At 66.8% G+C, this 112,350-nt stretch carries 104 protein-coding genes (2 of these 104 running past the window's edge); 50 read left to right on the forward strand and 54 right to left on the reverse strand.

Annotation, left to right across the window (positions count from 1 at the left end; all coding sequences use genetic code 11):
• From ACW9UL_RS20920 to rloA2, 8 genes are all read right to left on the reverse strand, one after another.
• Positions 1-323, reverse strand: partial view of a phage infection protein gene (locus ACW9UL_RS20920; protein ID WP_457788160.1) — the 5' portion only. It extends 58 nt beyond the left edge of the window; only the first 323 of its 381 coding nucleotides appear in the window; it begins with the start codon at positions 321-323; the stop codon falls past the left edge of the window.
• 195 nt (positions 324-518) lie between these two features.
• Positions 519-1,022: a hypothetical protein gene (locus tag ACW9UL_RS20925; protein ID WP_457788161.1), complete on the reverse strand. Its 504-nt coding sequence runs from the start codon at positions 1,020-1,022 to the stop codon at positions 519-521.
• A 263-nt stretch (positions 1,023-1,285) separates the two neighbouring features.
• Positions 1,286-2,059, reverse strand: a complete 774-nt coding sequence (locus tag ACW9UL_RS20930; protein ID WP_457788162.1) for a hypothetical protein — start codon at positions 2,057-2,059, stop codon at positions 1,286-1,288.
• Positions 2,060-2,356: 297 nt separating this feature from the next.
• Positions 2,357-3,715 carry an SNIPE associated domain-containing protein gene (locus tag ACW9UL_RS20935; RefSeq protein ID WP_457788163.1) on the reverse strand — a complete coding sequence of 453 codons (1,359 nt, stop codon included), beginning with the start codon at positions 3,713-3,715 and terminating at the stop codon, positions 2,357-2,359.
• Between the two features lie 356 nt (positions 3,716-4,071).
• On the reverse strand, positions 4,072-5,496 hold the full coding sequence (gene creC / locus ACW9UL_RS20940) for a two-component system sensor histidine kinase CreC (RefSeq protein ID WP_457788164.1): 1,425 nt from the start codon (positions 5,494-5,496) through the stop codon (positions 4,072-4,074).
• 3 nt (positions 5,497-5,499) lie between these two features.
• On the reverse strand, positions 5,500-6,186 hold the full coding sequence (gene creB, locus ACW9UL_RS20945; RefSeq protein ID WP_457788165.1) for a two-component system response regulator CreB: 687 nt from the start codon (positions 6,184-6,186) through the stop codon (positions 5,500-5,502).
• 499 nt (positions 6,187-6,685) lie between these two features.
• The gene (locus ACW9UL_RS20950; RefSeq protein ID WP_457788166.1) at positions 6,686-8,716 is read right to left on the reverse strand and encodes a methyl-accepting chemotaxis protein; all 2,031 of its coding nucleotides are present in this window, start codon (positions 8,714-8,716) and stop codon (positions 6,686-6,688) included.
• A gap of 276 nt (positions 8,717-8,992) precedes the next feature.
• Positions 8,993-9,505: a retropepsin-like aspartic peptidase RloA2 gene (gene rloA2 / locus ACW9UL_RS20955; RefSeq protein ID WP_457788167.1), complete on the reverse strand. Its 513-nt coding sequence runs from the start codon at positions 9,503-9,505 to the stop codon at positions 8,993-8,995.
• 165 nt (positions 9,506-9,670) lie between these two features.
• Here rloA2 and yihG point away from each other — a divergent pair, with 165 nt between their 5' ends.
• Positions 9,671-10,561, forward strand: coding sequence for a 1-acylglycerol-3-phosphate O-acyltransferase, YihG family (gene yihG, locus ACW9UL_RS20960; protein WP_457788168.1), 891 nt, complete (start codon positions 9,671-9,673; stop codon positions 10,559-10,561).
• A 128-nt stretch (positions 10,562-10,689) separates the two neighbouring features.
• Here yihG and fdhA read toward each other — a convergent pair whose 3' ends face one another.
• The 8 genes from fdhA to ACW9UL_RS21000 all read right to left on the reverse strand — a co-directional run bounded on the left by fdhA (position 10,690) and on the right by ACW9UL_RS21000 (position 20,829).
• Positions 10,690-11,889, reverse strand: coding sequence for a formaldehyde dehydrogenase, glutathione-independent (gene fdhA, locus ACW9UL_RS20965; RefSeq protein ID WP_457788169.1), 1,200 nt, complete (start codon positions 11,887-11,889; stop codon positions 10,690-10,692).
• A gap of 198 nt (positions 11,890-12,087) precedes the next feature.
• Complete coding sequence (gene purU, locus ACW9UL_RS20970) at positions 12,088-12,951, reverse strand: formyltetrahydrofolate deformylase (RefSeq protein ID WP_122110102.1); 864 nt, start codon at positions 12,949-12,951, stop codon at positions 12,088-12,090.
• Positions 12,952-13,096: 145 nt separating this feature from the next.
• On the reverse strand, positions 13,097-13,726 hold the full coding sequence (locus ACW9UL_RS20975) for a sarcosine oxidase subunit gamma (protein WP_031303135.1): 630 nt from the start codon (positions 13,724-13,726) through the stop codon (positions 13,097-13,099).
• The gene (locus ACW9UL_RS20980; RefSeq protein WP_122110104.1) at positions 13,719-16,736 is read right to left on the reverse strand and encodes a sarcosine oxidase subunit alpha; all 3,018 of its coding nucleotides are present in this window, start codon (positions 16,734-16,736) and stop codon (positions 13,719-13,721) included. Before ACW9UL_RS20980 ends, ACW9UL_RS20975 begins: the two co-directional genes overlap by 8 nt.
• Positions 16,733-17,059, reverse strand: coding sequence for a sarcosine oxidase subunit delta (locus tag ACW9UL_RS20985; protein ID WP_021445212.1), 327 nt, complete (start codon positions 17,057-17,059; stop codon positions 16,733-16,735). The genes ACW9UL_RS20980 and ACW9UL_RS20985 overlap by 4 nt, the downstream gene beginning before the upstream one ends.
• A gap of 55 nt (positions 17,060-17,114) precedes the next feature.
• Positions 17,115-18,365: a sarcosine oxidase subunit beta family protein gene (locus ACW9UL_RS20990; RefSeq protein WP_122110105.1), complete on the reverse strand. Its 1,251-nt coding sequence runs from the start codon at positions 18,363-18,365 to the stop codon at positions 17,115-17,117.
• A 66-nt stretch (positions 18,366-18,431) separates the two neighbouring features.
• Complete coding sequence (gene glyA, locus ACW9UL_RS20995) at positions 18,432-19,682, reverse strand: serine hydroxymethyltransferase (RefSeq protein WP_457788170.1); 1,251 nt, start codon at positions 19,680-19,682, stop codon at positions 18,432-18,434.
• An 847-nt stretch (positions 19,683-20,529) separates the two neighbouring features.
• Positions 20,530-20,829 carry a hypothetical protein gene (locus ACW9UL_RS21000; protein WP_021443791.1) on the reverse strand — a complete coding sequence of 100 codons (300 nt, stop codon included), beginning with the start codon at positions 20,827-20,829 and terminating at the stop codon, positions 20,530-20,532.
• A 230-nt stretch (positions 20,830-21,059) separates the two neighbouring features.
• Here ACW9UL_RS21000 and ACW9UL_RS21005 point away from each other — a divergent pair, with 230 nt between their 5' ends.
• Positions 21,060-22,100, forward strand: a complete 1,041-nt coding sequence (locus tag ACW9UL_RS21005; RefSeq protein ID WP_457788171.1) for a threonine aldolase family protein — start codon at positions 21,060-21,062, stop codon at positions 22,098-22,100.
• A 103-nt stretch (positions 22,101-22,203) separates the two neighbouring features.
• Here ACW9UL_RS21005 and ACW9UL_RS21010 read toward each other — a convergent pair whose 3' ends face one another.
• Both ACW9UL_RS21010 and gbcB read right to left on the reverse strand, forming a co-directional pair.
• A complete protein-coding gene (locus ACW9UL_RS21010; RefSeq protein WP_457788172.1) occupies positions 22,204-26,259 on the reverse strand; it encodes an autotransporter-associated beta strand repeat-containing protein in 4,056 nt (1,351 codons plus the stop codon).
• A gap of 283 nt (positions 26,260-26,542) precedes the next feature.
• Positions 26,543-27,646 (reverse strand): glycine betaine monooxygenase reductase subunit, encoded by a 1,104-nt coding sequence (gene gbcB / locus ACW9UL_RS21015; RefSeq protein WP_457788173.1) that lies wholly within the window; start codon positions 27,644-27,646, stop codon positions 26,543-26,545.
• A 325-nt stretch (positions 27,647-27,971) separates the two neighbouring features.
• Between gbcB and gbca the strand changes: the two genes are divergently transcribed.
• Positions 27,972-29,261 (forward strand): glycine betaine monooxygenase oxygenase subunit, encoded by a 1,290-nt coding sequence (gbca, locus tag ACW9UL_RS21020; RefSeq protein WP_021443787.1) that lies wholly within the window; start codon positions 27,972-27,974, stop codon positions 29,259-29,261.
• 351 nt (positions 29,262-29,612) lie between these two features.
• Here gbca and typA read toward each other — a convergent pair whose 3' ends face one another.
• Both typA and thiI read right to left on the reverse strand, forming a co-directional pair.
• The gene (gene typA, locus ACW9UL_RS21025) at positions 29,613-31,436 is read right to left on the reverse strand and encodes a translational GTPase TypA (RefSeq protein WP_100547281.1); all 1,824 of its coding nucleotides are present in this window, start codon (positions 31,434-31,436) and stop codon (positions 29,613-29,615) included.
• A 129-nt stretch (positions 31,437-31,565) separates the two neighbouring features.
• Positions 31,566-33,020, reverse strand: a complete 1,455-nt coding sequence (gene thiI, locus ACW9UL_RS21030) for a tRNA uracil 4-sulfurtransferase ThiI (RefSeq protein WP_457788174.1) — start codon at positions 33,018-33,020, stop codon at positions 31,566-31,568.
• Between the two features lie 329 nt (positions 33,021-33,349).
• Between thiI and glnA the strand changes: the two genes are divergently transcribed.
• The 5 genes from glnA to ntrC all read left to right on the forward strand — a co-directional run bounded on the left by glnA (position 33,350) and on the right by ntrC (position 38,890).
• The gene (glnA, locus tag ACW9UL_RS21035; RefSeq protein ID WP_457788175.1) at positions 33,350-34,756 is read left to right on the forward strand and encodes a glutamate--ammonia ligase; all 1,407 of its coding nucleotides are present in this window, start codon (positions 33,350-33,352) and stop codon (positions 34,754-34,756) included.
• Between the two features lie 239 nt (positions 34,757-34,995).
• Positions 34,996-35,562 (forward strand): DUF4124 domain-containing protein, encoded by a 567-nt coding sequence (locus ACW9UL_RS21040; RefSeq protein ID WP_457788176.1) that lies wholly within the window; start codon positions 34,996-34,998, stop codon positions 35,560-35,562.
• A 3-nt stretch (positions 35,563-35,565) separates the two neighbouring features.
• Positions 35,566-36,183: a DUF4124 domain-containing protein gene (locus ACW9UL_RS21045; RefSeq protein ID WP_021443782.1), complete on the forward strand. Its 618-nt coding sequence runs from the start codon at positions 35,566-35,568 to the stop codon at positions 36,181-36,183.
• Between the two features lie 188 nt (positions 36,184-36,371).
• On the forward strand, positions 36,372-37,460 hold the full coding sequence (glnL, locus tag ACW9UL_RS21050; protein WP_021443781.1) for a nitrogen regulation protein NR(II): 1,089 nt from the start codon (positions 36,372-36,374) through the stop codon (positions 37,458-37,460).
• Positions 37,457-38,890 carry a nitrogen regulation protein NR(I) gene (ntrC, locus tag ACW9UL_RS21055; protein WP_457788177.1) on the forward strand — a complete coding sequence of 478 codons (1,434 nt, stop codon included), beginning with the start codon at positions 37,457-37,459 and terminating at the stop codon, positions 38,888-38,890. Before glnL ends, ntrC begins: the two co-directional genes overlap by 4 nt.
• A gap of 74 nt (positions 38,891-38,964) precedes the next feature.
• On the opposite strand, the gene ACW9UL_RS21060 is transcribed toward ntrC, so the two are convergent.
• Positions 38,965-39,363 carry a TM2 domain-containing protein gene (locus tag ACW9UL_RS21060; protein WP_122109627.1) on the reverse strand — a complete coding sequence of 133 codons (399 nt, stop codon included), beginning with the start codon at positions 39,361-39,363 and terminating at the stop codon, positions 38,965-38,967.
• A gap of 136 nt (positions 39,364-39,499) precedes the next feature.
• On the opposite strand from ACW9UL_RS21060, the gene ACW9UL_RS21065 reads away from it, so the two are divergent.
• Positions 39,500-40,711 (forward strand): putative DNA modification/repair radical SAM protein, encoded by a 1,212-nt coding sequence (locus ACW9UL_RS21065; RefSeq protein ID WP_457788178.1) that lies wholly within the window; start codon positions 39,500-39,502, stop codon positions 40,709-40,711.
• A complete protein-coding gene (locus ACW9UL_RS21070; RefSeq protein ID WP_457788179.1) occupies positions 40,711-41,598 on the forward strand; it encodes a TIGR03915 family putative DNA repair protein in 888 nt (295 codons plus the stop codon). The genes ACW9UL_RS21065 and ACW9UL_RS21070 overlap by 1 nt, the downstream gene beginning before the upstream one ends.
• On the opposite strand, the gene ACW9UL_RS21075 is transcribed toward ACW9UL_RS21070, so the two are convergent.
• Positions 41,564-42,709: a PilT/PilU family type 4a pilus ATPase gene (locus tag ACW9UL_RS21075; RefSeq protein WP_021443776.1), complete on the reverse strand. Its 1,146-nt coding sequence runs from the start codon at positions 42,707-42,709 to the stop codon at positions 41,564-41,566. The genes ACW9UL_RS21070 and ACW9UL_RS21075 overlap by 35 nt on opposite strands.
• Positions 42,710-42,836: 127 nt before the next feature.
• The gene (pilT, locus tag ACW9UL_RS21080) at positions 42,837-43,871 is read right to left on the reverse strand and encodes a type IV pilus twitching motility protein PilT (protein ID WP_021443775.1); all 1,035 of its coding nucleotides are present in this window, start codon (positions 43,869-43,871) and stop codon (positions 42,837-42,839) included.
• A 74-nt stretch (positions 43,872-43,945) separates the two neighbouring features.
• On the opposite strand from pilT, the gene ACW9UL_RS21085 reads away from it, so the two are divergent.
• The 11 genes from ACW9UL_RS21085 to ACW9UL_RS21135 all read left to right on the forward strand — a co-directional run bounded on the left by ACW9UL_RS21085 (position 43,946) and on the right by ACW9UL_RS21135 (position 53,133).
• On the forward strand, positions 43,946-44,641 hold the full coding sequence (locus tag ACW9UL_RS21085) for a YggS family pyridoxal phosphate-dependent enzyme (RefSeq protein ID WP_457788180.1): 696 nt from the start codon (positions 43,946-43,948) through the stop codon (positions 44,639-44,641).
• 18 nt (positions 44,642-44,659) lie between these two features.
• The gene (gene proC / locus ACW9UL_RS21090; protein WP_457788181.1) at positions 44,660-45,478 is read left to right on the forward strand and encodes a pyrroline-5-carboxylate reductase; all 819 of its coding nucleotides are present in this window, start codon (positions 44,660-44,662) and stop codon (positions 45,476-45,478) included.
• Positions 45,479-45,487: 9 nt separating this feature from the next.
• Positions 45,488-46,081, forward strand: a complete 594-nt coding sequence (locus ACW9UL_RS21095) for a YggT family protein (protein WP_021443772.1) — start codon at positions 45,488-45,490, stop codon at positions 46,079-46,081.
• Position 46,082: 1 nt separating this feature from the next.
• Positions 46,083-46,382 carry a DUF167 domain-containing protein gene (locus ACW9UL_RS21100; RefSeq protein ID WP_457788182.1) on the forward strand — a complete coding sequence of 100 codons (300 nt, stop codon included), beginning with the start codon at positions 46,083-46,085 and terminating at the stop codon, positions 46,380-46,382.
• A gap of 223 nt (positions 46,383-46,605) precedes the next feature.
• Positions 46,606-48,588, forward strand: coding sequence for a dynamin family protein (locus ACW9UL_RS21105; RefSeq protein ID WP_457788183.1), 1,983 nt, complete (start codon positions 46,606-46,608; stop codon positions 48,586-48,588).
• A 96-nt stretch (positions 48,589-48,684) separates the two neighbouring features.
• Positions 48,685-49,824 carry a homoserine O-succinyltransferase MetX gene (gene metX / locus ACW9UL_RS21110; protein ID WP_457788184.1) on the forward strand — a complete coding sequence of 380 codons (1,140 nt, stop codon included), beginning with the start codon at positions 48,685-48,687 and terminating at the stop codon, positions 49,822-49,824.
• Between the two features lie 2 nt (positions 49,825-49,826).
• A complete protein-coding gene (gene metW, locus ACW9UL_RS21115; RefSeq protein WP_122109633.1) occupies positions 49,827-50,423 on the forward strand; it encodes a methionine biosynthesis protein MetW in 597 nt (198 codons plus the stop codon).
• A gap of 27 nt (positions 50,424-50,450) precedes the next feature.
• On the forward strand, positions 50,451-50,867 hold the full coding sequence (locus ACW9UL_RS21120) for a DUF4426 domain-containing protein (RefSeq protein WP_021442009.1): 417 nt from the start codon (positions 50,451-50,453) through the stop codon (positions 50,865-50,867).
• On the forward strand, positions 50,864-51,460 hold the full coding sequence (gene rdgB, locus ACW9UL_RS21125) for an RdgB/HAM1 family non-canonical purine NTP pyrophosphatase (protein WP_457788185.1): 597 nt from the start codon (positions 50,864-50,866) through the stop codon (positions 51,458-51,460). The genes ACW9UL_RS21120 and rdgB overlap by 4 nt, the downstream gene beginning before the upstream one ends.
• Positions 51,457-52,641, forward strand: coding sequence for a radical SAM family heme chaperone HemW (hemW, locus tag ACW9UL_RS21130; RefSeq protein ID WP_457788186.1), 1,185 nt, complete (start codon positions 51,457-51,459; stop codon positions 52,639-52,641). The genes rdgB and hemW overlap by 4 nt, the downstream gene beginning before the upstream one ends.
• A gap of 168 nt (positions 52,642-52,809) precedes the next feature.
• Positions 52,810-53,133, forward strand: a complete 324-nt coding sequence (locus ACW9UL_RS21135) for a DUF3392 domain-containing protein (protein ID WP_457788187.1) — start codon at positions 52,810-52,812, stop codon at positions 53,131-53,133.
• A 123-nt stretch (positions 53,134-53,256) separates the two neighbouring features.
• Here the strand turns inward: ACW9UL_RS21135 and ACW9UL_RS21140 are convergent, their stop codons facing one another.
• The 5 genes from ACW9UL_RS21140 to ACW9UL_RS21160 form a co-directional block, all read right to left on the reverse strand.
• The gene (locus tag ACW9UL_RS21140) at positions 53,257-54,600 is read right to left on the reverse strand and encodes a DUF1329 domain-containing protein (RefSeq protein ID WP_457788188.1); all 1,344 of its coding nucleotides are present in this window, start codon (positions 54,598-54,600) and stop codon (positions 53,257-53,259) included.
• Positions 54,601-54,773: 173 nt separating this feature from the next.
• Positions 54,774-55,490, reverse strand: a complete 717-nt coding sequence (trmB, locus tag ACW9UL_RS21145) for a tRNA (guanosine(46)-N7)-methyltransferase TrmB (RefSeq protein WP_021442004.1) — start codon at positions 55,488-55,490, stop codon at positions 54,774-54,776.
• Positions 55,491-55,500: 10 nt separating this feature from the next.
• Entirely contained in the window at positions 55,501-56,295 is a 795-nt protein-coding gene (locus ACW9UL_RS21150; RefSeq protein WP_122109636.1) for a thiazole synthase, read from the reverse strand.
• Between the two features lie 20 nt (positions 56,296-56,315).
• The gene (thiS, locus tag ACW9UL_RS21155; RefSeq protein WP_457788189.1) at positions 56,316-56,516 is read right to left on the reverse strand and encodes a sulfur carrier protein ThiS; all 201 of its coding nucleotides are present in this window, start codon (positions 56,514-56,516) and stop codon (positions 56,316-56,318) included.
• Between the two features lie 102 nt (positions 56,517-56,618).
• Positions 56,619-56,990, reverse strand: coding sequence for a DUF423 domain-containing protein (locus tag ACW9UL_RS21160; RefSeq protein WP_457788190.1), 372 nt, complete (start codon positions 56,988-56,990; stop codon positions 56,619-56,621).
• A gap of 244 nt (positions 56,991-57,234) precedes the next feature.
• On the opposite strand from ACW9UL_RS21160, the gene mtgA reads away from it, so the two are divergent.
• A complete protein-coding gene (gene mtgA / locus ACW9UL_RS21165) occupies positions 57,235-57,963 on the forward strand; it encodes a monofunctional biosynthetic peptidoglycan transglycosylase (protein WP_457788191.1) in 729 nt (242 codons plus the stop codon).
• A gap of 40 nt (positions 57,964-58,003) precedes the next feature.
• Here mtgA and ACW9UL_RS21170 read toward each other — a convergent pair whose 3' ends face one another.
• The 5 genes from ACW9UL_RS21170 to ftsY all read right to left on the reverse strand — a co-directional run bounded on the left by ACW9UL_RS21170 (position 58,004) and on the right by ftsY (position 62,784).
• On the reverse strand, positions 58,004-58,615 hold the full coding sequence (locus ACW9UL_RS21170) for a hypothetical protein (RefSeq protein WP_457788192.1): 612 nt from the start codon (positions 58,613-58,615) through the stop codon (positions 58,004-58,006).
• A 61-nt stretch (positions 58,616-58,676) separates the two neighbouring features.
• Positions 58,677-59,531, reverse strand: a complete 855-nt coding sequence (rpoH, locus tag ACW9UL_RS21175) for an RNA polymerase sigma factor RpoH (protein WP_031303194.1) — start codon at positions 59,529-59,531, stop codon at positions 58,677-58,679.
• A gap of 111 nt (positions 59,532-59,642) precedes the next feature.
• Entirely contained in the window at positions 59,643-60,662 is a 1,020-nt protein-coding gene (gene ftsX, locus ACW9UL_RS21180; protein ID WP_457788193.1) for a permease-like cell division protein FtsX, read from the reverse strand.
• Complete coding sequence (gene ftsE / locus ACW9UL_RS21185; protein WP_397486958.1) at positions 60,662-61,330, reverse strand: cell division ATP-binding protein FtsE; 669 nt, start codon at positions 61,328-61,330, stop codon at positions 60,662-60,664. Before ftsE ends, ftsX begins: the two co-directional genes overlap by 1 nt.
• Positions 61,327-62,784, reverse strand: coding sequence for a signal recognition particle-docking protein FtsY (ftsY, locus tag ACW9UL_RS21190; protein WP_457788194.1), 1,458 nt, complete (start codon positions 62,782-62,784; stop codon positions 61,327-61,329). The genes ftsE and ftsY overlap by 4 nt, the downstream gene beginning before the upstream one ends.
• Before the next feature lie 142 nt (positions 62,785-62,926).
• Here ftsY and ACW9UL_RS21195 point away from each other — a divergent pair, with 142 nt between their 5' ends.
• From ACW9UL_RS21195 to ACW9UL_RS21215, 5 genes are all read left to right on the forward strand, one after another.
• Positions 62,927-64,300 (forward strand): M16 family metallopeptidase, encoded by a 1,374-nt coding sequence (locus ACW9UL_RS21195; protein ID WP_457788195.1) that lies wholly within the window; start codon positions 62,927-62,929, stop codon positions 64,298-64,300.
• Positions 64,290-65,765 carry a M16 family metallopeptidase gene (locus tag ACW9UL_RS21200; RefSeq protein ID WP_457788196.1) on the forward strand — a complete coding sequence of 492 codons (1,476 nt, stop codon included), beginning with the start codon at positions 64,290-64,292 and terminating at the stop codon, positions 65,763-65,765. The genes ACW9UL_RS21195 and ACW9UL_RS21200 overlap by 11 nt, the downstream gene beginning before the upstream one ends.
• The gene (gene rsmD / locus ACW9UL_RS21205) at positions 65,765-66,364 is read left to right on the forward strand and encodes a 16S rRNA (guanine(966)-N(2))-methyltransferase RsmD (RefSeq protein WP_457788197.1); all 600 of its coding nucleotides are present in this window, start codon (positions 65,765-65,767) and stop codon (positions 66,362-66,364) included. Before ACW9UL_RS21200 ends, rsmD begins: the two co-directional genes overlap by 1 nt.
• Positions 66,361-66,579 (forward strand): hypothetical protein, encoded by a 219-nt coding sequence (locus tag ACW9UL_RS21210; protein WP_457788198.1) that lies wholly within the window; start codon positions 66,361-66,363, stop codon positions 66,577-66,579. Before rsmD ends, ACW9UL_RS21210 begins: the two co-directional genes overlap by 4 nt.
• 183 nt (positions 66,580-66,762) lie before the next feature.
• Positions 66,763-67,749, forward strand: a complete 987-nt coding sequence (locus ACW9UL_RS21215; protein WP_457788199.1) for a hydrolase — start codon at positions 66,763-66,765, stop codon at positions 67,747-67,749.
• Between the two features lie 55 nt (positions 67,750-67,804).
• Here the strand turns inward: ACW9UL_RS21215 and ACW9UL_RS21220 are convergent, their stop codons facing one another.
• Entirely contained in the window at positions 67,805-68,464 is a 660-nt protein-coding gene (locus ACW9UL_RS21220; protein ID WP_122109646.1) for a TetR/AcrR family transcriptional regulator, read from the reverse strand.
• A 224-nt stretch (positions 68,465-68,688) separates the two neighbouring features.
• On the opposite strand from ACW9UL_RS21220, the gene ACW9UL_RS21225 reads away from it, so the two are divergent.
• From ACW9UL_RS21225 to ggt, 7 genes are all read left to right on the forward strand, one after another.
• A complete protein-coding gene (locus ACW9UL_RS21225; protein WP_457788200.1) occupies positions 68,689-70,119 on the forward strand; it encodes a coniferyl aldehyde dehydrogenase in 1,431 nt (476 codons plus the stop codon).
• Between the two features lie 42 nt (positions 70,120-70,161).
• The gene (locus ACW9UL_RS21230; protein ID WP_457788201.1) at positions 70,162-70,707 is read left to right on the forward strand and encodes a twin-arginine translocation pathway signal protein; all 546 of its coding nucleotides are present in this window, start codon (positions 70,162-70,164) and stop codon (positions 70,705-70,707) included.
• A gap of 129 nt (positions 70,708-70,836) precedes the next feature.
• The gene (locus ACW9UL_RS21235) at positions 70,837-72,429 is read left to right on the forward strand and encodes a GMC family oxidoreductase (RefSeq protein WP_457788202.1); all 1,593 of its coding nucleotides are present in this window, start codon (positions 70,837-70,839) and stop codon (positions 72,427-72,429) included.
• 1 nt (position 72,430) lies between these two features.
• Entirely contained in the window at positions 72,431-72,802 is a 372-nt protein-coding gene (locus ACW9UL_RS21240; RefSeq protein WP_457788203.1) for a phosphopantetheine adenylyltransferase, read from the forward strand.
• Positions 72,803-72,877: 75 nt separating this feature from the next.
• Positions 72,878-73,360 (forward strand): pantetheine-phosphate adenylyltransferase, encoded by a 483-nt coding sequence (gene coaD / locus ACW9UL_RS21245; protein WP_122109651.1) that lies wholly within the window; start codon positions 72,878-72,880, stop codon positions 73,358-73,360.
• Positions 73,361-73,549: 189 nt separating this feature from the next.
• Positions 73,550-73,801, forward strand: coding sequence for a YfhL family 4Fe-4S dicluster ferredoxin (locus ACW9UL_RS21250; RefSeq protein WP_004373873.1), 252 nt, complete (start codon positions 73,550-73,552; stop codon positions 73,799-73,801).
• A 110-nt stretch (positions 73,802-73,911) separates the two neighbouring features.
• A complete protein-coding gene (gene ggt / locus ACW9UL_RS21255; RefSeq protein ID WP_457788204.1) occupies positions 73,912-75,570 on the forward strand; it encodes a gamma-glutamyltransferase in 1,659 nt (552 codons plus the stop codon).
• A gap of 117 nt (positions 75,571-75,687) precedes the next feature.
• Here ggt and ACW9UL_RS21260 read toward each other — a convergent pair whose 3' ends face one another.
• The 5 genes from ACW9UL_RS21260 to ACW9UL_RS21280 form a co-directional block, all read right to left on the reverse strand.
• Positions 75,688-77,526, reverse strand: a complete 1,839-nt coding sequence (locus ACW9UL_RS21260) for a Na/Pi cotransporter family protein (RefSeq protein ID WP_457788205.1) — start codon at positions 77,524-77,526, stop codon at positions 75,688-75,690.
• A 75-nt stretch (positions 77,527-77,601) separates the two neighbouring features.
• Entirely contained in the window at positions 77,602-77,940 is a 339-nt protein-coding gene (locus tag ACW9UL_RS21265) for a multidrug transporter (RefSeq protein WP_397497693.1), read from the reverse strand.
• Between the two features lie 76 nt (positions 77,941-78,016).
• Entirely contained in the window at positions 78,017-78,595 is a 579-nt protein-coding gene (locus ACW9UL_RS21270; RefSeq protein WP_021445664.1) for a lysophospholipid acyltransferase family protein, read from the reverse strand.
• Between the two features lie 44 nt (positions 78,596-78,639).
• Complete coding sequence (gene mutM / locus ACW9UL_RS21275; protein ID WP_457788206.1) at positions 78,640-79,452, reverse strand: bifunctional DNA-formamidopyrimidine glycosylase/DNA-(apurinic or apyrimidinic site) lyase; 813 nt, start codon at positions 79,450-79,452, stop codon at positions 78,640-78,642.
• A gap of 97 nt (positions 79,453-79,549) precedes the next feature.
• Positions 79,550-80,362 (reverse strand): HDOD domain-containing protein, encoded by an 813-nt coding sequence (locus ACW9UL_RS21280; RefSeq protein ID WP_457791005.1) that lies wholly within the window; start codon positions 80,360-80,362, stop codon positions 79,550-79,552.
• Positions 80,363-80,548: 186 nt separating this feature from the next.
• Here ACW9UL_RS21280 and ACW9UL_RS21285 point away from each other — a divergent pair, with 186 nt between their 5' ends.
• The 7 genes from ACW9UL_RS21285 (at position 80,549) to ACW9UL_RS21315 (ending at position 89,212) form a co-directional block, all read left to right on the forward strand.
• Positions 80,549-81,745, forward strand: coding sequence for a class I SAM-dependent rRNA methyltransferase (locus tag ACW9UL_RS21285; RefSeq protein WP_457788207.1), 1,197 nt, complete (start codon positions 80,549-80,551; stop codon positions 81,743-81,745).
• A gap of 456 nt (positions 81,746-82,201) precedes the next feature.
• Positions 82,202-83,320: an ABC transporter ATP-binding protein gene (locus ACW9UL_RS21290; RefSeq protein WP_457788208.1), complete on the forward strand. Its 1,119-nt coding sequence runs from the start codon at positions 82,202-82,204 to the stop codon at positions 83,318-83,320.
• Between the two features lie 34 nt (positions 83,321-83,354).
• Positions 83,355-84,428 carry an ABC transporter substrate-binding protein gene (locus ACW9UL_RS21295; protein WP_457788209.1) on the forward strand — a complete coding sequence of 358 codons (1,074 nt, stop codon included), beginning with the start codon at positions 83,355-83,357 and terminating at the stop codon, positions 84,426-84,428.
• A gap of 54 nt (positions 84,429-84,482) precedes the next feature.
• Positions 84,483-85,718: an ABC transporter permease gene (locus ACW9UL_RS21300; protein WP_021445658.1), complete on the forward strand. Its 1,236-nt coding sequence runs from the start codon at positions 84,483-84,485 to the stop codon at positions 85,716-85,718.
• Between the two features lie 7 nt (positions 85,719-85,725).
• Positions 85,726-86,580: an ABC transporter permease gene (locus ACW9UL_RS21305; RefSeq protein ID WP_021445657.1), complete on the forward strand. Its 855-nt coding sequence runs from the start codon at positions 85,726-85,728 to the stop codon at positions 86,578-86,580.
• 236 nt (positions 86,581-86,816) lie between these two features.
• Entirely contained in the window at positions 86,817-88,655 is a 1,839-nt protein-coding gene (gene ilvD, locus ACW9UL_RS21310) for a dihydroxy-acid dehydratase (RefSeq protein WP_397497687.1), read from the forward strand.
• Positions 88,656-88,753: 98 nt separating this feature from the next.
• A complete protein-coding gene (locus ACW9UL_RS21315; RefSeq protein WP_397497686.1) occupies positions 88,754-89,212 on the forward strand; it encodes a metallophosphoesterase family protein in 459 nt (152 codons plus the stop codon).
• 21 nt (positions 89,213-89,233) lie between these two features.
• Here ACW9UL_RS21315 and ACW9UL_RS21320 read toward each other — a convergent pair whose 3' ends face one another.
• Positions 89,234-89,767, reverse strand: a complete 534-nt coding sequence (locus ACW9UL_RS21320) for a dihydrofolate reductase (RefSeq protein ID WP_397486982.1) — start codon at positions 89,765-89,767, stop codon at positions 89,234-89,236.
• A gap of 144 nt (positions 89,768-89,911) precedes the next feature.
• On the opposite strand from ACW9UL_RS21320, the gene ACW9UL_RS21325 reads away from it, so the two are divergent.
• The 3 genes from ACW9UL_RS21325 (at position 89,912) to ACW9UL_RS21335 (ending at position 94,053) form a co-directional block, all read left to right on the forward strand.
• A complete protein-coding gene (locus ACW9UL_RS21325; protein ID WP_397497685.1) occupies positions 89,912-91,063 on the forward strand; it encodes a glycerophosphodiester phosphodiesterase in 1,152 nt (383 codons plus the stop codon).
• 104 nt (positions 91,064-91,167) lie between these two features.
• Positions 91,168-92,562 (forward strand): DUF2868 domain-containing protein, encoded by a 1,395-nt coding sequence (locus ACW9UL_RS21330; protein WP_397497684.1) that lies wholly within the window; start codon positions 91,168-91,170, stop codon positions 92,560-92,562.
• A gap of 108 nt (positions 92,563-92,670) precedes the next feature.
• Entirely contained in the window at positions 92,671-94,053 is a 1,383-nt protein-coding gene (locus ACW9UL_RS21335; RefSeq protein ID WP_457788210.1) for a GTPase/DUF3482 domain-containing protein, read from the forward strand.
• A 60-nt stretch (positions 94,054-94,113) separates the two neighbouring features.
• Here the strand turns inward: ACW9UL_RS21335 and ACW9UL_RS21340 are convergent, their stop codons facing one another.
• The 4 genes from ACW9UL_RS21340 to ACW9UL_RS21355 all read right to left on the reverse strand — a co-directional run bounded on the left by ACW9UL_RS21340 (position 94,114) and on the right by ACW9UL_RS21355 (position 97,175).
• Complete coding sequence (locus tag ACW9UL_RS21340) at positions 94,114-94,641, reverse strand: REP-associated tyrosine transposase (protein WP_457788211.1); 528 nt, start codon at positions 94,639-94,641, stop codon at positions 94,114-94,116.
• Positions 94,642-94,787: 146 nt separating this feature from the next.
• Complete coding sequence (locus ACW9UL_RS21345; protein ID WP_457788212.1) at positions 94,788-95,582, reverse strand: thymidylate synthase; 795 nt, start codon at positions 95,580-95,582, stop codon at positions 94,788-94,790.
• Positions 95,579-96,382 (reverse strand): prolipoprotein diacylglyceryl transferase, encoded by an 804-nt coding sequence (gene lgt, locus ACW9UL_RS21350; RefSeq protein ID WP_457788213.1) that lies wholly within the window; start codon positions 96,380-96,382, stop codon positions 95,579-95,581. The genes ACW9UL_RS21345 and lgt overlap by 4 nt, the downstream gene beginning before the upstream one ends.
• A 10-nt stretch (positions 96,383-96,392) precedes the next feature.
• Entirely contained in the window at positions 96,393-97,175 is a 783-nt protein-coding gene (locus ACW9UL_RS21355) for a sulfite exporter TauE/SafE family protein (RefSeq protein ID WP_031303056.1), read from the reverse strand.
• A 151-nt stretch (positions 97,176-97,326) separates the two neighbouring features.
• On the opposite strand from ACW9UL_RS21355, the gene ACW9UL_RS21360 reads away from it, so the two are divergent.
• Entirely contained in the window at positions 97,327-98,073 is a 747-nt protein-coding gene (locus tag ACW9UL_RS21360) for an NRDE family protein (RefSeq protein WP_021443807.1), read from the forward strand.
• Between the two features lie 66 nt (positions 98,074-98,139).
• On the opposite strand, the gene ptsP is transcribed toward ACW9UL_RS21360, so the two are convergent.
• On the reverse strand, positions 98,140-100,419 hold the full coding sequence (gene ptsP / locus ACW9UL_RS21365; RefSeq protein ID WP_457788214.1) for a phosphoenolpyruvate--protein phosphotransferase: 2,280 nt from the start codon (positions 100,417-100,419) through the stop codon (positions 98,140-98,142).
• A 19-nt stretch (positions 100,420-100,438) separates the two neighbouring features.
• On the reverse strand, positions 100,439-100,918 hold the full coding sequence (locus ACW9UL_RS21370) for an RNA pyrophosphohydrolase (protein WP_122109670.1): 480 nt from the start codon (positions 100,916-100,918) through the stop codon (positions 100,439-100,441).
• A gap of 143 nt (positions 100,919-101,061) precedes the next feature.
• Between ACW9UL_RS21370 and ACW9UL_RS21375 the strand changes: the two genes are divergently transcribed.
• The gene (locus tag ACW9UL_RS21375) at positions 101,062-101,715 is read left to right on the forward strand and encodes a histidinol-phosphatase (protein WP_122109671.1); all 654 of its coding nucleotides are present in this window, start codon (positions 101,062-101,064) and stop codon (positions 101,713-101,715) included.
• Positions 101,716-101,784: 69 nt separating this feature from the next.
• Here ACW9UL_RS21375 and ACW9UL_RS21380 read toward each other — a convergent pair whose 3' ends face one another.
• Complete coding sequence (locus tag ACW9UL_RS21380) at positions 101,785-102,225, reverse strand: DUF2269 family protein (RefSeq protein ID WP_397497680.1); 441 nt, start codon at positions 102,223-102,225, stop codon at positions 101,785-101,787.
• Positions 102,226-102,238: 13 nt separating this feature from the next.
• Entirely contained in the window at positions 102,239-103,753 is a 1,515-nt protein-coding gene (ilvA, locus tag ACW9UL_RS21385; protein WP_021442585.1) for a threonine ammonia-lyase, biosynthetic, read from the reverse strand.
• Between the two features lie 148 nt (positions 103,754-103,901).
• Here ilvA and rpiA point away from each other — a divergent pair, with 148 nt between their 5' ends.
• Both rpiA and ACW9UL_RS21395 read left to right on the forward strand, forming a co-directional pair.
• Positions 103,902-104,573, forward strand: a complete 672-nt coding sequence (gene rpiA / locus ACW9UL_RS21390) for a ribose-5-phosphate isomerase RpiA (protein ID WP_021442584.1) — start codon at positions 103,902-103,904, stop codon at positions 104,571-104,573.
• Between the two features lie 63 nt (positions 104,574-104,636).
• On the forward strand, positions 104,637-104,972 hold the full coding sequence (locus ACW9UL_RS21395; protein WP_122109674.1) for a YegP family protein: 336 nt from the start codon (positions 104,637-104,639) through the stop codon (positions 104,970-104,972).
• On the opposite strand, the gene ACW9UL_RS21400 is transcribed toward ACW9UL_RS21395, so the two are convergent.
• From ACW9UL_RS21400 to ACW9UL_RS21420, 5 genes are all read right to left on the reverse strand, one after another.
• The gene (locus tag ACW9UL_RS21400) at positions 104,969-105,883 is read right to left on the reverse strand and encodes an SdiA-regulated domain-containing protein (RefSeq protein ID WP_397497679.1); all 915 of its coding nucleotides are present in this window, start codon (positions 105,881-105,883) and stop codon (positions 104,969-104,971) included. The genes ACW9UL_RS21395 and ACW9UL_RS21400 overlap by 4 nt on opposite strands.
• A gap of 73 nt (positions 105,884-105,956) precedes the next feature.
• Positions 105,957-106,304, reverse strand: coding sequence for a NirD/YgiW/YdeI family stress tolerance protein (locus ACW9UL_RS21405; RefSeq protein ID WP_397487002.1), 348 nt, complete (start codon positions 106,302-106,304; stop codon positions 105,957-105,959).
• Positions 106,305-106,396: 92 nt separating this feature from the next.
• Positions 106,397-107,314 (reverse strand): SdiA-regulated domain-containing protein, encoded by a 918-nt coding sequence (locus tag ACW9UL_RS21410; RefSeq protein ID WP_457788215.1) that lies wholly within the window; start codon positions 107,312-107,314, stop codon positions 106,397-106,399.
• Between the two features lie 160 nt (positions 107,315-107,474).
• Positions 107,475-108,140 carry a fumarylacetoacetate hydrolase family protein gene (locus ACW9UL_RS21415; protein ID WP_397497677.1) on the reverse strand — a complete coding sequence of 222 codons (666 nt, stop codon included), beginning with the start codon at positions 108,138-108,140 and terminating at the stop codon, positions 107,475-107,477.
• 116 nt (positions 108,141-108,256) lie between these two features.
• Positions 108,257-109,648 carry a D-2-hydroxyglutarate dehydrogenase gene (locus ACW9UL_RS21420; RefSeq protein ID WP_397497676.1) on the reverse strand — a complete coding sequence of 464 codons (1,392 nt, stop codon included), beginning with the start codon at positions 109,646-109,648 and terminating at the stop codon, positions 108,257-108,259.
• Between the two features lie 181 nt (positions 109,649-109,829).
• Between ACW9UL_RS21420 and serA the strand changes: the two genes are divergently transcribed.
• Complete coding sequence (serA, locus tag ACW9UL_RS21425; RefSeq protein ID WP_021442577.1) at positions 109,830-111,059, forward strand: phosphoglycerate dehydrogenase; 1,230 nt, start codon at positions 109,830-109,832, stop codon at positions 111,057-111,059.
• A 72-nt stretch (positions 111,060-111,131) separates the two neighbouring features.
• Here the strand turns inward: serA and ACW9UL_RS21430 are convergent, their stop codons facing one another.
• Complete coding sequence (locus tag ACW9UL_RS21430) at positions 111,132-111,626, reverse strand: 2-thiouracil desulfurase family protein (RefSeq protein ID WP_457788216.1); 495 nt, start codon at positions 111,624-111,626, stop codon at positions 111,132-111,134.
• A gap of 199 nt (positions 111,627-111,825) precedes the next feature.
• Here ACW9UL_RS21430 and ACW9UL_RS21435 point away from each other — a divergent pair, with 199 nt between their 5' ends.
• A protein-coding gene (locus ACW9UL_RS21435) for a DUF6160 family protein (protein ID WP_457788217.1) crosses the window boundary here: on the forward strand, positions 111,826-112,350 show its 5' portion. It continues 12 nt past the right edge of the window; 525 of the gene's 537 nt are visible here — the first part of the coding sequence; it begins with the start codon at positions 111,826-111,828; the stop codon falls past the right edge of the window.

Raw genomic sequence — 112,350 nt, forward strand, 5'->3', positions numbered from 1 at the left:
CCGACACGATCCGCGCCATCGGCGGCGACGCGATTGGCACCGACACGATCCGCACCATCGGCGGCGACACGATTGGCCCCGACGCGATCCGCGCCATCGGCGGCGACGCGATTGGCACCGACACGATCCGCACCATCGGCAGCGATACGATTGGCCCCGACGCGATCCGCACCATCGGCGGCGACGCGATTGACGCCTACGCGGTCGGCGCCGCCTTCGGCCACCAGCGGCGCAGCGCCGGATTGAACGGAAGACTGCGGCAAGGCGAAGGCACTAGCGGACAGGGCGGCGATAACGAGGCTGGCGAGGATGTGCTTTTTCATGGTCAGGCTCCGGGGCGGGCTGGAAGGTGGCTACGGAACCTATGCTACTCGCACGAAATTGATAAAAAAGCGCAAATAAACAATCTAAACAATCGAATCAGCAGATACAAAGCTGAAACAAAACCCCGCTCCAAGGTTTCAGTCAGGTAATTCGACGGGAGGGAAGCGCAGGGCCAGGCCGCGCTCGCCGCGTGACTAGACGCGGCTGCCCGGGGTACGGCGTGCGTGCTTCTGCTGCAGGATCAGCGAGGCTTCGTTGTAGGCCGTCTGGAAGGCGTCGCTGCCGATCCATTCCACCGCCGCGTCCTCGTCTTCATCGTGGAAGATCCCGCGATAGACGATCAGCAGACCCATCATAAAGTCGGTGGCCGCATCTTCCGCTTCCTCGGCGACCACCAGCTCCAGCACCGGGTACTGCAGGAACACCAGACACAGCGCCAGCAGACTGATGCCCTCGCCGACCCGCATCGCCTGGAACAGGTCGTCGAAGTCCGCCGGGTCGAAACCGTTCTCCTCGATGTCCTTGAAGTCGAAGGTGCTCAGGTCGATGGCGACATCGTCGAACGGCTCGTCGATCAGCGGATTGGCCAGCAGCGGATGCACCAGATTGGCCTTGGGCTTGCCCACGCGGTTCTGCTTGGCCTTGGCCTTGGCTTTGGCCCGCTGGGCGCGCTTTTTCTGTTTATCCGGGGAGGCCATGGCGGCGGGTTCCTTGTTCGAGACAGCCATATGCATGGCCCAGGTTGATCGGGGGCATATTGTAGGCGGGTCTTGGCTGGGGGCGTTGGGGGGCGGGGATTATTTCTGCCTTATCGGCCGTTACCGGCCAAGAGCAAATCCTCACGACAGGCAGCTATTGGCCAGAAGCGGTCAGTCACGACAGGTAGAGTTTGACCCAGAGCTAACGCTCGGCAGAATCAATACCGTGTCCCCGATTATTTCGTCCCCGATTATTTCGCCGATTATTTCCTGTCCCCGATTATTTCCTCTTCATCCTTTAACATGCCATGAATTCCCATAAATTGAATATTCAGGAAGTGATCATTTCGTATTAGCACGTTAATCTGGTCTTTTCTGAACATCACCTGCCTGGCGTTAACTGATCCATCCCAAGTCTGGAACAGGAAGGTTTCTGCGACTTCAAAACCAATGCCCCACCAATGCACGAATACATTTAAGAACGAGGTCATCACCTGGAGTGCTGCCTTAGCATCCTCATCGGTGTAGAGTTCTGGATCATCACCCAGTAGCTTTGGCTTCGGGTCCCGTCCTTTTCGGGGTTCTGACTGTATCGCGGAGTGCCTGATGATGCCATCTAGACCGACCTCGGTCTCAACTGAAATCGACTTGATTGTGATCTTTGGATGGACCATGGAATTTCGGTTCTTGATAAGATTCCTCACTGCCTGAACATCAGAGTCCCCAGCCTCTAGGCAGTGTTCAGTGTGCCACTGGAGGACAAAATCAAATTTATCAATTGTTGAGAGCTTATCAATCTTGTCCTTCAAGCCTTTAGTCATATTTATTGATTGAAGAAATGAATTAGCTGCTGCCTCAATCGCGTAGTTCACAGACAAAACTGAGGACTTAGCTAGCGCACTGTTCAGTTCTGCGCTCTCGCACGCTATCGCCGCCTCATAGAGCAGAACCGCGTCCGAGAAAATCAGCAAGAAATTATTTTCTCGCACTGTAACTTTACGAATCATCTCCCCTCCCATTATCTCAAGCTCCCCCATATGAATCCGTGAACGCAGGGTGGTAGCGTGAACTGCCCATTTTTCATACAACTTCAGGATTGGTCGGGTTGGGTCAACAGACGCCGATTCAACGCCTGAATCGCCCTCAATTTCTTAGGCACCTATGAGCGAAGCAAACGACATTTTTCTACCAGAGTTGGCCCCTTGATGATCGGCCGCTTCTTTCCAATTTCAGGCTGTTGCAATCGGCGACTCCCGGTCAAAAGCAGACAAGTCTGTGCCAAGTCGAATGGAGTTCACGTGAGGGTTGAATGGCTCTATGAAAGCTGGGCCGACTCATCTCTGTGCTGCAACTCGTTCTAATTGCTGAATTGCAGCCTTGGGTAATTCCATCCGCAGGCTTTCGCGATATTGCTCTGCTGGCGCTTCGTGGGTGACCTCGACGGCAGCATCGTAGTTTTCTCGAATGACCGCCTCTATTTCAGCAATGTCGGCGCGGAAGAACTCCTTGCGCCCGTTGACCTTGTTCAGGCGGCCGGCCGCAAAGCGTTCATGCAGCTTCGCTTCCAACGCTGGGGCGTTATCCGAGAAGACCATTGCATGCACGTCAAACCAGAACGGCACCGACGCATCACCCAGTTCATCGACGCGATCCATTGGCTCCAGGCGGCGGGTCATACCGATCTTGTATACCCCGTCCCCGAATGCCCCGACGTTGGATATCACATAGACGTAGCCGGCTTTGGCGTTCTGTTCGCGATAGTCGATAAGCTTCTCTTCGCTCTCCAGCGCAGCGCGGCCGGCTTCAACCTCTGCCAGCTTTGCCAAAAGCGGCGCGCGTTCCTCTTCCGACTGTGCCTTGTCCAGGCGAGCCTGTAGCTCACGCATAGCGGTCGTGAAGTGTTTGCGCTCCTTAGCGATCTTCTCCCGGGCGGCGCGAATCTCCTGCTCTAGCTTCTGCTGTTCCCGCAGCTCTTCTCGGGCGCGCTTGGCTTCTTCCTTTTCCTCCTGCTTCTTGACCTGGAACTCATGGGCAAGGTGCAGTTCGTCAATCTTGAGACTCAGGTATTTCCGCGATAGCTCAACGGACATAACCCTGCCAAGACGGTTGCAGGTTTCAAAGGACTTGAGAATGCGCTTCTCGCCTAGCTCTACGTTGTCGAACTTTACGTTGTCAACGCAGTAATCGGCTTCGTTGTTGAACGATCGGAGCACCAACTTGATCATGTCGTTGACAAGCTTACGACCCTCAACTTTGCTCCCGTTCACCTCCCAATTGGTGTTTCCGCTAGCGGCGGACCCGCTCTTGATCATCGCTTTCTGTTGTTCGCGGACATTCATTAGGCGGGATTTGTATTCATGGCTGGAGTTTAGCTTGAACTTAGGTTCGTAGAGCGCAAAGCTTTCAAGAAGCAATGTCTCCTCCCATACAAGGATCTCCTTTTGTAAATCAGAAGAGCGTTTCGCGAGCGCAGCTACATCTTGCTCAGTGCTCTGAACTTCCTGGCGCACAGCGGCAAGCGTTCTCTTCTCCTGAATAATCAGATTCTGGACTTCTACGGCGTCCATGGCGCCGATCTTCCTGGTGAGTGTCTGTAGTTGCACATAACGCGCCTGAAGATCAGTAAGTTGGATGTCTAGATCATCAGCACGCTTCCGGTGCTCAGGACCTTTCCAGTAGTCACTAAAGGGCATGCGGGTCCTTCCTCGTAAATTGATCGAATGGTTGCTCAGTTCTGAATTGCAACCTGGAAGACTTTATAGCGCAACCGAGCCGCATTGGTCGCCCCGTAAGTGTTTATGGCCAGAAAAATTCTGACACCCTGCCCTGACGATACCGCCCTTCAAAGGCGTGTACCTATTTCGCCCCGGAGAAAAATTATTTAATACACTCGCAACGTCCGCTTCTGGCCGTTCTCCGCCACTCGCACCTCCCCACCTACTGATCGAGTCAGCAACAAGCAGCGCTCATTTTCCAGGCAAATTGACCGGTCAGACGGAGGTAATTTCGCTTCCCCCCTCTTCCCAATCCATCGCCAGCAAGCTGGCGCCTACCCACTCGGCAGAACCAGGCACACCTCCACCCCACCCTCGACATTGCCGATGCGCAGCTCGCCGCCATGCAGCTCGGCCACTTCCTGGACGAAGTTGAGCCCCAGGCCGGTGCTTTTGCGGCCGCTGCCGGGGCGCGGCAGGGAGTAGAAGCGTTCGGTCAGGCGCGCCAGGGCGTAATCGGGGATCGCCTGGCCCTGGTTGAACAGGCGCAGCCACACCCGCTGGCCCTGGCGTTCGGCACCGATGCGGATCGTGCCGCCGGGCGGGGTGAAGTCCAGGGCGTTGTCGAGCAGGTTGGCCAGCGCCTGGCGCAGCAGAAAGCGTTCGCCGCGCAGGCTCAGGTTCGCCGGCACGGCCTGCTCGACCCGCAGGTCGGCGGCGAGGATGCGCGCCTGCTGCGCCTGCAGCAGTTCGTCCACCAGCGCCGCCAGCGGCAGCGCCACCCGTTCCTCCAGGCCCTGACGCTGTTCCACCTGGGCCAGATGCAGCAGGCGTTCGATCAGTTGCTGCAGGCGCGCGCTTTCCTGCTGGATATTGGCCACGAAACGCTGGCGCTGCGCGGCCGGCATCTCGCCGTCGAGCAGTTCGGCGGCGCCGCGGATGGCCGCCAGCGGGCTCTTCAGCTCGTGGGTCAGGGTGTGCACGTAGCGCTCGACGTAGGCCTTGCCCTCCAGCTCGGTGCGCATGCGCTCCACCGCCACGGCCAGCTGGCCCAGCTCGCCGCCGCGCACCCGTGGCGCCTCGGCGCGACGCCCCTCGCTGACCGCCTGGGCATAGCGGGTGAGCTTGCCCAGCGCGGCGCCGAGCCACCAGGACAGCGCCGCGCCGATCAGCAGACCGAGGCCGATCAGGCCGGCGCCGAGCCAGCCCAGGCGGGTCTGCGAGCGCTCGATATAGGGCTGCAGGCTGCGGTTGGGCTTGGCCACCGAGACCACGCCGATGATCCGCTCGCCGTCCTTGATCGGCGCCGCCACGTACATCACCGAGGAATCCGGATCGCTGGGGTCTTCCCTGGTCGAGCGCGCGCCGTACTCGCCGCGCAGGGTCAGCAGCACGTCGTTCCAGCGCGAGTAGTCCTGGCCGACGGCCTGGCCGCTGGAGTCGAGCAGGACGATGCCCCGGGCGTCGGTGACGTAGATGCGGTGGTTGACCTGGGCCTTGCTCACGCCCCAGATATTCGCCCCGGGCTGGCGCCGGCCGTAGGCCTCCAGCGCCTCGGGCAGGCGGCTGTGCTGCAGGCTGCCGGCCTTGACCTCGTCGCGCAGAATCTCGGCCAGCAGGTTGGCGGTGTCGACCAGGGTTTCCTCGGTGCTCTGGCGCACGCCGGGGCGGATCTCGTCCATCACCGTGCTCAGCACGAACCAGCCGGCCAGGCCGACGAAGAGGAAATAGACGAGAAAGATGCGAACGCCCAAGGGCATGGTTCAGCCCTCCGGATCGTAGCTGTAGCCCAGGCCGCGGTGGGTCTGGATCGGCTCGGCGGCGGCCGCCACCGCGCGCAGCTTGGCGCGCAGGCTCTTGATATGGCTGTCGATATTGCGCTCGTAGCCGGCCTCGCTGGCCACGCCGAGGGCGTCGAGCAACTGCTCGCGGGAGAACACCCGCCGCGGCTGGCCGAGCAGGGTCTGCAGCAGGCGGAACTCGTGGCGGGTCAGGGCCAGGGGCTGGCCGTGGAAGGCGATCTGGTAGCGCGCCAAGTCGAGGCGAAAGGGCCCGGTCGCGGCGTTATCCACAGGCGCGGCGGCGCGTGGTGCCACCCGTTTGAGGATGGCCTTGACCCTGGCGGCCACCTCGCGCGGGCTGAACGGTTTGACCACGTAGTCGTCGGCGCCGATCTCCAGGCCCACCACGCGGTCGATCTCCTCGCTGCGCGCGGTGAGGAAGATCACCGGCACCTCGGAGAAGCGCCGCAGCCGCTTGCAGGCCTCGAAGCCGCTGATGTCCGGCAGGCCGACATCGAGTATCGCCAGGTCGAAGGCCTGGCTTTCCAGCAATGCCAGCGCCTCGCCGGCGAGCGTCACCCAGCGGGTGGCGAAGCCTTCGGCCTGCAGCGCGTAGACCAGGGTATCGGCAATCGCGGCTTCGTCTTCGACTATCAGTATCTGCGGCATTGGGCGTCCTGCTCGGCGGGGCGGTCACGGCCGGCAGACTGCGCCAGCCCGAACAGCCCGTCAAGGCGGGGCAATCGATGCACAGAAACTGGGGATGGCGCTGTGGATAAGCTTGGAGCAGTTGGCGCCGGGCCAGATGGTGCCTGGCTCTGCGGCGGCTGGCTGATTTCTGCGCGGCGCCGAGCATTCAGGCGAGACAGCGGTGCGCATCGCGCCCCCCAGGGGCGTTCACAAACCCACAGAAGCTGGGGGCCAAGTTGTTGATAACCTTGGAGTAATGCGCTGCAGGCGGCGCTGGCCGGGGGCTGCGGGCGATTGTGCGATTTGTGTACGGCGAGGGTGGCGCAGGGTTAGTCACAGGTGCTGCGTGCGGCGCCCCTCAGGAGCCCTGGCTATGCACAGATACTGGGGACGGCGCTGTGGATAAGCTCGGGATGCCCGCCGCCAGGCCCGGCGCCGCGGGGGCTGCGCCGGGTTGGCGGTTTTCTGCGCAACGGCGCTAGCCGAGCTGGAAACGCCCGGTGTTCTGCGCCAGGCCCTCGCTGCCGCGGCGCAGTTGTTCGGCGGCGCTGCTCACCGCCTGGGCGCCGTCGAGCAGCTGACCGGCGGCCTGATCGACCTGCTGGATATTGCCGCTGACCTCGTCGGCGGTGGCGGCCTGCTGTTCGGCGGCGGTGGCGATCTGCGCCAGGCGGTCGCTGACCCGCTGCACCGACTCGACTATGGCCTGCAGGTCGTCACCCATGGCCAGCACGCTGCCGATATCGCCGTCGGCCTGGCTGCAGGCCTCCTCCATCAGGCTCACCGACTGGCCGACCACGCGCTGCAGGTTGTCCACCGTCTGGGCGATTTCCTGGGTGGAGTCCTGGGTGCGTTTGGACAGCGAGCGCACCTCGTCGGCGACCACGGCGAAACCGCGCCCGGCCTCGCCGGCGCGCGCCGCCTCGATCGCCGCGTTGAGCGCGAGCAGGTTGGTCTGCTCGGCGATGCCCTTGATCACCTCCACCACACGGTTGATCTGCTGGGTCTGCTCGCGCAGCTGCTGCAGCGCCGCGGCGCTGTCGCCCAGGCGGCTGCTGAGTTGGCGCATGCTGGCGCTGGTGCGGGCGCTGCGCTGGTTGCTGCCCAGCGCCACCTCGCGGGTCTGCTGCGCCTCCACCGCAGCCTGCTCGCAGCTCTGCGCCACGCTCTGCGCGGTGGCGGCCATCTGCGTGGCGGCGGTGGCGATCTGGCTCATCTGCGCCTGCTGCTGCTCCACCGCATCCAGCGCGTCGCGGGCCTGGCCGCCGAGCAGCTGCACCGTGTCGTCGAGCTGACGGCTCTCACGGCCGACGCCCTGCAGCGAGTCGCGCAGCTGCGCCACGGCGCTGTTCAGCGCCTGGGCGATGGAGGCCAGGTCGTCGGCGCCATGCACCTGCATGCGCACGCGCAGGTCGCCGTCGCGCAGGCTTTCCGCCGCTTCGATGATGCCGGCGGTGCTACGGCGGATCGAGGCGTTGAGGCACAGCAGCACGTAGAGCGCCAGCAGGGTGAGCAGGACGAAGGCGCCGATCACCTCGACCATGGTCAGCAGCGCGCGCTGGCGATGCTGCCCCAGGCTCGCGGCGAACTGACCGTAGACCGCCTGCTGCAGCCCCTGCAACTGCGCCTCCAGGGCCTCGACGCGCTGGACGAACTGCTCCGGGGTCAGCGCCATGGGGCTGGCCCCGAACATGTCGCGGTCGATCTGCGCGAGGAACTGGTCGAAGCCGGCCAGCGCCGCCTCGAACGGCCCGGCCAGCTGGCGCATGGCCTGCGGCGCCTCGCGCTGCAGGGTGCTCTGCGCCTTGATCAGCTGCGCGCGCTGCTCGTCGAGGCCGCGGCGCAGGTCGCGGATCAGCACCCGGCTCTGCAGGGTGAAATGCTGCGACACCACCGCGCCATGGCCCTGGGCGGCGAAGGTGCCGAGCTGTTCGAGCAGGCGCGGCAGGATGTAGGTGAGCTGCTCCATCATCAGGTAGGTGGCCAGGCGCGGATCGAGGATCAGGCCGCTGTCGGTGGCCACCTGTTCGCGCAGGGCGAGCAGGTGCAGCAGGGTCTTCTGGTAACGTTCCAGCGCATCCGGTAACGCCACAGGGGCCAGGGCCTGGGCCTGAAGTCCAGCGCGTTCGGCCTGCAGCGCCTGGAAATGTTCGCGCGCCTGGGCGCCGATCAGCACACTTTGCAGCGGCGCGGCGGCTTGCTGCAGGGCCTCGTCGAGCTGCGCCTCGCGCTGGCGCAGCAGCCCCTCGGCGGCGTTATCGGTGCCCTTCCAGCGCGCCAGCAGGGTGCGCTGGGCGATCAGCTCGCGCTGCACCAGGGCCATGGACTGCAGCGCCTGCGCGCCCTCCAGCTCGTGGTCGATGGCCTGCAGGCGACCCAGGTAGTCGCTGCCGATCACCCACAGGGCGTAGCCCAGCGGCAGGGCGAACAGCAGGAACACCAGCTGAAACTTGCGCGCGAAGCTGAACCGCTCCAGCAGCCGCACACCCGGTTTGAGTACTCCAGTCATCGCGACACCTCAACGAGTTCCACGGGCCCTCGCGGGCCAGGTAAGAAACTGCATCAAGCAAGAAACAGGCCGCCATCCTGGAGCACTCGGCGACCGCGGGCAGGGGGCTATGGCCCCGTGCCCGCAGTCTAGGTTCTGCACGAAAAGTGCCTGCGCTCGGTGATGCTTCGTTAAAAATCGGTTCGGAATGCTCATGTACAGCTCGTACACTCCGCTTCCTCACCGATTTTTGCCTTGCCTGACCTTCGCTCGACGACTTTTCGTACTGAACCTAGTTCAGCACTGCGGCCGCTCGCGGGTGTAGCGTTCGGCAGGGTTCACCGCCGCGCCGAAATCGCGCAGGGCGCTGGCGCCGATCAGCAGGGGGTAGTTGAAGGTGCTGCGGTCGGTGAGGTTGACCTCGATGGTGCGCTGCTCCTCGCCCAGGCACACCGGCAGCTCGATCACCGGGCGCTGCGAGGCCGCCGCCGTCTTCAGCGGCTGGCCGGCCAGCTCCTCGCTGCGCGTCTTGATCTCGGCGATGCGCACCAGCGGGTGCTCATGCACACGCTGCTCGGCGCCGTCCACCGCCAGGCGAAAGCGCACCCAGTCCTCGCCATCACGCTCGAAGCGCTGGATGTCCTTGGCCGACAGCGAGGCGGTCATGGCGCCGGTGTCCATCTTGGCCTTGAGGGTCTGGCCCAGCTCGGGCAGTTCGATCAGCTCGTAACGGCCGTACAGCGTCGGTTGCTGAGCGGCCAGGGCCGGCAGGCTGAGCAGCGCGGCCAGCAGGATCGGGACATGGTTCAAGGTCGGTACTCCTGTAAGGGGATAGACCGGATTTCCGACCGCCCGCGGCGCCACCCTGTTCCCCGGACGGCGTGACAAGGTGTTACCAAGCAGCCCGCCGCCGCCCTTGGAGGCCGCGCCGCGCCTTGCTTATCATGGCCGGCCACCGCCCATCATGGAGTCGATATGCGCCCGCTGCTGACCGGCCTTGCCAACCTCGTGCTGTTGCTCGCCAACACCCTGATCCTGATCGGCCCGCTGCTGCTGATCGCCCTGGCCAAGTTCGTCCTGCCCGGCCAGACGGCGCGCGACGCCTGCTCGCGCGGGGTGATGTGGGTGGCCGAGTTCTGGGCGGAGAACTGCAAGCGCATCTTCGCCCTGACCACCCCGACCCACTGGGACATCCGCGGCAACGCCGAGCTGCGCCGCGATCGCTCCTACCTGGTGATCAGCAACCATCAGTCCTGGGTCGACATCCCGGCGCTGGTGCAGGCGTTCAACCGCAAGACGCCCTACTTCAAGTTCTTCCTCAAGCAGCAGCTGATCTGGGTGCCGCTGCTCGGCCTGGCCTTCTGGGCGCTCGACTACCCCTTTATGAAGCGCTATTCGAAAGCGTTTCTGGAGAAGAATCCGCAGATGAAGGGCAAGGACCTGGAGATCACCAGGGCCGCTTGCGAGAAGTTCAAGCGCCTGCCGGTGACCGTGGTCAACTACCTCGAAGGCACCCGCTTCACCCCGGCCAAGCAGGCGCAGCAGGGCTCGCCCTACCAGCATCTGCTCAAGCCCAAGGCCGGCGGCGTGGCCTTCGTCCTCGCCACCCTGGGCGAGCAGATCGACGCCGTGCTGGACGTCACCCTGGTCTATCCGGGCCAAGGCGTGCCGGGCTTCTGGGCACTGCTCAGCGGTCAGGTGGCGAAGGTCATAGTGGATATCCGGACCCGCGAGCTGGACCCGGCGCTGTGGCAGGGCGACTACGAGAACGACGGCGAATTTCGCCAGTACCTGCAGGGCTGGGTGACCCAGCTGTGGCAGGACAAGGACGCGCGCATCGCGCAGATTCGCGCCGAGGGCGCGTGACGCCGGCACGAAAAAAGGGAGCCCGCAGGCTCCCGAAAAAAGGCGCGGACCAATGCGCCTGGCCGTAGCACCAACATTGAATCGAGGCGGACGGGCACGCGGCCCGTCCACCGTGCAGCGCAGCGCGATCAGGCCGCGCTGAAGGTCTTGTGCGGGTCGATGACGAATTTCTTCGGCACCCCGGCATCGAACTCGTGGTAGCCGTTGGGGGCCTGGTCCAGGCTGATGACCTGCACGCCGACCACCTCGGCGATGTTGATGCGATCCCACATGATGGCCTGCATCAGCGCACGGTTGTACTTCATCACCGGGGTCTGGCCGGTGTGGAAGCTGTGCGACTTGGCCCAGCCGAGGCCGAAGCGGATGCTCAGGGCGCCGATCTTCGCCGCCGCGTCCACCGCGCCCGGGTCTTCGGTGACGTAGAGGCCGGGAATGCCGATCTTGCCGGCCACGCGGGTGACCTGCATCAGCGAGTTGAGCACGGTGGCCGGGGCCTCGTGCTGCACGCCGTCATGGCCGTGACCGCGGGCCTCGAAGCCCACGCAGTCGATGGCGCAGTCGACTTCCGGCTCGCCGAGCAGCGCGGCGATCTGCTCATGCAGCGGGGTGTCCTTGGACAGGTCGGCGATCTCGAAGCCCACCGCCTTGGCATGGGCCAGACGCACCGGGTTGACGTCGCCGACTATGACCACGGCGGCGCCGAGCAGACGCGCCGAAGCGGCGGCGGCCAGGCCGACCGGGCCGGCGCCGGCGACGTAGACGGTGCTGCCCGGGCCGACGCCGGCGGTGACCGCGCCGTGGTAGCCGGTGGGCAGGATGTCGGACAGGCAGGTCAGGTCGCGGATCTTCTCCATGGCCTTGTCGCGATCCGGCAGCTTGAGCAGGTTGAAGTCGGCGTAGGGCACCAGCACGTATTCGGCCTGGCCGCCGGTCCAGTCGCCCATGTCGACGTAGCCGTAGGCGCCGCCGGCGCGGGCCGGGTTGACGGTCAGGCAGACGCCGGTGTGTTGTTCCTTGCAGCTGCGGCAGCGGCCGCAGGCGACGTTGAACGGCACCGAAACCAGGTCGCCGATCTGCAGGCGCTCGACGTCGCGGCCCTTCTCGATCACCTCGCCGGTGATCTCGTGGCCCAGCACCAGGCCGACCTGGGCGGTGGTACGGCCGCGCACCATATGCTGGTCGGAGCCGCAGATATTGGTGGAAACCACTTTCAGGATGACCCCGTGCTCGATCTTCTTGCCGCGCGGGTCCTGCATTTTCGGGTAGTCGATCTTCTGCACTTCGACCTTGCCCGTACCGAGATAAACCACACCACGATTACCAGACATGCGTCACTCTCCTTTGTTGTTGTGGATACAAGACGCGACCGACGGGCCGCGCGGCCTTGCACTGGAGCTTTTCGTCTGTTGCCGGACACCGCCGGTGAAGCCTGGCAGAGCGGTGACCCTAGGGTGCGCCGTGCGCACCTATGTTCTTGCGTGATACCCGGTGCGCGCGGCCTAGGCGGCCCCGCGACAGGCGATGAGTCAGGGGTTGAGCACCACCGTGCGGTTGGCGTTGAGGAACACGCGGCGGTCGATGTGGTAGCCGACGGCGCGGGCCAGGGTCAGGCACTCGATGTCGCGGCCCTTGGCGATCAGGTCCTCGGGATAGTGGGCGTGGTCCACCGCCTCCACGCCCTGGGCGATGATCGGCCCCTCGTCGAGGTGGTCGTTGACATAGTGGGCGGTGGCGCCGACCAGCTTGACCCCCTTCTGATAGGCCTGGTGGTAGGGCTTGGCGCCCTTGAAGCCGGGCAGCAGCGAGTGGTGGATATTGATCGCCCAGCCGTCCAGCTTGCGGCACAGCTCGGGCGACAGCACCTGCATGTAGCGGGCGAGCACCACCAGCTCGGCGCCGGTGTCCTCGACCACCTGCATGACCTTGCGCTCCTGCGCCGGCTTGTCGGCCGGGTCGAGCGGGAAGTGGTGATAGGGGATGCCGTGCCAGCGCGCCAGCGGTTCCAGATCCGGGTGGTTGGACACCACCGCCACCACGTCCATGGCCAGCTGGCCGATGCGCTGGCGGTAGAGCAGGTCGTTCAGGCAGTGGTCGGCCTTGGACACCATCAGCACCACCTTGGCCCGGTAGCCCGGCGGGGTCAGCTCCACCTGCATGGCGAAGGGCGCCAGGCGCTCGGCCACGCCGGCGCGGAAGGCGGCCTCGTCGAAGCCGTCCGGCTGGCGGAACTCGACGCGGATAAAGAAGCGCGAGGACAGCCGGTCATCGAAACTGTGGTGCTCGGTGACGTAGCAGCGCTGCTCGAACAGAAAGCGCGTCACCGCATCCACCGTGCCGAGCACGCTCGGGCAGTGGGCGGTGAGAATCCAGGTATCGGGGGTGCGGCTCATGTCGATCTCCAAAGCGCAACGACGTAGGTTGGGCTGAGCTTGCGAAGCCCAACAGGGGGTGCACGGCGCTCCCTGCGGCCTTCCGGGGCTCCCTGCGTTGGGCCTCGCTGCGCTCGGCACCAACCTACCCAGAGCCCCTTGTCGATCAGGCTTCTACCGCCAGCCCGTACTCGGCGCTGGCGTCCTGCAGCCACAGCCAGAAGTAGTCGGAGAAGCTGCGGCGGATCAGCAGTTCCCAGGTTTCCTCGGCGGTATGACGGATGATCAGCTGCGACTTGGCGAACACCGTGCCCACCGCCTTGCCCACCGGGAAGTTGCTCGGGTGCACGTCGTAGCTGCTGGACTTCATCAGCAGCTCGCGCACCTTGGGCCCGGACAGTTCCAGCAGGGTCTGCCCGCCGCTGACGTTGACCACCGAAATGTGCTGGCCGGCCAACGCCTCGCGCAGCTTGGCCTCGACCTCGAACTCCGTGCCGCCGGGCACGATCAGCAGCCACTCGTCCGGGCCCAGCCACTGCAGCGAGCTGTCGCCGCTGGCCACCAGGGTCAGCGCCACCGGCAGCTCCAGGCCCAGGGCCTTGTGCACGCCGCCGGCGAACTCGGCATCGTCGGCGTCGCCACGCAGGATCAGGTGACCCAGCAGCTTCTTCTCGCGCAGGGTCACCCCGGCGCGCTTGGGGCCCTTGCCGGCCAGCTCGTGCAGGCCGGCGTGGTGCAGCGGCGATTGCCCGGCGATGTCGGCGGGGCGTTGCTGGTAAACGTTCACGTTAGACATTCTGGCGATCCCCTTTCGGGTCATAGAACACGGGGCTGACGATTTCGGCTTCGATCACGCTGCCATCGGCCAGCGGCGCGAACACGCGCTCGCCGATCCGCGAGAGGCCGCCCCGCACCAGGGCCATGGCGAAGCTGTAACCCATGGCCGCGCTCATGTAGCTGGAGGTGACGTGACCGACCATGGTCATCGGCACCGGCTGCTTGGGGTCGAACACCAGCTGCGCGCCTTCGGGCAGGACCTTGTTCGGGTCCAGGGGCTTGAGGCCGATCAGCTGCTTGCGGTTTTCCTTGAGGCAGTCCTCGCGGTTCATGCCGCGCCAGCCGATCCAGGAGAACGGCTTGGTGCGACCGACGCACCAGCCCATGCCCAGATCGTCCGGGGTCACCGAGCCGTCGGTGTCCTGGCCGATGATGATGAAACCCTTCTCGGCACGCAGCACGTGCATGGTCTCGGTGCCGTAGGGGGTCAGGCCGTGCTTCTGGCCGGCGGCGATGATCTTCTCCCACACGCCGAGGGCGTAGTTGGCCTGCACGTTGACCTCGTAGGACAGCTCGCCGGTGAAGGAGATGCGGAACACCCGCGCCGGTACGCCGCCGACCTTGCCTTCCTTCCAGCTCATGAAGGGGAAGGCGTCTTTATCGAGATCGATATCCGTCACTTCCGCCAGCAGCTTGCGGCTATTGGGGCCGGACAGGGTCATGGTCGCCCAGTGGTCGGTGACCGAGGTGAAGTACACCTTCAGCTCCGGCCACTCGGTCTGGTGGTAGATCTCCAGCCACTCCATCACCCGGGCGGCGCCGCCGGTGGTGGTGGTCATGACGAAATGGTTGTCGGCCAGACAGGCGGTGACGCCGTCGTCGAAGACCATGCCGTCTTCCTTGCACATCAGGCCGTAGCGGGCCTTGCCCACGTCCAGCTTGGTCCAGGCGTTGGTGTAGACGCGGTTGAGGAACTCGCGCGCATCCGGGCCCTGGATGTCGATCTTGCCCAGGGTCGAGGCGTCGAGGATGCCCACCGCGTTGCGCACCGCCAGGCACTCGCGGGCCACCGCGGCGTGCATGTCCTCGCCGTTCTTGGGGAAGTACCAGGGACGCTTCCACTGGCCGACGTCCTCGAACTCGGCGCCGTTCTCCAGGTGCCACTTGTGCATGGCGGTGTAGCGCTTGGGCTCGAACAGCTCGCCGCAGTGACGGCCGGCGATGGCGCCGAAGGTCACCGGGGTGTAGTTCGGGCGGAACATGGTGGTGCCCATCTCGGCGATGCTGATGCCCAGCGAACGCGCGGCGATGGCCAGGCCGTTGATGTTGCCCAGCTTGCCCTGGTCGGTGCCGAAGCCCAGCGCGGTGTAGCGCTTGACGTGCTCGACCGACTCGAAGCCCTCGCGGGTGGCCAGCTCGATGCCGGCGGCGGTGACGTCGTTCTGCTGGTCGACGAACTGCTTCGGCGCCCGCGCGGTGCCCTTGTCGTGCGGCACCTGGAACAGCGCGACCGCGGCTTCCTCGATGCGCTTCTCGGCCTTCGGCAGGCTGCCGGCGACGGCCTTGAAGCCGGCTTCGGCGGCGGCCTTGGCGCCGGCCTCGAAACCGTCGGCGAGGCTGTCGCCGAGGCCGAACACGCCGTTGACCGCACCGGCGCAATAGCGCTTCTGGAAGCCTTCGCCGGGGACGAAGGCGAGGATGTCTTCACGCCACAGCGGACGGCCGCCGAGGTGCGAGGCAAGGTGCACCACCGGGCTGTAGCCGCCGGAGCTGGCGATCAGGTCGCAGTCGAGCATTTCGCCGGGGCTGCTGACCTTGTGCTTGGCCAGGTCGATGGCGCAGATGCGCGCACCGGTGACGCGCTTGCTGCCGCGCGCCTCGACCACCGCACTGCCGGTGAGCACGCGCACGCCACGCCGGCGCGCTTCCTCGACCCAGCTGCCGCGCGGGTTGCTGCGCGCATCGGCGACCGCCACCACCTGCAGGCCGGCGTCCAGCCAATCGAGCACCACGCGGTAGGCGTAATCGTTGTTGGTCGACAGCACCAGCTTCTGCCCGGGCGCCACGCCGTAGCGGCGCACGTAGGTGGATACCGCATCGGCCAGCATATTGCCGGGCACGTCGTTGCCGGCGTACACCAGCGGCCGCTCATGGGCGCCGGTGGCCAGCACCACGCGACCGGCACGCACACGGTGCATGCGCTGACGCGCCTGGCCCATGGGCGCGACTTCGCCGAGGTGATCGGTGAGACGCTGATGGATGGTGAGGAAGTTGTGGTCGTGGTAGCCGTTGACCGTAGCGCGCGGCAGCAGGGTCACTTCCGGCATCTTTTCCAGCTCGGCGATGGCCTTGGCGGCCCATTCGGCGGCCGGCTTGCCGTCGAGGGTCTCGCGGGTGGAGAGCAGGCTGCCGCCGAACTCTTCCTGTTCGTCGGCGAGGATCACCCGCGCGCCGCTGCGCCCGGCGGCCAGGGCCGCAGCCAGACCGGCGGGGCCGGCGCCTACCACCAGCACGTCGCAGTGCTGGTTCATGTAGTCGTAGATGTCCGGGTCGTTTTCCTTCGGCGCACGGCCCAGGCCTGCGGCCTTACGAATGTACTTCTCGTAGGTCAGCCAGAGGTTCTGCGGGTACATGAAGGTCTTGTAGTAGAAACCGGGCGGCATCATGCCGCCGCCGACCTTGCCGAGAATGCCCATCAGGTCGGTGTTGACGCTCGGCCAGCCGTTGGTGCTGGCGGCCGTCAGGCCCTGGTACAGCGCCTGCTGGGTGGCGCGCACGTTGGGGATCTGGGTGGCCTCGCTGGAGCCGATCTGCAGCACGGCATTGGGCTCTTCGGCACCGGCGGCGACTATGCCGCGCGGACGCGAGTACTTGAAGCTGCGGCCGACCACGTCGACGCCGTTGGCCAGCAGGGCAGCGGCCAGGGTATCGCCGGCGTAACCCTGAAAGGTCTGACCGTTGAAGCTGAAAGTCAGGGGCTGGCTGCGGTCGATGCGGCCGCCCTGGGCAAGACGATTGACCTGGCTCATGCCGTTACTCCTTGGTCGACGGCCTTCTTCGCGGCGAGGGAGGCCTCAGTCACGCTGGGGCGCTCGCCGATCTTGTAGGTTTCGAGGATTTCGTAGCTCACCGTGTGACGGGTGACGTTGAAGTACTGGCGGCAGCCCGCCGCGTGGATCCACAGCTCGTGGTGGATGCCGCGCGGGTTGTCGCGGAAGAACAGGTACTCGCCCCACTCCTCGTCGGTGCAGGCGTTCGGGTCCAGCGGGCGGGCGATGTGCGCCTGGCCGCCGGCGTGGAACTCTTCTTCGGAACGCAGTTCGCCACAGTGAGGGCAGAAGATATGCAACATGCTCGGTACCTCCAGAAAACCATCGTCCCTCTCTCAGCGAGAGAGGGCGCCAAAATCAGTGCGCGACACCCGCCGCGCCGTGTTCGTCGATCAGCGCGCCGTTGTGGAAGCGCTCGATGGAGAACGCCTTGGCCAGCGGGTGCATCTCGCCCTTGGCCAGGCTGGCGGCGAACACGTGGCCCGAACCCGGGGTGGCCTTGAAGCCGCCGGTGCCCCAGCCGCAGTTGAAGAACAGGTTCTTCACCGGCGTCTTGGCGATGATCGGGCAGGCGTCCGGGGTGGTGTCGACGATGCCGCCCCACTGGCGGTTCATGCGCACCCGCGAGAGCACCGGGAACATCTCGACGATGGCCTGCAGGGTGTGTTCGATGGTCGGGTAGGAGCCGCGCTGGCCGTAGCCGTTGTAGCCGTCGATGCCGGCGCCGATGACCAGGTCGCCCTTGTCCGACTGGCTGATGTAGCCGTGCACGGCGTTGGACATGATCACGGTGTCGATGATCGGCTTGATCGGCTCGGAGACCAGCGCCTGCAGCGGGTGCGACTCCAGCGGCAGGCGGAAACCGGCGAGCTTGGCCATATGCCCGGAGTTACCGGCGGTGACCACGCCGACGCGCTTGGCGCCGATGAAGCCCTTGCTGGTTTCCACGCCGATCACCGCGCCGTTTTCCTTGCGGAAGCCGATCACCTCGGTCTGCTGGATCAGGTCGACGCCCAGGGCGTCGGCGGCGCGGGCGAAGCCCCAGGCCACCGCGTCGTGACGGGCGACGCCGCCGCGACGCTGCAGCGAGGCGCCGAGCACCGGGTAACGGGTGTTCTTCGAGCAGTCCAGGTAGGGGATCATCTCCGCCACCTGCTTGGCATCCACCACTTCGCCGTCGATGCCGTTAAGGCGGTTGGCGCTGACCCGACGCTCGATGTCGCGCATGTCCTGCAGGGTGTGACCGAGGTTGAACACGCCACGCTGGGAGAACATGACGTTGTAGTTGAGGTCCTGCGACAGGCCCTCCCACAGCTTCATGGCGTGCTCGTAGAGCTGCGCCGATTCGTCCCACAGGTAGTTGGAGCGCACGATGGTGGTGTTGCGCGCGGTGTTGCCGCCGCCCAGCCAGCCCTTCTCAACCACGGCGACGTTCTTCACGCCGAACTCCTTGGCCAGGTAATAGGCGGTGGCCAGGCCGTGGCCGCCACCGCCGACGATGATCACGTCGTAGACCGGCTTGGGCGTCGGGTTGCGCCACATGCGCTGCCAATTCTCATGGTGGCTGAACGAGTGCTTGAACAGGCCGAAGCCGGAATAACGTTGCATGGGCATGCTCCAGGGTTCTACTCCCCTCTCCCGCTTAAGGGAGAGGGGCCGGGGGAGAGGGTTGGCTTAGCGATACACCGGGTAATCCGCGCACAGCCCGGCCACCAGCTTGGCCACCTGCGCCTCGACGTCGGCATCGCCGAGGTGGTCGAGGATGTCGCAGATCCAGCCGGCCAGCGCCTCGCACTGGGCGACCTTGAAGCCGCGGGTGGTGACCGCCGGGGTGCCGATGCGGATGCCCGAGGTGACGAAGGGGCTCTGCGGGTCGTTCGGCACCGCGTTCTTGTTCACCGTGATGCCGGCGCGACCGAGGGCGGCATCGGCCTCCTTGCCGGTCAGGCCCTGCTTGATCAGGCTGAGCAGGAACAGGTGGTTGTCGGTACCGCCGGAGACCACTTCGAAGCCGCGCTCGACGAACACCCGCGCCATGGCCTGGGCGTTGTCGATCACCTGCTGCTGGTAGGCCTTGAACTCGGGCTCCATGGCTTCCTTGAAGCACACCGCCTTGGCCGCGATCACATGCATCAGCGGGCCGCCCTGGGCGCCGGGGAACACCGCGGAGTTGAGCTTCTTCTCGATCTCCTCGTTGGCCTTGGCCAGGATCAGGCCGCCGCGCGGGCCGCGCAGGGTCTTGTGGGTGGTGGTGGTGACCACGTCGGCGAAGGGGATCGGATTGGGGTACAGACCGGCGGCGACCAGACCGGCGACGTGGGCCATGTCGACGAACAGGTAGGCCCCGACCTTATCGGCGATGGCGCGGAACCGGGCGAAGTCCAGCACGCGCGAATAGGCCGAGAAACCGGCGACTATCATCTTCGGCTTGTGCTCGACGGCCAGACGCTCGACCTCGTCGTAATCGATCAGGCCGTTCTCGTCGATGCCGTACTGCACGGCGTTGTACAGCTTGCCCGAGGACGACACCTTGGCGCCGTGGGTCAGGTGGCCGCCGTGGGCCAGGCTCATGCCGAGGAGGGTATCGCCGGCATTGAGCAGGGCCAGGTACACCGCGCTGTTGGCCGAGGAACCGGAGTGCGGCTGGACGTTGGCGTAGTCGGCGCCGAATAGCGCCTTGGCGCGGTCGATGGCCAGCTGCTCGACCTTGTCGACGTACTCGCAACCGCCGTAGTAGCGCTTGCCCGGATAGCCCTCGGCATACTTGTTGGTCAGCCCGCTGCCCTGGGCCTCCATCACGCGCTGGCTGCAGTAGTTTTCCGAGGCGATCAGCTCGATATGGTCTTCCTGACGACGCTCTTCCTGGTCGATGGCGGCGAGCAATTCATCGTCGTAACCCTGGATCTGATCCTGCTTGCTGAACATCTCGATTCTCCTGCGGCGCCCGAAGGCAGCGGTATTGGACGGGGGCGCGAATGGCCTGTGCAGCGATGGTATGGCCGCCCCTGGCACCCCAGATGCCTGCCAACGCCGCAAGGGCATTCGTTTGCGACATGCCGCTGTCGCAAACAGGCGCGCCCTCTGCGGGGCCGCGCTACGCACAATTAACGGGGATCAAGCTGTGGATAAGCCGTGCGCAGAAGCCGCCGGGCCAGGCCCATCAAGGCCTGCCGTGAATCGTGTATTTATTGAACGATATCAAGCAGTTAATAGATCAGACCATGCACAGATACTGTGCACCAGGTTGTGCATAAGCTGTGATCAGTCGGCGCCAGCCCCTGCCGGCACTGGACTTGCCGCGGCTGGCCGAGAAACAGCCAGGCGCGGCGGCGCGGCGACTTATCCACCCGCGACAGCCGGCGTCAGGCTGCGGCGCGGTGGACTATGCACAGATGCTGTGGAGCAAACTGTGCATAGGCTGTTCGGCCCAGGCTGCAGCCCAGGCCGCGCAAGGCCTTCCGGCAATCGAGCAAAAATCGAGCAGAATCAATCAGATAGAAGATGCTTGTGCACAAATGCTGTGCGCCGTTCTGTGCACAGCCTGTGGGCAGGCGGCGCCAGGCCAGGCCCTGTAGGGCCTGGACCCGGGCGCGCGTTATTTGCTCAATCAAGCGGCAGAACCTGGAGCAGCCGCGGGGATGCCTGGCTCCTGCCGGCACCGCGGCACAGGCTCGCGCCGGCTCCTCCAGGGCCAATCACGCCGCACCACCGTCAGCGCACCAGGCCACCCGCAGGGCATCGCCAGCCATGCGCTATGGCTTAGGGCATTGATCTAGGGCTTGAGCTTGCCGGCGCAGCTGCCGGTGGCTTCGACCAGACGCTGCTGCAGCGCCGCATCGGGCGGCGACTGGCGACTGATCGCCTGCACTTCGGCCTCGCTGAACTCCCGACTGACCTTGTCGGCGGCGCAGTCGCAATAGGCCTGCAGCTGCGGCTGCTCGTAGCCGGCCGGCGCGCCGTTGATGCATTGCTGAACGAACTCGGTTTTCGCCTGCGCCGTCCACTCGGCCGCAGACAACGGCAGGGCAATGGCCAGCGGCAGGGCGAAGGCGAGCAGGTGGCGATGGTTCATAAGACACTCCTTTTCGATGACAGGCGGCAAACCGCCGCCCTGGGGTTGTGAACCCCCGGCGTCGCCATGAGTTCCGCCGAATGGTCGAACGGTCGTCCGGATAGCGACCCTGCAGTACGCATGAACACAACAAGTTGTCGCCCTGGCGGCCCCAGGCCAGGGCCCGCGCGGAGTAAAGTAGCGCCATCCGCCGGTGCTCCCTGCCGGCCCCGCTCGAGAAGGAACGCCCCATGCCCGACAACGCCCAGCAATTTGCCAGCGACAACTATTCCGGCATCTGCCCCGAGGCCTGGGCCGCCATGGCCGAGGCCAACCAGGGCCACCAGCGCGCCTATGGCGACGACGAATGGACGGCGCGCGCCGCCGACCACTTCCGCCGCCTGTTCGAGACCGACTGCGAGGTGTTCTTCGCCTTCAACGGCACCGCAGCCAACTCCCTGGCCCTGGCCTCGCTGTGCCAGAGCTACCACAGCGTGATCTGCTCGGAGACCGCCCACGTCGAGACCGACGAGTGCGGCGCGCCGGAGTTCTTCTCCAACGGCTCCAAACTGCTGCTGGCCAAGACCGAGAACGGCAAGCTGACCCCGCAAGCCATCCGCGAAATCGCCCTCAAGCGTCAGGATATCCACTACCCGAAACCGCGCGTGGTCACCCTCACCCAGGCCACCGAAGTCGGAACCCTGTACCGTCCGGAAGAAGTCCGCGCCATCAGTCAGGTCTGCAAGGAGCTGAATCTCAACCTGCACATGGACGGCGCGCGCTTCTCCAACGCCTGCGCCTCCCTCGGCTGCAGCCCGGCCGAGCTGACCTGGAAGGCCGGCGTCGATGTGCTGTGCTTCGGCGGCACCAAGAACGGCATGGCGGTGGGCGAGGCCATCCTGTTCTTCAACAAGGCCCTGGCCGAGGACTTCGACTACCGCTGCAAGCAGGCCGGCCAGCTGGCCTCGAAGATGCGCTACCTGTCGGCGCCCTGGGTCGGCATCCTGCAGGACGACGCCTGGCTGCGCTACGCCGGCCACGCCAACCGCTGCGCCCAGTTGCTGGCCTCGCTGGTCGAAGACGTGCCCGGCGTCAGCCTGATGTTCCCGGTTGAGGCCAACGGCGTGTTCCTGCAACTGTCGGAACCGGCGCTCGCCGCCCTCACCGCCCGCGGCTGGCGCTTCTACACCTTCATCGGCGCCGGCGGTGCGCGCTTCATGTGCAGCTGGGACACCGACGAGACGCGGGTGCGCCAGCTGGCGGCCGATATCCGCGAGGTGATGAGCGCCTGAGTGCAGGCCCCCTCCACCTAGGCGCTTACAGCTGGCGCCGCGGCGCGACGCCAGTAAGGCCGGTACGCGCGGCGCCCCTGCGGAGCGGCCGCGGCGCACCGGCCTACATCTTCCAGCGCAGGTTGAAGGCGATATTGTTGGCTTCGCTGCTGTCGCTGAACACGCCGTTGTAATCGACGTCGAGGACGATGTTCGGGGTGATCGAGTAGTCGAGGTTGAGCTCGACCAGGAAGCTGTTGCGCGGCAGCTCGGTACCCCACACGCGAAACTTGTCGCCGCCCTCCAGTTGCAGGTCCAGTTCCGGGCGCAGGTCGCCGTTGATCTGCCGCCAGGTGAACGAGCCGTTGAGCAGCAGGTCGCGCTCGGCCAGCTGGAACAGCTGCTGGCCGCGCACACCGAGGCTGGTGCTGAGCAGCTCGTTGCGCTGGCTGTCCGCAGACAGTGCGGCGGCCCCGCCCTGCTCGCTGAAGCTGTCGCTGCGCTGGTCGATCAGCAGCAGGCCGACGAAGGGCTCGACATAGGCCGGCTCGTCGAACTTCAGGTGCCAGGCCAGCTCGCCGAAGCCCTGCGCGGTGTTGACGTCGTACTGGCGGGTCAGGCGCTCCGGGCCGTCGATCAGGCGCACGTCGCGCTGGCTGTCGATCTGGTGCTGGCTGTAGCCGCCACCGCCGAACAGCTTGAGCGTACCGCGCGACAGTTCGACATCGCGGCCGCCGTACAGCGCGTAGCTGTAGCTGTCGGAGTCGGCCTTGGCGTCACGCGAATCGACATCCAGCTGCTCCTGGCCGTAGCCGAAGGCGCCACCCAGGCGCCAGTCGCCGTATACCGGCCAGTCGCCACCAAACAGCATGCTCTCGTGATCCTGGATGATCTCGCCGGCGTTGCCGTCATCGTCGATGCGCTGGCGCCCGCCGCCCACCTGCACCCAGTAGGGCAGCGCGCGCTCGGGCGAAGCGAGGTTGCGGCGCAGGTTGCCCAGCGGCGCACGCGACAGGTTGAGGTCGTCGAACATCACCGCCGAGGCGATGCTGGCATGAGCGTCGCCGGACAGCTTGTTGAATGTGTCGGCCACCTCGTCCTCGCCCAGGTCGAGCAGGGTGCGGTAGACCTCGTTGTCCTCGTCCAGGCTCTCGGCCGCTTGAGCGAAAGCCAGCTGGTTGGGGGTACGCGCCAGGCTGGAGAAGCTGGTGTCGTTGCGCGTCAGGGTCAGGGTCACGGCGTTGCCGGCGTAGCTCAGGCTGGGGTCGAGAAAGGCCAGGTTGGAGCTGACGCTGTCGAACTGGCCGCTCAACTGTCCGGCGCTGAGGATGCCGTAGCTGGTGGCCGGCGCGTAGGTGCCGTTCTCCGCCAGCACCTGCACGGTGCCGGCCAGGCTGGCCAGGCCGCTGACCAGCACCTGATCGGCATTGCCGGCGGCATCGGTCTCCACCTGGTAGACCGAGCCGGGGCTGAAGATCAGGTCACCGGCGACGTTCAGCGTGCCGATGGAGTTGCCCGGCGCCAGGGTGCCACCGCTGTTGATCTGTACGTTACCGACGCTGCCGGCACCACCCAGGGTGCCACCGCTCTGCACCTGGATAGCGGAAAGCAGCGAGCCATTGACCGCCAGGGTGCCGCCGCGGACTTCGGTGATGCCCGCGATGCCGTGGCTGCCGCTGAGGTCGAGCGTACCGGCGCCATCCTTGATGAAGGAACCCGAGCCGGAAAGTGCACCGGCGAAGCTGGTATCGCTCGCCTGGTTGACCGTCAGCGTCGCACCACTCAACGCCACCTGCCCGCCGGCGCCCGCCAGTGCACTCATGCTCAGGTCGAAACCGCCGAGATCCAGCACTCCGCCGCCCAGCTCATAGGCCCCGCCGGACACCAGGCCGCCGGCCGAATCCTGGCGCAAGGTGCCAGCCTCCACCCGCGTAACACCGCTGTAGCTGTTGTTGCCGGACAGCGTCAACGTCCCGCCGCCCTGCTTGATCAGGCCGCCGCTGCCGCTGATGACGCCGAGGAAGCTGCCGTCGACGGCCTGCACCAGGGTCAGGTCGGCGCTGCCCAGCGCCACCTCGCCGCCGTTGCCGGACAGCGAGCCCATGCTCAGGGCGAAGTCGTTGAGGTCGAGCACGCCGCCACCGATGACGTAGTCACCCCCGGCGAACCCGCCGGCACTGCCCTGCAGCAGCGTGCCGCCGCGTAGCTGAGTGGCACCGCTGTATGTGTTGGCGCCGGCCAGCATCAACAAGCCGTCGCCCTGCTTGATCAGGCCGCCGCTGCCGCTGATCGCCCCGGCGAAACTGCCACCCGACGCCAGCGTCAGGGTCAGATCGGCGCTGCCCAGCGCCACCTCGCCAGCGCCACCAGTCAGCGAGTTCATATTCAGGTCGAAGCCGTTGAGATCGAGCACGCCGCCATCGATCACGTAATCGCCACCGGCGACGAACGCCCCGGCACTGCCCTGGCGCAGCGTGCCACCGCTGATCTGGGTTACGCCGCCGTAGCTGTTGGCGCCGGTCAGCACCAGCGTCCCGTCGCCAGACTTGCGCAATCCGCCGCTGCCGCTGATCACCCCGGAGAAGGTGCCGTCCACCGTCTGATCGATGCCCAGGTCGGCGGCGCCCAGCGTCACTTCGCCGCCGCTGCCGGACAGCGAGCCCATGTCCAGGTCGAAACCATTGAGGTCGAGTACCCCGGCGTTGACGCTGTAGTCGCCGCCGGCCAAGGCGCCGGCCGCGCCCTGGCGCAAGGTACCGCCGTCGATCCGGGTGGTGCCGCTATAACTGTTGGCGCCGGACAGCAGCAACAGCCCATCACCCTGTTTGATCAGGCCGCCGCTGCCGCTGATCACGCCGGAAAAACTGCTGTCCGACGTCTGCACCAGGGTCAGGTCGGCGCCGCCCAGCACCACCTCGCCGCCACTGCCGGACAGCGAGCCCATGCTCAGATCGAAACCGTTGAGGTCGAGCACGCCGCCACTGACCAGGTAGCTGCCGCCGGCGACGAAGGCCCCCGCACCGCCCTGACGCAGCGTGCCGTCGCTCACCTGGGTGAGGCCGCTGTAGTCGTTCTCGCCCTCGAGCAGCAACAGTCCTGCCCCCAGCTTGGATAGGCCGCCGCTGCCGCTGATAGCGCCCGCGTAGCTGGTATCGAGGGCCTGATCGACCACCAGATCGGCGCTACCCAGCAGCACCTGACCGCCGCTGCCGGACAGCGACCCCATGCTCAGGCCGACACTGTTGAGGTCGAGCGCGCCGCCATCGATGACATAGGCGCCGTTCTGCACGAAGCCCCCGCTGCTGCCCTGACGCAGGGTGCCGGCCTGGACTATGGTGGCGCCGCTGTAGCTGGCCGGTCCCAGCAGGTCGAGTACGCCCGCTCCGGCTTTGGTCAGCGAGCCGCTGCCGCCGATGGCGCCAGAGAGCAGCACATCGTTGCCGTTGGTATCGAAGGTGCCACCCGCTGCGCCCAGCGCCTCGAGCCGCGAGGAAATATCGAAGGAGGAGGCATCGCCCCACTGCAGCCCGCCGCCATCGAGCACGATGCTGCCGCTGCCCAGGCTGTCGCCGCCGTCGAAGTTGATCAGCCCGCCCTCGATGCGAATGGCGCTAGCGAAGCTGTTGGCGTTCTCGCCGCGCACCGTCAGCGTGCCGCTACCGACCTTGATCAGGGTGCCGTCCACATCGCCGCTGAGGGAGCCGGTCACCTGCGTATTCAGGTTGTTGCTGCCGACCGCCACCACTGCCGAACCGAGTTCGAAGCCACCGTTGCCCTCGATCGAGCCGACGCTGAAGCGCCCCGCACCATCGGGCCCCTGCGCCTCGGAGAAGTCGACGACGCCGCTGTTCTCCGCGACCAGCCGGGCCGTGCCCCCGTCGCTGTTGTCGGTGAAGAGCGTGCGGCCCTCCTCGCCACTGATGATCAGCGCATTGCCGGCGCTGCTCTGCCCGGCGAAGATCGTCGCGCCGCCGTTCTCGCTACGGATAGTCGCGCTGCCGGCCGTGCTCTGATCGTTGAAGAAGGTCAGGCCACTGAAACTGTTGGTGATGGTGGCGCTGCCGGCCGTGCTCTGGTCGTTGAAATTGACGCCGTCGATGGTGTTGTCGATGACGGCGTCGCCGGCCGATTCGTTGCCGTTGAAGTCGATGGCCGCCGCCGGCGGGGCCAGCGCATTCAAGGCCACCCCGCCACACACCAGCACCGCCAAGGGAAGACGGCCGCCAGCCCGCACCGCACCCCGCCCGCGTCCTTTGTTGCACCCCATCCCGAGGCCCCCTACACGCAATATGGGGAAACAGCTGCGCGCCTTGCGCGCCGCATGCAGCCCCGGCAAAGGGAACGGACGCCATCCGTTCCCGCCCATGCCCCTGGGAACACCTCTACTGCGGGATGAAGACTACGCGCCGGGAGCCCTGTGAAGACTAGCCAAATCCCCGCCAGCCGCCAGCGCCGGGCGCCACTCAATAATCGATCACCACGTCACCCTTGGGCACGCTGCAGCAGGACAGAATGTAGCCCTCGGCAACGTCCTCGTCGGTGATCCCGCCGTTGTGCTCCATGTCCACCTCGCCGGCGGTCTTCATCACCTTGCAGGTGCCGCAGATGCCCATGCCGCACGCCTTGGGGATGTGCAGGCCGAGCTTGGCGGCAGCGGCGTGCACGGTTTCGCCGGGGGCGACGCGGATGCTCTTGCCGGTGCTGACGAACTCCACCTGGTGCAGATCGGCCAGTGGCACTTCCGGCGCCTCGGCCGCTTCGGCGGCCAGTTCCTTGACCTCGGCGCGGATCTCCGGCGGCGTCGGGCCGAAGGCCTCCTCGTGGTAGCGGCTCATGTCGTAGCCGTTGCCTTGCAGCAGGTGCTTGATCGCGCTCATGTAGGGGGTCGGACCGCAGCAGAAGATCTCGCGCTCCATGAAGTCCGGGGCGATCAGCTCCAGCATCTTCTGGTTGAGGTAGCCGCGGTAGCCGGCCCAGGCCTCGCCCAGGCCATGCTTCTCGCAGATCAGGTGCAGGCTGAAGTTGTTGATCCGCGAGGCCATGTGCTCCAGTTCGCGGTGGTAGATGATGTCCTTCGGCGAACGAGCGCTGTGCACGAAGACCATGTCGACATTGGCATTGGTGTCGAAGAACCAGCGCGCCATCGACATCACCGGGGTGATGCCGACGCCGCCGGAGAGGAACAGCACCCTGTCGGCGGGGAAGTCGATGGCGTTGAACAGCCCCACCGGGCCGTGCACCGGCAGCTCGTCGCCTTCCTTGAGGTTGTCGTGCAGCCAGTTCGACACCTTGCCGCCCGGCACCCGCTTGATGGTGATGGAGAAGCTGTAGGGCACCGACGGCGAGCTGGAGATGGTGTAGGAGCGCATGATCGGCGCCCCGTCGATCTCCAGTTCGAGGGTGACGAACTGCCCCGGCTTGAAGAAGAACAGCACCGGCTGCTCGGCCATGAAGCAGAAGGTGCGCACGTCCCAGGTTTCCTGGATCACCTTGACGCAACGCACCAGGTGGCGGCCGTTGGTCCAGGTCTGGGTGGTAACCGGGTTGAGGAAGGCGTTGGTGGTCATGAACGGCTCTCCACGCGGCCGGACATCGGCCTATATGGCGCCGATTGTGCGAAACGCCGCGGGCTCTCATTTATCTGCCAGCGACATCGGCATGCTCATCGCGACCTGCCGCTTGGCACGGGGCCTGGCGCGTCGGAAACGCATTCGGCCATGTCGCCCATGGATAAGGTTTCGCGGCGCGGCGAATCCACACTCAGCCTCAGAGCAACCCCCGACAACGCGCGGCCGCCGACCCGCTCGCAGCAGCCGCCACAACGCCTTGCGTCACCACCGTATCAGCCACTTTTGCGGCTGCCGCCCCCGCGCCAGCCATGAGGAGTCACCGATGGACTGCACCCACACCCTGAGCCTGGGCGACCCGCTGGAGCCCGCACGCAAGGCCACCGCCGGCATGCTGCGCGAGCGCGAGCGCACCTTTTCGCTGCCGCAACCCTTCTACAACGACGAGCGGCTGTTCCAGATCGACATGCAGGAGATCTTCCACAAGGAGTGGTTGATCGCCGGCATGACCTGCGAAATCCCGGCCAAGGGCAACTTCCTCACCCTGCAGCTCGGCGACAACCCGATTCTCGTGGTCCGCGGCGCCGAGGGGCAGATCCATGCCTTCCACAACGTCTGCCGCCACCGCGGCTCGCGCCTGTGCGTGAGCGACAAGGGCAAGGTGGCCAAGCTGGTCTGCCCCTACCACCAGTGGACCTATGAACTGGACGGCCGCCTGCTGTTCGCCGGCACCGAGATGGGCGCCGACTTCGACCTCAAGGACTACAGCCTCAAGCCGGTGCACTGCAAGAGCGCCGGTGGTTTCATCTTCATCAGCCTGGCGGAAAACCCGCCGGCGATCGACGAGTTCCTCGCCACCCTGGCTCACTACATGGAGCCGTACGACATGGAGAACACCAAGGTCGCGGTGCAGAGCACCATGAAGGAGAAAGCCAACTGGAAGCTGGTGATCGAGAACAACCGCGAGTGCTACCACTGCAACGGCTCGCACCCGGAGCTGCTCAACACCCTGCTGGAGTGGGACGACACCAACGACCCGCGCGCGACCCAGGAATTCAAGGATCACGTCGCCGAATGCGCCGCCGCCTGGGACGCGGAGAAGATTCCCTACGCGCATGCCGGCTTCGGCCTGCGTAACCGCATCGTACGCATGCCGCTGCTCAAGGGCACCGTGTCCATGACCATGGACGGCAAGCAGGGCTGCAAGAAGCTGATGGGGCGGATCAAGAACCCGGACCTGGGCTCCATGCGCATCCTCCACCTGCCCCATTCGTGGAACCACTGCATGGGCGACCACCTGATCAACTTCACCGTGTGGCCGATCAGCGCCCAGGAAACGGTGGTGATCACCAAGTGGCTGGTGCACAAGGACGCGGTGGAAGGCGTCGATTACGACGTCGAGCGCCTGCGTCAGGTGTGGGACGCCACCAACGACCAGGACCGTCGCCTCGGCGAGGAAAACCAGCGCGGCATCAACTCCACCGCCTACCAGCCCGGCCCCTACTCGAAGACCTACGAGTTCGGCGTGGTCAACTTCATCGACTGGTACAGCGAACGCATGCTCAACAACCTCGGCGAAGCCCCGGCGCAGTTGCGCCAGGTGGCCGGCGAGTGATGACGCTGAGCCTGCTGCTGGTGATCGGCTTGGCGGCCTACGGGCTGCTGGCCTGTCGTCCACGGCGCGGCTGAATCAGCCTGCAGGCCCCGGCATCCTGGCGGATGCCGGGGCTTTCTTTTGGCGGCGCCACGCCCAAACGCTAGGAGCGGCGGACGGCGAACCGATTTAGTCGCGAGAATCCCTGCCCCCAACAAAACAGGAAGAGCGGGAGAGCAAGGCCGCGCAGGAGCTTCGCAGCCGCAGCCGCTCCGACAGGGGCACAACGACTAACGGTGCCCCCAACAAAAAGCCCCGCCAGATCGCTCTGGCGGGGCTTTTCATTAACAGCTCGAGGCTAGCCGCTATGGGTCAGGCCTTGTTGGCTTTCTTGGCAGCGCGGGTGCGCTCGCCTTCGTCGAGGATCTTCTTGCGCAGACGGATCGACTTTGGCGTCACTTCGCACAGCTCGTCGTCCTGGATGAATTCCAGGGCCTGTTCCAGGGTGAAGCGCACCGGCGGCACCAGGGCAATGGTTTCGTCCTTGCCCGAAGCGCGCATGTTGTCGAGCTTCTTGCCCTTGGTGGGGTTGACGCCCAGGTCGTTGTCGCGGCTGTTCAGGCCGACGATCTGACCGTTGTAGATTTCCTGGCCGTGCTCGACGAACAGCTTGCCGCGCGCCTGCAGGGTTTCCAGGGAGTAGGTCAGCGCCTTGCCGGTATCGATCGACACCAGGACGCCGTTCTGACGGCCAGACATGCTGCCCGGCTTGACGGTGTCATAACGGTCGAAGATCGAGGTCAGGATGCCCGCGCCGTTGGTCAGGGTCAGGAACTGGTTACGGAAGCCGATCAGACCGCGCGCCGGGATGTTGTATTCCAGACGCACGCGACCTTTGCCGTCCGGCGACATGTTGGTCAGGTCGCCCTTACGCAGGCCCATTTCTTCCATGACCTTGCCCTGGGATTCTTCAGGGATGTCGATGGTGACGTTCTCGTACGGCTCCTGCTTGACGCCGTTGACTTCACGGATGATCACTTCCGGGCGGCCAACGCCCATTTCGAAGCCTTCGCGGCGCATGGTTTCGATCAGCACCGAGAGGTGCAGCTCGCCACGACCGGAGACCTTGAACTTGTCGGCGCTGTCGCCTTCCTCGACACGCAGGGCCACGTTGTACAGCAGCTCTTTGTCCAGGCGCTCCTTGATGTTGCGGCTGGTGACGAACTTGCCTTCCTTGCCGCAGAACGGCGAGTCGTTGACCTGGAAGGTCATGGAGACGGTCGGCTCGTCGACGGTCAGCGGCTTCATCGCTTCGACGTGGTTGATGTCGCACAGGGTGTCGGAGATGAACAGCTGGTCCATACCGCTGACGCAGACGATGTCGCCGGCGGTGGCTTCTTCGACGTCGACGCGGTGCAGGCCGTGGTGGCCCATCAGCTTGAGGATACGGCCGTTACGCTTCTTGCCGTCGACGTCGATGGCAGTCACCGGGGTGTTCGGCTTGATCTTGCCACGGGCAATACGGCCAACGCCGATGATGCCGAGGAAGCTGTTGTAGTCCAGCGCGGAAATCTGCATCTGGAACGGGCCGTCGAGGTCGACGTTCGGCGCCGGCACGTGGTCGACGATGGCCTGGTACAGCGGGGTCAGGTCTTCGGCCATGGCGGTGTGGTCGAGACCGGCAATACCGTTCAGGGCGCTGGCGTAGACGACCTGGAAGTCGAGCTGCTCATCGGTGGCGCCGAGGTTGTCGAACAGGTCGAAGATCTGGTCCATGACCCAATCCGGACGCGCGCCCGGACGGTCGATCTTGTTGATCACGACGATCGGCTTGAGACCGGCCTCGAAGGCTTTCTTGGTCACGAAGCGGGTTTGCGGCATCGGGCCGTCCTGGGCGTCGACCACCAGCAGCACCGAGTCGACCATCGACATCACGCGCTCGACTTCGCCGCCGAAGTCGGCGTGGCCGGGGGTGTCGACGATGTTGATGCGGTAGTCGTTCCACTTGATGGCGGTGTTCTTGGCCAGAATGGTGATGCCGCGCTCTTTTTCCTGGTCGTTGCTGTCCATCACGCGCTCGTCGTTGAGCTCGTTGCGTTCCAGGGTGCCGGACTGACGCAGCAGGGCATCGACGAGGGTGGTTTTGCCATGGTCGACGTGGGCGATGATGGCGATGTTGCGCAGATTTTCGATCACTGTGTGTATCTCGATCAGAGGATGCGGTGTGTCGCCCAGTGTGGACGACGAATATGAAGAAAACGGGATCAGCAGGCAGAGCGGTCGGGAGGGCGGTGGCGGATACTGCCGCCGTTCAGCCCGGGCGTCTTATGCCGGACGATAAACGCGCACATTGGCATGCCCCTCGCTCAGCAGGTGGTGGGCATGCAGGCGGCTCATCACGCCCTTGTCGCAATACAGCAGGTACTGGCGGTTCTCATCCAGTTCCTTGAACTTGTTGTTCAGCGCGTAGAACGGCAGCGCCTGCACCTCGATGCCGGGCAGCTCGAGCGGCTCGTCCTCGGCGGCATCGGGGTGGCGGATGTCGAGGACGATCTGCCCGGCCAGCGCCTCGCGTACCTCCTCGACCTGCACGTCCTTGCCCAGCTCGTCGATCACCCGGTCGATGGGCAGCAGGGTGGCGCGCTCCAGGGCACGCTCGAGGATGGCTATGTCGAACTGCGCTTCTTCGCGCTCGATGCGATAACCGCGGGCCTTGGTGGTCGGGTTGACCGAAATTACCCCGCAATACTCGGGCATGTGCTTGGCGAACTCGGCGGTGCCGATGCGCGTGGCGGTGTCGATGATGTCCTGCTTGTGGCTGGCGATCAGCGGGCGCATCACCAGCATGTCGGTGGCCGCGTCGATCACCGCCAGGTTGGTCAGGGTCTGGCTGGAGACCTGGCTGATCGCCTCGCCGGTGACCAGCGCCTCGATCTCCAGGCGCTCGGCCATGCGGGTGGCGGCGCGCAGCATCATGCGCTTGAGGATCACGCCCATCTGGCTGTTGTCGACCTTGCCGAGGATCTCGCCGACCACTTCCTCGAACGGCACGCTGATAAACAGCACGCGCTGCGAACGGCCGAACTTCTGCCACAGGTAGTGGGCCACTTCCATCACGCCCAGCTCGTGGGCGCGACCGCCGAGGTTGAAGAAGCAGAAGTGGCTGACCAGGCCGCGGCGCATCATCTGGTAGGCCGCCACGGTGGAGTCGAAGCCGCCGCTCATCAGCACCAGGGTCTGCTCCAGCGAGCCCAGCGGGTAGCCGCCGAGGCCTTCGTGGCGATGATGGACGACGAACAGACGCTGATCGCGAATCTCCATGCGCACTTCGACTTCCGGCTTCTTCAGATCGATGCCGGCCGCATTGCACTCCTGGCGCAGGCGCGAGCCGACGTGACGCTCGACGTCGATGGAGCTGAAGGCGTGCTTGCCGCCGCGCTTGCAGCGCACGGCGAAGATCTTGCCCGGCAGCTGGTCGGCGTAGTGGCGCTTGCAGTGCTCGGTGATGTCGTCCAGATCGCCCAGCGGGTACTCGTTGACCTCGAGGAACAGGCCGATGCCCGGCGTGCAGCGCAGGCGCTCGGTCATCTCGGCCAGCAGGCGCGGATCGTCCAGGTCGGTCTCGACCTCCAGGTTGTCCCACACACCGGTGACCTTCAACTCGGGGTCGAGGTCGCGCAGCACGGTGCGGATGTTCTTCCCCAACTGGCGGATGAACTGCTTGCGCACCGGGCGGCTCTTGATGGTGATTTCCGGGAAAACTTTGACGATCAGCTTCATGAATTGGGCGCCTGCAGGGGCGACGGAAAAACAGGGGCGCGGATTATAGCGGAAATTGCTCAAGCTTTGACCAAAAATACTGCACGCCTCATTGATCGCACCAAAATAGAACATTGCGATATTTGGCAGCCCTCAAATGGTGCAAATATTCCTGCGCATGCCCCATGCAGGCCGCGCAGCGCCTGAGTTTTCGGGCCTCCGTCCATTCCGGGGCACTGGCATGCAATTTGCTCCCTTGTGAGGCAGGTCGCCCTGACGGACTATCCCGCCGGGCTTCACCGCACATATCGGGGCTCCACGAAGCGAGCCTTTTCCACCTGGAGGACAACATGTCTAAGGCTGTTCAACTGATCAAAGAACACGACGTGAAGTGGGTAGACCTGCGCTTCACCGATACCAAGGGCAAGCAGCACCACGTGACCATGCCGGCTCGCGACGCCCTGGACGACGATTTCTTCGAACACGGCAAGATGTTCGACGGCTCCTCCATTCATGGCTGGAAAGGCATCGAAGCCTCCGACATGATCCTGATGCCGGTCGACGACACCGCCGTGCTCGACCCCTTCACCGAAGAGCCGACCCTGATCCTGGTCTGCGACATCATCGAGCCGAGCACCATGCAAGGCTACGACCGCGACCCGCGCTCGATCGCCAAGCGCGCCGAGGAATTCCTCAAGACCACCGGCATCGGCGACACCGTGTTCGTCGGCCCGGAGCCGGAGTTCTTCATCTTCGACGAAGTGAAGTTCAAGTCCGACATCTCCGGCTCGATGTTCAAGATCTACTCCGAGCAAGGCTCCTGGATGACCGACGGCGACGTCGAAGGCGGCAACAAGGGCCACCGCCCGGCCGTCAAGGGCGGTTACTTCCCGGTTCCGCCGTGCGACCACGACCACGAAATCCGTACTGCCATGTGCAACGCCATGGAAGAAATGGGCCTGGTCGTCGAAGTGCACCACCACGAAGTGGCCACTGCCGGTCAGAACGAAATCGGCGTGAAGTTCAACACCCTGGTGGCCAAGGCTGACGAAGTTCAGACCCTGAAGTACTGCGTGCACAACGTCGCCGATGCCTACGGCAAGACCGCGACCTTCATGCCGAAGCCGCTGTACGGCGACAACGGCTCGGGCATGCACGTGCACATGTCGATCTCCAAGGACGGCAAGAACACCTTCGCCGGCGAAGGCTATGCCGGTCTGTCCGAGACCGCCCTGTACTTCATCGGCGGCATCATCAAGCACGGCAAGGCCCTGAACGGCTTCACCAACCCGTCGACCAACTCCTACAAGCGTCTGGTTCCGGGCTTCGAAGCCCCGGTCATGCTGGCCTACTCGGCCCGTAACCGCTCCGCCTCGATCCGTATTCCTTACGTATCCAGCCCGAAAGCCCGCCGCATCGAAGCGCGCTTCCCGGACCCGGCTGCCAACCCGTACCTGGCCTTCGCCGCGCTGCTGATGGCCGGCCTGGACGGCATCCAGAACAAGATCCACCCGGGCGATGCGGCCGACAAGAACCTGTACGATCTGCCGCCGGAAGAAGGCAAGCTGATCCCGCAGGTGTGCGGCAGCCTGAAGGAAGCCCTGGAAGAGCTGGACAAGGGCCGCGCGTTCCTGACCAAGGGCGGCGTGTTCTCCGACGACTTCATCGATGCCTACATCGAGCTGAAGAGCGAAGAAGAAATCAAGGTGCGCACCTTCGTGCACCCGCTGGAATACGACCTGTACTACAGCGTCTAAGCCAGACTCGCGCCGCCCTGTGCGGCGCACTCGAAAGCCCCGCCCGGCCCTGCCTGGCGGGGCTTTTTTGCACCTGCACCGCACACACCAAAATACCCGCCCCCGTTTTCGGATCGTCGGTGCCCCCGGCACGCCCTGCCCCGCTTTCATCTTATGCATCACAACGCCACAGCACGGCACTTGCCAGGGCGCCTTGCCGGTGCAAGGCTTAGCCGCATCACCCAGGGAGGAAATGGCCCATGCGCCCGTTGCTCGCTTGCCTGCTGCTCGGCCTGGCCCTGCCGGCCGCCGCGCAGATCTACAAGTACACCGATGCCAACGGCAACACGGTGTTCACCAACCAGCCGCCGGACGGCACCGCCGCCGAGAGCGTCACCCTACCGCCGACCAACACGGTGGAAATGCAGGCGCCCAGCGCGCCGGCCGCCGGCAGCGAACCGACCGCGCAGGCCGAGGCGCCCTACTCGGTGCTGAGCCTGACCGGCATCCCCGACGATGAAGCCATGCGCGCCAACAACGGCACCTTCAGCGTCGGCGTCGACATCCAGCCGCGCCTGGCCGCCGGCCACCGCCTGCGCCTGCTGCTGGACGGCCAGCCGCACGGCCAGGCGAGCAACGTGCCGCGCCTGCAACTGGTCAACGTCGACCGCGGCGAACACAGCCTGGCAGTCGAGGTGCTCAGCGGCGACCGGGCGATCCAGCAGAGCGCCAGCGTCACCTTCACCGTGCAGCGGGTCAACACCAGCAGCCCGGCGCTGCGGCCGCCACCCCCACCGCCCAAACCCACTCCGAAACCGGCGAACTGACCCATGCGTCCACTGCTTCTCTGCCTGCTACTGATCGCCCAGGGCGCCCTGGCGCAGGTCTACACCTACGTCGACGCCGAGGGTAACCGGGTGTTCACCGACAAGCCGCGCAGCAACAGCGCGCAGCCGGTGATCCTCTCCCCCTCCAACAGCGTGCAGCTCAGCCAGCCGGGCAGCGCAGCGGCGCCCGCGGCCCCCGCCGCGGTGAGCAAGATGGCCATCCACTACCAGCTGCTGCGCATCCTGGTGCCCGAGCCGGACGCCTCGGTGCACAACGCCTCGGGCGAGCTGATCGTCACCGCCACCAGCGAACCCGGCCTGCTGCCCGGGCACAGCTACCGCCTGCTGCTCGACGGCCAGGTGCAGGGCGAACCGAGCCGCAGCCCGGTGTTTCCACTGCAGCACGTCGACCGCGGCACCCACCTGCTGGCCGTGGAGATCATCGACGCCGCCGGCCTGACCGTGGAGCGCACCCCGCCCCAGCCCTTCCACATGCACCGCATGTCGCTGGCACAGAAACGCAAGGTCAACCCCTGCCAGAAGGACGACTACGGCGTGCGCCCCGAGTGCCCGCTGAAGGACAAGCCCAAGGAAGAAGTCAGCATCCTGCCCTTCCTCTGAACGCCATTGCACCTTTGTGGTGCAATGGCGCGCACCACCTCCTAAGCTTTCCCCATTTTGGGTCGTAATTGCCCGCCCCGCTGCGCCGCAACCCCGCGAAAACCCGCCAGGGCGTAGAGAACATGCGTCTTTTCGGGGCTTTGGTTTGCTTCTTGCATTTTCCTGCCCATTGCCGGAACGCACTGCCTATGACCATCAACGACGCTCTGCACCGCCTGCTACTCGACAACCTGACCACCGCCACCCTGCTGCTCGACAGCCAGCTGCGCCTCGAGTACATGAACCCGGCGGCGGAAATGCTCCTGGCCGTCAGCGGCCAGCGCAGCCATGGCCAGTTCATCAGCGAGCTGTTCACCGAATCGCCCGAGGCGCTGTCGTCGCTGCGCCAGGCGGTGGAACAGGCGCACCCGTTCAACAAACGCGAGGCGGTGCTGACCTCGGTCACCGGCCAGACCCTGACCGTCGACTACGCCGTCACCCCGCTGTTCAACCGCGGCCAGACCCTGCTGCTGCTGGAAGTGCACCCGCGCGACCGCCTGCTGCGCATCACCAAGGAGGAGGCGCAGCTGTCCAAGCAGGAGACCACCAAGCTGCTGGTGCGCGGCCTGGCCCACGAGATCAAGAACCCGCTCGGCGGCATCCGCGGCGCGGCCCAGCTGCTGGCGCGCGAGCTGCCGGAAGAGCACCTGAAGGACTACACCAACGTCATCATCGAGGAAGCCGACCGGCTGAGAAATCTCGTGGACCGTATGCTCGGCTCGAACAAGCTGCCGTCGCTGGCGATGACCAATATCCACGAGGTGCTGGAGCGCGTCGCCAACCTGATCGAGGCGGAGAGCCAGGGCGGCATCACTTTGGTGCGCGACTACGACCCGAGCATCCCCGACCTGCTGATCGACCGCGAGCAGCTGATCCAGGCGGTGCTCAACATAGTGCGCAACGCCATGCAGGCCATCGCCGGGCAGAAGCATGACATGGGCCTGGGCCGCATCAGCCTGCGCACCCGCACCCTGCGCCAGTTCACCATCGGCCACACCCGCCACCGCCTGGTGGTCAAGGTGGAGATCATCGACAACGGCCCGGGCATCCCCGCCGAGCTGCAGGAAACCATCTTCTACCCCATGGTCAGCGGGCGGGCCGACGGCACCGGCCTGGGCCTGGCCATCACCCAGAACATCATCAGTCAGCACCAGGGCCTGATCGAATGCGAGAGCCACCCCGGCCACACCGTGTTCTCGATCTTCCTGCCGCTGGAACAAGGAGCAACCTCGCCATGAGCCGCAGTGAAACCGTCTGGATTGTCGACGACGATCGTTCCATCCGCTGGGTGCTGGAAAAGGCGCTGCAGCAGGAAGGCATGACCACCCAGAGCTTCGACAGTGCCGACGGTGTACTCAGCCGCCTGACCCGCCAGCAACCGGACGTGATCATCTCCGACATTCGCATGCCCGGCGCCAGCGGCCTCGACCTGCTGGCACGGATCCGCGAGCTGTACCCGCGCCTGCCGGTGATCATCATGACCGCACATTCCGACCTGGACAGCGCGGTAGCCAGCTACCAGGGCGGCGCCTTCGAGTACCTGCCCAAGCCGTTCGACGTCGACGAGGCGGTGTCCCTGGTCAAGCGCGCCTTCCAGCACGCCCAGGAGCAGCAGAGCCTGGCCGCTCCGGCCGCCCAGGCGCGCACCCCGGAAATCATCGGCGAGGCGCCGGCGATGCAGGAGGTGTTCCGCGCCATCGGCCGCCTGTCCCACTCCAATATCACCGTGCTGATCAACGGCGAATCCGGTACCGGCAAGGAGCTGGTGGCCCACGCCCTGCACCGCCACAGCCCGCGCGCGGCGTCGCCCTTCATCGCGCTGAACATGGCGGCCATCCCCAAGGACCTGATGGAATCGGAGCTGTTCGGCCACGAGAAGGGCGCCTTCACCGGCGCCGCCAACCAGCGCCGCGGCCGCTTCGAGCAGGCCGACGGCGGCACGCTGTTCCTCGACGAGATCGGCGACATGCCGGCTGACACCCAGACGCGCCTGCTGCGCGTGCTGGCCGACGGCGAATTCTACCGGGTCGGCGGGCATACCCCGGTCAAGGTGGACGTGCGCATCATCGCCGCCACCCACCAGAACCTGGAAACCCTGGTGCAGGCCGGCAAGTTCCGTGAAGACCTGTTCCACCGCCTCAACGTCATCCGCATCCATATCCCGCGCCTGGCCGACCGCCGCGAGGACATCCCTACCCTGGCCCATCACTTCCTCGCCCGCGCCGCGCAGGAACTGGCGGTCGAGCCCAAACTGCTCAAGAGCGAGACCGAGGACTACCTCAAGCACCTGCCCTGGCCGGGCAACGTGCGCCAGCTGGAGAACACCTGCCGCTGGATCACGGTGATGGCCTCGGGCCGCGAGGTGCACGTCGACGACCTGCCGCCGGAGCTGCTCAGCCAGCCGCAGGACGCCGCGCCGGTGACCAACTGGGAACAGGCCCTGCGCCTGTGGGCCGACCAGGCCCTGGCGCGCGGCCAATCCAACCTGCTCGACAGCGCCGTGCCGGCCTTCGAGCGGATCATGATCGAGACCGCCCTCAAGCACACCGCCGGCCGCCGCCGCGACGCCGCCCTGCTGCTGGGCTGGGGCCGCAACACCCTGACGCGCAAGATCAAGGAACTGGGCATGAAGGTCGACGGCGCCGACGAGGATGACGGCGACGATTGATCCGCCGAGCGCAACGAAAAAGGGCATCCCGCGGGATGCCCTTTTTCGTAGGGTGCGCCGTGCGCACCACGCGATCAACCGCGCTGCGCGTTCTTGATCGAGATCTGCGTGTTCAGCGTCCAGAAATCGTAGAGCACGCCGAGCAGGAACAGGCCGCCGGTCAGCAGATAGAGGATCCCGGTGAGCCACTTGCCCTGGTACATGCGGTGCACACCGAAGATGCCGAGGAAGGTCAGCAGGATCCAGGCGACGTTGTAGTCGGTATCGCCGGCGGTAAAGCGCAGGTCGGCTTCACGGTCCATCGAGGGGATCAGGAACAGGTCGATTATCCAGCCGATGAACAGCAGGCCGAGGGTGAAGAACCAGATGGTGCCGGTCACCGGCCTGCCGTAGTAGAAACGGTGCGAACCGAGGAAGCCGAAAATCCACAGCAGGTAGCCGATCAGCTTGCTGTGGGTGTCCTGTCGTTGCATGGCAATCTCCTTGTGCGATGGACAGTGTCAGACGCCCCACTCTACGCAAGGTTTCCCCCGCCCGCCCAGTGCCAATGACTTGATAGGGCTGCGACGCCCATATACTGTATATAAAAACAGTATTCGAGCGCCCGCCATGCAACTGATCGAGAAGCTCACCATCCTCGCCGACGCCGCCAAGTACGACGCCTCCTGCGCCAGCAGCGGCGCGCCCAAGCGCAGCTCCAAGGGCCAGGACGGCATCGGCTCGACCAACGGCATGGGCATCTGCCACAGCTACACGCCGGACGGGCGCTGCGTGGCGCTGCTGAAGATCCTGCTGACCAACTTCTGCCTGTACGACTGCCAGTACTGCATCAACCGCCGCTCCAGCGACGTGCCGCGTGCGCGCTTCACCCCCGAGGAAGTGGTCACCCTGACCCTGGACTTCTACAAACGCAACTGCATCAGCGGCCTGTTCCTCAGCTCCGGCATCATCCGCTCGGCCGACTACACCATGGAGCAGCTGATCCGCGTCGCCAAGCTGCTGCGCCAGGAGCACCAGTTCCGTGGCTACATTCATCTGAAGACCATCCCCGATGCCGCGCCCGAGCTGATCGCCGAGGCCGGCCTGTATGCCGACCGCCTCAGCGTCAATATCGAGCTGCCCAGCGAAACCAGCCTGGTTCGCCTGGCGCCGGAAAAGAACGTCGCCAGCATTCACCAGGCCATGCACAGCATCCACCAGGGCGAGCGCGAGGCCCTGGAAGAGCGCCGCGCGCCGCGCTTCGCTCCGGCCGGGCAGAGCACGCAGATGATCGTCGGCGCCGACGCCACCGACGACAGCACCATCCTGCACAACGCCCAGAGCCTGTATCACGACTACCGCCTGCGGCGCGTCTACTACTCGGCCTTCAGCCCGATTCCGCAGAGCCCGAAGACGGTGCCCTTCGAGGCGCCACCGCTGCTGCGCGAACATCGCCTGTACCAGGCGGATTTCCTCATGCGCGGCTATGGCTTCAGCGCCAGCGAACTGCTGGCCGGCCCCGGCAACCTGGCGCTGGACATCGACCCCAAGCTGGCCTGGGCGCTGGCCAATCGCGAGCAGTTTCCGGTGGATCTGAACCGCGCCGATGAATCATTGATCGCCCGCGTACCGGGCATCGGCGTGCTCAGCGCGCGGCGCCTGGGCGCGTTACGTCGCGAACGGCGCATCCGCTACGAAGACCTCACGCGCCTGCGCTGCGTGCTGGAAAAAGCCAAGCCCTTTATCGTCACCCAGGATTACCGCCCGCCGCGAGCCGAACACGAATCCCTGGTGCTGCGCCAGCAACTGCGCGACACCCCGGCGCAGATGGCTTTGTGGTGATGCACAGCCTGCGCTTCGACGGCAGCTTCGCCACCTGGCGCCAGGTCGCGCGGCGCGCCCTGTTGCAGGGCTTGGCGCCGCATCAGTTGCAATGGCTGGACGAAGAGGCGGCGCCCGGCCTGTTCGACCAGCCCGCCGAACGCGCGCCGCAGCCCAGCGGCCGTCTGCGTGTGTCGCCCGAGCTGCTGCAGTTGCTGGAAAGCGCCGCGCAGTACCGTGGCGAGGAGCGCTGGAGTCTGCTCTACCGAGTGCTCTGGCGCTTCGTGCAGGGCGAGCGCAGCGCCGTGCTGGCCGGCGACCCCGACGGAAGCGAGCTACATCGCCGGCTCAAAGCGGTGCGCCGCGAGGCGCATCACCTGCATGCCTTCGTGCGTTTCCAGCCCTGCAAGGCAACAGGCGCGCCGGACTTCGTCGCCTGGTTCGAACCGGCGCACGACATCCTCGCCGCGGCCAGCGGCCACTTCGCCGAGCGCCTGGGCAAACACAGCTGGCTGATCGCCACGCCGCGTGACGGCGTTTACTGGGATGGCCAGCGCCTGCAGCACGAGCGCCGCTGCCCGGCGCAGTGGCGGGCCTGGGCAGAGCAGCCCGAGGATGACGGCCAGGCCCTGTGGCGTGCCTATTACGGCAGCACCTTCAACCCGGCCCGGCTCAACCGTACGGTGCTGCAGCAGCACCTGCCGCTGAGATTCTGGAAGCACCTGCCGGAAGGGCCATTGATCCCGCAACTGATGAGCGAAGCGCGCGCCGGCGCGCAACGCGATGGCCAGGCATTGGTGCTGGCGGGCAGGAAGGGCAAACGCATTGGCGGGATAAACGAAGGGGACGCATCGCGTCCCCCGTCTGGCAGCGTCAGCGGAAGCGACGCCCCGGATCTTCCTCGCTGACTTCCAGCGCCAGGCCCTGGGACATGCTGGTCAGGTGGTCGCCGTCGGTTTCCGAGCCGAGCTTGATCATCAGGCGCAGGTCGTTGGCCGAGTCGGCGTAGAGCAGCGCGTCTTCGTAGGTGATCTCGCCCTGGGTGTAGAGGTTGTACAGTGCCTGGTCGAAGGTCTGCATGCCCTGCTCGGTGGAGCGCTTCATCAGGCCCTTGAGCTCGTGCACCTCGCCCTTGCGGATCAGGTCGGCGGCCAGCGGGGTGTTGATCAGCACCTCGATCACCGCGCGGCGACCTTTGCCATCCGGGGTTGGAATCAGTTGCTGAGCGACGATGGCCTTGAGGTTGAGCGACAGGTCCATCCACACCTGGTTCTGCCGATCCGCCGGGAAGAAGTTGATGATGCGGTCCAGCGCCTGGTTGGCGTTGTTGGCGTGCAGGGTGGCCAGACACAGGTGACCGGTTTCGGCGAAAGCCACGGCGTGGTCCATGGTCTCGCGGGTGCGCACCTCGCCGATCAGGATCACGTCCGGCGCCTGGCGCAGGGTGTTCTTCAGCGCCACCTCGAAGGACTCGGTGTCGATGCCCACCTCGCGCTGGGTGACGATGCAGTTCTGGTGCTGGTGGATGTACTCGATCGGGTCTTCGATGGAGATGATGTGGCCGCTGCTGTTCTTGTTGCGGTAGCCGATCATCGCCGCCAGCGAGGTGGACTTACCGGTACCGGTGGCGCCGACGAACAGCACCAGGCCGCGCTTGGTCAGCGCCAGCTTCTTGAGGATTTCCGGCAGCTTGAGGTCGTCGATGGTGGGGATGTTGGTCTCGATGCGGCGCAGCACCATGCCCACCAGGTTGCGCTGATAGAAGGCGCTGACGCGGAAACGGCCGATGCCGCGGGCGCTGATGGCGAAGTTGCACTCGTGGTTCTCGGCAAAATCGCGGCGCTGCGCCTCGTTCATCACGCCGAGCACGGTCTCGCGGGTCTGCTCCGGCGACATGGCGTTCTTGGTCACCGGCATGATCTTGCCGTTGACCTTCATCGACGGCGGTACGCCAGCGGTGATGAACAGGTCGGAGCCGCCTTTTTCCACCATCAGGCGCAGCAGTTTTTCGAATTCCATGGTCGTTCTCGCAGCTTGGTGTGCAATGCCGTTCGGCAGCCATCTGCCGAATCGTAGGAGCGAGCTCTGCTCGCGAACAGGGTAACGCCAAAAGCTTCGCTCGCGATGCTCGCTCCTACACCAGTTCCTAGAGGCTTTCCGGACTCTTGGCCTTCTCGCGCGCGCTGTCGCGGCTGACCAGGCCCTTGGCCACCAGGGTCTTGAGGCAGGCGTCGAGGGTCTGCATGCCCAGCGAGCCACCAGTCTGGATCGCCGAGTACATCTGCGCCACCTTGTCCTCGCGGATCAGGTTACGGATCGCCGGGGTGCCGATCATGATCTCGTGGGCCGCCACCCGGCCGCCACCGATCTTCTTCAGCAGGGTCTGCGAGATCACCGCCTGCAGCGATTCGGAGAGCATGGAGCGGACCATGGATTTTTCTTCGGCGGGGAACACGTCGACCACCCGGTCGATGGTCTTCGCCGCGCTGGTGGTGTGCAGGGTGCCGAACACCAGGTGGCCGGTTTCCGCGGCGGTCAGCGCCAGGCGGATGGTTTCCAGGTCGCGCATCTCGCCGACCAGGATGATGTCCGGGTCTTCCCGCAGCGCCGAACGCAGGGCCTCGGAGAAGCCGTGGGTGTCGCGGTGCACCTCGCGCTGGTTGACCAGGCACTTCTTCGACTCGTGAACGAATTCGATCGGGTCTTCGATGGTGAGGATGTGGTGGTACTTGTTGCTGTTGAGGTAGTCGAGCATCGCCGCCAGGGTGGTCGACTTGCCCGAGCCGGTGGGACCGGTGACCAGCACCAGGCCGCGCGGCACGTCGGTGATCTTGCGGAATACCTCGCCCATGCCGAGGTCTTCCATGGTCAGCACCTTCGACGGAATGGTCCGGAACACCGCACCGGCGCCGCGGTTCTGGTTGAAGGCGTTGACCCGGAAACGCGCCACGCCCGGCACCTCGAAGGAGAAGTCGGTCTCGAGGAACTCTTCGAAGTCCTTGCGCTGCTTGTCGTTCATGATGTCGTAGATCAGCGCGTGCACCTGCTTGTGGTCCAGCGGCGGCAGGTTGATCCGGCGTACGTCGCCGTCGACGCGGATCATCGGCGGCAGACCGGCCGAGAGGTGCAAATCCGACGCGCCTTGCTTGGCGCTGAAGGCAAGCAGCTCGGTAATATCCATGGGACTCCCCAATTACAAGCAAGCAGGTAGAATGCCGCGAACCCTCAAACGGCCGGGCTGATAGAGCGCAGGTAATGTCCACGATAGCAGAGAATATTGCAAAGGTCGGAGCGCGCATCCGTGAGGCGGCGCAAGCCTCGCAGCGCAATCCGCTGGATATCGGCCTGCTCGCGGTGAGCAAGACCAAACCCGCCGCAGCCATCCGCGAAGCCCATGCCGCCGGCCTGCGCGACTTCGGCGAAAACTACCTGCAGGAAGCCCTGGACAAACAGGCCGAACTGACCGACCTGCCCTTGATCTGGCACTTCATCGGCCCCATTCAGTCGAACAAGACCCGGCCCATCGCCGAGCATTTCGCCTGGGTACACTCCGTGGATCGCCTGAAGATCGCCCAACGCCTGTCCGACCAGCGCCCGGCGCAGCTGCCGCCGCTGAATATCTGCCTGCAGGTCAACGTCAGCGGCGAGCCCAGCAAGTCCGGCTGCAGCCCGGACGAGCTCCCGACCCTGGCACAGGCGGTTACACAACTGGCCAACCTGCGCCTGCGCGGATTGATGACAATCCCCGAGCCGACCGACGACGTCGCCGCCCAACACCAAGCCTTCGCCCGCCTGCGCCAGTTGCGCGATGATCTGGCACTGAACCTCGACTGCCTGTCCATGGGCATGAGCCATGACCTGGAGGCCGCCATCGCCGAGGGTGCCACCTGGGTGCGCATCGGCACCGCGCTGTTCGGCGCCCGCGATTACGGCCAGTCCGCCGCCCACTGATATAAAGGAAGCCACCGCATGAGCAACCCGATCATCACCTTCGTCGGCGCCGGCAACATGGCCGCCAGCCTGATCGGCGGCCTGCGCGCCCAGGGCACCCCGGCCAGCGCGATCCGCGCCAGCGAACCGAACGCCGAGCAGCGCCAGCGCCTGCACGCCGAGCACGGCATCGCCCTGTTCGAAAGCAATGCCGAGGCCATCGCCGGCGCCGAGCTGATCGTCCTGGCGGTCAAGCCGCAAGTGATGAAGGCGGTGTGCCTGGACCTGGCGCCGCACCTGCAACCCGGCCAGCTGATCGTCTCCATCGCCGCCGGCATCGGCTGCGCCAGCCTGGAGCGCTGGCTGGGCCAGCGCCCCGTAGTGCGCTGCATGCCCAATACCCCGGCGCTGCTGCGCCAGGGCGTCTCCGGGCTGTACGCCAACGCCCGGGTCAGCGCCGCACAGAAGGCCCAGGCCGAACAGCTGCTGAGCGCCGTGGGCCTGGCCCTGTGGCTGGACGACGAAGCGCAGCTCGACGCGGTGACCGCGGTGTCCGGCAGCGGCCCGGCCTATTTCTTCCTGCTGATCGAGGCCATGACCGCCGCCGGCGAGCGGCTCGGCCTGCCGCGTGAGACCGCCGCCCGCCTGAGCATCCACACCGCGCTGGGCGCCGCGCGCATGGCCAGCGAGAGCGATGTCGACGCCGCCGAGCTGCGCCGCCGCGTGACCTCGCCGAACGGCACCACCGAGGCGGCGATCAAGACGTTCCAGGCCGGCGGCTTCGAAGCGCTGGTGCAACAGGCGCTGAATGCCGCCGCCAACCGTTCGGCCGAACTGGCCGAGCAACTGGGTCAATAAGGAGTTTGCATGTCCGGATTCATCGAAGCCCTCATCTACATCATCCAGACCCTCGGCAGCCTGTACCTGCTGATCGTGCTGCTGCGCTTCATCCTGCAACTGGTGCGCGCCGATTTCTACAACCCGCTCAGCCAGTTCATCGTCAAGGCCACCCAGCCGCTGCTGACCCCGCTGCGCCGGGTGATCCCCGGCATCGCCGGACTGGACCTGGCCTCGCTGGTGCTGGCCATCCTGGTGCAGCTGCTGCTGATGCTGGTGACCCTGACGCTGATGGGCTACAACGCCGGCGGCTTCCTCCTGCAACTGCTGGTGTGGTCGGTGATCGGCGTCACCTCGCTGTTCCTCAAGGTGTTCTTCTTCGCCCTGATCGTCAGTGTGATCCTCTCCTGGGTCGCCCCGGGCAGCTACAACCCCGGCGCGCAACTGGTCAACCAGATCTGCGAGCCGGTGCTGGCGCCGTTTCGCAAGCTGCTGCCGAACCTCGGCGGCCTGGACATCTCGCCGATCTTCGCCTTTATCGCGATCAACCTGGTGGACCGCTTCGTCATCGGCAACCTGGCCGCCATGACCGGCCTGCCGCCGATGCTCAGCCCCTTCCTGTGAGATGAGCTGGTACCGCTGGGACGGCGAGGACCTGATCCTCGACTGCCACCTGCAGCCCAAGGCGAGCAGCGATGGGTTCGCCGGACTGCACGGCGACCGTCTGAAGATCCGCCTCACCGCGCCGCCGGTCGAGGGCCAGGCCAACGCCCAGTTGCAGACCTTCCTGGCCAAGGCCTTCGGCGTGGCGAAAAGCCAGGTGAGCCTGGAGAGCGGCCAGCTGAACCGCCACAAGCGCCTGCGCATCCAGGCCCCGCGCTGCCTGCCGGCGTTGCCGGGACTGGCGCGGCCCGGCAGCGCATGACCGTCCGGCGCCCGCAACGACCGCTCGGCGCTCGCCACCGGCCGTAAGGCGGGACTGGGCAGGCGGGCGATTGACGGCCGCCGCGGCCACCGCATAATGCGGGGTATTCAGGCGAACGCCGTGCGTTCTGGCGGCAAACCGACGCGAACCGTCGCCCAAGCGGTGCCGGTCGCCAGCGCCCCGACCACCAGCCGCCGCACGCGTTGCCCAGAGGAGAGCCAGGATGAGCATGGAACGTCTCAGCCAGCAGGTCGATGCCTACGTCGCCTGGAAGCGCGAGCTGATGCGCGAGATCACCCGCTACCGCAGCTGGCTGGAGCACAATCGGCTCAACTCCGAGGCGGTGCAGGCCAAGCTCGAACGCGCACTCAAGCTGCTGCGCACCGACCACATCACCCTGGCCTTCGTCGGCGAGTTCTCCCGCGGCAAGACCGAACTGATCAACAGCCTGTTCTTCTCCGAGTACGGCCAGCGCATGCTGCCCTCGCATGCCGGGCGCACCACCATGTGCCCCACCGAGCTGTTCTTCGACCCGCGCTCGGAGCGCTCCTACATCCGCCTGCTGCCGATCGAGACGCGCACCGCCTCGGCCAGCGTCGCCCAGTTCAAGCGCATCCCGCGGCACTGGGTGAACATCCCTCTGGACACCAGCGACCCGGCCAACATGGCCCTGGCCTTCAGCCAGGTGGCCAAGACCAAACCGATGCCGGTGGAGCAGGCGATCCAGCTCGGCTTTCACCCGGACATGCTCGAAGGCACCGGCAAGCGCGGCCAAGTGCTGGTGCCGGCCTGGCGCCACGCCATGGTCAACTTCGACCACCCGCTGCTGCGCCAGGGCCTGCGCATCCTCGACACCCCGGGCCTCAACGCGCTCGGCAGCGAGCCGGAACTGACCCTGTCGATGCTGCCCAGCGCCCAGGCGATCATCTTCCTGCTGGCCGCCGACACCGGCGTCACCGCCAGCGACATGAGCATCTGGCAGCAACACATTCGCCAGCTCGACGAAGACACCCAGACCTGCCTGTTCGCCGTGCTGAACAAGATCGACGTGCTGTGGGACGACCTGGCCGGCGAAGCCTTCGTGCAGAACGCCATCGGCCAGATCCAGGCCGCCACCGCGCGCCAGCTGGGCATCGGCAAGGACGAGGTGCTGCCGCTGTCGGCCAAGCAGGCGCTGCTGGCCAAGGTGCGCAAGGACGAGGAACTGCTGGCCCGCAGCCAGATGGCCAACCTCGAGACCCTGCTCTGCGAACGCATCGTCGCGCAGAAGGAGCGCCTGATCGAAGACCGCGTGGTGCGCCAGGTGCTGGCCCTGCTCAACAACAGCCAGCACGTGCTGGGCCTGCGCCTGGAGAAGGTCGGCGAACAGCTCGCCCTGCTCGGCAACCACCAGCAGGACAACGGCCAGCTGCTGTTCGAGCTGACCGCCAAGACCAAGGAAGACCACAGCCTGCACCACAAGCGCCTGCTCGGGCTGAAGACCAACCAGCGCCTGGTCCAGCGCCAGGGCGAGCTGCTGCGCCACGCCGCGCGCGCCGAACGCCTGGAAGAACACCTGGACCAGGTCCGCCGCAACCTCACCGGCAGCTGGACCACGCTGGGCATCAACCAGGCCATCCTGCACTTCTTCCGCGCCGTGGAGCACGACCTGCACGGCCTGGAGCAGGAAGCCGAGATGGCCAACAAGATGGTCGCCGCCATCTACCGCCGGCACAACGAGGACAACCCGCTGCACGGCGTCGACGCACCGCAGTTCCAGGCCCAGCGCTACCTGCGCGAGCTGAAGAAACTGCAGGCCAAGGGCGACCAGTTCCGCCTGCACGTCAAGACCCTGCTCACCGAGCAGCGCAGCCTGACCCGACGCTTCTTCGCCACCCTCGCCCAGGAGGTGATCGGCCTGCACCAGCGCCTGCGCCGGGACGCCGAACAGTGGGCCGGCGACGCCCTGATGCCGCTGATGCAGCACACCCTGGAACACAAGCAGATGCTGGAAACCCATATGCTGCGGCTCAAATCCCTGGCCCAGGAAACCCAGCAGACGCGCAAGCGCAGCCAGCAACTGGCGCACTACCAGCAGGAGCTGGAACAGCAACTGGCCCAGGCCGCCGACATGCTGCGCATCCTCCGTCGCCCGGCGCCGGTGCAGCGCCAGGGCAAGGTGGTCAGCCTGCCCTCGGCGATAGGCGCGCAGGCCGGCGGCGAATAGCCGCGCACTGTGGCCGGAGCGGGCGCCAGCTCGCTTGCCGCTGCCGGCGGCGCTCTTTAGACTGGCGCCCTCCTCCGATTCGATAGCAGCGCCTCAATGCCCACTGCCTTTCCCGAAGATTCCGTAGGCCTGGTCAGCCCCCAGGTGCAGCGCTTCAGCGAGCCGCTGGCGCTGGCCTGCGGACGCAGCCTGGCCGAGTACGAACTGGTCGTCGAAACCTACGGCGAACTGAATGCCGCACGCAGCAACGCGGTGCTGATCTGCCACGCCCTGTCCGGCCATCATCATGCCGCCGGCTACCACAGCCCGGACGACCGCAAGCCCGGCTGGTGGGACAGCTGCATCGGTCCCGGCAAGCCGATCGACACGCGCAAGTTCTTCGTCGTCAGCCTCAACAACCTCGGCGGCTGCAACGGCTCGACCGGCCCGAGCAGCGCCAACCCGGCCACCGGCAAGCCCTACGGCGCCGACTTCCCGGTGATGACCGTGGAGGACTGGGTGCACAGCCAGGCGCGCCTGGCCGACCGCCTGGGCATCGCGCAGTGGGCCGCGGTGATCGGCGGCAGCCTCGGCGGCATGCAGGCCCTGCAGTGGAGCATCAGCTACCCCGAGCGCGTGCGCCACTGCCTGGCGATCGCCTCGGCGCCCAAGCTGTCGGCGCAGAACATCGCCTTCAACGAAGTCGCGCGCCAGGCCATCCTCACCGATCCGGAGTTCCACGGCGGGCATTTCCAGGAGCGCGGCGTGATCCCCAAGCGCGGCCTGATGCTGGCGCGCATGGTCGGCCATATCACCTACCTGTCCGACGACGCCATGGGCGAGAAATTCGGCCGCGGCCTGAAGAGCGAGAAGCTCAACTACGACTTCCACAGCGTCGAGTTCCAGGTCGAGAGCTACCTGCGCTACCAGGGCGAGGAGTTTTCCGGGCGCTTCGACGCCAACACCTACCTGCTGATGACCAAGGCGCTGGACTACTTCGACCCGGCCGCCGCCCATGACGGCGACCTGGCCAAGACCCTGGCCGCGGCCCAGGCGGATTTCTGCGTGATGTCCTTCACTACCGACTGGCGTTTCTCCCCGGCCCGCTCGCGGGAGATAGTCGATGCGCTATTGGCGGCGAAGAAGAACGTCTGCTACCTGGAGATCGACGCGCCGCAGGGCCACGACGCCTTCCTCATGCCGATCCCGCGCTACCTGCAGGCGTTCGGCAGCTACATGAAGCGGATCGAGGTATGAGCATGCGAGCGGATCTGGACATCATCCAGGAATGGATCGCCCCGGGCAGCCGCGTGCTCGACCTGGGCTGCGGCGACGGCGAGCTGCTGGCCTGGCTGCGCGAGCACAAGCAGGTGGCCGGCTACGGCCTGGAGATCGACGCGGAGAAGATCGCCACCTGCATCGAGCGCGGGGTCAACGTGATCGAGCAGAACCTCGACGAGGGCCTGGGCAACTTCGCCAGCGACAGCTTCGACGTGGTGGTCATGACCCAGTCGCTGCAGGCGCTGCACTACCCGGACAAGGTGCTGGCGGAGATGCTGCGGGTCGGCAAGACCTGCATCATCACCTTCCCCAACTTCGGCCACTGGCGCTGCCGCTGGTACCTGACCACCAAGGGCCGCATGCCGGTGTCGGATTTCTTGCCCTACACCTGGTACAACACGCCGAACATCCACTTCTGCACCTTCGAGGACTTCGAGCGCCTGTGCCACGCCCAGGGCGCGCGGGTCGAGGAGCGCCTGGCGGTGGATCGCGATCACCGCCACGGTTGGGCCAGTCGAGTCTGGCCTAATCTATTGGGTGAGATCGGCATCTATCGCATCAGCGGTGCGAACTGAGCCATCGCCTGCCCGAGGAGAACCATCATGCGTCGCATCATCCCCTTCCTGATCGCCCTGTGCCTGGCCCTGCCGGCCGTCGCCGAACGCAAGCAGAGCTTCGGCGATCTCGACGTGCACTACAGCGTGTTCAACTCCAGCTTCCTGCAGCCGGACATCGCCGCGGCCGCCGGCCTGACCCGCAGCAAGACCCAGGGGGTGGTCAACGTCGCCGTGCTCAAGGCCGGCAAGGCCAGCACCGCGCAGGTCGGCGGCCAGGTGAAGAACCTCCTCGGGCAGATCACGCCCCTGACCTTCAAGCAGGTCACGGAAAGCGGCGCCATCTACTACCTGGCGCAGTTCCCCTTCTCCAGCCGCGAGGTGCTGAGCTTCACCCTCGAGGTGCAGCAGGGCGGCAACCCGCACAGTTTCAGCTTCAACCAGGAAATGTTCCCCGACGAATGACAGCCTTCAACGAACTGGTGCTGGCCAGCCACAACGCCGGCAAACTCAAGGAACTGCAGGCCATGCTCGGCGACGCCGTGCGCCTGCGCTCGATCGGCGAATTCTCCAGCGTCGAGCCGGAGGAAACCGGCCTGTCGTTCGTCGAGAACGCCATCCTCAAGGCACGCAACGCCGCACGCATCTCCGGCCTGCCGGCGCTGGCCGACGATTCCGGTCTGGCGGTGGATCATCTCGGCGGCGCGCCCGGCATCTACTCGGCGCGCTACGCGGACGGCCGGGGCGATGCGGCGAACAACGCCAAGCTGCTCGATGCCCTGAAAGATGTGCCGGACGCCGAGCGCGGCGCCCAGTTCGTCTGCGCCCTGGCCCTGGTACGGCACGCCGACGACCCGCTGCCGATTCTCTGCGAGGGCCTGTGGCACGGCCGCATCCTGCATCAGGCGCGCGGCGAGCAAGGTTTCGGCTACGACCCGCTGTTCTGGGTGGAGGACTGCCAGCGCTCGGCCGCCGAACTGCCGGCGGCGGAAAAGAACCGCCTGAGCCACCGCGCCCGCGCCATGGCCCTGCTCAAGCAGCGGCTGGGGCTGGCGTGAGCCAGCACCCTGCGCCCCACTCCCCCGGCGCTGGGGAACGGGGCTTCGAGCTGCCGCCTCTGGCGCTCTATATCCATATCCCCTGGTGCGTGAAGAAGTGCCCCTACTGCGACTTCAACTCCCACGCGGCCGGGCCGACGCTGCCGGAAGAGGAGTACGTCGACGCCCTGCTGGCCGACCTCGACGCCGACCTGGGCCAGGTGCATGGCCGGCCGCTGAGCTCGATCTTCTTCGGCGGCGGCACCCCCAGCCTGTTCTCCGACCGCGCCCTGGGCCGCCTGCTGGAAGGCGTCGAGCGCCGCGTGGCGTTCACCGGCGACATCGAGATCACCCTGGAAGCCAACCCCGGCACCTTCGAGCAGGCCAAGTTCAAGGGCTACCGGGCGCTGGGCATCAATCGCCTGTCGATCGGCGTGCAGAGTTTCCAGGAGGCCAAGCTCAAGGCGCTGGGGCGCATCCACGACGGCAGTGAAGCGATCCGCGCCGCCGATATGGCGCGCGCCGCCGGCTTCGACAACTTCAACCTCGACCTGATGCACGGCCTGCCCGAGCAGAGCCTCGAGGATGCCCTGTTCGACCTGCGCACCGCCATCGCCCAGGCGCCGACGCACCTGTCCTGGTACCAGCTGACCATGGAGCCGAACACGCTGTTCTGGAGCCAGCCGCCGGTGCTGCCCGAGGACGACCTGCTGTGGGACATCCAGGAAGCCGGCCAGGCCCTGCTGGCTGCCGAGGGCTACGCCCAGTACGAGGTGTCCGCCTACGCCCAGCCCGGCAAGCAGGCGCGGCACAACCTCAACTACTGGACCTTCGGCGACTTCCTCGGCATCGGTGCCGGCGCCCACGCCAAGCTCAGCGACCCGCACGGGCGCATCCTGCGCACCTGGAAGACCCGCCTGCCCAAGGACTACCTGGACGCGGCCAAAGCCTTCCAGGCCGGCGAGCGTCTGCTCGGCGCCGACGAGCTGCCCTTCGAATTTCTCATGAACGTGCTGCGCCTCACCGACGGCGTGCCGGCGAGCCTGTTCACTGAGCGCACCGGTCTGCCCCTGGCCAGCCTGGACGCCGCCCGCACCGAAGCGCAGGCGCGCAAGCTGCTGCGCACCGAGCCCGAGCGGCTGTGCGCCACCGCCGAGGGCCAGCTGTTTCTCAACGATTTGCTGCAACACTTCTTGCCCTGACCGCCCGGATGGCTAACAGGCCGTTGAAAAACGTAGGCGAGGCAGCCAGTGCAAGGCAAAAACAGGCGAGGAAGCGGAGTTTACAGGCTGTAAATGAGCATTCCGAGCCTGTTTTTAACGCAGCAATGGCAACGTAGGTAGTTTTTCAACAGCCTGTAAGGACCCCGGATGGATCTCGTACTAGACCTGATCGTCACCCTCTCGCGCTGGAGCCGCAGCCACCTCGGCGACATTTCCCTGGCCATCATGGCCACCCTGCTGGTGCTGTTCGGCCCGACCATCAACGCCTGGGTCCAGCGCACCATCGGCAACCTCAACTTCGTCCTGCGCACCCTGCTGTTTGTGGTGTTCTGCGCGGTCGGCTACGGCCTGGCCATCGTCTTCCTCACCCCCTGGCTGGCCAAGGGCCTGGCGCATTTCAACAACTTCACCCTGGCGCCGGTGCTGATCCTGATCTTCGTGGTGATCGGCATACTGGCCGACCGCAACTAAGGCCGGCCGCAGCGCATACCGAGTAACGGCGCCAACCAGGCCCAACACCGCCATAAAAAACGCCGCGACCCGGTAAAGGCGTCGCGGCGTTTCGCTCGAACATGCGGCCTGCGGCCGCGCGCCTCAGTTGCCTTCGCGGCGCAGCGCCTGCGGGGTGAAGTCGCGCGGGGTCAGCTTGGCGTCGAAGTCGTACATCTTCTCGTTGTTGTCCAGACCGTCGGCGAAGTAGCGGCTGCCCTTGAAGTCGTAGATGGTCTCCAGGGTCGAGCCGAACATCGGCACCTCGTAGTAGCTGATCGGGTGAGCTTCCTGCAGGCCGATCAGTTCGCCGTGCCTGTCGTACAGGTCGACGGCGAGGATCTGCCAGCTGTCCTCGTCCAGGTAAAAGCGGCGCTTGGCGTAGGGATGGCTGAAACCGGTGCGCAGGTCCGCTTCGACCACCCAGACGCGGTGCAGCTCGTAGCGCAGCAGCTCGGGATTGACGTGCTTGGCCTGGAGAATATCGCCGTAGGCGATGCCCTTCTGGTGCACGGCGTAGCTGTTGTAGGGCACCAGCATCTCGCGCTTGCCCAGCAGCTGCCACTCGTAGCGATCCGGCGCGCCGTTGTAGGCGTCGACCTGGTCGGCGGTGGCCATGCCGTTGGTGTCCGGCTGCAGGGTGTCGTAGGCCAGCATCGGCAGGCGCCGCACGCGGCGCTCGCCGCGGTTGAAGCGCCAGGCCTTGCGGATGGCGAGAATCTGGTCGAGGGTCTCCTGCACCACCAGGGCCGAACCGGCCAGCTTGGCCGGCGCCACCACCTTGTACTTGTAGTAGAACAGGGTGTTGTCCAGGTCCTGCGGCGCGACGCCGTCGCGACCGTAGAGGAAATAGATGTCGCGCTCGAGCTTGAGCAGGTTGTAGCTGCCGTTGCTGAGCACCGCGGCCTGGTTGGTGGCCATGCTGATCTGGTCGCCACGGTAGCGCATGATGTGGTTCCAGATCGCTTCCTGGCCGTTCTGCGGCAACGGGAAGGGCACGCCGGAGGCGGCGCCCTGCACGCCGTTGCCGCCGGAGATCAGCTCGGCGTTGAGCGCGTTGAAGCGGGTGGCATCGTAGATGCGCTGCGGCGCCGCGGCGCTGCGCCGGGTGGGGAACACCCGCAGATAGTAGCCGGGGTTCTGTTGCAGCAGGGCCTTGAGCCCCAGCGGCAGCTGTTGTTCATGCTGCGCCAGGTTGCCGGCGTCGACCCGATACTGCACGGCGTCGGCGGCATAGGGATCGGGGTGGTGCATGCCCGGCTGGTAATTGGCCGGCGGCGTAGCCAGGCCGCCGCTCCAGGCGGGAATGGTGCCGGCGGCATTGCCGCCGCGTTCGCCGCCCAGCGGTGTCAGCTCCTGGCCCAGGCGCGCGGCCTGGCTGGCATCGACCTTGGCCTGGGCCTGCAGGGCCAGGGCGCTCAGCAGCAGAATGGAAACCGATCTCAACACAATGCTCTCCTCACGGCGCCGCGGCAGCGGCGTCGCTGTTATCCGCGCAGCCCGCGGCCACGCTTATCGTTTTGTTGTGTCTGCGGTGAGGTGCCGTCCTGGCCGTCGGGTTATCCCGATCTGCTTAGGCGTCCTGCCATTTTTGGCGAAGCGGTGGGGATGTGCAGCGGTGATCACTCCTGGCGCTGGAACTTGAGGTCCCATACGCCATGACCGAGGCGTTCGCCGCGGCGCTCGAACTTGGTTACCGGGCGCTCCTCGGGGCGCGGCACGTAGCTGCCGTCGGTGGCCAGGTTGCGGTAGCCCGGCGCGGCGTTCATCACCTCGAGCATGTGCTCGGCGTAGTTCTCCCAGTCGGTGGCCATGTGCAGCACGCCGCCGATCTTCAGCTTGCTGCGCACCAGCTCGGCGAAGGCCGGCTGAACGATGCGCCGCTTGTGGTGCCGGGCCTTGTGCCAGGGATCGGGGAAGAACAGCAGCACGCGATCCAGGCTGGCATCGGCCACGCACTGGCGCAGCACTTCCAGGGCATCGCAGCTGTACACCCGGACGTTGCTCAGGTTCTGCGCCATCACCCCGTTGAGCAGGGCGCCGACGCCGGGCTTGTGCACCTCGACGCCGATGAAGTCCTGCTCCGGCGCGGCGGCGGCCATCTCCAGGGTGGAATGGCCCATGCCGAAGCCGATCTCGAAGGTGCGCGGCGCGCGGCGCCCGAACAGCTCGTCGAAATCGCGCAGGCCGTCTTCCAGCTCCAGGCCGAACAGCGGCCAGCCCTTGTCCAGGCCGCGCTGCTGACCCTCGGTCATGCGCCCGGCGCGCATCACGAAGCTCTTGATGGTGCGGAGCCGGCGACCGTCTTCGGTTGTTTCGGGCTGTTGCGTGTCAGTCATGCGGAACTCGTTATTTGATCAGGCCATCCAGCGGCGACGAAGCGCTGGCATAGAGTTTCTTCGGCATGCGCCCGGCCAGATAGGCCAGGCGCCCGGCTTCCACCGCGTACTTCATGGCCTGGGCCATGAGCACGGGGTTGTCGGCATGGGCGATGGCGCTGTTCATCAGTACCGCCTCGCAACCCAGCTCCATGGCGATGGTGGCGTCGGAGGCGGTGCCCACGCCGGCGTCGACCAGCACTGGCACCTTGGCCTCTTCGAGGATGATGCGCAGGTTGTAGGGGTTGCAGATGCCCAGGCCCGAGCCGATCAGGCCGGCCAGCGGCATCACCGCGACGCAGCCCATGTCCGCCAGCTGACGGGCGATGATCGGGTCGTCGCTGGTGTAGACCATCACGTCGAAACCGTCCTTGACCAGGATCTCGGCGGCCTTGAGGGTCTCGATCACGTTGGGGAACAGGGTCTTCTGGTCGGCCAGCACTTCCAGCTTGACCAGCTTGTGGCCGTCGAGCAGCTCGCGCGCCAGGCGGCAGGTGCGCACGGCGTCGGCGGCGTCGTAGCAGCCGGCGGTGTTGGGCAGGATGGTGTACTGGTCGGGGCTGATCACGTCGAGCAGATTCGGCTCGCCCGGATTCTGGCCGATATTGGTGCGGCGTACCGCCACGGTGACGATCTCGGCGCCGGAGGCGGCGATGGCGTCGCGGGTCTCGTCCATATCCTTGTACTTGCCGGTGCCGACCAGCAGACGCGACTGGTAGGTGCGGCCGGCCAGGGTGAAGGGCTTGTCGCTGCGAACTTGGCTCATGGAGAAACTCCTCAAGGGGATCAACCGCCGCCGATGGCGTGCACCACTTCCACCTGGTCGCCCTCGGCGAGCCCGGTGCTGTCGTGCTGGCTGCGTGGAACTATGTCCAGATTGAGCTCGACCGCCACGCGGCGCCCGGCCAGGTCTAGACGGGCCAGCAGGTCCGCGACGCTCTGGTTGTCGGGCAGTTCGAAGGGTTCACCATTCAACTGAATGCGCATGACGGCTCGGTCACAACTAGGAAGAGGGCCGGCATTCTAGCCCGATAGCCAGCCGCGACCAAGGCTAAAAGGCGCCATTCGTCCTCAAATCTGACGCCCGAGTCAGGTCAATTTCCAGGCCGCCAGGCCCAGGCACAGCCAGCCCAGCAGAAAGGCGACACCGCCGAAGGGGGTGACGATGCCCAGCTTGCCGATGCCGCTCAGGGTCAGCAGATAGAGGCTGCCGGAGAACAGCAGGATACCCAGGGCGAAGGCGCTGCCGGCCAGGTTGACCAGGCGCCCCGGAGCCTGCAGCGCCAGCAGGCCGACGCCGAACAGGGCCAGGGCATGGATCAGCTGGTAGTGGCTGCCGGTCTGGAACACCGCCAGATGCTCCGGACTCAGGCGCGCCTTGAGGCCGTGGGCGGCGAAGGCGCCGAGGGCGACGCCGGTAAAGCCGGCGAAGGCCGATAGCAACAACCAGAGACGAGCCATATACCCTCCAGGGCGCAGTGGAAAACCGACGCAGTTTAACCGTTGAACCGACCTGCCCAGGGATTGTCAGTGTCGCACCCACCGCTGCCGGGTCTTCAACTGCTGAAGACTCCGCGAGAATCGCGTCGTTCTTGTTGCCTGCAATCCCTGGCCGCAACCCTGCGGGCCGCCGCAGGCAACGTCAAAAATTGCTCCCGGCATTTTTTTGTTTTAATAGCGCCTTTCTCGCTCACCCCGGACTCCGATGCTCCGCACCCTGAACCGCCGCCTGCTGAAACTCGTGCTCTGGCTGATGCTGGCCAGCGCGCTGCTGGTGCTCGCCCTGCGCTGGCTGCCACCGCCCGGCACGGCGCTGATGCTCGAACGCAAGCTCGCGTCCTGGGGCACGCAACAACCGCTGGAGCTCAAGCGCCAGTGGCGGCCCTGGAACGAGCTGCCGGATCACCTGAAGATGGCGGTGATCGCCGCCGAAGACCAGAAATTCGCCGAACACTGGGGCTTCGACCTCGGCGCCATCCAGGCCGCGCTGGCGCACAACCAGGGCGGCGGCTCGCTGCGCGGCGCCAGCACCCTCAGCCAGCAGGTGGCCAAGAACCTGTTCCTCTGGTCCGGCCGCAGCTGGCTGCGCAAGGGCCTGGAGGCCTGGTTCACCGCGCTGATCGAGCTGCTCTGGTCGAAGGAGCGCATCCTTGAGGTCTACCTCAACAGCGTCGAATGGGGCGACGGCATCTTCGGCGCCGAGGCGGCCGCGCAGCATCACTTCGGCGTCGGCGCGCCCTATCTGGATCGCCAGCAGGCCAGCCAGCTGGCGGCGGTGCTGCCCAACCCGCTGCGCTGGAGCGCCGGCCGCCCGGATCGCTATGTCGCCCGCCGCGCCGCCTGGATTCGCCAGCAGATGACGCAACTGGGCGGCGGGCACTACCTCAACCAGCTCAAGCCGGTCAGGCCCAGCTGGTGGCCGAAATGGCTGTAGCATGCGCCGGGTGACGCCGCTTTAATCGGTGCGCGACAGCCTAGGGGCGAGGCGCGAACGCGCGCTTGGGCACGGCATGCAGCAGTTCGACCTCATCGCCCTGCAGATGCACCGTCAGCCCCCATTGTGGATAGACCCAGGCCTGCCCCGCGGCCAGTTCCAGACTCAGCCGCGGCTGACCCAGCGTCGCCGCCACGCGCTCGGCGGCCAGAGCGGCCGGCGGTTCGAGACTCACCGCGCGTACGGCAAACCCCGCCATCTGCTCGGCCAGCGCCGCGCCCAGCAACTGCTCGGCATCGCCGGCGCGCAAGCCCTGGGCGGCCAGCAGGCTGTTGCCCTGGGCCTCGCTCAGGGCCAGCTCGGCCTCCAGCGCCCAGCCGCCCTCGGCACCCGCCAGCTCCGCCCGGTGCAGCACCCGCGCGCCATCCAGACGCGGCTGCAGCCAGAGCTCGCCAGGCGCCAGCGCCTGCACCTCGCGCAGCGCCAGGCGCTCTTCCGCCAACGGCTGCAGCAGCGCGTCGCGCCACCGCGGCAGATCGGCCACCGGCGTCACCTCGCCGCTGCGCATCAGCCAGGCGCCCCAGGCGAAGAACAGCGCGGCGACGAGGCCGAACAGCAGCCAGTGCTGCGCTTTCAACGGCGGTCTGTTCAAAGGCATTTTCTCCGGACAGAAAAAAGCCGCACCCGGGTGCGGCTTGATTCGCGTACATGACTCAAGCGGCGATGGAGCCCTTGAGCTTGTTCATGGCGTTCTTCTCGAGCTGACGGATACGCTCGGCCGAGACGTTGTACTTGGCGGCCAGGTCGTGCAGGGTCGCCTTCTCCTCGGCCAGCCAGCGCTGGTAAAGGATGTCGCGGCTGCGCTCGTCGAGGCTTTCCAGGGCCTCATGCAGGTTGCTGCTGGAGCTGTCGCTCCAGTCGGCGTCCTCCAGCTGGCGAGCCGGGTCGTAGCGGTGGTCTTCCAGATAATGCGCGGGCGACTGGAAGGCGCTGTCGTCGTCGGCGTCGGCGGCCGGGTCGAAGGCCATGTCCTGGCCGGTCAGGCGGCTTTCCATCTCGCGCACTTCGTGCGGCTCGACGCCCAGGCTCTTGGCCACGGCGGTGACTTCGTCGTTGTTCAGCCAGGCCAGGCGCTTCTTCTGGCTGCGCAGGTTGAAGAACAGCTTGCGCTGCGCCTTGGTGGTGGCGACCTTGACGATGCGCCAGTTCTTCAGGATGAACTCGTGGATCTCGGCGCGGATCCAGTGCACGGCGAAGGACACCAGACGCACGCCCATTTCCGGGTTGAAGCGCTTGACCGCCTTCATCAGGCCGACGTTGCCTTCCTGGATCAGGTCGGCCTGGGCCAGGCCGTAGCCGGCGTAGCTGCGGGCGATATGTACGACGAAACGCAGGTGGGCCAGCACCATCTGCCGGGCGGCCTCGAGATCCTGCTGGTAGTAGAGACTCTCGGCCAGCTCGCGCTCCTGCTCCGGCGTCAGCAGCGGGATGCTGTTGACCGCATGCACGTAAGCCTCCAGGTTGGCGCCTGGAACCAGAGCATGAACAGGTTGCAAGGAAGTGGACATTCGAATCCTCCGATTCACGAAACTCGTGCAGTTTAGCACTGCGCCATCTGACGCGGATCCTGTGGATAAGTTCCGTTACAGATAGTCAATATCAATGAAAACAATGACTTATCACCGTGGCGCCAATTCGTTGAGATGACGCGCCACGGCCAGCCAGGCGCCAATATAGCCCAAGAGCACGGCGCCGAGCAGCAGGGACAGACCATCGGACGACGGCACCCCGCCCAGAGCGAAATCGCTGCCATATAAACCTGACAACCGTACCACTGCGTCGTTCAGCCAATCCAGGCCGAAGGCCAGCAGCAGCCAGGCGAACACCCCGGCACCAAAGCCGTACAGCGCGCCCATATAAAGGAAGGGCCGGCGCACGTAGCCGTCGGTGCCGCCGACCAGCTTGATCACCTCGATCTCGGCGCGGCGGTTCTCGATATGCAAGCGGATGGTGTTGCCGATCACCAACAGCAGGGCGAGGATCAGCAGCAGGCTGAGGCCGAAGACGAAACGGTCGCCGAGCTTGAGGATGGCCGTCAGGCGCTCGACCCAGACCAGGTCGAGCTGCGCCTGCTGCACCCGCGGCAACTCGGCCAAGCGCAGGCGCAGGGCCTCCAGCTTGGCCTTGTCGACCTCCACCGGGGTCACCAGGATCACTCCCGGCAGCGGGTTCTGCGGCAGCTCCTTGAGCGCCTCGCCCAGCCCGGACAGCTGCTGGAACTCCTCCAGCGCCTGCTCGCGGCTGATCCACTCGACCTCGGCGACGTCGTCCATCGCCGCGATCTGCTCGCGCAGGGCCTGGCCCTCGCGCTCGCCGGCCTCCAGTTCGAGGAACAGGGAAATCTGCGCCGCACGCTGCCAGGAGCCGCCGAGCTTCTCGACGTTGTCCAGCAGCAGCGCCAGGCCCATGGGCAGGCTCAGCGCCACGGCCATCACCAGGCAGGTGAAGAAGCTGCCGATGGGCTGGCGGGCCAGCCGGCGCAGGCTGTCGACCAGGCTGGCGCGGTGGCTTTCCAGCCAGGCATGCAGCAGGGTGCGAAAATCCGGGCCGTCTTCCGGCAGCTGGTCGCTGACCTTGTTGCGTGGTGCCGCGCCGACCCGTTCGGCCGGCTGCGGTGGCGGCATCTTCGACGCGCTCATCAGGCAGCCTCCCCGTCGCCGATCAGGCGACCGCGTTGCAGGGTGAGCATGCGATGGCGCATGCGCGCGATCAGCGCCAGGTCGTGACTGGCGATCAATACGGTGGTGCCAAGCCGGTTGATGTCCTCGAACACCCCCATGATCTCCGCGGCCAGGCGCGGGTCGAGGTTGCCGGTGGGCTCGTCCGCCAGCAGCAGGGCCGGGCGGTGGACGATGGCGCGGGCGATGCCGACGCGCTGCTGCTGGCCGGTGGACAGATCCCCGGGCGCCTGCGCGGCCTTGTCGCTGAGGCTGACCCGCTCCAGCGCGGCGCCGACGCGTTTGGCGATCTCCGGCTTGGCCAGGCCGAGGATCTGCAGCGGCAGGGCGACGTTGTCGTACACGCTGCGGTCGAACAGCAGCTGGTGATTCTGGAACACCACGCCGATCTGCCGACGCAGGAAGGGAATCTGCGCATTGGTGATGGTGGAGAGGTCATGCCCGGCCAGCATCAGCTTGCCGCTGGTCGGCCGCTCCATCGCCAGCAGCAGGCGCAGCAAGGTGCTCTTGCCGGCGCCGGAGTGGCCGGTGACGAAGAGAAATTCGCCGGGGCGAACGCGAAAACTCAGCTCGTGCAGCCCGACATGGCCATTGGCATAACGCTTGGCGACCTGCTCGAATCGGATCATCCCTGTTCGCGCTCCTCGAAAAGTGCCTGGACGAAGGCCTGCGCCTGGAACGGCCGCAGGTCGTCGATGCCCTCGCCGACGCCGATATAGCGGATCGGCAGGCCGAACTGCTTGGCCAGGGCGAAGATCACCCCGCCCTTGGCGGTGCCGTCCAGCTTGGTCAGCGCCAGGCCGGTGAGGCTCACCGTCTGGTCGAACTGCTTGGCCTGGTTGATGGCGTTCTGCCCGGTGCCGGCGTCGAGCACCAGCAGCACTTCGTGCGGTGCCGTGTCGTCCAGCTTGCCGATGACCCGACGGACCTTCTTCAGCTCTTCCATCAGGTTGTCCTTGGTGTGCAGGCGGCCGGCGGTGTCGGCGATCAGCACGTCGATGCCGCGCGACTTGGCCGCCTGCACCGCATCGAAGATCACCGAGGCCGAGTCGGCGCCGGTGTGCTGGGCGATCACCGCGATCTGGTTGCGCTCGCCCCACACCTGCAGCTGCTCCACCGCGGCGGCGCGGAAGGTGTCGCCGGCAGCGAGCATGACCTTCTTACCTTCCAGCTGCAGCTTCTTGGCCAGCTTGCCGATGGTGGTGGTCTTGCCCACACCGTTCACCCCGACCACGAGGATCACGTAGGGCTGCTTGGCGGCGTCGATCACCAGCGGCTGTTCGACCGGCTTGAGCAGGCCGACCAGCTCCTCCTGCAGCGCCTTGTACAGCGCGCCGCTGTCGGCCAGCTCCTTGCGCGCCACGCGGCGGGTCAGGTTGCCGATGATCGCGGTGGTGGCCTCGACGCCGACGTCGGCGGTGAGCAGGCGGGTTTCCAGCTCGTCGAGCAGCTCGTCGTCGATGGCCTTCTTGCCGAGGAACAGGCTGGCCATGCCCTCGCCGAGGCTGGCGCTGGTCTTGCTCAGGCCCTGCTTGAGGCGGGCGAAGAAGCTGGGTTTGTCCTGGGTGGCCGGCAGCGGCGCGGCGACCGCCGTCTCGCTGGGCGGAACGACGGGCGCGGCCACGAGCTCAGGGGCGACGGGCACCTCGGCAGCCGGCGGCACGGGGGCGTTGTCGCCGCCGAGCAGACGCGAGAGGAAGCCGGGCTTGTCGTCGGCGCGCGGCGCAGGGGCTGCGCCGGCCGCCGCTTCGTCGATGGCGGTGGGCTGCGCAGGCAGGCTGGGCGCAGTTTCGACAGGCACCGGTTCGGCCGGCGCTTGCGGCGCCGCTTCGGCGACCGGCAGCGGCGCGGGCGCGGGCTCGGCCGCCGGCTGGGCGGGGGCCTGTGGTTCGATGGCGAGCGACTCGATGCTCGGCGCCGGTACCGCGTCCGGCGCGCTCGAGGGCGCCTCGGCGGCGGGCGCCGCGGAGTCGGCCGGCTTCTTGCGCAGCCAGCCGAACAGGGATTTCTTTTCTTCGGTCACAGGCGGGGTCTGCGCGCCGGCCGCGGCCGGCGACTTCTTGTCGTCATTGGAACCAAACATGGGTCGCTTGCATCTCAAGGGGGCGGTCGCTTACAGCCTGATACGCCCGGCTGCGCCGCCCCGGAAAAGGATGGGGTATCCTAGCACCTCTTCGCCCGCCGGCGGTACGACCGCCCAGGCCATCCGACAGGTCAGACTCTCGATGAATGCCATTGCCCGCCGCTCCCTCGGCCTGCTGTTCGGCGCCCTCTGCGTGCCCCTGACGGCGCTGGCCGCCGCCCTGCAACCGACCCATGAATTCAGCCTGGACAACGGCCTCAAGGTCATAGTCCGCGAGGATCACCGCGCCCCGGTGGTGGTCAGCCAGCTCTGGTACAAGGTCGGCTCCAGCTACGAGACGGCCGGCTCCACCGGTCTGTCCCACGCCCTCGAGCACATGATGTTCAAGGGCAGCCGCAAGCTCGGCCCCGGCGAAGCCTCGCGCATCCTGCGCGAACTGGGCGCCGAGGAAAACGCCTTCACCAGCGACGACTACACCGCCTACTACCAGGTGCTGGCGCGCGACCGCCTGGGCGTCGCCCTGGAGCTGGAGGCCGACCGCCTGGCCAGCCTGCAGCTGCCGGCCGGGGAGTTCGCCAAGGAGATCGAGGTGATCAAGGAGGAGCGCCGCCTGCGTACCGACGACCGTCCCTCCTCGCTGGCTTTTGAGCGCTTCAAGGCCATGGCCTATCCGGCCAGCGGCTACAGCATCCCCACCATCGGCTGGATGGCCGACCTCGAGCGCATGCACATCGACGAGCTGCGCGCCTGGTATCGACAGTGGTACGCGCCGAACAACGCCACCCTGGTGGTGGTCGGCGACGTCAGCGCCGCCGAGGTGAAGATTCTCGCCGAACGCTATTTCGGCGCCATCGAGCGCCGCGCGGTGCCCAGCGCCAAGCTGCCGCTGGAACTGCCGGCTGCCGGCGAGCGGCGCACCACGCTGCATCTGAAGACCCAGCTGCCGAGCCTGCTGATGGGCTTCAACGTGCCCGGCCTGGCCACCGCCGAAACGCCGCGCCAGGCCTACGCCCTGCGCCTGGCTGCGGCTCTGCTCGACGGCGGCTACAGCGCGCGGCTGTCCAGCCGCCTGGAGCGCGGTGAGGAACTGGTTTCCGGCGCCAGCGCCTGGTACAACGCCTTCGCCCGCGGCGACAGCCTGTTCGTGCTGAGCGCCACGCCCAACGTGCAGAAGCAGCGCAGCCTGGCCGAGACCGAAGCCGGGCTGTGGCGCGAGCTGGAGGAGCTGAAGAACAGCCCGCCATCCGCCGAAGAGCTGGCCCGCGTGCGCGCCCAGGTGATCGCCGGGCTGGTCTACGAGCGCGACTCCATCACCAGCCAGGCCACCAGCATCGGCCAGCTGGAGACCGTCGGCCTGTCCTGGCAGCTGATCGACCAGGAGCTGGCCGAGTTGGAAGCCGTCACCCCCGAGGACATCCAGCAGGCCGCCCGCACCTTCTTCGTCCGCGACCGCCTGAGCGTCGCCCATGTATTGCCCGAGGACGCTCGTCATGAGGAGTCTCGCCATGAAGACTGAGCACCTGCGCATCGCCCTGCTCGGCCTGGCCCTGAGCACCACCCTGGCCCTGAGCGGCTGCGACCGCCAACCCGATGAGGCCAAGGCGACCGCCAACAACACCGAAGCGCCGGCCAAGCTGGAATCGCTCGCCGAGCTGAACGGCCAGGCGCCGACCCGACGCAGCCTGGATATCCAGACCTGGCACACCGAACAGGGCGCCAAGGTGCTGTTCGTCGAAGCGCGCGAGCTGCCGATGTTCGACCTGCGCCTGACCTTCGCCGCCGGCAGCAGCCAGGACGACGGCGTGCCCGGCCTGGCCACCCTGACCAACGCCATGCTCAACGAGGGCGTGCCGGGCAAGGACGTCGGCGCCATCGCCGCCGGCTTCGAGGGCCTCGGCGCCGAGTTCGGCAACGGCGCCTACCGCGACATGGCGGTGGCCAGCCTGCGCAGCCTGAGCGCGAAAGAGCAGCGCGAGCCCGCGCTGGCACTGTTCGCCGAGGTGCTCGGCCAGCCGACCTTCCCCGAAGAGGCCCTGGCGCGGATCAAGAACCAGCTGCTGGCTGGCTTCGAGTTCCAGAAGCAAAACCCCGGCAAGCTGGCCAGCCTGGAGCTGTTCCAGCGCCTGTACGGCGACCACCCCTATGCCCACCCGAGCGACGGCAACGCCGAGTCCATCCCGGCGATCGAGCGCGAGCAGCTCGCCGCCTTCCACGCCCGCGCCTATGCCGCCGGCAACGCGGTGATCGCCCTGGTCGGCGACCTGTCGCGCGAGCAGGCCGAGGCCATCGCCGCGCAAGTCTCCGCCGCCCTGCCGCAGGGCCCGGCGCTGCCGCGCATCGCCCAGCCGCAGCCGCCGGCGCCCGGCCCCAGCCATATCGAGTTCCCCTCCAACCAGACCCACCTGATGATCGCCCAGCTCGGCATCGACCGCCGCGATCCGGACTACGCCGCGCTCTACCTGGGCAACCAGATCTTCGGCGGCGGCGGCTTCGGCACCCGCCTGATGAGCGAGGTGCGCGAGAAGCGCGGGCTGACCTACGGTGTCTACTCCGGCTTCAGCGCCATGCAGGCGCGCGGCCCGTTCATGATCAACCTGCAGACCCGCGCCGAGCTAAGTGAGGGCACCCTCAAGCTGGTCAAGCAACTGCTCGCCGACTACCTGCAGAGCGGCCCGACCCAGGAAGAGCTGGACAACGCCAAGCGCGAGCTGGCCGGCAGCTTCCCGCTGTCGACCGCGAGCAACGCCGATATCGTCGGCCAGTTGGCCAGCATGGGCTTCTACGACCTGCCGCTGAGCTACCTGGACGACTTTATGCGCGACGTCCAGGCGCTGAGCGTCGAACAGGTGAAAGCGGCCATGGCCAAGCACCTCGACCCCGAGGCGCTGTTGGTGGTGACGGCCGGCCCGACCGTGACCCAGCAGGAACTGCCGCCACCCAGCGACAAGCCGGCCGAGCTGCCCAGCGCGGTGCCGCACTGATGCGCGGCCGCACTCCGCCCAAGCCGGCCGCCAAGCCCCACGGCGGCCAGGGCCAGCTGCGCATCATCGGCGGCCAGTGGCGCTCGCGGCGCTTCGCCTTCCCCGACGGCCCGGGCCTGCGCCCGACGCCGGACCGGGTGCGCGAAACCCTGTTCAACTGGCTGGCGCCCTATGTCGAGGGCGCCCATGTGCTCGATCCCTTCGCCGGCAGCGGCGCACTGCTGCTCGAGGCGCTGTCGCGCGGCGCCGCCAGCGGCCTGGCCTGCGACCTCAACCCGGCCTCGGTGGCGGCGTTGCGCGGCCATCTGGCGACGCTGCAGTGCGCTGACGGCGAGATCCAGCAGGGCGATGCCCTGCAACTGCTGACGCGCCCGGCGCCGCGGCGTTTCGATATCGTCCTGCTCGACCCGCCGTTCCACCAGGACCTGCTGCAGAATGCCTGCAAGCTATTGGAAACCCAGGGCTGGCTGGCCGACGACGCCTGGGTCTACACCGAAAGCGAAACGGCGCCCTCGACCCTCGGCCTGCCCGGCAACTGGCGCCTGCACCGCGAGAAGCACAGCGGCCAGGTGCATTACGCGCTGTGGCAGCGTGGATGAAAGACTTCATCTACGACCACCTGCCCTACCTGCTGCTGACCGCACTGGCGCTGCCGGTGCTTTTCAGCCAGCAGGAAATTGCGTTCCATCTGAGACGTGCGATACCGCACAACCCCAACGCCGGCATCGCCATCGGCCTGACCAACCAGCGCATCGCCGCCCTACTGGTACTGGCCTGGTGCGCCTGGCGCATACTGCGCAAGCGTCGGCGCTGAAGCCTGTAGGTTGGGTTGAGTCGCGCAGCGACGAAGCCCAACGTCGGCAACCCACGAACCCCCGTTGGGCTTCGCTGCGCTCAGCCCAACCTACGGCCCCGCCATTCGTTGCCCCGCCAGGGCTTCTGTTTTGCCGGCAAAGCCTCTAGCCTGAAGCCCTGCTCACCTTCCGCCCTATCCCCCATGACCGCTTCCTTCACCCCCGCCTGGTGGCTGCCCGGCCCGCATCTGCAGACCCTGTGGAACCCGCTGTGCCGCAAGCCACCGGTGCTTGCACGCAGGCGCGAGCGTCTGTGGCTGGACGACGGCGATTTTCTCGATCTCGACTGGCACGGCCCGCACGAGGCCCGCACGCCGTTGGTGCTGGTGCTGCACGGGCTGACCGGCAGTTCCAGTTCGCTCTACGTGCTCGGCCTGCAGCAGGCGCTGGCCGCGCGCGGCTGGGCCAGCGTGGCGCTGAACTGGCGCGGCTGCTCCGGCGAGCCCAACCTGCTGCCGCGCGGCTACCATTCCGGCGCCAGCGAGGACCTGGCCGCTGCCGTGGCCCATCTGCGCGCGCAGCGGCCGATGGCGCCGCTCTATGCGGTGGGCTATTCGCTGGGCGGCAACGTGCTGCTCAAGTACCTCGGCGAGAGTGGCGCGCAAAGCCAGGTGCTGGGCGCGGTGGCGGTGTCGGTGCCGTTTCGCCTGGATCAGTGCGCCGACCGCATCGGCCTGGGCTTCTCGCGGGTCTACCAGGCGCACTTCATGCGCGAGATGGTCGCCTACGTCAGCAACAAGCAGCGCCTTTTCGCCGCCCAGGGCCAGGGCGAACGCCTGTCGGTGCTGGAACGCCTCGGGCCGCTGCACGGCATGCGCACCTTCTGGGACTTCGACGGGCGCGTCACCGCCCCGCTGCACGGCTATGCCGACGCCCAGGACTACTACCGACGCGCCTCCAGCCGTTTCTACCTCGGCGCGATCCGCACGCGGACGCTGATCATCCAGGCCGAGGACGATCCCTTCATCTTCCGCCACAGCCTGCCGGAGGCCGGCGAACTGGCGCCCGGTACCGAGTTCGAGCTGCACGCCCGCGGCGGCCATGTCGGCTTCGTCGACGGCAGCCCGCGCCGGCCCGGGTATTACCTGGAACGGCGGATTCCCGAGTGGTTGGCAGCACTGGGCGCCTGACCTGCCGTAGCCCGAATGCAGTCCGGGCTACGGGGGTCGTCACGGCGCCAGCCGATCACCCCAACACCTGCTCCAGCGGCACATGCAGGCGGCCGTACAGGGCTTCGACCGCCTCGCGCGCGGCGGGGGCGATATAGCCGCCCTCCAGCGCCAGCACCTGGTAGATACCGCGGCGCAGCATGTCCTGGCTGAGGTTGTCCGGACTGGCGCCGGCGGTGCAGAGAAAGCGCACCCAGGAGGTCATGATGATCCAGCTGTTGAGCGTCAGCGCCTCGATCTGCGCCGGGCTCATCAGCAGGATGCCCGCCTCGACGAAACCCTGGTAGATCGCCTGGGCGCCCACCAGGCAGCGGCGGGCGAAGGCGCGGTAGCGCGCGGCCAGCTCGGCGTCGGCCTCCAGCAGGTGCTCGAGGTCGCGGTGCAGGAAGCGGTAGTGCCACATCGCCGCCAGCAGCGCCTCCAGGTAGAAGGTCTTGTCTTCCACCGTCAGCGCGCGACCCTCGGGCCGGCGCAGAAAGCCGTCGACCTGCGCCTCGTACTGGGCGAACAGCTCGGCGATGATCGCCTGCTTGTTGCGGAAGTGGTAGTACAGGTTGCCCGGCGAAATGCCCAGGTGCGCGGCGATATGGTTGGTGGTGACGCTGCGTTCGCCCTGGCTGTTGAACAGCTCCAGGCTGGCTTGAACGATGCGCTCGCGGGTCTTGGGTGGCGCCATGGCGCGGCTCGGTCTCGTGGAGGGAAAGCGGCAAAGGTACAGGCAGAAACGCCCTGGGTGTTACCCCCAGCCCTCGATCGGCGCACCGCTGACCTTTGGTTAGGCTGCGGCAACGCGCTTGGCGCGCCATGCTATTTGACACATTAGAGCAATTGCTCTAAAAATCCAGCACGCCCACGCGCCCCGTCGCGCATCGCCCAGCTGGACCGTCGAGGAGAAACCCCATGGTCGCCGACATCGCCTACCTGCAGCACAGCCAACAGCAGATCAACCAGCTGGAACGCACCTTCGCCCTGCAACGCGCCGCCTTCGCCGCCAATCCCATGCCATCGGCCGAGCAACGCATGCAGTGGCTGAAATCCCTGCGCGAGCTGCTGACCCAGCAGCAGGACGCACTGGTGGCGGCGATCTCCGAGGACTTCAGCAACCGTTCGGCCGACGAAACCCTGCTCGCCGAGCTGATGCCCAGCCTGCACGGCATCCACTACGCGAGCAAACGCATCAAGCAGTGGATGAAGCCGTCGCGGCGCAGCGTCGGCCTGCAGTTCATGCCCGCCGCGGCCAAGGTCGTCTACCAGCCGCTGGGCGTGGTCGGCGTCATAGTGCCGTGGAACTACCCGCTGTTTCTCGCCATCGGCCCGCTGGTTGGCGCGCTGGCGGCCGGCAACCGGGTGATGATCAAGATGAGCGAATCCACCCCGGCCACCTCGCAGCTGGTCAAGGACCTGCTGGCGCGCATCTTCCCCGAGGATCTGGTCAGCGTCGCCCTGGGCGAGGCGGAAGTCGGCATGGCCTTCTCCAAGCTGCCGTTCGACCACCTGCTGTTCACCGGCGCCACCAGCATCGGCCGGCACGTGATGCGCGCCGCCGCCGAGAACCTCACCCCGGTGACCCTGGAGCTGGGCGGCAAGTCGCCGGCCATCGTTTCCGCCGACGTGCCGCTGGAGCACGCCGCCGAGCGCATCGCCTTCGGCAAGACCCTCAACGCCGGGCAGACCTGCGTGGCACCGGACTATGTGCTGGTGCCGAGGGATCGGGTGGAGGGCTTTGTCGCCGCCTACCGCGAGGTGGTGCAGCGTTTCTACCCGGCGCTCAAGGACAACCCCGACTACACCGCGATCATCAACGAGCGCCAGCTGGTGCGTCTGACCGGCTACCTGCAGGACGCCCAGGCCAAGGGCGCACGCATCGTTGCGCTCTACCCCGAAGCGCAGGGCCGGCGCCTGCCGCAGAGCCTGGTGCTGGACGTCAACGACGACATGAAGCTGATGCAGGACGAGATCTTCGGCCCGCTGCTGCCGGTGGTGCCCTACGACCGCCTGGAAGACGCCTTCGCCTACGTCAACGCACGGCCACGGCCGCTGGCGCTGTACTACTTCGGCTACGACAGGCGCGAGCAGCAGCGCGTGCTGCACGAGACCCACTCCGGCGGCGTGTGCCTGAACGACACCCTGCTGCACGTAGCCCAGGACGACATGCCGTTCGGCGGTATCGGCCCGTCCGGCATGGGCCATTACCACGGCCATGAGGGTTTCCTGACCTTCAGCAAGGCCAAGGGCGTGTTTATCAAGCAGCGCTTCAATGCCGCGCGGCTGATCTACCCGCCCTATGGCAAGGCAATCCAGAAGCTGGTCTACAAGCTGTTCCTACGCTGATCCACGCGGGCAACGCCCGTTCCAAGCCTGGTGACAACAACAATGAATGACACCACCCTGAACGCGCCGCAACTGTCGCGGCGCAGCCTGCTCAAGGTCGGCCTGCTGGGCACGGCGCTGCTCGGCACCGCCGGGCTGACCGCCAGCCTGAGCGGCTGCTCGGCCAGCACGCCGGCCAGCGGCTACCTGATCCTGCGCAGCAGCGACCTGCCCTTTCTGCGCGCACTGATCCCGGTAATGCTCGAGGGCGCCGTCAGTGCCGAGCAAATGCCGCAGGCCGTCGACGGCACGCTCAAGAGCCTCGACACCAGCCTGGCGCACCTGTCGCCGGAGATGCTGAAACTCACCGTGCAGCTGTTCGACGTGCTCGCCCTGCCCATCACCCGCGGCCCGCTGACCGGGGTCTGGGGCAGCTGGGACAACGCCAGTGGCGATGACGTGCGGCAGTTCCTCATCCGCTGGCAGAACAGCAGCCTGAGCCTGCTGCGCATGGGCCACGCCTCGCTGCTGCAACTGGTGATGATGGCCTGGTACAGCCGGCCGGAGTCCTGGGCCCATTGCGGCTATCCGGGGCCGCCTAAGGTCTAACGACCTGTCGCGGATGTCGTAGGGTGCGCCGCGCGCACCATGAAAGCGACGCGGGTACCTCGGTGCGCACAGCCTAGGCGGCCTCGCGACACGCTAAGGCCTGTGTGAATTACAAGAAGAGAGCCTGAAATGCCTGTACCCGATTTGTTCAAGCAAGGCCTGGCCCGCGGCTGGAAGACCCACGACGGCTCGCGCCTGGAAAACGACCTGAGCCTGGAAGCCGACGTCGCCATCGTCGGCAGCGGCGCCGGCGGCGGCACTACCGCGGAGATCCTCAGCGCCGCCGGCTACAAGGTGCTGCTGATCGAGGAAGGCCCGCTGAAGACCAGTGACGACTTCAGGATGCAGGAGGCCGAGGCCTACCCGTCGCTGTACCAGGAAGGCATCGGCCGCATGAGCAAGGACGGCGCCATCACCATCCTCCAGGGCCGCGCCGTGGGCGGCACCACCCTGGTCAACTGGACCAGCAGCTTCCGCACCCCGCCGCAAACCCTGGCGCACTGGGCCGAGGTGCACGGCGTGCAGGGCCACGACGCAGCATCCATGGCGCCCTGGTTCGAGCAGATGGAACGGCGCCTGGGCGTCGCCCCCTGGGCGGTGCCGCCGAACGCCAACAACGAGGTGATCCGCGCCGGCTGCGACAAGCTCGGCTACCACTGGGCGGCGATCCCGCGCAACGTGCGCGGCTGCTGGAACCTCGGCTACTGCGGCATGGGCTGTCCGACCAACGCCAAACAGTCGATGCTGGTTACCACCATCCCCGCCACCCTCGAGGCCGGTGGCGAGCTGCTCTACCTGGCGCGCGCCGACAAGCTGCTGATCGAAGGCGACCAGGTGGTCGGTCTCGACTGCCTGGGCATGGACCCGCGCTGCGTGGCGCCCAACGGCAAGCGCATCCGGGTCAGGGCGCGGCACTACGTGCTGGCCGGCGGCGGCATCAACACACCGGGCATCCTGCTGCGCTCGGCGGCGCCCGACCCGCACCAGCGCGTCGGCCGGCGCACCTACCTGCACCTGGTCAATTTCTCCGCCGCGCAGTTCGAGCAGGTCATCAACCCCTTCTACGGCGCGCCGCAGTCGCTCTACTCCGACCACTTCCAGTGGGACGACGGCACCGCCGGACGCCTCTCCTACAAGCTGGAGGTGCCGCCGCTGCAGCCGGCGCTGACCGCCACATTGCTCGGCGACTTCGGCCGCGAGAACGCCCTGCGCATGGAGCAGTTGCCGCACACCAACGTGATGCTCGCCCTGCTGCGCGACGGCTTCCACGAAGACAGCGCCGAGGGCCGGGTGGAGCTGCGCGGCGACGGCAGCCCGGTGCTCGACTACCGGATGACCGACTACAGCTGGGACGGCGTGCGCCGCGCCTTCCTGAGCATGGCCGAAATCCAGTTCGCCGCCGGCGCCCGCGCGGTGATGCCGATGCACGCCGACGCCAGTTACGTGAAGACGTGGAAGCAAGCCAAGGACCTGATCGAGCACCTCGACCTGGCGCTGTACCGCACCCGCCTGGGCAGCGCCCACGTGATGGGCGGCTGCGCCATGGGCGAAGACCCGCGGCAGGCGGTGGTCGACAGCCTGGGCCGGCATCACCAGCTGGCCAACCTGTCGATTCACGACGGCTCGCTGTTCCCCACCAGCATCGGCGCCAACCCGCAGCTGTCGATCTACGGCCTCACCGCCAAGCTCGCCACCCTGCTGGGCGAACGCCTGAAGACCTGAGATGAGCAAGCTGATCGGCTTTCTGCTGCTGGTGGCGGGGGTCATCCACCTGCTGCCGCTGGTCGGCGTTCTGGGTGGCGAACGCCTCAACGCGCTGTACGGCATCGCCCTGGACGAGCCCAACCTGCAGATCCTCATGCGCCACCGCGCCGTGCTGTTCGGCCTGCTCGGCGCCCTGCTGGTCGCCGCGGCGTTCGTCCCGACGCTACGCGGCGTGGCCCTGATCGGCGGGCTGGTCAGCGTGCTCGCCTTCCTCCTGCTGGCATGGAGCGCTCCCGTCTACAACGAGGCTTTGCGCCGAGTGGTGTGCGCCGACTGGATCGCCCTGGCCTGCCTGATGCCCGCACTCGTCCTGCATCTGCGCAGCAGCTGAGCTGTCGTCACGCTTGGCCCTGAGGGAAGCGCTGCGCTACCATCCGACTCCTTTTCGACCCGCCAGGACGTCCCGATGAATCGAGTGTTATACCCCGGCACCTTCGACCCCATCACCAAGGGCCATGGCGATCTGGTCGAACGCGCCTCTCGGCTGTTCGATCACGTCATCATCGCCGTCGCCGCCAGCCCGAAGAAGAACCCGCTGTTCCCCCTGGAACAACGGGTGGAGCTGGCCCGCGAGGTCACCAAGCACCTGCCCAACGTCGAAGTGGTGGGGTTCTCCACCCTGCTCGCGCACTTCGCCAAGGAACAGGGCGCCAACGTGTTCCTGCGCGGCCTGCGCGCGGTGTCGGACTTCGAGTACGAATTCCAGCTGGCCAATATGAACCGCCAGCTGGCGCCGGACGTGGAAAGCCTGTTCCTCACCCCGTCGGAGAAATACTCCTTTATCTCCTCGACCCTGGTGCGCGAGATCGCGGCCCTCGGCGGCGACATCTCCAAGTTCGTCCATCCGGCCGTGGCCGCTGCGCTGAACGAGCGTTTTCGCCAGCGCTGACCAGCCCCTGTGGGAGCGGCTTCAGCCGCGAATGACTCGGCCGCTCGCGGCTGAAGCCGCTCCCACAAAGGCCGCGCCCACCGACTCCGCCTCTCGCTCAGCACATGGCGCGCCACCGCCCAATCCGGCACAATTCGCCTACCGTTGTCCGATAGTGTCGCGGCGTCCCGCCTCGACAGGAGTTGTTCCATGTCCCTAATCATCACCGACGACTGCATCAACTGCGACGTCTGCGAACCCGAGTGCCCCAACGGCGCCATCTCCCAGGGTGAGGAGATCTACGTGATCGACCCCAACCTGTGCACCGAATGCGTCGGCCACTACGACGAGCCGCAGTGCCAGCAGGTGTGCCCGGTGGACTGCATCCCGCTCGACGAGAACAACGTCGAGAGCAAGGACGAGCTGATGCAGAAGTACCGGATCATCACCGGCAAGGCCTGACCGATCCCTGGGCGAACCGCCGCGCCAGCGTTTCGCCTCTCCGCCAAGCCCGCACGACAAACCAAGGCTGCTAAGCTTCGCCCTTCCCCCAGCCGCCTTCGGTAGATCGCATGTTGCGCCACTTCCTGCTCCCGACCCTGCTGCTCGCCGCCAGCCTGCTGGCCCAGGCCGCACCGCAGCAGGCCGCCATCGCCACCGCCCACCCCGCCGCCACGGCCGCCGCGCAGCAGATGCTGGACTCCGGCGGCAACGCCTTCGATGCCGCGGTGGCGGCCAGTGCCGCCCTGGCGGTGGTCGAACCCTACGGTTCCGGCCTCGGCGGCGGCGGTTTCTTCCTGCTGCGCACCGCCGGCGACAGGCCGAACTACGACTTTCTCGACGCCCGCGAGCGCGCGCCGCTTCAGGCCAAGGCCGATATGTACCAGCGCGATGGCAAGGCGCAGCGCGAGTTGTCGCTCAACGGTGCCCTCGCCGCGGCCATCCCGGGGCTGCCGGCGGCACTGGTGGAGCTGGCCGAACGCCACGGCCGCCTACCGCTGAAAACCAGCCTGGCCCCGGCCATTGCCCTGGCCAACGAAGGCTTCGCCGTCGACCGCGTCTACCGCGAACGCGCCGCCTGGCGCCTGGCGGCGCTGCGCGACGACGGCGAGAGCGCGCGGCTGTTCCTCGACCGCGGCGAAGTGCCGGCCGAAGGCTATCGGCTGCGTCAACCGGAGCTGGCCGCCACCCTGCAGACGATCGCCGCCCAGGGCCATGCCGGGTTCTACGCCGGCCACCTTGCCGAACGCCTGGTCGCCGGTGTGCGCAAGGCCGGCGGTATCTGGAGCCTGGAAGACCTGAGGGAATACCGCATCGCCCACCGCGCGCCGCTGCGCTTCCCCCTGGAGGACGGTCGCGAGCTGATCAGCGCGCCGCCGCCCTCGGCCGGCGGCGTGGCCCTGGCGCAGAGCCTGGCGATTCTCGGCCAGTTGCCCTGGCGCGAGGCCGAGCCGCTGCAGCGCGTGCACTATGTGGTCGAGGCGCTGCGCCGCGCCTACCGCGACCGCGGCCTGCTCGGCGACCCGGATTTCGTCGCCAACCCGCTCGAACAACTGCTCTCGCCCGGCCACCTGGCGGTGCTGGCCGGCAGCATCGACCCCGAACGCGCCACCCCCAGCGCCAGCCTGGCGCCGGCCGGCACCTGGCACGAAGGCGACCACACCACCCACTTCGCCGTGCTCGACGCCGAGGGCAATGCGGTGGCCGCCACGCTGTCGATCAACCTGCCGTTCGGCGCCGCCTTCACCGTGCCCGGCACCGGCGTGCTGCTCAACGACGAGATGGACGACTTCGCCGCCGATATCCAGGGCGCCAACGCCTACGGCCTGGCCGGCAGCCAGGCCAACGCCATCGCCGCCGGCAAGCGGCCGCTGTCGTCCATGAGCCCGAGCTTTATCGAGAGCGTCGACGAGTTCGCCGCCTTTGGCACCCCTGGTGGCAGCCGTATACCCAGCATGGTGCTGCTGGCCATGCTCGAATACCTGGACGGCCAGCCCATCGCACACTGGCCGGCGGTGGCGCGCTACCACCACCAGTTCCTGCCCGACGTGATCGAGCATGAGCCGGATACCTTCGACGCCGCGCAGATCGCCGAGCTACAGGCCCGCGGCCACCAGCTCAAGGCACTGGAGCGGCAGTACGGCAACCAGCAGGTGCTGCTGTGGGACAAGGTCAGCGGCGAGGTGCAGGCGGCCAGCGACCCGCGCGGTATCGGCGAGGCCATGCCCTAGGGTGCGCCGTGCGCACCGCAAGCCCCCATTCTCGCCAACAGCCGGTGTAGCCCGGACGCCATCCGGGGAGCTGCCGACAGACGCCCCCTGAATTGCCTCCGGGCCAGGGCCTGTCGGTCAAGGCGATAGGATCAGCGGCCCACTGCTTTCATCGCCCAGCCGCCGCAATTCGCGAAACAACGCCTGCTCGTCGCCGAGCATCAGCACGTTGCGCAGGCTCTGGAAGATGCGGCTGACATAACCCAGGTCGTTCATCAGCGAGCTGGTCTGCAGGCCGTCCAGGCGACCGCTGCGCACCTCGGCGAACAGACGCTGGCGAAACTTCGCGTCGAACTCCGCCGCCTGCTCGTCGAGCCAGCGCAAACGCGCCTGCCAGGCCTCCTCGGGCAGCTCCGAGCGGGCCAGCTCGCGCACCTCATGCAGGGTGACGAGCAGGTGGCGGCGCAGTTCCACATAGGCCTCGCGCACCGCCGAGGGCGGCGCGTCGAGGTAGTGGCCGAGGTTCTTCTGCAGGTGCTTGGCGTCCTTGACCGCGTCCACCAGTTGCAACGCGGCCAACTGGCAGCTGACCCAGAACCGCTGGTGCGCCTCGTCCATCGGCAGCTCCATGCGCCCCATGAAGCTCAGCAGGTCGCCGTACACCCCCTTGATATGGAACTGATAGAGGTGCTCGGCATCGAAGCCGCCGCGCGCCGGCCCGGCCTGCAGCAGCTGGTCGTCGACCCGGCTGCGCGCCAGCTGATCCACCGGCAGGTAGAGCGCGTGACAGATCACCTCCAGGCTCAGCCGGCCGAGGTGGCCGAGCTCCTGCACCACCGCGCCGGAGGCGGCGTCCACCGAATCCAGGGCGCGCTCGCTGAGGTAGCGGGCGCGGGTGCGCTCGGGCTCGGCGACCGGCTCGGCCGCCAGTTCGGTGATCAGCACCTGCGGCTCGGCCCGCTCCGGCAGCCAGCGGATCAGCCGCTGCGCCAGGCGTCCCTGCAGCGGCCAGAACAGCGCCACGCCCATGGCGTTGAACAGGGTGTGGAACATCGCCAGCTGGATCAGGCTGTTGCCGCCGAGGCCCAAGGGCTCGGCCAGGGCCTGCACCAGCCAGGTCAGCGGGCCGAGCAGACAGAAGGCCAGCACCCCGGTGGTGATGTTGAACAGCACATGGGCCAGGGCCAGGCGCTGACCGCTGCGGTTGCCGCCCAGCGAGCCGACGAAGGCGGTGGTGACGCTGCTGCCGATATTGGAGCCGATGGCGATCGCCAGGCTCTGGCCCAGCTCCAGCTGGCCGCCGGCCAGCGCCGCCAGGGTCAGCATCAGGGCGGCGTGGCTCGATTGCAGCACCACGGTGATCGCCAGGCCGATGGCGGTGAACAGCAGCGCGCCGCGCAGGCCGCTCGCCTGATAGCCGCTCATGTCCAGGCCGTCGCCGAAGCTGGCGAAGCCGTCCTTGATCTGGTCGATGCCGATAAAGATGAAGGCGACGCCCAGCACGATGCGCCCGGCCGCCTTGCTCTTCGGCCCGGCGAAACCGGCCAGCACGCCGAATACCAGCAGCGGCAGGGCGAAGGGACTGAGGCTGAGGTTCTGCCCGGCCAGCGCCAGCAACCAGATGCCGCTGGTGGCGCCGAGGTTGGCGCCGAACAGGATGGCGATGCCGCCGGCCAGCTGGATCAGCCCGGTGCTGATAAAGGCGATGGTCAGCAGCGAGACCAGGGTGCTGGATTGCAGCAGCAAGGTGCCGCCGACGCCGAACAGCAGGCTCTTGAAGGGCGTCGCGGTGCTGCGCCCGAGAATCTGCTCCAGCTTGCTGCCGGCCAGCTGACGCAGCCCCTCCTCCAAGCACTGCATGCCGAACAGGAACACCGCCAGCCCGGCGCACAGCTGCAGCCAGCCCTCGCTGAACCAGAACGAGGCGGCCAAGCCCAGCACCACCAGCAGCAGGATCACCCAGCGCAGATAACGCATCGCCCGCCCTCCCTAACGCAAACGGCCCCTCGCCCCGTTAGGGAGCGAGAGGCCGCGGTCATGCAACCGAACGAATCAGTCGTGCTTGTAGCCGCTGCTGGTGCAGCCCAGGCAGCGCACGAAGGCTTCCTTGCCCGGCTCGACCACCAGCGCCTCGGCCGCCTCGCCGACGTTGCCGCCCAGGGCGGTGAACGGCAGGCTGACGACGAAGGCCGCGACGCCGATGGCGGTGGCGCCGATCAGCAGCGGACGGGCGATCACCAGGTCGCCGATCATGGAGAAGGCCTTGGGCGCCTCGACGGTATACAGGGGGTCGCCACTGACGTTCTGCTGCACCACTTCCGCCTGCGCCGGCAGTGCCAGCAGGCCAGAGGTCAGCGCCAGGACAGCAGCGGTCGTGCGAAACGGTTTCATGGGGCGATCCTTCAGGTTATTCGGGAAAGTGCCAGTAACTATAACAGCGCATTGGTAATTGTCAGCGTGACGGGCGTCAATCGCCATGAAAGGCGTATTGCGGCTTTTTCGGCACGTAGGGGCGGAAAAACGCCAGCATCGCCGCCAGATCGGCCTGCTCGTCGCCGGTGGGCTGGAAGGTCGGACCGATCACCACGCGGCGGTTCTGGTAGTCCAGCGCGCCCAGCACTATGGGCACGCCCGCGCCCAGGGCGATATGGTAGAAGCCCATCTTCCAGCGCTCGACCTTCTTGCGCGTGCCCTCGGGCGACAGCACCAGGATGAATTCGCGGTTGTCGCGAAACGCCTGCACCGCCTGCTCCACGGTGTTGCGCTGCCGTTCGCGGCGGATCGGGATGCCGCCCCAGGCGCGCATCAGGCCGCCGAACGGCCAGCGGAAGATGCTGTGCTTGCCGAACCAGCGGGCGTTCAGGCGCAGGACGAACTTCAGCGCGATAAAGATCACGAAGTCCCAGTTGGAGGTGTGGTGGGCGCCGATGGCGACGAACTTGTCGAGCCGGGGCAACTGCCCCTCGATGCGCCACCCCATGAGTTTCAGCACGCTGCGCCCCAGCCATTCGGCGGCCGGATTGCGCGGCAAATAGTTACCGGACATCGATCAACCTCGGTATTTCTTGTTGTTCTCGCGATCTGTCTGTTTCAGCGCTGGCACTTGGGACAGTAGACACTGGCGCGCTGGCCCAGCTTGACCTCGCGCAGGGTGCTGCCACACAGCTTGCAGAATTCGCCGCCGCGACCGTAGACGAACAGCTCCTGCTGGAAGTAGCCGGGCTGGCCATCGCCGCCGACGAAGTCGCGCAAGGTGGTGCCGCCGCGCTCGATGGCATGGGCGAGGATGCGCTTGATCGCCTCCGCCAGTTTCAGGTAGCGCGCCCGCGAGATCGAGCCGGCCGCGCGGCGCGGGTCGATGCCGGCGGCGAACAGCGCCTCGCTGGCGTAGATATTGCCGACCCCGACCACCACGGCGTTGTCCATGATGAACGGCTTGACCGCCATGCTGCGCCCGCGCGACAGCTGGAACAGGCGCTCGCCGTCGAAGTCCGCGCCCAGCGGTTCCGGGCCGAGCTTGCTGAGCAACTCGTGATGCAGCGGGTCCTCGCTCCACAGCAGGGCGCCGAAACGCCGCGGATCGGTGTAGCGCAGGGCCAGGCCGGACTCCATCTCGATGTCGACGTGCTCGTGCTTGGCCGCCGGCAGGCCGCACTCGACCAGGCGCAAGCTGCCGGACATGCCCAGGTGGCCGATCAGGCTGCCGCTTTCGGCCTTGATCAGCAGGTACTTGGCGCGGCGCTCGACGCATTCGATGCGCTGGCCGGACAGGCGCACGTCCAGATCCTCGGGGATAGGCCAACGCAAGCGGCGCTCGCGCACTATCACGCGGCTGACGCGCTCACCGATCAGGTAGGGGGCGATACCGCGGCGGGTAGTTTCGACTTCAGGCAATTCGGGCATGGCAATACGGCAGGGAAACGGCGGTGCGCCACCTTAGCAGGAGCGACCCGCAAAGCGGTAGAGCGCCGCCGCGCGAACGCTGGCACAGCGCGAGGACTCAGAGCACGGCTAGATCGCGGATGCTCTCTCGCAGGTTTTCGAAGTCGTACTCCGAGAGCCCCACATACTCCAGGATCGGCTGCGAAATGTACTGCCACTCCATGTCGACGGCCTGCCCCCCCAGCACACGATGGCTTTCGCAGATATGCTCGGCCATCTTCAGGATGCCCAGCAGCGTCTTGAGCTGCGCTTCGCGTCCGGAGTCATCGCTGAAGATCGACAGGGCGTTGTGGTGGTTGGCGATGACCTCGCACAGGTGCCCCGGCAACCGCCAGGAACGCGCGGTGAAGTAACCCACTACCGCGTGGTTGGTGGTCAGCAGACGGTTCTCGGTATCGACCACACGACGCTCGTCGCTGGCACTGGCGTAGGCTTCCTCCAGCACCTGCATGTAATTGGGGAAGCGCTTGAGCATCAGCGGAATGCCGCAATCGTGGAACAGCCCCAGGCTGTAGGCCTCGTCAGGCGAGTGATAACCGAGGCGCTTGGCCAGGGTCAGGCAGGTCATTGCCACATCCTGGGCGCTGTCCCAGAAACGGTTGAGCACCAGGATCGCCTCGTCGGTCAGCTCGCCCTTGATCGACTGCGCGTTGATCAGGTTGATCACCGTGTGGCAGCCGAGCAGGTTGACCGCCTGCTGGATCGAGGCGATGCGGTTGGCCAGGCCGAAGTGCGGCGAGTTGACGATCTTCAGCAGCGCGCCGGACAGCCCGGGGTCCTGGCTGATCAGCTTGGCGATGCTCTTCAGATCCGGGTTGGGCATGACCTGCTCCATCTGCAGGTCCACCATGATCTGCGGCTGCGGCGGCACGCTAATGCCCTGGAGGGCTTGCTGGATCTGTTCGGCGGTAAGTTCGTAGGCCATGGGACGCAGGTGCCAGGTGAGAAATGCGCCACAGTTTAGCCAAAGCACCGGGTCCCCCGCAGCCGACTTTTGCAACTGCCGGGCGCCCGCGCGAGCCGCTATAATCCCGCTCTTTTTCCCCGGAGCCCGCCCATGTCCCTGCCCAGCCTGCGCCTGAAAGCCAACGCCGATCGACGCCTGCGCGCCGGCCACCTGTGGGTCTACAGCAACGAGATCGACGTCGCCGCCACCCCGCTGCACGGCTTTGCCGCCGGCGACCAGGCCGTGCTCGAAGCCGCCGGCGGCAAACCGCTAGGCGTGGTCGCCATGAGCCCGAACAACCTGATCTGCGCCCGCCTGCTGTCGCGCGACGTCAAGCACCGGCTGGACAAGTCCCTGCTGGTGCACCGGCTCAACGTCGCCCTGAGCCTGCGCGAGTGCCTGTTCCACCAGCCCTGCTACCGCCTGGTGTATGGCGACTCCGACCTGCTGCCGGGGCTGGTGGTCGACCGCTTCTTCGACATCCTCGTCGTGCAGCTGGCCTCGGCCACCATGGAAGCGCACAAGGACGAGGTGCTCGCCGCGCTGATCCAGGTGTGCAAGCCCAGCGGCGTGCTGTTCAAGAACGACTCCAGCGCGCGCGACGCCGAGGGCCTGCAGCGCTACGTGGAAACCGCCCATGGCCAGGTGCCGGAATGGGTCGCCCTGGAAGAGAACGGGGTGAAATTCGAGGCACCGGTGATCGCAGGGCAGAAGACCGGCTGGTTCTACGACCACCGCATGAACCGCGCGCGCCTGGCGCCCTACGTCAAGGGCAAGCGGGTGCTCGACCTGTTCAGCTATATCGGCGGCTGGGGCGTGCAGGCCGCGGCCTTCGGCGCCAGCGAGGTGTTCTGCGTCGACGCCTCGGCCTTCGCCCTCGACGGCGTCGAGCGCAACGCCGCGCTCAATGGCGTCGGTGAGAAGGTAACGTGCGTGGAGGGCGACGCCTTCGCCGCCCTGCGCGAGCTGAAGAGCGCCGAGGAGCGCTTCGATGTGGTGATCGCCGACCCGCCCGCCTTCATCAAGCGCAAGAAGGACCTGAAAAACGGCGAGGCCGCCTACCGCCGCCTCAACGAAACCGCCATGCGCCTGCTCTCCAAGGACGGCATCCTGGTCAGCGCCAGCTGCTCCATGCACCTGCCCGAGGACGACCTGCAGAACATCCTGCTGACCAGCGCCCGCCACCTGGACCGCAATATCCAGCTGCTCGAACGCGGCGCCCAGGGCCCGGATCACCCGGTGCACCCGGCGATCGCCGAGACCCGCTATATCAAGAGCCTGACCGTGCGCCTGCTGCCCAATAGCTGAGAAAGGCGTAGCCCGGATGCAATCCGGGGCTGTCCGGCACCGCGCGCCCCGGATTGCATCCGGGCTACGCGCTCAGCGCCAACCTACCGGGCCACACAGGCGGCGCGGCGGGCCAAGCGGGTGCGCCGCATCGCCCATCACGCGATCACGCGTCGTACCGATCAGCGCCCCGCCGCCCAACGCTCGAGCGACGTGCACCTGCCGAGTGCGTGTCGGCAGGTGCCGCCCGCCCCGCTCGCTGTTACCTCCCCCCACACCGTCCTCGCATCCCGCCCAGGCTGGACTAGGCTTTAACCTGCGGAGCAGAGCGCCGCCGGCCAACCGTTCGTCGGCTGGCGTGCTTATTGCTTTTGGTTATTTACATAACGATCGGACCACACGACAGGGACGAATCGACTCAAGCAGTACGGGCGAGGCCACAAGCCGAGCCTGTCTTGATGGGCAATGGGGAGGACTATGGCTGCGCAGGCTGGGAACGACGCGTTCCTGCGATTCACCAATGTGAAGAAGACCTACGACCACAAGACGCTGGTGGTCAAGGACTTCAACCTCAACGTGGCCAAGGGCGAGTTCATCACCCTGCTCGGCCCCTCCGGTTCGGGCAAGACCACCTGCCTGATGATGCTCGCCGGCTTCGAGGACGTGACCAGCGGCGAGATCCTGATCAACGGCCGCAATGTCACCGGCATCGCCCCCTACGACCGCAACATCGGCATGGTCTTTCAGCAGTACGCGCTGTTCCCGCACATGACCATCCGCGAGAACCTCGCCTACCCGCTGAAGATCCGCAAGCTGGCCAAGGACGAGATCCGCGCCAAGGTCGAGGACTACCTCGCCCTGGTCGAGCTGCAGGCCTTCGGCGGCCGCTACCCCGGCCAGCTCTCCGGCGGCCAGCGCCAGCGCGTGGCCCTGGCCCGCGCGCTGATCTTCGCCCCGGACATCGTGCTGATGGACGAGCCGCTCGGCGCCCTGGACAAGAAGCTGCGCGAGCAGATGCAGTTCGAGATCAAGCGCCTGCACGAGCAGCTCGGCTTCACCGTGATCTACGTCACCCACGACCAGACCGAAGCGCTGACCATGAGCGACCGCATCGCCGTGTTCAACAACGGCGTGGTGCAGCAGTGCGCGCCGCCCCACGTGCTCTACGAGCGCCCGGCCAACCTGTTCGTCGCCGACTTCATCGGCGAGAGCAACAAGCTGGCCGGGGTGATCGAAAGCGTCGGCGAGGAACGCGTCGAGGTGCGCCTGGCCGACGGCGGCCTGGTCAGCACGCTCAAGGCCAACTGCACCGAGGTCGGCCAGCCGACCACGGTGTCGGTACGCCCGGAGAAGCTCAACTTCACCGACCGCCTGGGCGGCGCCGGCAACCAGGTCAAGGCGCGCTTCGTCACCCGCCACTACGTCGGCGAGTACATCCGCTACCACTTCGAGACCGCCAGCGGCAGCGAGCTGGTGGTGAAGAACCTGAACGACAGTTCAGCCCCCAGGCTCAGCGCCCAGGAAGAGGTCGACCTGGCCTGGCTGCCGGAAGACAGCCAGGCCCTGGATCGCCCCGCAGTGCCGACGACGTCCTGACCCCACAACTAGTAGAAGCAAATGGAGCACAGCAATGGCTAGATCACTGACTACCAGCTTTTCCACCTTCGCCCTGTTGGCGGCCCTGGGGCTCGCGGCGGGCGGCGCCAGCGCCCAGGACAGCCTCACCGTGGTCTCCTGGGGCGGCGCCTACGGCGCAGCGCAGCAGAAACACGTGATCGATCCCTACCAGAAGGACAGCGGGGTCAAGGTGCTGTTCGAGGACTATTCCGGCGGCGTGGCCGAGATCAAGGCCCAGGTCGAGTCCGGCAATATCCAGTGGGACGTGGTCGACTTCGAGGTGATCGACCTCGAGCGCGCCTGTTCCGAAGGCCTGCTGGAAAGCCTCGACCACAGCACCCTGCCGCCGGGCATCGACGGCACCGCGGCCACCCAGGACTTCATCCCCGAGGCCCTGGCCAGCGAGTGCGCGGTGGGCAATATCGTCTGGTCGGTGGTATTCGCCTACAACCAGAACACCATAGGCGCGACCAAGGCGGCGAGCATCGAGGACTTCTTCGACACCGCCAAGATTCCCGGCAAGCGCGCCATGCGCAAGCGCCCGCAGGTGAACATGGAGTGGGCGCTGCTGGCCGACGGCGTGGCCCCGGAAGAGGTCTACGAAGTGCTGGCCACCCCGGAAGGCCAGCAACGCGCCTTCGACAAGCTGGCCAGCATCAAGAACGACATCGTCTGGTTCGACTCCTGGTCGCAGGCGCCGCAGCTGCTCAACGACGGCGGCGCGGTGCTGGTGCAGTCGGCCAACGGGCGGTTTTACGACTCCATCGTGCGCGAGAACAAGCCGTTCGAGATCGTCTGGGACGGCCACGTCTACGACCTCGACGCCTGGGCCATCGTCAAGGGCTCGCCGAAGAAGGACCTGGCGATGGAGTTCATCAAGTACGCCACCGGTTCCAAGCCGCTGGCCGGCATGCCGGACGTGGCCTACGGCCCGACCCGCAAGTCGTCCATGCCGCTGGCCGACCAGAGCGCCACGCCGCACCTGCCCACCGCCCACCTGGACAAGGGCATCCAGGCCGGCTCGGAGTTCTGGGCCGACTACGGCGAGTCGCTCGGCGAGAAGTTCAACGAGTGGCTGTTGAAGTAACCCGCACCGACCCCTCTTCCTGTGGAAGAGGGGTCCGCTTTACGGAGTAGCGCCTTGTCATCCCTGACCACCAGCGAAGCCGGCCAAGCCGCCAGCGCCCGTCGCAAGAAACGCCTCGCCGCCTTTCTCTTCGTGGTGCCGCTGCTGGCCTTTATCCTGCTGACCTTCGTCGCCCCGATCGGCAGCATGCTGTGGCGCAGCGTGCACCACCCGACCGTGGCCGAACTGATTCCGCTGACCCTGGCCGAACTCGAGCGCTGGGAAGATCAAAGGCAACTGCCGGACGAGCAGACCCTGCGGGTGTTCGCCGGCGAGCTGCACAGCCTCGACGAGCAGCGCCTGTCCGGCAAGCTGGCCGAGGAGTTCAACCGCGCCTTCGCCGGCATGTCCAGCGTGGTCAAGTCCAGCGCCCGGCGCATCGGCCGACTGGACGCCGAGGCCCTGCCGGAGCGCGGCGTCGAGACCCTGCTGGCGGCCCACGGCAACTGGAGCAAGCCCGAGCTGTGGTACGCCATCGCCCGCGCCGGCCAGCGCTACACCTACGACTACTACCTCACCGCGCTGGACCTGGAACTGCACCCGGAACAGGGCATCCAGGTGCGCGAGGACACGCAGATCTACCTGCAGCTGTATTCCAAGACCCTGAACATGGCGCTGGTGATCACCCTGCTCTGCGCCCTGCTCGGCTACCCGCTGGCCTACTACCTGGCGCAGCTGCCGGAAAACCGCGCCAACCTGCTGCTGGTGCTGGTGCTGCTGCCGTTCTGGACCTCGCTCCTGGTACGCACCACGGCCTGGATCGCCCTGCTGCAGACCAACGGCGTGATCAACTCCTTCCTCATCGGCATCGGTGCCATCGGCCAGCCCTTCGAGATGCTCTACACCTCGTTCGCCACAGTCGTGGCGATGACCCACATCCTCCTGCCGTTCATGATCCTACCGCTGTACAGCGTGATGCGCGGCATCGACCCCAGCTACCTGCGCGCCGCCCTGAGCCTGGGCGACAAGCCGATCCCGGCGTTCGCCCGCATCTACTTTCCGATGACCCTGCCGGGCCTCAGCGCCGGCGCGCTCTTGGTGTTCATCATCTCGGTTGGCTACTACATCACCCCGGCGCTGGTCGGCGGCACCGACGGCCAGATGATCAGCAACATCATCGCCTTCCACATGCAGCGCTCGAACAACTGGGAGCTGGCCGCCGCGCTCGGCTCGCTGCTGCTGGGGCTGATCCTGCTGCTGTACTGGGTCTACGACCGCTTCGTCGGCGCCAGCAATATCAAGTTGGGATGAATACAGGATGAAGACCCCCGCCTACTACGGCTTCTGGCATCACCTCGGCAGCTGGCTGCTCAAGGCCAGCTCCTGGCTGGTGCTGCTGTTTCTGATCCTGCCGATCCTGGTCATAGTGCCGCTGTCGTTCAACGCCGAGCCCTTCTTCAGCTTCACCGAGGGCATGCTCACCCTGCAGCCGGAGGCCTACTCGCTGCGCTGGTACGAGCAGATCCTCAACGACCCGAAATGGATACTGGCGATCCAGAACAGCTTCTTCATCGGCATTCTCGCCACCGTCATCGCCACCGCCCTGGGCACCTGCGCCGCGGTGGGCCTGGCCCGCGACGACATGCCCTACCGCCGCTTCATCACCGCGCTGCTGCTGTCGCCGATGATAGTGCCGCTGATCATCACCGCCGCCGGCATGTTCTTCTTCTACTCCAACCTCGGCCTGGCCGGCAGCTACCTGGGGGTGATCCTGGCCCACGCGGCGCTCGGCACGCCCTTCGTCATCATCACCGTCACCGCCACCCTCACCGGCTTCGACTACAGCCTGGCGCGCGCCGCGCTGAACCTCGGCGCCACGCCGCTGCGGGTATTCTTCGACATCATCATGCCGCTGATCCGCCCCGGAGTGATTTCCGGCGCGCTGTTCGCCTTCATCACCTCCTTCGACGAGGTGGTGGTGATCCTGTTCATGGCAGGTCCCCAGCAACGCACCATCCCGCGGCAGATGTTCTCGGGCCTGCGCGAGCAGATCAACCCGAGCATCCTGGCCATCGCCACCCTGCTGATCCTAGTGTCCATCGCCCTGCTGGTGACCATCGAACTGCTGCGCCGCCGCGCCGAGCGCCTGCGCGGCATCGAAATCCCCAACTGAGCGGCGCGCGGCTGCGCCGGCAATCGCCCGCGCCTTGGCTCGGCGGCGACAGCGGGCGTAGAATCCATGCATTCCTCGCCACCCATCCCCTGGCGGGCCCTGAGCACGGGTCAGACGCGCGGCCACCCCGCGACGTCCGGTGACCCCCGCCGAACGCACGGCCATCTCCCGTTTGCATCCGGTCCAGTCGACGCTCACCATACGAACATCACCTGATCAGCCGCAGGAACCGTGTCATGCCCGATTACCGCTCGAAAACCTCCACCCAAGGTCGCAACATGGCCGGCGCCCGCGCCCTGTGGCGCGCCACCGGGATGAAGGACGAAGACTTCAAGAAGCCGATCATCGCCGTCGCCAACTCCTTCACCCAGTTCGTGCCCGGCCACGTGCACCTGAAGGACATGGGCCAGCTGGTCGCCCGCGAGATCGAGAAGGCCGGCGGCGTGGCGAAGGAATTCAACACCATCGCCGTCGACGACGGCATCGCCATGGGCCACGACGGCATGCTCTATTCGCTGCCGAGCCGCGAGATCATCGCCGACTCCGTGGAATACATGGTCAACGCCCACTGCGCCGACGCCATCGTCTGCATCAGCAACTGCGACAAGATCACCCCTGGCATGCTGATGGCCGCCCTGCGCCTGAACATCCCGGTGGTGTTCGTCTCCGGCGGGCCGATGGAGGCCGGCAAGACCAAGCTGGCCAACCACGGCCTGGACCTGGTCGACGCCATGGTCATCGCCGCCGACGACAGCGCCAGCGACGAGAAGGTCGCCGAGTACGAGCGCAGCGCCTGCCCGACCTGCGGCAGCTGCTCCGGCATGTTCACCGCCAACTCGATGAACTGCCTGACCGAGGCCCTCGGCCTGTCGCTGCCGGGCAACGGCTCGACCCTGGCCACCCACAGCGACCGCGAGCAGCTGTTCCTGCGCGCCGGGCGCCTGGCGGTGGAGCTGTGCCAGCGCTACTACGGCGAGAACGACGACTCCGTGCTGCCGCGCAATATCGCCAACTTCAAGGCGTTCGAGAACGCCATGATGCTGGACATCGCCATGGGCGGCTCGACCAACACCATCCTCCACCTGCTGGCCGCCGCCCAGGAAGCCGAGATCGATTTCGACCTGCGCGATATCGACCGCCTGTCCCGCATCGTGCCGCAGCTGTGCAAAGTGGCGCCGAACATCCAGAAGTACCACATGGAAGACGTGCACCGCGCCGGCGGCGTCTTCAGCATCCTCGGCGAGCTGGCACGCGGCGGCCTGCTGCACACCGACGTGGCCACCGTGCACAGCCCGAGCATGGCCGACGCCATCGCCCAGTGGGACATCACCCAGACCCGCGACGAGCAGGTGCACACCTTCTTCAAGGCCGGCCCGGCCGGTATCCCGACCCAGACCGCGTTCAGCCAGAGCACCCGCTGGCCGAGCCTGGACGATGACCGCGAGAACGGCTGCATCCGCAGCGTCAAGCACGCCTACTCCCAGGAAGGCGGCCTGGCGGTGCTGTACGGCAACATCGCCCTCGACGGCTGCGTGGTGAAGACCGCCGGCGTGGATGAATCGATCCACGTGTTCGAAGGCACCGCGAAGATTTTCGAGAGCCAGGACGCCGCCGTGAAAGGCATTCTCGCCGACGAGGTCAAGGCCGGTGATGTGGTGATCATTCGCTACGAAGGCCCGAAAGGTGGCCCGGGCATGCAGGAAATGCTCTACCCGACCAGCTACCTGAAATCCAAGGGCCTGGGCAAGGCCTGCGCCCTGCTCACCGATGGCCGTTTCTCCGGCGGCACCTCCGGCCTGTCCATCGGCCACGCCTCGCCGGAAGCCGCTGCCGGCGGCGCCATCGGGCTGGTGGAAGACGGCGACAAGATCCATATCGACATCCACAATCGCACCATCCAACTGCTGGTCAGCGATGAAGAGCTGTCGCACCGCCGTCACGTCCAGGACAAGAAGGGCTGGAAGCCGGTGGAACAGCGTCCGCGCAAGGTCACCACGGCGCTCAAGGCCTACGCCCTGCTCGCCACCAGCGCCGACAAGGGCGCGGTGCGCAACAAGGCACTGCTGGACGGCTAAGCGCAAGCACCAGCGAACCCGAGAGCCCGGCCCCGTGCCGGGCTTTTGCTTTGTCCCCGCTGCCGCTTGCGCAGGAGGGACGGGGGAAGAGGGAAGACATGAAAATCGGCCTGATCAGCGACACCCACGGCCTGCTGCGCCCCAAGGCGCTGGATGCCCTGCAGGGCTGCGATCACATCCTGCATGCCGGCGATATCGGCAAGCCGGAGATTCTCGACGCATTGGGCGAAATCGCGCCGCTCAGCGCGGTGCGCGGCAATAACGACGAGGGCCTGGACTGGGCGACGGAACTGCCGGAATCGCTCGAGCTGGGCCTGGCCGGAGTGCGCCTGTTCATGGTTCATGACGCGGCCCACCTGCCCGGCGACCTGGCCGCCCGCGGCATCCACGTCGCCGTCTGCGGCCATAGCCACAAGCCGCTGGCGGAACCGCGCGACGGCCTGTTGCTGGTCAACCCCGGCAGCGCCGGGCCGCGGCGCTTCAAGCTGCCGATCTGCCTGGCGCTGCTGTATCTGCAGGATGGACAGATCCGCGTGGAGCACATCGATCTGATCTAGGCGGCGCCGCGCGCACCTATGTCATTGCGCCGAACGCCGTTCCCACACCTCGAAATCGTAGGCCGGCGACTCTGCCGTGGCCGGATGTTCCTCATGGGCCTCGCGCGTCCACTCGGCTTCACTAAATTCGGGAAACCAGGCATCGCCGATCGGACGCAGGCCAACCCGTGTCAGGTAGAGGCGCTCAGCCAGAACCAAGCCCTGCTCGTAGAGTTGGGCACCACCAATCAGCATCAGCTCGTCCATGCCCTGCTCGCGGGCCCATTGGTCGGCGCGTGTGATCGCCGCGTCCAGAGTCGGGAAGACTTCAGCGCCGTCGAGCCGAAGATCTGCCTGGCGGCTGACCACCAGATTGAGCCGCCCCGGCAGCGGCCGCCCGAGCGAATCCCAGGTCTTGCGCCCCATGATGATCGGCTTGCCCAGGGTCAGGGCCTTGAAGTGCTTGAGGTCCGCCGGCAGGTGCCAGGGCAGCTGATTGTCGCGACCGATCACGCGGTTGTCGGCGAGGGCGGCGATCAGGCAGAGGGGAAGAGTCGTTTTCATGGCTGGGAGCATAGCAGAGCGCTCGGCACGGACGCAGCCCGGCTGCAGCGGTGCCGACCAACGCACAGAACCGTCTAGGCTTGGACCTCTGTAGCAGAATCGTCACCCTTGCCGGTGCAGGCTCGGGTTTCCATCCCTGTGCAAGGAGGTACCACCATGTTGACCAAACCGCTTCGCAGCTGGCTGCTCTGCGCCGGTCTGTTATTACCGAGCCTCGGCCTCGCCGCGCCCGCCACGCCCGATAGCGTGCAGGCCGCCATCGACTGGGCCCAGCAGCAGCCCGGCGCCCACCCGGGCAAACCCCGCGGCGAGGCCAGGCCGCTGGTCATCGCCCACCGCGGCGCCAGCGGCTACGTGCCCGAGCACACCCTGGCGGCCTACGCCCTGGCCGTGCTGCAGGGCGCCGACTATATCGAGCCGGACCTGGTGATGACCCGCGACGGCCAGCTGGTGGCGCGCCACGACAACGAGCTGGGGCTGACCACCGACGTCTCCCAGCGCCCCGAGTTCGCCAATCGCAAGCGCACCCAGACGGTCGACGGCGTCAGCCTGGAGGGCTGGTTCAGCGAGGACTTCAGCCTGGCCGAACTCAAGACCCTGCGCGCCATCGAGCGCATCCCGCAGCTGCGCCCGGGCAACACGCGCTTCGACGGCCAGTTCGAGATCCCCAGCCTGCAGGAGATCATCGACCTGGTGAAGAGCCTGCAGCTCAGCCAGCAACGGGTGATCGGCCTGTACCCGGAAACCAAGCACCCGACCCACTTCCAGCAGATCGGCCTGGCGATGGAGCAGTCGCTGGTCAAGGTGCTCAAGCGCAACGGCTACCACAGCGCCAAGGCGCCGGTGTACATCCAGTCCTTCGAGGTGGAGAACCTCAAGACCCTGAGCCGTCTGACCCAGGTACGCCTGGTGCAGCTGCTGTGGACCGAGGGCCAGCCCTATGACCAGCAGGTGCTCGGCAGCGGCCTTACCTACGCGCAGATGAGCACCCCGGCCGGGCTCAGGGCCATCGCCCGCTACGCCGCCGGCATCGGCCCGGAGAAGAGCCAGATCATCCCGCGCGACGCCGCCGGCAAGCTCACCGCGCCGACCCGCCTGGTGCGCGACGCCCATGCCGCCAAGCTCAAGGTGCACCCCTACACCTTCCGCGCCGAGAACGCCTTCCTGCCGACCGACCTGCGCAGCGGCGGCGAACCGGCCGAGCGCGGCGATATCGAGGCCGAGCTGCGCGCCTTCCTCGCCACCGGCATCGATGGCCTGTTCATCGACCAGCCGGACATCGCCGTGCGCCTGCGCCAACGCGACTGATCAATGGCTCTCTCCGCCGCGGGAGAAGGCCACGGCTGCTGCCATTCGCACCCGACCGGATCAGGGGTTATCCTCAGCCCCTGATCTGGCCGACGAGACGCCGCGTGACTGACGCCGCCCCGCAACCCGACACCCTGCACCGCCTCTGGCTCAGCGAGGCGATCCGCCTGCGCGAGGAACACGCCGGCGCGCTGGACGACGCCGAGGCCAATCGCCTGGCCCGCGCCAGCGGTGGCGACCTGAGCGCGCGTATCCAGCAACGCGCCCTGCTGCTGGCGCGCCGTGACGGCCAGTGGCAGGCCCTGCTGCACTGGCTGCAGGGCGCCCGCCTGGCCCTCTTCGCCCTCGCCACCCTGGCCCTGCTCAGCGGTATCGGCCTGGCCCTGGCCGGTCTCGGCGACGGCAGCCGGCCGGTCAACGTGTTCTGGGCCCTGGGCAGCCTGCTCGGCCTCAATCTGCTGCTGCTACTCGGCTGGCTGCTCGGCCTGCTGCTGGCCCGCGACAGCGCCGGTGCCCTCGGTCGTCTGTGGCTGTGGCTCAGCGAAAAGCTCGCCCGCGACGCCGCCGCCGTGCAGCTGGCCCCCGCCCTGCTGCTGCTCCTGCAGCGCCAGCGCCTGAGCCGCTGGGGCCTCGGGGTGCTGGTGCACGGCCTGTGGGCCCTGGCCATGCTCGCCGCACTGGCCAGCCTGCTGCTGCTGCTCGCCACCCGCCGCTACGGTTTCGTCTGGGAAACCACCATCCTCGGCGGCGACAGCTTCATCGCCCTGACCCGGGCGCTCGGCGCCCTGCCCGCCCTGCTCGGCTTCAGCCTGCCGGACGCCGAGCTGATCCGCGCCAGCGGCGAGGCCGCCCTGCTCGACGAGGCCGCGCGGCAGAGCTGGGCCGGCTGGCTGGTCGGCGTGGTGCTGGTCTACGGCCTGCTGCCGCGCCTGCTGCTGATGCTGCTATGCCTGTGGCGCTGGCAATCGGGCAAGGCGGCGCTGCGCCTGGACCTCGACCTGCCCGGCTACGGCCTGCTGCGCCAGCGCCTGCAGCCGGACAGCGAGCGCCTCGGCGTCTGCGACCTGGCGCCGGCGGCCCTGTACCAGCCGGCAGGCGGCGCCCACGCGGACGGCGGTAGCGGCGCCCTGCTGCTCGGCCTGGAGCTGGACGAGCGCCGCCCCTGGCCACCGGCTCAGCTGCCCAGGGGCGTGCTGGACGCCGGGGTGATCGACAGCCGCGAGCAGCGCCGCCAGCTGCTCGACCAACTGACCCGCTTTCCCCCCGAGCGCCTGGCCATCGCCTGCGACCCGCGCCGCTCGCCGGACCGCGGCAGCCTGGCGCTGCTCGGCGAACTGGCGCGCTCGGCCTCCGCCACGCGCATCTGGCTGCTGCCGCCCGCGCCCGGCGAAACCCTGGACAGCGCACGCCTGGCCGACTGGCACCAGGCGCTGGACAAATTGCAACTGGCGCACGGCGACACGGCGCCGTTGAACTGGCTGGAGAGCGGCCATGATTGAAGCCCGATATACCCGTAGGGTGGATGACGCTTCACCCATCCACCATTGGCGACGGTGGATGAAAAAAGCGTCATCCACCCTACGAAGTCTCACGACGCCGAGATCACCATGAGCCAGCCGCTACGACTCGCCCTGGTCGGCCACACCAACGTCGGCAAGACCTCGCTGCTGCGCACCCTGACCCGCGACGTGGAGTTCGGCGAGGTGTCGCCGCGCGCCAGCACCACGCGCCATGTCGAGGGCGCGCGCCTGTCGGTCGACGGCACCGCGCTGCTGGAGCTGTACGACACCCCCGGTCTGGAAGACGCCATCGCCCTGCTCGACCATCTGGAGCGCCTCGACCGCCCCGGTGAACGCCTGGACGGCCCGGCGCGCCTGGCCCGTTTTCTCGAGGGCAGCGAGGCGCGCCAGCGCTACGAGCAGGAGGCCAAGGTGCTGCGCCAGCTGCTGGCTTCCGACGCCGGGCTGTACGTGATCGACGTGCGCGAGCCGGTGCTGGCCAAGTACCGTGACGAGCTGGCAGTGCTGGCCATGTGCGGCCGGCCGCTGCTGCCGGTACTGAATTTCGTCGCCAGCGGCGAACACCGCACCGCCGACTGGCGCGAGGCCCTGGCGCGTCTCGGCCTGCACGCCCTGGTGGCCTTCGACAGCGTGGCCCCGCCCGAGGACGGCGAACGCCGCCTGTACGAGAGCCTGGCCCTGCTGCTGGAGCGCTCGCGCCCGCAATTGCAGCGCCTGATCGAGGATCACCAGGCGCAGCGCCGGGCGCGGCACCAGGCCGGCGCGCGACTGGTCGCCGAACTGCTGCTCGACTGCGCCGCCTGCCGGCGCAGCGTCGCCGCCCAGCCAGTGCTGGAGCAGGCCGCCATCGCCGCGCTGCGCGAGACCATCCGCCAGCGCGAGCAGCGCTGCGTCGAGGCCCTGCTGCGCCTCTACGCCTTCCGCCCGAGCGATGCCCAGGCCGGCGACCTGCCGCTGCTGGACGGCCGCTGGGGCGACGACCTGTTCAATCCGGAAACCCTCAAGCAGCTCGGCATCAAGGTCGGCGGCGGCATGGCGGCCGGTGCGGCCACCGGCGTCGGCGTCGACCTGCTGGTCGGCGGCCTCACCCTGGGGGCGGCCGCCGCGCTGGGCGCGGTGATCGGCGGTAGCGCGCAGACCCTGCGCAATTACGGGGAGCGGCTTAAAGGCAAATTGAAGGGCCAACGCGAGCTGACCGTGGACGATGCCGTGCTGCGCCTGCTCGCCCTGCGCCAGCAGCAACTGCTGCGCGCCCTGGACGCCCGCGGTCATGCGGCGATGGAGGCCATCACCCTCAGCGCCCCGCAGGAAACCCTGTGGCGCCAAGGCAAGTTACCCGCGCCACTGAACCTGGCCCGCGCCCATCCCGAATGGTCGTCGCTCAACCCCGGTGCTCGCCTGGAAGAGGCCGAGCGCGCCGAACAGGTGGAGCGGCTGCGCAGTGAAATCGCCGTGCAGCCGGTGGGCTAAAGCCCACCCTACGGGCGTATATCGAAACCCCGCGTAGGGTGGGCTTTAGCCCACCAACACCTACTCCCCAAACTCTCCATCACCATCATCCCGCCCACCCCAATCTGCCGGCAGGAGCCTGCGCGCGACGTAACGATGGAAGCTTGAAAAAGGCCAGTCGCCAACCTGACTCACCAGGCCATGCTTGACCGGGTTGAAATGGATGTAATCGACATGCCTTGCGAGGTCATCCTCATCACGGATGCGGTGCTCCCAGAAGCGCCTCTGCCAGATTCCTTTCTCACGCCTTCTGGACTTGCTGGCGCTGACGGTAGCCATGGCGGGTAGCGCCCGCGAGAACTGGCTTTTGATCAATGCCCAACGCTGGGAATAGTCGCGGTCATCCTCTGGCAGCTCCCAAACAGCATGCAGATGGTCGGGCAGGACGCAGATGGCGACGGTCCTGAATGGCATGCGCTTGCTGGCCTCGACGTAGACCTGGCGCAGCAGCGCGATTTCGTCCACCAGCAAGCTGGACCGACGATCAGCGAGGGTGACCGTGAAGAAGTAGGTTGCACCGGCAATCCGTTCGCGGCGGTAATTGGGCATGGCAATCCTTTGCCTGTGGGATGTCGGTGAAGGGGCGGTTGGGGTGGTGGAGCGGTGGATTGATGGATGGGGGATCGGTGGGCTGAAGCCCACCCTACGCCCGCCTTACACCCACCCGTGCTTACCTACGTCCGCCCTGCGTTACCTCAGACCGCCACCGGCGCCTTGATATGCGGGTGCGCCTCGTAGCCGACCAGCTCGAAGTCCTCGAACTTGAAGGCCAGCAGATCCTTCACTTCGGGGTTGAGCTTCATGGTCGGCAGCGGCAGCGGCTGGCGAGTCAGCTGCAGGTCGGTCTGCTCGATATGGTTGGCGTACAGGTGGCAGTCGCCGCCGGTCCAGATGAACTCGCCCGGCTCGAGGTCGCAGACCTGCGCCACCATCAGGGTCAGCAGGGCGTAGCTGGCGATATTGAAGGGCACGCCCAGAAAGATATCGGCCGAGCGCTGGTACAGCTGGCAACTGAGCTTGCCGTTCGCCACGTAGAACTGGAACAGCGCATGGCACGGCGGCAGGGCCATCTGCTCGACCAGCGCCGGGTTCCAGGCCGAGACGATCAGCCGGCGCGAGTCCGGGTTGCTCTTGATCATCGCGATCAGCTTGGCGATCTGGTCGATCGACTCGCCGTTGGGCGCCGGCCAGCTGCGCCACTGGTAGCCGTACACCGGGCCGAGGTCGCCATTCTCGTCGGCCCATTCGTCCCAGATGGAAACACCGTTGTCCTTCAGGTAACGGATGTTGGTGTCGCCCTGCAGGAACCACAGCAGCTCGTGGATGATCGAGCGCAGGTGACACTTCTTGGTGGTGACCAGAGGGAAGCCGTCGGCCAGGTCGAAGCGCATCTGGTAGCCGAACACGCTGTAGGTGCCGGTGCCGGTGCGGTCTTCCTTGAAGGTGCCGTGCTCGCGCACGTGGCGCATCAGGTCGAGGTACTGTTTCATCGGGCGGCTCCTTGAACAGGCTGGCGCTTGTAGGCGTAAAGAATCAGGCCGATACCGCCGAGGATCATCGGCAGGCACAGCACCTGGCCCATGGTCAGCCAGTTCCAGGCCAGGTAGCCGAGCTGGGCGTCCGGCACGCGGACGAATTCGACGATAAAGCGGAACAGCCCGTAGCAGGCGGCGAACAGGCCGGACACCGCCATGGTCGGGCGCGGCTTGCGCGAGTAGAACCAGAGGATGGCGAACAGCGCCACGCCCTCCAGGGCGAACTGGTACAGCTGCGAGGGATGCCGCGCCAGTTGCTGCGGGTCGGTGGGAAACACCATGGCCCAGGGCAGGTCGGTGGCCTTGCCCCACAGCTCGGCGTTGATGAAGTTGCCGATGCGCCCGGCGCCCAGGCCGATCGGCACCAGCGGGGCGATAAAGTCCATCAGTTCGAAGAAGCTCTTGCCGTTGCACTTGCCGAACCACCAGGTGGCCAGCATCACCCCGAGCAGCCCGCCGTGGAACGACATGCCGCCCTCCCACACCCGCAGAATCTTCGCCGGTTCGGCGATATAGGCCGCGAAGTCGTAGAAGAACACGTAGCCCAGACGGCCGCCGAGTATCACCCCCATGGCCACCCAGAACACCAGGTCGGAGAGCTTCTCCTTGTTCCAGACGGCGTCGAAGCGGGCCAGCCGGCGCGAGGCCAGCCACCAGGCGCCACCGATGCCGACCAGGTACATCAGGCCGTACCAGTGGATTTTCAGCGGGCCCAGGGCGATGGCCACCGGGTCGATCTGCGGGTAAGGCAGCATCAATCACTCCTTAGATCAAAAAACTCAGGCCCACGCTGAACAGCAGCAGGGCGAACAGACGCTTGAGCAGACGCGGCGACAGGCGATGGGCCAGGCGCGCGCCGAAGCGGGCGAAAAACATACTGGTGACGGCGATCCCAACCAGCGCCGGCAGGTAAACGAAACCGACGCTCCAAGGCGGCAACTGCGGGTTGCCCCAGCCGGTGGCGACGAAACTCAGCGCGCCGGCGAGGGCGATCGGCAGACCGCAGGCCGCCGAGGTGGCCACCGCCTGCTGCATCGGCACGCTGCGCCAGACCAGGAAGGGCACGGTCAGCGAGCCGCCGCCGATACCGAAGATCGCCGAGGCCCAGCCGATCACCCCGCCGGCCGCCGCCAACCCCGGCTTGCCTGGGACAGCGCGGCTGGCCCTGGGTTTCAGGTCCAGGGCCATCTGCGCGGCGATGACCAGGGCGAACACGCCGATGATCTTCTGCAACCAGCCGCCCTCGATGGCCGCCGCGGTCAGCGCGCCCAGCGCCGCGCCGAACAGGATGCCCAGGCTCAGCCAGCGAAACAGCGGCCAGCGCACCGCGCCCTGACGCTGATGCTCGAGCGCGGAATTGATCGAGGTGAAGACGATGGTGGCCAGCGAGGTACCCACCGCCAGGTGGGTGAGAATCTCCGCCGGCATGCCCTGCGCGGCGAAGCTGAAGACCAGCACCGGCACTATGATCAACCCGCCGCCCACGCCGAACAGGCCGGCCAGCACGCCGGCGGCCGCGCCCAGCAGCAGGTAGAGCAGCAGTTCCATCGACACCCCCGAAAACAAAGCGGCATGGTAGCGGAATTGCCCCGGCAGCGGCAGGCTCCGGGCGTCGGCCACCGGGGCGCCGGGGCGGATCCACTCCGCCGTTTCGGCTTCGTGCTAGCCTGCTAGGCACACTCCGTACAAGGATCGTCCCATGTGCCTGATCGTTTTCGCCTGGCGTCCAGATCACCCGCAGCCGCTGCTGCTGGCGGCCAACCGCGACGAGTTCTACGCCCGCCCCAGCTGGCCGCTGCGCGAGTGGGACGACGCGCCGGGGCTGTTCGCCGGACGCGACCTGCAGGCCGGCGGCACCTGGCTGGGGATGAGCGCGGACGGCCGCTTCGCCGCGCTGACCAATATCCGCGACCCCAGCCAGGAGCCCGGCCAGCGCTCGCGCGGCGAGCTGCCGGTGGCCTTCCTGCGCGGCACGCTGACGCCGCAGGCCTACCTCGCGCAGATCGCGGCCAGGGCCAGCGACTACGCCGGCTTCAACCTGTTGCTCGGCGATGCGCGCCAGCTCTGGTACTACAACAGCCGCGAGGACGACCCGCGCCCCCTGGCGGAAGGGCTCTACGGCCTGTCCAACGCCAGCCTCGACAGCCCCTGGCCCAAGCTGCAGCGGGCCAAGGCGACGCTGGAGAACTGTCTCGACGCGCCCGACAGCCAGCGTCTGCTGGCCCTGCTGGCCGACACCACGCAACCACCCGAGCACCTGCTGCCCGACACCGGCGTCGGCCCGGCGGTCGAGCGCCTGCTGGCCACCGCCTTTATCGCCAGCGCCAACTACGGCACCCGCGCCAGCACCGCGCTGCTGCTCAACGCCGACGACAGCTGGGAGCTGGTCGAGCGCAGCTTCGGTCCGCAAGGCAGGCCGCTGGGCGAGGTGGCTGTACGCAGGTAAGGGGCGCCACGCGTGACCTAACGGGTAGCCCGGATGTCACCCGGGCTACTAGATAGAAACACCGGCTCAGGCCTGGATATTCGACGCGGGGTTGATCACCCGGCCCAGGCCGAGGTTGCGCAGGGCCAGATGCAGGGTGCTGTAGATCAGGTGCGGGTTGTCCATGGTCATCACCTGGCCGAGCAGCTCCCTGGCCTTGCTCAGGGTGATCTGGCGCAGCAGCCACTTGACCTTGGGCAGGTTGGTGGCGTTCATCGACAGCGAGTCGAAGCCCATCGCCAGCAGCAGCACGGCGGCAGCCGGGTCGCCGGCCATCTCGCCGCAGATACTCACCGGCTTGCCTTCGGCATGGGCATCGTGGATCACCTTCTGCAGCGCCTGCAGCACCGCCGGGTGAAGGAAGTCGTAGAGGTCGGCGACCCGCGGGTTGTTGCGGTCCACCGCCAGCAGGTACTGGGTCAGGTCGTTGGAGCCGACCGAGAGGAAATCCACCTGGCGCGCCAGCTCGCGGGTCTGGTAGACCGCGGCGGGAATCTCGATCATCACGCCGATGGGCGGCAGCGGCACGTCGGTGCCTTCGTCGCGCACCTCGCCCCAGGCGCGGTGGATCAGGTGCAGCGCTTCCTCCAGCTCCTGGGTGCCGGAGATCATCGGCAGCAGGATGCGCAGGTTGTTCAGCCCTTCGCTGGCCTTGAGCATGGCGCGGGTCTGCACCAGGAAGATTTCCGGGTGGTCGAGGGTGACGCGGATGCCGCGCCAGCCGAGGAAGGGATTCTCTTCCTTGATCGGGAAGTAGGACAGCGCCTTGTCGCCACCGATATCCAGGGTGCGCATGGTCACCGGCAGCGGGTGGAAGGCCTGCAGCTGCTCGCGGTAGGTGGCCAGCTGCTCCTTCTCGCTGGGGAAGCGCTCGTTGACCATGAACGGCACTTCGGTGCGGTACAGGCCGACACCCTCGGCGCCGCGCTGCTGGGCGCGGGCGACGTCGGCGAGCAGGCCGGTGTTGACCCACAGCGGCATGCGCTGGCCGTCGAGGGTCTCGCAGGGCAGCGCGCGCAGGGCGTCGAGGCCCTCGGTGAGCTGGCGCTCCTCCTCGACCACGTCGGCGTACTGCTTGCTCAGCAGTTCGCTGGGGTTGGTGAACACCTCGCCGTGGTAGCCGTCGACGATCAGCTTGATGCCGTCGATCTTCGAATAGGGCAGGTCGACCACCCCCATCACCGTGGGGATGCCCATGGCGCGGGCGAAGATCGCCACGTGCGAGTTACCCGAGCCGGTCACCGAGATCAGGCCGGCCAGCTTGCCCTCCGGCACTTCGCCGAGCATCGCCGGCGACAGCTCCTCGCTGACCAGGATGGTGTTGTCCGGGTAGACCAGGGCACTCTTGCGCTCCTCCTGCAGGTAGGCGAGCAGGCGCCGGCCGAGGTCGCGCACGTCGCTGGCGCGCTCGCGCAGGTAGGCGTCGTCCATCAGCTCGAAACGCTGCACGTGGTCGAGCACCACCTGGCGCAGGGCGCCCTGCGCCCACTGGCCGGTCTTGATGACCTTGCGCACCTCGTTACCCAGGGCGGCGTCGTCGAGCATCATCAGGTAGACGTCGAACAGCGCGCGTTCTTCCTTGCGCAGCTGGGTGGCGAGCTTGGCGGACAGCTCGTGCATGTCCTCGCGCACCCAGCCCAGGGCCTTGTCGAACAGCTCCAGCTCGGCGGCGATGTCGTCCACCGCACGATCCGGCACCACGTTGAGGTCGGCCGGCGGCAGCACCACCACCGCGGTGCCGACGCCGGCGCCAGGGGCGCCGGGCACGCCGACGAACTTGGCCTCCTGCACGCCCTTGCCCTGACGGCCGAGGCCGCGGATCGAGCCGGTGGCCTCGGCATGGGCGATGACCCCGGCGAGCTGGGCGCTCATGGTGACCAGGAAGGCTTCCTCGCCCTCGTCGAACTGGCGGCGCTCCTTCTGCTGCACCACCAGCACGCCCATCACCCGCCGGTGGTGGATGATCGGCGCGCCGAGGAAGGAGGCGTAGCGTTCCTCGCCGGTCTCGGCGAAGTAGCGGTAGCGCGGGTGGTCGGCGGCGTTTTCCAGGTTCAGCGGCTCCTCGCGGGTGCCGACCAGGCCGACCAGACCTTCGTTGGGGGCCATGCTGACCTTGCCGATGGAGCGCTTGTTGAGGCCCTCGGTGGCCATCAGCACGAAGCGGTTGGTCTCCGGGTCGAGCAGATAGACCGAGCAGACCTGGCTGCCCATGGCCTCCTTGACCCGCTGCACGATGATCGATAACGCCGCCTTGAGATCCTTGGCGGCGTTAACTTCCTGGACGATCTTGCGCAGCGTATTGAGCATGGCTCGGTTCTAGTCCGTATCAGTCGCGCACCAGCAGGCGCGGGGCGAGTTCCTTGAGGGCGCGGCGGTACACCTCGCGCTTGAATGTGACCACCTGACCCAGCGGATACCAGTAACTGACCCAGCGCCAGCCGTCGAACTCGGGCTTGCCGGTCAGGTCCATGCGCACCCGCTCTTCGGCGCCGGTCAGGCGCAGCAGGAACCACTTCTGCTTCTGGCCGATGCACAGCGGCTGGCTGTGGGTGCGCACCAGACGCTGCGGCAGACGATAACGTAACCAGCCGCGGGTGCAGGCGAGGATCTTCACATCCTGCTCCTCGAGGCCGACTTCTTCGTTGAGTTCGCGGTACAGCGCCTCTTCCGGCGATTCGCGGTCGTTGATCCCGCCCTGGGGAAACTGCCAGGCATCCTGGTTGATGCGCCGCGCCCAGAGCACCTGGCCGACATCATTGGTCAGGATGATGCCGACATTCGGGCGGAAACCATCAGAATCGATCACGGCAAGCAACCTCGTACGCGCAAGTTCCGGCATTGTTCCACAAAGCCGGCGACAGCGGCAACGCGGCCTGCGGCGCGGTAGGAAAGGTCGTCTAAAGCGGCTATTCTGGCGCGCCCAACCGGTTTCCCACGAAGGTACTCAAGGTGCGCCTGGCCCTATTCGATCTCGACAACACCCTGCTCGCCGGCGACAGCGATCACAGCTGGGGCGACTTCATCTGCCAGCGCGGCCTGGTCGACGCCGACGAATACCAGGCGCGCAACGATGCCTTCTATGCCGACTACTGCGCCGGCAAGCTGGACGTGGTGGCCTACCAGAACTTCAGCCAGGCGATTCTCGGTCGCACCGGCATGGAGCAGCTGGCGCAGTGGCACCGCGAGTTCATGGCCGAGGTGATCGAGCCGATCATCCTGGCCAAGGGCGAGGCACTGCTGGAAGAACACCGCAAAGCCGGCGACAAGCTGGTGATCATCACCGCCACCAACCGCTTCGTCACCGCGCCCATCGCCGCGCGCCTCGGCGTCGAGACGCTGATCGCCACCGAATGCGGCATGGAAGGCGGCCGTTACACCGGGCAGATCGCCGGCGTGCCCTGCTACCAGCAGGGCAAGGTGACGCGGCTGCACGAGTGGCTGGCGCAGACCGGCCACAGCCTGGACGGCAGCTACTTCTACAGCGACTCGCGCAACGACCTGCCGCTGCTGGAAGTCGCCAGCCAGCCGGTGGCGGTGGACCCGGACGAGGTGCTGCGCGCCACCGCCGTCGAGCGCGGCTGGCCGGTGATTTCGCTGCGTTGAATCCAGCGCTTCGCGGCTGCAGCCGCTCCTACGCGCCGCGCGCATGAGAGGCGGCGCCCGCGACGCCGCCTACGCGGGCTTGGCGCCCATCAGCGCCATGATGGCGATCAACAGCACCAGGATCAGCGCCGCGTAGATCAGGCACAGGCGCCCCAGCGCGGTCGGCGCCGGGGCGTCGCCCAGCGCGCGCCAGGCGGCCAGACGCCCGGCCAGCAGCAGGCCGAGCAGCATCAGCACGGCGTAGAGGATGCTGCCCAGCAGCAGCCAGGTCTGTCCCAGCGGCCAGCCGACGTTGTCCACCAGCCACCAGCCGGTCAGCGGCAGGCTCAGCGCCAGCACGGCGAAGGCCGGCAGGCTGTACAGCAGGGTCACGCGCAGCTTGCGCGCCAGCACCGCGGCATCGCCTGCGCGCTGCGCCTTGAACAGCATCACGCCGTGAGCGATCAGGCCGAGCAGCAGCAGGATGCCCGGGGCGCCGTGGAGAATGCGGACCAGCAGGTAGTGTTCCATCAGACTTTCCTTATCAACCCAGAAACAGGGAATAGGCGGGGTTGTCGCTCTCGTCCCAATAGGGGTAGCCGATGGCGTCCAGCGCCTCGGCCACCAGGTGGCGCTCGCTGTCCGGCACCTGCAGGCCGGCCACCACGCGGCCGTCGGCGGCGCCGTGGTTGCGGTAGTGGAACATCGAGATGTTCCAGCGCCCGCCGAGTTTCTGCAGGAAGTTGAACAGCGCGCCCGGCCGCTCGGGGAACTCGAAGCGGAACACCATCTCGTCGCTGACCCGCGCGGCGTGGCCGCCGACCATATGGCGGATATGCAGCTTGGCCAGCTCGTTGTCGGTCAGGTCCAGCACCGGGAAGCCCTGGGCGCGCAAGCCTTCGACCAGTGCCGCGCGCGGGTCGCTGTCGGGGTGGGTCTGCACGCCGACGAAGATGTGCGCCTCGCGATCGGTGTGGTAGCGGTAGTTGAACTCGGTGATCTGCCGCTTGCCGATGGCCTCGCAGAAGGCCTTGAAGCTGCCCGGCTGCTCGGGGATGGTCACGGCGATGATCGCCTCGCGCTTCTCGCCCAGCTCGGCGCGTTCGGCGACGTGGCGCAGGCGGTCGAAGTTGACGTTGGCGCCCGAATCGATGCCCACCAGCACCTTGCCCTGGGCGCGCTCGCGCTCGACGTACTTCTTGATCCCGGCCACGGCCAGGGCGCCGGCCGGCTCGGTGATCGAGCGGGTGTCGTCGTAGATGTCCTTGATCGCCGCGCAGATCTCGTCGCTGCTGACGGTGATCACCTCGTCGACGTATTGCTTGCAGATATCGAAGGTGTGCGCGCCGATCTGCGCCACCGCCACGCCGTCGGCGAACAGCCCGACGCTCGGCAGCACCACCCGTTCGCCGGCGGCCATGGCGGCCTGCAGGCAGTTGGAGTCGTCCGGCTCGACGCCGATCACCTTGATTTCCGGGCGCAGGTACTTGACGTAGGCGGCGATGCCGGCGATCAGGCCGCCGCCGCCCACCGGCACGAAGATGGCGTCCAGCTGGCCCGGGTGCTGGCGCAGCACCTCCATGGCCACGGTGCCCTGGCCGGCGATCACCAGCGGGTCGTCGTAGGGGTGGATATAGGTGTAGCCCTTCTCCTCCACCAGCTTCAGCGAATGCGCCAGCGCCTCGGGGAAGGCGTCGCCGTGCAGCACCACCTTGCCACCGCGCGAGCGCACGCCCTGCACCTTCAATTCCGGCGTGGTGCGCGGCATGACGATGGTCGCCTTCACCCCCAGGTGCTTGGCCGCCAGGGCCAGGCCCTGGGCGTGGTTGCCGGCCGAGGCGGTGACCACGCCGCGTTCCAGTTCCTCGGCCGACAGCTGGGCCAGCTTGTTGTAGGCGCCACGAATCTTGAACGAGTACACCGGCTGCAGATCCTCGCGCTTGAGCAGAATCTGGTTACCGAGCCGCTCGGACAGCTGGCGGGCCGGTTGCAGCGGGGTTTCCACCGCGACGTCGTAGACGCGCGAGGTGAGGATCTTCTTCACGTACTGTTCGAGCATGGCGAGTTCGCAGGCGGTCGGGCTTGGAGGGGACTGCCGAGTCTACCCCAGCGCTTCGCCGTGCGACCACAGAGAGTGCGGGGTTTTTGCCCGCCATGCGGCTATAATTCGCGCCTCTTTTCCCTCCCTTGCCAGGCGCACCCCCGCGATGAACCAGGATCAGCTGAAACAGGCCGTGGCCCAGGCCGCCGTCGACCACATTCTTCCCCGCCTCGACAGCAAGAGCGTCATCGGCGTGGGCACCGGCTCCACCGCCAACTTCTTCATCGACGCCCTGGCCAAGCACCGGATGGAATTCGACGGCGCGGTGGCCAGCTCCGAAGCCACCGCCGCGCGGCTCAAGGGCCACGGCATCCCGGTGTACGACCTGAACACGGTGAGCGAACTGGAGTTCTACGTCGACGGCGCCGACGAGAGCGACGAGCACCTCCACCTGATCAAGGGCGGCGGCGCCGCGCTGACCCGCGAGAAGATAGTCGCCGCGGTGGCGCGCACCTTCATCTGCATCGCCGACGCCAGCAAGCTGGTGCCGGTGCTCGGCGCCTTCCCGCTGCCGGTCGAGGTGATCCCCATGGCGCGCAGCCACGTGGCGCGCGAGCTGGTCAAGCTGGGCGGCGACCCGGTGTACCGCGAGGGCGTGCTGACCGACAACGGCAACATCATCCTCGACGTGCACAACATGAGCATCGTCGACCCGGTGAAGCTGGAAGCGGACATCAACGCCATAGTCGGGGTGGTCACCAACGGCCTGTTCGCCGCCCGCCCGGCCGACCTGCTGTTGCTGGGGACTGCCGAGGGCGTCAAGCGCATCAGCCGCTGAAACTGGCCGGATAGGCAGGAGGGGCTAGGCTAAAGCCGAATCCCCCCTCACCAGGAGTGCCTCATGTCCGGCAAGTTCGAGCTGAAGAAGGCCAAAGACGGCCAGTTCCATTTCAACCTGCTGGCCGGCAACGGCCAGGTCATCCTCACCAGCGAGCTGTACAAGGCCAGGGATTCGGCGCTGAACGGCATCGACTCGGTACGCAAGAACGCGCAGCGCGCCGGCGCCTTCGAGACCAAGGCCGCGAGCAACGACAAGCACTACTTCGTGCTCAAGGCCACCAACGGCCAGGTGGTCGGCCAGAGCCAGATGTACGCCAGTGCCGCCAGCTGCCAGAACGGCATCGAATCGGTGCAGAAGAATGCACCGGACGCCGCCCTGGACGATCAGACGGCCTAATCGGCCGCCTTCCTGAACAGATAGAACAGGTTCGGCTCGCTGATCAGGTAGAGGTTGCCGGCGTCGTCGGTGGCCACCCCCTCGGCCTGCGGCACACCGCGCCGCAGGCCGTGCTGGCCGGCCAGCAGCGACAGGGTGCTGACCGGCTTGCCCGCCGCGTTCAGTTCGATCACCAGGCGCGACTCGTCCGACAGCGCCAGCAGGTGGCCGGTGGCGCTGTCGAAATCCAGGCTCGACAGGTCGCGCACGAACAGCCGCGCATCGCGCTTGGGGTCGGTGTTGACCTGCAGCGCCAGCGGCTTGCCCGCATCGACATGGGGGAAGCCGAGCACCTCGAAGATGCGCACCGGGTCGCGCTCCTTGGCCACCAGCAGGCGCTGGTTCTTGGCGTCGTAGGCCAGCCCCTCGAAGCCCTTGTTGCCGCCCGCGCCAATGCCCAGCGACAGCTGCTGAAAATCGGCGGCGTCGAGCACCCGGGTGGCGTCGTCGATGCGTACCTTGACCAGACGCTGCTCGCGCTCGTCGGCGATCACGTAGGTGCCCGGCGCCACGTACTCGATGGCCTCGGGGTCGCCGAAGCCTTGCAGGTCGATGCTGCGCTTGAGCTGCCCGTCCAGGCTCAGCTCGATCACCCGCGCCGGTTTGTTGGTGACGCTGAACAGGCTGGTGCGATCCGGGTCGTAGGTCAGCGCCGAGACGTCGCTGATGTCGCCGATCGGCTTGGCGTCGATCACCACCCGGTAGTCGCCCAGCCACAGCGAGCGCTCGCGCCACTCTCCGCCGTGCCGCCACTCCTGCACCACGAACCAGGCGCGCTCGAACAGACGGTATTGCTGGCCCAGCACGGCGCCGACCAGCAGCAGGAACAACAGGATGTAGAGCCAGGGGTTGAAACTCAGCAGACGGCGCATGACGACTCTCTCTGACGACAACGAAAAAGCCCGCCACGGAACGGGCCGTGGCGGGTTAGCAGAAAACCTTCGATCAGTTGATCAGCTCGACGCGGTCGACATCGATCTCGCGGCTGTTGAAATCCTTGTCCACTTCGCCGGTCAGGCGCACCTTGGCGGTTTCCGAGACGGTCTGGTTCGGCCAGTCTTCGTCGTCGATCTCCACCTGGATGGTGCCGCTGGCGTCCTTGAATTCGTAGAGTTCGTCCTGCAGACGCTTGACGATCTGACCTTCGAGCACCACCTGGGTGTCGTCGGCCGCCTGCAGCGCGGCGGAAACGCTGGTGACCTGCGGCGTGGCGCCCGGGCCGGTGTAGCCGGTGGCGAAGGCGGCGGAGCTGAGCAGCGGCAGAACCAGCAGAGCGAGAGCGGTAGGTTTCATGGTGTTGACCTCGTTGTTCGTAAGTGACGGGGTCAGATTAGGGCGGCAAGCTGAAGCCAGACTGAATCGGCGCTTAAGCCAAGCTGAACGGCTCAGCCGGCGTCCGGCGCCGACTTGCTGAACACGTAGAACAGATTGGGCTCGGCGACGATATAGATGTTGCCCTGCTCGTCCATGGTCACCCCTTCGGCCTGCTCGATGGCCCGCTCCAGGCCGTTGCGGCCGCCGCTGAGGCTGAGGAAGCTGACCGGCTGGCCGGCGCGGTCGAGCTCCAGCAGCATGCGCGATTCGTCGGACAGCACCAGGGTATGGCCGGTGCGCGCATCGATGCTCAGCGAGGAGATATCGCGCATGCCCAGGTGCTTGTAGCTCAGCGGCTGCAGCACACCGGCGGCGCCGTCCTCGCCGCGGAACGGCAGGCTGAACAGACCCAGCGGGCTGCGCTCCTTGCCCAGCAGCAGGCTGCGGCTGCGCGCATCCCAGGCAATGCCCTCGAAGCCCTTGTTGCCGGCATCGACGAAGCCCAGGTCGAAACCGGGGAAGTCGGCGGCGTCCAGACTCAGTTCGTCCTCGCCGAGGGTGAAGGCGGTGAGCTGGCGGCGGCGCTCGTCGATGATCGCCATGCGCCCGCCGTCGAGCATCTCCACCCCTTCCGGGTCGGCGAAGCCGGTCAGTTCGATGCGCCGCAGCACCTCGCCCTCGCGCGACAGTTCGACCAGCAGCGGATGCTTGCCGGTGACGGTGAACAGGGTGCCAGTGGCGGGGTTGTAGGTCAGCCCGGAGGTTTCGTCCTCCTCCAGGCCGGCCAACATCTTGGCCTGGATCACCGCGCGGTAGCCGGGCAGCCAGACGCTGGCCAGGCGATCCACCAGGGGCGTGCGGCCCTCCTGCCACCAGAGCAGCGCGCGGTCGTCCCAGTGCAGGGCATGCACCGCCAGCGCCAGCGTTGCCGCGGCAGCGCCGGCGAGCCAGTAGCGAGGACGGAACACGGGGGAACGGCGAGAGGACATGGGCGACGGCTCGGCTGCTTGATGGCAATCCGACATCCGCTGTCGAATGGAGTTCCGCCGCCCGTCGGGCGGCGGTTGGTGTAGAACCTGTGCACGATCTTACGAGCTAGAGCCTGTTTTTAACGCCGCAGGGCCGACGCGCAGCAGATCGTGGGCGGTTCTATAGCACGCGGCTGGTGAAACTACTGTGACCGACCAACTCCAGCACCAGCTCGTCGCCCTTGTGCAGCGCGCCGACGCCCACCGGGGTGCCGGTGAGGATGACGTCGCCCGGCTGCAGGGCGAAGTGCCCGGCCATGTGCTGGACCATCGCGACTATGGGGTTGAGCATGTCGCGGCTGTTGCCGTCCTGGCGGATGTCGCCGTTGATCGACAGGCGGATGCCGATATCGGCCAGGTCTTCGATGGCATCGCCGGGCACGAAGGGCGCCAGCACGCAGGCGCCGTCGAAACTCTTGGCGATTTCCCAGGGGTAGCCCTTCTCCTTGAGCTTGCTCTGCAGGTCGCGCAGGGTCAGGTCGAGCGCCGGGGCGAAACCGCTGATGGCGTCGCGCACTTCCTCGGCGTCCGGCTTCTTCGACAGCGGCTTGCCGATCAGCACGGCGATTTCCGCCTCGTAGTGCACCGCGCCGCGATCGTCGGGAATGGCGAAGCCTTCGTCCAGCGGCACCACGCAGGAGCCCGGCTTGATGAACAGCAGCGGTTCGCTGGGCACCGGGTTGTTCAGTTCCTTGGCGTGTTCGGCGTAGTTGCGCCCGATGCACACGACCTTGCCGAGGGGAAAGTGGACGGTGGTTCCGTCGACGTACTGGTGCTGATAGCTCATCACCGACTCCTGTGTTGTTCGTATTGTGGACATCCCGGCTTGTGGCCGGTCAGGTACCTTAACCGACGCGAGGGCGGATACGAAAACGCCCGCTGTAAAGCGGGCGTCTGCGTCGATCAGGCGAAGATCTTGCCGGGGTTCATGATGCCGTTGGGGTCGAACACCGCCTTGACCGCCTTCATGCAGGCGATTTCCGCCGGCGAACGGCTGTAGTGCAGGTAATCGCGCTTGGTCATGCCCACGCCGTGTTCGGCGCTGATCGAGCCGTTGTACTTCTGCACGGTCTCGAACACCCACTTGTTGACCACCGCGCACTTGGCGAAGAACTCGTCCTTGGACAGGTTCTCGGGCTTCAAGATATTCAGGTGCAGGTTGCCGTCGCCGATATGGCCGAACCACACCACCTCGAAGTCCGGGTAGTTGGCCTCGACTATGGCGTCGATGTCCTTGAGGAAGGCCGGCACCTGGCTGACGGTGACCGAGATGTCGTTCTTGTACGGCGTCCAGTGGCTGATGGTCTCGGAGATGTACTCGCGCAGCTTCCACAGGTTGTGCAGCTGCTGCTCGCTCTGGCTCATCACGCCGTCGACCACCCAGCCCTGCTCGACGCAGTGCTCGAAGGTTTCCAGGGCCTGGTTGGCCACCTCCTCGGTGGTCGCCTCGAACTCCAGCAGGGCGTAGAAGGGGCACTCGCTGTCGAAGGGCGCCGGCACGTCGCCGCGGGCGAGGATCTTGGCCAGGGCCTTGTCGGAGAAGAACTCGAAGGCGGTCAGGTCCAGCTTGCCCTGGAAGGCGTGCAGCACCGGCATGATCGAGTCGAAATCCGGGGTGCCGAGCACCATCGCGGTGAGGTTCTTCGGCGCCCGGTCCAGACGCATGGTGGCCTCGACCACGAAGCCCAAAGTCCCTTCGGCGCCGATAAACAGCTGGCGCAGGTCGTAGCCGGTGGCGTTCTTGATCAGGTCGCGGTTCAGCTCCAGCAGCTCGCCGGTGCCGGTGACCACCTTCAGGCCGGCCACCCAGTTGCGGGTCATGCCGTAGCGAATCACCTTGATCCCGCCGGCATTGGTGCCGATATTGCCGCCAATCTGGCTGGAACCCGAGGAGGCGAAGTCCACCGGGTAGTACAGGCCCTTGTCCTCGGCGAACAGCTGCAGCTGCTTGGTCACCACGCCCGGCTGGCACACCGCGGTGCGGTCGTACTCATTGAAGGCGAGAATCTGGTTCATGTAGTCGAACGCCACCACCACCTCGCCATTGGCCGCCACCGCCGCCGCCGACAGCCCGGTGCGACCACCCGAGGGCACCAGGGCGATTCTGTGCGCATTGGCCCAACGCACGATGGCCTGCACCTGCTCGATGCTCTTGGGGAAGACGATGGCCGAAGGCGCCGGGGCGAAATGCTTGGTCCAGTCCTTGCCGTAGGCCTCGAGGGAATCGGCGTCGGTCAGCACCTTGCCGGGTTCAACCAGGGTCTTCAGCTCTTCGATCTGGGCAGAGGTGGTCATCTACAGAACTCTCAAAGGATTCATGGTCGCCCTGAGAACCATTCAGGTCGCGACCGAGCATTGAAAAAGGCGAACATGCTAGCATACGCACCCCGTGAATCGAGCCATGCAGCGATCTACGGGCGCTGGCTGAGTTTCTCGGCCCTTCCCTGAAAACATCCCTGGGACAACAGGTACTCCGATGAGCAAGACCTCTCTCGACAAGAGCAAGATCAAGTTCCTTCTTCTCGAAGGCGTCCACCAGAATGCCGTGGACACCCTGAAGGCCGCCGGCTACAGCAACATCGAGTACCTCAAGGGCGCGCTGTCGGGCGAAGAGCTCAAGGAAAAGATCGCCGAAGCCCACTTCATCGGTATCCGCTCGCGCACCCAGCTGACCGCCGAGGTCTTCGACTGCGCCAAGAAGCTGGTCGCTGTCGGCTGCTTCTGCATCGGCACCAACCAGGTCGACCTGGACGCTGCCCGCGAGCGCGGCATCGCCGTGTTCAACGCGCCCTACTCCAACACCCGTTCGGTGGCCGAGCTGGTGCTGGCCGAGGCCATCCTGCTGCTGCGCGGTATCCCCGAGAAGAACGCCTCCTGCCATCGCGGCGGCTGGATCAAGTCGGCGGCCAACTCCTTCGAGATCCGCGGCAAGAAGCTGGGCATCATCGGCTACGGCTCCATCGGCACCCAGCTCTCGGTGCTGGCCGAGGCCCTGGGCATGCAGGTGTACTTCTACGACACCGTGACCAAGCTGCCGCTGGGCAACGCCACGCAGATCGGTGACCTCTACGAGCTGCTGGGCCTGTGCGACATCGTGTCCCTGCACGTGCCGGAGCTGCCGTCCACCCAGTGGATGATCGGTGAGAAGGAAATCCGCGCCATGAAGAAGGGCGGCATCCTGATCAATGCCGCGCGCGGCACCGTGGTCGAGCTGGATCACCTGGCCCAGGCGATCAAGGACGAGCACCTGATCGGCGCGGCCATCGACGTGTTCCCGGTCGAGCCCAAGTCCAACGACGAGGAGTTCGAGAGCCCGCTGCGTGGCCTGGATCGCGTGATCCTGACCCCGCACATCGGCGGCTCCACTGCCGAGGCGCAGGCCAACATCGGCCTGGAAGTGGCCGAGAAGCTGGTCAAGTACAGCGACAACGGTACCTCGGTGTCCTCGGTCAACTTCCCCGAAGTGGCCCTGCCGGCGCACCCGGGCAAGCACCGCCTGCTGCACATCCACGCCAACGTGCCGGGCGTGATGAGCGAGATCAACAAGGTGTTCGCCGACAACGGCATCAACATCTCCGGCCAGTTCCTGCAGACCAACGACAAGGTCGGCTACGTGGTGATCGACGTCGACGCCGAGTACTCCGACCTGGCCCTGGAAAAACTCCAGCACGTCAACGGCACCATCCGCAGCCGCGTACTGTTCTAAGCCCGCGGCAGCAAGCGAAAAGGGGAGGCTTCGGCCTCCCCTTTTTCGTTCGTCGCCCGGATGCCATCCGGGCTACTGGCCGGCCTCCAGCCGTGCCAGCTCGGCGGCGGCCTCATCCAGTTGCGCCTCGTTGAACACCTTGACCCCGGCGCGGCGCAACAAGGCGGCGGTCACGCCTTCGCCCGGCACGCGCACGCCGCTGAAGCTGCCGTCGTAGTTCTCCAGATTGCCGCAGGACGGGCTGCGCGCCTTGAGCAGGGCCAGGCGGATGCCGTGCTCGCGCACCAGCGCCAGCGCCTGCTCGGCACCAATGACGAAAGCGGCGGTGACGTCCGCGCCCTCCACGGTCAACACCGGCAGTTGCCCGTCCAGCACCAGGGCGCCCTGACCACCGCGGATTTCCGCCGGCGGCCGCGGTGTCGGCAGGCCGCCGGCCACCTCCGGGCACAGCGCCACCACCCGCCCCTCGTCCAACCACTGCTGCAGCTGGTCGAAGGGGCCATGGGCGCCGCCGTCGTAACGCACCCGATGACCGAGCAGGCAGCGACTGACCAATATCTTCTGCATCGACTCTCTCCATTACCGCCACCAGAGTAACCGCCGGTAACAGCGCCGTCAGCCCTCGCTTCGGCACGCGGAAATGCGCCCGCACGCCGCCGTTTTCGGGGCCTGGCGGCCTATCCTTCGGCGGGAAGCGGCATTGCCCCATGGCCAAGCGGGCAGCGCCCCAGCAGACTGGCGCGGCCAACCAGGGAGGTTACCGCTCATGTCCCAGCCGCTTCGTCCGCTCGCCCTGCCACTGCTGTGCAGCCTGGCGCTGCTCGCCCCGTCCGCGCAGGCCGCCCTGCTCGCCCTCGAAGACGCCAGCCTGAGTCAGATCAGCGGCCAGGCCGGCATCAGCATCCGCCTCGACCTGATGGCGCGCATCGACGAGATCCGCTGGCAGGACGACGGCGGCAGCCTGTCGCTGCGCAACGTCAAGATCGACAACGGCTGCCTCAAGCCCAGCGATTGCGACGGCTATGCCCTGGGCCCGGCCCAGCTGGGCGCCAGCGTGCCGATCCTCGGCATCGAGGTACCGACCCTGGAGGTGGACGTGGTCAAGGGCGGCAACGGCCAGAGCCAACTGCAGCTCAAGCTGCCCAACCTCACCGCGATCAACCAGCAGCTCGGTCCGCTGGGCAAGCTGGTGATCCGCGCCCGCGTGGCCAGCGACCTGTATATCGGCGACACCAGCATCGGCAACGTCGCCCTGCGCGATATCCGCGACATCAATGGCACCATCAAGGTC

This window comes from Pseudomonas sp. PL-6 (genome assembly GCF_054110165.1).

Bases quoted from the DNA above. Each gene is read 5' to 3' on its own strand.
- ACW9UL_RS20925 (WP_457788161.1), bottom strand. From the start codon at position 1,022: ATGGCCTCCCCGGATAAACAGAAAAAGCGCGCCCAGCGGGCCAAAGCC.
- ACW9UL_RS20930 (WP_457788162.1), bottom strand. From the start codon at position 2,059: ATGGGGGAGCTTGAGATAATGGGAGGGGAGATGATTCGTAAAGTTACA.
- ACW9UL_RS20935 (WP_457788163.1), bottom strand. From the start codon at position 3,715: ATGCCCTTTAGTGACTACTGGAAAGGTCCTGAGCACCGGAAGCGTGCT.
- creC (WP_457788164.1), bottom strand. From the start codon at position 5,496: ATGCCCTTGGGCGTTCGCATCTTTCTCGTCTATTTCCTCTTCGTCGGC.
- creB (WP_457788165.1), bottom strand. From the start codon at position 6,186: ATGCCGCAGATACTGATAGTCGAAGACGAAGCCGCGATTGCCGATACC.
- ACW9UL_RS20950 (WP_457788166.1), bottom strand. From the start codon at position 8,716: ATGACTGGAGTACTCAAACCGGGTGTGCGGCTGCTGGAGCGGTTCAGC.
- yihG (WP_457788168.1), top strand. From the start codon at position 9,671: ATGCGCCCGCTGCTGACCGGCCTTGCCAACCTCGTGCTGTTGCTCGCC.
- fdhA (WP_457788169.1), bottom strand. From the start codon at position 11,889: ATGTCTGGTAATCGTGGTGTGGTTTATCTCGGTACGGGCAAGGTCGAA.
- purU (WP_122110102.1), bottom strand. From the start codon at position 12,951: ATGAGCCGCACCCCCGATACCTGGATTCTCACCGCCCACTGCCCGAGC.
- ACW9UL_RS20975 (WP_031303135.1), bottom strand. From the start codon at position 13,726: ATGTCTAACGTGAACGTTTACCAGCAACGCCCCGCCGACATCGCCGGG.
- ACW9UL_RS20980 (WP_122110104.1), bottom strand. From the start codon at position 16,736: ATGAGCCAGGTCAATCGTCTTGCCCAGGGCGGCCGCATCGACCGCAGC.
- ACW9UL_RS20985 (WP_021445212.1), bottom strand. From the start codon at position 17,059: ATGTTGCATATCTTCTGCCCTCACTGTGGCGAACTGCGTTCCGAAGAA.
- ACW9UL_RS20990 (WP_122110105.1), bottom strand. From the start codon at position 18,365: ATGCAACGTTATTCCGGCTTCGGCCTGTTCAAGCACTCGTTCAGCCAC.
- glyA (WP_457788170.1), bottom strand. From the start codon at position 19,682: ATGTTCAGCAAGCAGGATCAGATCCAGGGTTACGACGATGAATTGCTC.
- ACW9UL_RS21000 (WP_021443791.1), bottom strand. From the start codon at position 20,829: ATGAACCATCGCCACCTGCTCGCCTTCGCCCTGCCGCTGGCCATTGCC.
- ACW9UL_RS21005 (WP_457788171.1), top strand. From the start codon at position 21,060: ATGCCCGACAACGCCCAGCAATTTGCCAGCGACAACTATTCCGGCATC.
- gbcB (WP_457788173.1), bottom strand. From the start codon at position 27,646: ATGACCACCAACGCCTTCCTCAACCCGGTTACCACCCAGACCTGGACC.
- gbca (WP_021443787.1), top strand. From the start codon at position 27,972: ATGGACTGCACCCACACCCTGAGCCTGGGCGACCCGCTGGAGCCCGCA.
- thiI (WP_457788174.1), bottom strand. From the start codon at position 33,020: ATGAAGCTGATCGTCAAAGTTTTCCCGGAAATCACCATCAAGAGCCGC.
- glnA (WP_457788175.1), top strand. From the start codon at position 33,350: ATGTCTAAGGCTGTTCAACTGATCAAAGAACACGACGTGAAGTGGGTA.
- ACW9UL_RS21040 (WP_457788176.1), top strand. From the start codon at position 34,996: ATGCGCCCGTTGCTCGCTTGCCTGCTGCTCGGCCTGGCCCTGCCGGCC.
- ACW9UL_RS21045 (WP_021443782.1), top strand. From the start codon at position 35,566: ATGCGTCCACTGCTTCTCTGCCTGCTACTGATCGCCCAGGGCGCCCTG.
- glnL (WP_021443781.1), top strand. From the start codon at position 36,372: ATGACCATCAACGACGCTCTGCACCGCCTGCTACTCGACAACCTGACC.
- ntrC (WP_457788177.1), top strand. From the start codon at position 37,457: ATGAGCCGCAGTGAAACCGTCTGGATTGTCGACGACGATCGTTCCATC.
- ACW9UL_RS21060 (WP_122109627.1), bottom strand. From the start codon at position 39,363: ATGCAACGACAGGACACCCACAGCAAGCTGATCGGCTACCTGCTGTGG.
- ACW9UL_RS21065 (WP_457788178.1), top strand. From the start codon at position 39,500: ATGCAACTGATCGAGAAGCTCACCATCCTCGCCGACGCCGCCAAGTAC.
- ACW9UL_RS21070 (WP_457788179.1), top strand. From the start codon at position 40,711: ATGCACAGCCTGCGCTTCGACGGCAGCTTCGCCACCTGGCGCCAGGTC.
- ACW9UL_RS21075 (WP_021443776.1), bottom strand. From the start codon at position 42,709: ATGGAATTCGAAAAACTGCTGCGCCTGATGGTGGAAAAAGGCGGCTCC.
- pilT (WP_021443775.1), bottom strand. From the start codon at position 43,871: ATGGATATTACCGAGCTGCTTGCCTTCAGCGCCAAGCAAGGCGCGTCG.
- ACW9UL_RS21085 (WP_457788180.1), top strand. From the start codon at position 43,946: ATGTCCACGATAGCAGAGAATATTGCAAAGGTCGGAGCGCGCATCCGT.
- proC (WP_457788181.1), top strand. From the start codon at position 44,660: ATGAGCAACCCGATCATCACCTTCGTCGGCGCCGGCAACATGGCCGCC.
- ACW9UL_RS21095 (WP_021443772.1), top strand. From the start codon at position 45,488: ATGTCCGGATTCATCGAAGCCCTCATCTACATCATCCAGACCCTCGGC.
- ACW9UL_RS21100 (WP_457788182.1), top strand. From the start codon at position 46,083: ATGAGCTGGTACCGCTGGGACGGCGAGGACCTGATCCTCGACTGCCAC.
- ACW9UL_RS21105 (WP_457788183.1), top strand. From the start codon at position 46,606: ATGAGCATGGAACGTCTCAGCCAGCAGGTCGATGCCTACGTCGCCTGG.
- metX (WP_457788184.1), top strand. From the start codon at position 48,685: ATGCCCACTGCCTTTCCCGAAGATTCCGTAGGCCTGGTCAGCCCCCAG.
- metW (WP_122109633.1), top strand. From the start codon at position 49,827: ATGCGAGCGGATCTGGACATCATCCAGGAATGGATCGCCCCGGGCAGC.
- ACW9UL_RS21120 (WP_021442009.1), top strand. From the start codon at position 50,451: ATGCGTCGCATCATCCCCTTCCTGATCGCCCTGTGCCTGGCCCTGCCG.
- rdgB (WP_457788185.1), top strand. From the start codon at position 50,864: ATGACAGCCTTCAACGAACTGGTGCTGGCCAGCCACAACGCCGGCAAA.
- ACW9UL_RS21135 (WP_457788187.1), top strand. From the start codon at position 52,810: ATGGATCTCGTACTAGACCTGATCGTCACCCTCTCGCGCTGGAGCCGC.
- trmB (WP_021442004.1), bottom strand. From the start codon at position 55,490: ATGACTGACACGCAACAGCCCGAAACAACCGAAGACGGTCGCCGGCTC.
- ACW9UL_RS21150 (WP_122109636.1), bottom strand. From the start codon at position 56,295: ATGAGCCAAGTTCGCAGCGACAAGCCCTTCACCCTGGCCGGCCGCACC.
- thiS (WP_457788189.1), bottom strand. From the start codon at position 56,516: ATGCGCATTCAGTTGAATGGTGAACCCTTCGAACTGCCCGACAACCAG.
- ACW9UL_RS21160 (WP_457788190.1), bottom strand. From the start codon at position 56,990: ATGGCTCGTCTCTGGTTGTTGCTATCGGCCTTCGCCGGCTTTACCGGC.
- mtgA (WP_457788191.1), top strand. From the start codon at position 57,235: ATGCTCCGCACCCTGAACCGCCGCCTGCTGAAACTCGTGCTCTGGCTG.
- rpoH (WP_031303194.1), bottom strand. From the start codon at position 59,531: ATGTCCACTTCCTTGCAACCTGTTCATGCTCTGGTTCCAGGCGCCAAC.
- ftsX (WP_457788193.1), bottom strand. From the start codon at position 60,662: ATGAGCGCGTCGAAGATGCCGCCACCGCAGCCGGCCGAACGGGTCGGC.
- ftsE (WP_397486958.1), bottom strand. From the start codon at position 61,330: ATGATCCGATTCGAGCAGGTCGCCAAGCGTTATGCCAATGGCCATGTC.
- ftsY (WP_457788194.1), bottom strand. From the start codon at position 62,784: ATGTTTGGTTCCAATGACGACAAGAAGTCGCCGGCCGCGGCCGGCGCG.
- ACW9UL_RS21195 (WP_457788195.1), top strand. From the start codon at position 62,927: ATGAATGCCATTGCCCGCCGCTCCCTCGGCCTGCTGTTCGGCGCCCTC.
- ACW9UL_RS21200 (WP_457788196.1), top strand. From the start codon at position 64,290: ATGAAGACTGAGCACCTGCGCATCGCCCTGCTCGGCCTGGCCCTGAGC.
- rsmD (WP_457788197.1), top strand. From the start codon at position 65,765: ATGCGCGGCCGCACTCCGCCCAAGCCGGCCGCCAAGCCCCACGGCGGC.
- ACW9UL_RS21210 (WP_457788198.1), top strand. From the start codon at position 66,361: ATGAAAGACTTCATCTACGACCACCTGCCCTACCTGCTGCTGACCGCA.
- ACW9UL_RS21215 (WP_457788199.1), top strand. From the start codon at position 66,763: ATGACCGCTTCCTTCACCCCCGCCTGGTGGCTGCCCGGCCCGCATCTG.
- ACW9UL_RS21220 (WP_122109646.1), bottom strand. From the start codon at position 68,464: ATGGCGCCACCCAAGACCCGCGAGCGCATCGTTCAAGCCAGCCTGGAG.
- ACW9UL_RS21225 (WP_457788200.1), top strand. From the start codon at position 68,689: ATGGTCGCCGACATCGCCTACCTGCAGCACAGCCAACAGCAGATCAAC.
- ACW9UL_RS21230 (WP_457788201.1), top strand. From the start codon at position 70,162: ATGAATGACACCACCCTGAACGCGCCGCAACTGTCGCGGCGCAGCCTG.
- ACW9UL_RS21235 (WP_457788202.1), top strand. From the start codon at position 70,837: ATGCCTGTACCCGATTTGTTCAAGCAAGGCCTGGCCCGCGGCTGGAAG.
- ACW9UL_RS21240 (WP_457788203.1), top strand. From the start codon at position 72,431: ATGAGCAAGCTGATCGGCTTTCTGCTGCTGGTGGCGGGGGTCATCCAC.
- coaD (WP_122109651.1), top strand. From the start codon at position 72,878: ATGAATCGAGTGTTATACCCCGGCACCTTCGACCCCATCACCAAGGGC.
- ACW9UL_RS21250 (WP_004373873.1), top strand. From the start codon at position 73,550: ATGTCCCTAATCATCACCGACGACTGCATCAACTGCGACGTCTGCGAA.
- ggt (WP_457788204.1), top strand. From the start codon at position 73,912: ATGTTGCGCCACTTCCTGCTCCCGACCCTGCTGCTCGCCGCCAGCCTG.
- ACW9UL_RS21260 (WP_457788205.1), bottom strand. From the start codon at position 77,526: ATGCGTTATCTGCGCTGGGTGATCCTGCTGCTGGTGGTGCTGGGCTTG.
- ACW9UL_RS21265 (WP_397497693.1), bottom strand. From the start codon at position 77,940: ATGAAACCGTTTCGCACGACCGCTGCTGTCCTGGCGCTGACCTCTGGC.
- ACW9UL_RS21270 (WP_021445664.1), bottom strand. From the start codon at position 78,595: ATGTCCGGTAACTATTTGCCGCGCAATCCGGCCGCCGAATGGCTGGGG.
- mutM (WP_457788206.1), bottom strand. From the start codon at position 79,452: ATGCCCGAATTGCCTGAAGTCGAAACTACCCGCCGCGGTATCGCCCCC.
- ACW9UL_RS21285 (WP_457788207.1), top strand. From the start codon at position 80,549: ATGTCCCTGCCCAGCCTGCGCCTGAAAGCCAACGCCGATCGACGCCTG.
- ACW9UL_RS21290 (WP_457788208.1), top strand. From the start codon at position 82,202: ATGGCTGCGCAGGCTGGGAACGACGCGTTCCTGCGATTCACCAATGTG.
- ACW9UL_RS21295 (WP_457788209.1), top strand. From the start codon at position 83,355: ATGGCTAGATCACTGACTACCAGCTTTTCCACCTTCGCCCTGTTGGCG.
- ACW9UL_RS21305 (WP_021445657.1), top strand. From the start codon at position 85,726: ATGAAGACCCCCGCCTACTACGGCTTCTGGCATCACCTCGGCAGCTGG.
- ilvD (WP_397497687.1), top strand. From the start codon at position 86,817: ATGCCCGATTACCGCTCGAAAACCTCCACCCAAGGTCGCAACATGGCC.
- ACW9UL_RS21315 (WP_397497686.1), top strand. From the start codon at position 88,754: ATGAAAATCGGCCTGATCAGCGACACCCACGGCCTGCTGCGCCCCAAG.
- ACW9UL_RS21320 (WP_397486982.1), bottom strand. From the start codon at position 89,767: ATGCTCCCAGCCATGAAAACGACTCTTCCCCTCTGCCTGATCGCCGCC.
- ACW9UL_RS21325 (WP_397497685.1), top strand. From the start codon at position 89,912: ATGTTGACCAAACCGCTTCGCAGCTGGCTGCTCTGCGCCGGTCTGTTA.
- ACW9UL_RS21335 (WP_457788210.1), top strand. From the start codon at position 92,671: ATGAGCCAGCCGCTACGACTCGCCCTGGTCGGCCACACCAACGTCGGC.
- ACW9UL_RS21340 (WP_457788211.1), bottom strand. From the start codon at position 94,641: ATGCCCAATTACCGCCGCGAACGGATTGCCGGTGCAACCTACTTCTTC.
- ACW9UL_RS21345 (WP_457788212.1), bottom strand. From the start codon at position 95,582: ATGAAACAGTACCTCGACCTGATGCGCCACGTGCGCGAGCACGGCACC.
- lgt (WP_457788213.1), bottom strand. From the start codon at position 96,382: ATGCTGCCTTACCCGCAGATCGACCCGGTGGCCATCGCCCTGGGCCCG.
- ACW9UL_RS21355 (WP_031303056.1), bottom strand. From the start codon at position 97,175: ATGGAACTGCTGCTCTACCTGCTGCTGGGCGCGGCCGCCGGCGTGCTG.
- ACW9UL_RS21360 (WP_021443807.1), top strand. From the start codon at position 97,327: ATGTGCCTGATCGTTTTCGCCTGGCGTCCAGATCACCCGCAGCCGCTG.
- ptsP (WP_457788214.1), bottom strand. From the start codon at position 100,419: ATGCTCAATACGCTGCGCAAGATCGTCCAGGAAGTTAACGCCGCCAAG.
- ACW9UL_RS21380 (WP_397497680.1), bottom strand. From the start codon at position 102,225: ATGGAACACTACCTGCTGGTCCGCATTCTCCACGGCGCCCCGGGCATC.
- ilvA (WP_021442585.1), bottom strand. From the start codon at position 103,753: ATGCTCGAACAGTACGTGAAGAAGATCCTCACCTCGCGCGTCTACGAC.
- rpiA (WP_021442584.1), top strand. From the start codon at position 103,902: ATGAACCAGGATCAGCTGAAACAGGCCGTGGCCCAGGCCGCCGTCGAC.
- ACW9UL_RS21395 (WP_122109674.1), top strand. From the start codon at position 104,637: ATGTCCGGCAAGTTCGAGCTGAAGAAGGCCAAAGACGGCCAGTTCCAT.
- ACW9UL_RS21400 (WP_397497679.1), bottom strand. From the start codon at position 105,883: ATGCGCCGTCTGCTGAGTTTCAACCCCTGGCTCTACATCCTGTTGTTC.
- ACW9UL_RS21405 (WP_397487002.1), bottom strand. From the start codon at position 106,304: ATGAAACCTACCGCTCTCGCTCTGCTGGTTCTGCCGCTGCTCAGCTCC.
- ACW9UL_RS21410 (WP_457788215.1), bottom strand. From the start codon at position 107,314: ATGTCCTCTCGCCGTTCCCCCGTGTTCCGTCCTCGCTACTGGCTCGCC.
- ACW9UL_RS21415 (WP_397497677.1), bottom strand. From the start codon at position 108,140: ATGAGCTATCAGCACCAGTACGTCGACGGAACCACCGTCCACTTTCCC.
- ACW9UL_RS21420 (WP_397497676.1), bottom strand. From the start codon at position 109,648: ATGACCACCTCTGCCCAGATCGAAGAGCTGAAGACCCTGGTTGAACCC.
- serA (WP_021442577.1), top strand. From the start codon at position 109,830: ATGAGCAAGACCTCTCTCGACAAGAGCAAGATCAAGTTCCTTCTTCTC.
- ACW9UL_RS21430 (WP_457788216.1), bottom strand. From the start codon at position 111,626: ATGCAGAAGATATTGGTCAGTCGCTGCCTGCTCGGTCATCGGGTGCGT.